The 115,343-nt window shown below is 35.2% G+C and carries 112 protein-coding genes, 2 tRNA genes and 1 pseudogene (2 of these 115 running past the window's edge); 42 read left to right on the forward strand and 73 right to left on the reverse strand.

Features of this window, described 5'->3' with window-relative positions:
- The 3 genes from dprA to FNE73_RS00845 form a co-directional block, all read left to right on the forward strand.
- Nucleotides 1-41, forward strand: the 3' end of a protein-coding gene (gene dprA / locus FNE73_RS00835) for a DNA-processing protein DprA (protein ID WP_143883791.1). 1,069 nt of this gene lie to the left of the window's left edge; the window shows 41 of its 1,110 coding nt (coding positions 1,070-1,110); its start codon lies beyond the left edge, outside the window; the stop codon is at nucleotides 39-41.
- A 192-nt stretch (nucleotides 42-233) separates the two neighbouring features.
- Nucleotides 234-1,592 carry an NADP-specific glutamate dehydrogenase gene (gdhA, locus tag FNE73_RS00840; RefSeq protein ID WP_143882904.1) on the forward strand — a complete coding sequence of 453 codons (1,359 nt, stop codon included), beginning with the start codon at nucleotides 234-236 and terminating at the stop codon, nucleotides 1,590-1,592.
- A gap of 187 nt (nucleotides 1,593-1,779) precedes the next feature.
- On the forward strand, nucleotides 1,780-2,082 hold the full coding sequence (locus FNE73_RS00845) for an iron chaperone (protein WP_130914650.1): 303 nt from the start codon (nucleotides 1,780-1,782) through the stop codon (nucleotides 2,080-2,082).
- Nucleotides 2,083-2,158: 76 nt separating this feature from the next.
- On the opposite strand, the gene FNE73_RS00850 is transcribed toward FNE73_RS00845, so the two are convergent.
- Together FNE73_RS00850 and FNE73_RS00855 are read right to left on the reverse strand one after the other, a co-directional pair.
- On the reverse strand, nucleotides 2,159-2,647 hold the full coding sequence (locus FNE73_RS00850) for a YkgJ family cysteine cluster protein (protein WP_143882905.1): 489 nt from the start codon (nucleotides 2,645-2,647) through the stop codon (nucleotides 2,159-2,161).
- Nucleotides 2,628-3,617, reverse strand: a complete 990-nt coding sequence (locus FNE73_RS00855) for an ion channel (RefSeq protein WP_143882906.1) — start codon at nucleotides 3,615-3,617, stop codon at nucleotides 2,628-2,630. The genes FNE73_RS00850 and FNE73_RS00855 overlap by 20 nt, the downstream gene beginning before the upstream one ends.
- Nucleotides 3,618-3,734: 117 nt before the next feature.
- Here FNE73_RS00855 and FNE73_RS00860 point away from each other — a divergent pair, with 117 nt between their 5' ends.
- The gene (locus tag FNE73_RS00860) at nucleotides 3,735-4,115 is read left to right on the forward strand and encodes a group III truncated hemoglobin (RefSeq protein WP_143882907.1); all 381 of its coding nucleotides are present in this window, start codon (nucleotides 3,735-3,737) and stop codon (nucleotides 4,113-4,115) included.
- Nucleotides 4,116-4,125: 10 nt separating this feature from the next.
- Here FNE73_RS00860 and FNE73_RS00865 read toward each other — a convergent pair whose 3' ends face one another.
- The 10 genes from FNE73_RS00865 to FNE73_RS00910 all read right to left on the reverse strand — a co-directional run bounded on the left by FNE73_RS00865 (nucleotide 4,126) and on the right by FNE73_RS00910 (nucleotide 14,193).
- Nucleotides 4,126-5,196, reverse strand: coding sequence for a calcium:proton antiporter (locus FNE73_RS00865; RefSeq protein ID WP_143882908.1), 1,071 nt, complete (start codon nucleotides 5,194-5,196; stop codon nucleotides 4,126-4,128).
- 64 nt (nucleotides 5,197-5,260) lie between these two features.
- The gene (locus FNE73_RS00870; RefSeq protein WP_143882909.1) at nucleotides 5,261-5,599 is read right to left on the reverse strand and encodes a DUF6122 family protein; all 339 of its coding nucleotides are present in this window, start codon (nucleotides 5,597-5,599) and stop codon (nucleotides 5,261-5,263) included.
- A gap of 7 nt (nucleotides 5,600-5,606) precedes the next feature.
- On the reverse strand, nucleotides 5,607-6,836 hold the full coding sequence (locus FNE73_RS00875; RefSeq protein WP_143882910.1) for a hypothetical protein: 1,230 nt from the start codon (nucleotides 6,834-6,836) through the stop codon (nucleotides 5,607-5,609).
- On the reverse strand, nucleotides 6,836-8,878 hold the full coding sequence (locus tag FNE73_RS00880; protein ID WP_143882911.1) for a hypothetical protein: 2,043 nt from the start codon (nucleotides 8,876-8,878) through the stop codon (nucleotides 6,836-6,838). The genes FNE73_RS00875 and FNE73_RS00880 overlap by 1 nt, the downstream gene beginning before the upstream one ends.
- Nucleotides 8,879-8,887: 9 nt before the next feature.
- Nucleotides 8,888-9,556, reverse strand: coding sequence for a hypothetical protein (locus FNE73_RS00885; protein WP_143882912.1), 669 nt, complete (start codon nucleotides 9,554-9,556; stop codon nucleotides 8,888-8,890).
- Nucleotides 9,557-9,625: 69 nt separating this feature from the next.
- Nucleotides 9,626-10,342: a DNA alkylation repair protein gene (locus tag FNE73_RS00890; RefSeq protein WP_143882913.1), complete on the reverse strand. Its 717-nt coding sequence runs from the start codon at nucleotides 10,340-10,342 to the stop codon at nucleotides 9,626-9,628.
- Between the two features lie 15 nt (nucleotides 10,343-10,357).
- On the reverse strand, nucleotides 10,358-11,644 hold the full coding sequence (locus FNE73_RS00895) for a cation:proton antiporter (protein ID WP_143882914.1): 1,287 nt from the start codon (nucleotides 11,642-11,644) through the stop codon (nucleotides 10,358-10,360).
- A gap of 21 nt (nucleotides 11,645-11,665) precedes the next feature.
- Entirely contained in the window at nucleotides 11,666-12,301 is a 636-nt protein-coding gene (locus FNE73_RS00900; RefSeq protein ID WP_143882915.1) for a DUF4919 domain-containing protein, read from the reverse strand.
- Nucleotides 12,301-13,530, reverse strand: coding sequence for a GTPase HflX (gene hflX / locus FNE73_RS00905; RefSeq protein ID WP_143882916.1), 1,230 nt, complete (start codon nucleotides 13,528-13,530; stop codon nucleotides 12,301-12,303). Before hflX ends, FNE73_RS00900 begins: the two co-directional genes overlap by 1 nt.
- 228 nt (nucleotides 13,531-13,758) lie before the next feature.
- Complete coding sequence (locus tag FNE73_RS00910) at nucleotides 13,759-14,193, reverse strand: META domain-containing protein (protein WP_143882917.1); 435 nt, start codon at nucleotides 14,191-14,193, stop codon at nucleotides 13,759-13,761.
- A gap of 86 nt (nucleotides 14,194-14,279) precedes the next feature.
- Between FNE73_RS00910 and FNE73_RS00915 the strand changes: the two genes are divergently transcribed.
- A complete protein-coding gene (locus FNE73_RS00915) occupies nucleotides 14,280-16,481 on the forward strand; it encodes a S46 family peptidase (RefSeq protein ID WP_143882918.1) in 2,202 nt (733 codons plus the stop codon).
- Between the two features lie 84 nt (nucleotides 16,482-16,565).
- Here the strand turns inward: FNE73_RS00915 and FNE73_RS00920 are convergent, their stop codons facing one another.
- The 4 genes from FNE73_RS00920 to FNE73_RS00935 form a co-directional block, all read right to left on the reverse strand.
- On the reverse strand, nucleotides 16,566-17,204 hold the full coding sequence (locus tag FNE73_RS00920) for a response regulator (RefSeq protein WP_143882919.1): 639 nt from the start codon (nucleotides 17,202-17,204) through the stop codon (nucleotides 16,566-16,568).
- A 4-nt stretch (nucleotides 17,205-17,208) separates the two neighbouring features.
- A complete protein-coding gene (locus tag FNE73_RS00925; protein WP_185147262.1) occupies nucleotides 17,209-18,525 on the reverse strand; it encodes a sensor histidine kinase in 1,317 nt (438 codons plus the stop codon).
- A complete protein-coding gene (locus tag FNE73_RS00930; protein ID WP_185147263.1) occupies nucleotides 18,512-19,615 on the reverse strand; it encodes a sensor histidine kinase in 1,104 nt (367 codons plus the stop codon). Before FNE73_RS00930 ends, FNE73_RS00925 begins: the two co-directional genes overlap by 14 nt.
- 462 nt (nucleotides 19,616-20,077) lie before the next feature.
- Nucleotides 20,078-21,613 carry a YifB family Mg chelatase-like AAA ATPase gene (locus FNE73_RS00935; RefSeq protein WP_143882922.1) on the reverse strand — a complete coding sequence of 512 codons (1,536 nt, stop codon included), beginning with the start codon at nucleotides 21,611-21,613 and terminating at the stop codon, nucleotides 20,078-20,080.
- A gap of 107 nt (nucleotides 21,614-21,720) precedes the next feature.
- Between FNE73_RS00935 and FNE73_RS00940 the strand changes: the two are divergent.
- The 3 genes and pseudogenes from FNE73_RS00940 to FNE73_RS00950 all read left to right on the forward strand — a co-directional run bounded on the left by FNE73_RS00940 (nucleotide 21,721) and on the right by FNE73_RS00950 (nucleotide 23,132).
- Nucleotides 21,721-22,069, forward strand: a pseudogene (locus tag FNE73_RS00940) (tRNA-binding protein).
- Nucleotides 22,070-22,095: 26 nt separating this feature from the next.
- On the forward strand, nucleotides 22,096-22,797 hold the full coding sequence (locus tag FNE73_RS00945) for a 3'-5' exonuclease (protein WP_143882923.1): 702 nt from the start codon (nucleotides 22,096-22,098) through the stop codon (nucleotides 22,795-22,797).
- 8 nt (nucleotides 22,798-22,805) lie between these two features.
- The gene (locus FNE73_RS00950) at nucleotides 22,806-23,132 is read left to right on the forward strand and encodes an SUF system Fe-S cluster assembly protein (RefSeq protein ID WP_143882924.1); all 327 of its coding nucleotides are present in this window, start codon (nucleotides 22,806-22,808) and stop codon (nucleotides 23,130-23,132) included.
- A gap of 175 nt (nucleotides 23,133-23,307) precedes the next feature.
- Here FNE73_RS00950 and FNE73_RS00955 read toward each other — a convergent pair whose 3' ends face one another.
- From FNE73_RS00955 to FNE73_RS00965, 3 genes are read right to left on the reverse strand one after another with little or no spacing between them, the layout of a single operon-like run.
- Nucleotides 23,308-24,144: a sulfurtransferase gene (locus FNE73_RS00955; protein ID WP_143882925.1), complete on the reverse strand. Its 837-nt coding sequence runs from the start codon at nucleotides 24,142-24,144 to the stop codon at nucleotides 23,308-23,310.
- Nucleotides 24,145-24,191: 47 nt separating this feature from the next.
- Nucleotides 24,192-24,593: an OsmC family protein gene (locus tag FNE73_RS00960; protein WP_143882926.1), complete on the reverse strand. Its 402-nt coding sequence runs from the start codon at nucleotides 24,591-24,593 to the stop codon at nucleotides 24,192-24,194.
- 26 nt (nucleotides 24,594-24,619) lie between these two features.
- Nucleotides 24,620-25,468, reverse strand: coding sequence for a hydroxymethylglutaryl-CoA lyase (locus FNE73_RS00965; RefSeq protein WP_143882927.1), 849 nt, complete (start codon nucleotides 25,466-25,468; stop codon nucleotides 24,620-24,622).
- A 184-nt stretch (nucleotides 25,469-25,652) separates the two neighbouring features.
- Between FNE73_RS00965 and pepT the strand changes: the two genes are divergently transcribed.
- Nucleotides 25,653-26,900, forward strand: coding sequence for a peptidase T (gene pepT / locus FNE73_RS00970; RefSeq protein ID WP_143882928.1), 1,248 nt, complete (start codon nucleotides 25,653-25,655; stop codon nucleotides 26,898-26,900).
- 56 nt (nucleotides 26,901-26,956) lie between these two features.
- On the opposite strand, the gene FNE73_RS00975 is transcribed toward pepT, so the two are convergent.
- The 3 genes from FNE73_RS00975 to FNE73_RS00985 all read right to left on the reverse strand — a co-directional run bounded on the left by FNE73_RS00975 (nucleotide 26,957) and on the right by FNE73_RS00985 (nucleotide 28,925).
- Nucleotides 26,957-27,220: a CPCC family cysteine-rich protein gene (locus FNE73_RS00975; protein ID WP_143882929.1), complete on the reverse strand. Its 264-nt coding sequence runs from the start codon at nucleotides 27,218-27,220 to the stop codon at nucleotides 26,957-26,959.
- Nucleotides 27,221-27,289: 69 nt separating this feature from the next.
- The gene (gene thiL / locus FNE73_RS00980; protein WP_143882930.1) at nucleotides 27,290-28,354 is read right to left on the reverse strand and encodes a thiamine-phosphate kinase; all 1,065 of its coding nucleotides are present in this window, start codon (nucleotides 28,352-28,354) and stop codon (nucleotides 27,290-27,292) included.
- Nucleotides 28,355-28,430: 76 nt separating this feature from the next.
- A complete protein-coding gene (locus tag FNE73_RS00985) occupies nucleotides 28,431-28,925 on the reverse strand; it encodes an acyl-CoA thioesterase (protein ID WP_143882931.1) in 495 nt (164 codons plus the stop codon).
- Nucleotides 28,926-29,153: 228 nt separating this feature from the next.
- Between FNE73_RS00985 and FNE73_RS00990 the strand changes: the two genes are divergently transcribed.
- From FNE73_RS00990 to FNE73_RS01005, 4 genes are all read left to right on the forward strand, one after another.
- A complete protein-coding gene (locus tag FNE73_RS00990; protein WP_143882932.1) occupies nucleotides 29,154-30,359 on the forward strand; it encodes a BaiN/RdsA family NAD(P)/FAD-dependent oxidoreductase in 1,206 nt (401 codons plus the stop codon).
- A gap of 6 nt (nucleotides 30,360-30,365) precedes the next feature.
- On the forward strand, nucleotides 30,366-30,779 hold the full coding sequence (locus FNE73_RS00995) for an energy transducer TonB (RefSeq protein WP_143882933.1): 414 nt from the start codon (nucleotides 30,366-30,368) through the stop codon (nucleotides 30,777-30,779).
- A gap of 134 nt (nucleotides 30,780-30,913) precedes the next feature.
- On the forward strand, nucleotides 30,914-31,420 hold the full coding sequence (locus FNE73_RS01000) for a DUF2306 domain-containing protein (protein ID WP_228429815.1): 507 nt from the start codon (nucleotides 30,914-30,916) through the stop codon (nucleotides 31,418-31,420).
- Nucleotides 31,417-32,334, forward strand: coding sequence for a YARHG domain-containing protein (locus FNE73_RS01005; protein WP_143882934.1), 918 nt, complete (start codon nucleotides 31,417-31,419; stop codon nucleotides 32,332-32,334). Before FNE73_RS01000 ends, FNE73_RS01005 begins: the two co-directional genes overlap by 4 nt.
- A gap of 4 nt (nucleotides 32,335-32,338) precedes the next feature.
- Here the strand turns inward: FNE73_RS01005 and FNE73_RS01010 are convergent, their stop codons facing one another.
- From FNE73_RS01010 to FNE73_RS01020, 3 genes are read right to left on the reverse strand one after another with little or no spacing between them, the layout of a single operon-like run.
- A complete protein-coding gene (locus FNE73_RS01010) occupies nucleotides 32,339-32,725 on the reverse strand; it encodes a ribosomal maturation YjgA family protein (protein WP_143882935.1) in 387 nt (128 codons plus the stop codon).
- Between the two features lie 51 nt (nucleotides 32,726-32,776).
- A complete protein-coding gene (locus FNE73_RS01015; protein WP_143882936.1) occupies nucleotides 32,777-33,430 on the reverse strand; it encodes a thioredoxin family protein in 654 nt (217 codons plus the stop codon).
- A gap of 9 nt (nucleotides 33,431-33,439) precedes the next feature.
- The gene (locus FNE73_RS01020; protein WP_143882937.1) at nucleotides 33,440-33,940 is read right to left on the reverse strand and encodes a TlpA family protein disulfide reductase; all 501 of its coding nucleotides are present in this window, start codon (nucleotides 33,938-33,940) and stop codon (nucleotides 33,440-33,442) included.
- A gap of 85 nt (nucleotides 33,941-34,025) precedes the next feature.
- Here FNE73_RS01020 and FNE73_RS01025 point away from each other — a divergent pair, with 85 nt between their 5' ends.
- Both FNE73_RS01025 and FNE73_RS01030 read left to right on the forward strand, forming a co-directional pair.
- Nucleotides 34,026-34,502: an energy transducer TonB gene (locus FNE73_RS01025; protein WP_143882938.1), complete on the forward strand. Its 477-nt coding sequence runs from the start codon at nucleotides 34,026-34,028 to the stop codon at nucleotides 34,500-34,502.
- 36 nt (nucleotides 34,503-34,538) lie between these two features.
- Nucleotides 34,539-34,982, forward strand: a complete 444-nt coding sequence (locus FNE73_RS01030) for an energy transducer TonB (RefSeq protein ID WP_143882939.1) — start codon at nucleotides 34,539-34,541, stop codon at nucleotides 34,980-34,982.
- Nucleotides 34,983-34,986: 4 nt separating this feature from the next.
- Here the strand turns inward: FNE73_RS01030 and mutS are convergent, their stop codons facing one another.
- Nucleotides 34,987-37,575 (reverse strand): DNA mismatch repair protein MutS, encoded by a 2,589-nt coding sequence (gene mutS / locus FNE73_RS01035; protein ID WP_143882940.1) that lies wholly within the window; start codon nucleotides 37,573-37,575, stop codon nucleotides 34,987-34,989.
- A 131-nt stretch (nucleotides 37,576-37,706) separates the two neighbouring features.
- Between mutS and FNE73_RS01040 the strand changes: the two genes are divergently transcribed.
- Genes FNE73_RS01040 through FNE73_RS01050 form a run of 3 tightly spaced genes read left to right on the forward strand, consistent with a single transcriptional unit; the run spans nucleotide 37,707 to nucleotide 39,995 of the window.
- A complete protein-coding gene (locus FNE73_RS01040; protein ID WP_143882941.1) occupies nucleotides 37,707-38,126 on the forward strand; it encodes a SufE family protein in 420 nt (139 codons plus the stop codon).
- A gap of 3 nt (nucleotides 38,127-38,129) precedes the next feature.
- A complete protein-coding gene (locus tag FNE73_RS01045; protein ID WP_228429817.1) occupies nucleotides 38,130-39,095 on the forward strand; it encodes a glycosyltransferase family 9 protein in 966 nt (321 codons plus the stop codon).
- A 3-nt stretch (nucleotides 39,096-39,098) separates the two neighbouring features.
- Nucleotides 39,099-39,995 carry a glycosyltransferase family 2 protein gene (locus FNE73_RS01050; RefSeq protein WP_143882942.1) on the forward strand — a complete coding sequence of 299 codons (897 nt, stop codon included), beginning with the start codon at nucleotides 39,099-39,101 and terminating at the stop codon, nucleotides 39,993-39,995.
- Between the two features lie 31 nt (nucleotides 39,996-40,026).
- Here FNE73_RS01050 and FNE73_RS01055 read toward each other — a convergent pair.
- The 3 genes from FNE73_RS01055 to FNE73_RS01065 all read right to left on the reverse strand — a co-directional run bounded on the left by FNE73_RS01055 (nucleotide 40,027) and on the right by FNE73_RS01065 (nucleotide 41,495).
- Nucleotides 40,027-40,101 (reverse strand) — tRNA-Val (locus FNE73_RS01055).
- A 32-nt stretch (nucleotides 40,102-40,133) separates the two neighbouring features.
- Nucleotides 40,134-40,208 (reverse strand) — tRNA-Val (locus FNE73_RS01060).
- Between the two features lie 42 nt (nucleotides 40,209-40,250).
- The gene (locus FNE73_RS01065; protein WP_143882943.1) at nucleotides 40,251-41,495 is read right to left on the reverse strand and encodes a bifunctional folylpolyglutamate synthase/dihydrofolate synthase; all 1,245 of its coding nucleotides are present in this window, start codon (nucleotides 41,493-41,495) and stop codon (nucleotides 40,251-40,253) included.
- Nucleotides 41,496-41,722: 227 nt separating this feature from the next.
- Here FNE73_RS01065 and FNE73_RS01070 point away from each other — a divergent pair, with 227 nt between their 5' ends.
- From FNE73_RS01070 to FNE73_RS01095, 6 genes are all read left to right on the forward strand, one after another.
- Entirely contained in the window at nucleotides 41,723-43,063 is a 1,341-nt protein-coding gene (locus tag FNE73_RS01070; protein WP_143882944.1) for a TolC family protein, read from the forward strand.
- A 1-nt stretch (nucleotide 43,064) separates the two neighbouring features.
- Nucleotides 43,065-43,655, forward strand: coding sequence for a SprT-like domain-containing protein (locus tag FNE73_RS01075; RefSeq protein ID WP_143882945.1), 591 nt, complete (start codon nucleotides 43,065-43,067; stop codon nucleotides 43,653-43,655).
- A gap of 2 nt (nucleotides 43,656-43,657) precedes the next feature.
- Nucleotides 43,658-44,737: a mannose-1-phosphate guanylyltransferase gene (locus FNE73_RS01080; protein ID WP_228429819.1), complete on the forward strand. Its 1,080-nt coding sequence runs from the start codon at nucleotides 43,658-43,660 to the stop codon at nucleotides 44,735-44,737.
- A 33-nt stretch (nucleotides 44,738-44,770) separates the two neighbouring features.
- Nucleotides 44,771-45,439 carry a hypothetical protein gene (locus tag FNE73_RS01085; RefSeq protein ID WP_143882946.1) on the forward strand — a complete coding sequence of 223 codons (669 nt, stop codon included), beginning with the start codon at nucleotides 44,771-44,773 and terminating at the stop codon, nucleotides 45,437-45,439.
- Entirely contained in the window at nucleotides 45,402-45,941 is a 540-nt protein-coding gene (locus FNE73_RS01090; RefSeq protein ID WP_143882947.1) for a GNAT family N-acetyltransferase, read from the forward strand. The genes FNE73_RS01085 and FNE73_RS01090 overlap by 38 nt, the downstream gene beginning before the upstream one ends.
- A 170-nt stretch (nucleotides 45,942-46,111) precedes the next feature.
- Entirely contained in the window at nucleotides 46,112-46,795 is a 684-nt protein-coding gene (locus tag FNE73_RS01095) for an FKBP-type peptidyl-prolyl cis-trans isomerase (RefSeq protein ID WP_143882948.1), read from the forward strand.
- A gap of 55 nt (nucleotides 46,796-46,850) precedes the next feature.
- Here the strand turns inward: FNE73_RS01095 and FNE73_RS01100 are convergent, their stop codons facing one another.
- Genes FNE73_RS01100 through FNE73_RS01110 form a run of 3 tightly spaced genes read right to left on the reverse strand, consistent with a single transcriptional unit; the run spans nucleotide 46,851 to nucleotide 48,529 of the window.
- Nucleotides 46,851-47,258, reverse strand: a complete 408-nt coding sequence (locus tag FNE73_RS01100) for a hypothetical protein (protein WP_143882949.1) — start codon at nucleotides 47,256-47,258, stop codon at nucleotides 46,851-46,853.
- Nucleotides 47,255-47,794 (reverse strand): TlpA family protein disulfide reductase, encoded by a 540-nt coding sequence (locus FNE73_RS01105; RefSeq protein WP_143882950.1) that lies wholly within the window; start codon nucleotides 47,792-47,794, stop codon nucleotides 47,255-47,257. Before FNE73_RS01105 ends, FNE73_RS01100 begins: the two co-directional genes overlap by 4 nt.
- 3 nt (nucleotides 47,795-47,797) lie before the next feature.
- On the reverse strand, nucleotides 47,798-48,529 hold the full coding sequence (locus FNE73_RS01110; protein WP_143882951.1) for a hypothetical protein: 732 nt from the start codon (nucleotides 48,527-48,529) through the stop codon (nucleotides 47,798-47,800).
- Nucleotides 48,530-48,738: 209 nt separating this feature from the next.
- Here FNE73_RS01110 and FNE73_RS01115 point away from each other — a divergent pair, with 209 nt between their 5' ends.
- Nucleotides 48,739-49,092: a helix-turn-helix domain-containing protein gene (locus FNE73_RS01115; RefSeq protein ID WP_143882952.1), complete on the forward strand. Its 354-nt coding sequence runs from the start codon at nucleotides 48,739-48,741 to the stop codon at nucleotides 49,090-49,092.
- A gap of 76 nt (nucleotides 49,093-49,168) precedes the next feature.
- Here FNE73_RS01115 and bcp read toward each other — a convergent pair whose 3' ends face one another.
- Complete coding sequence (gene bcp / locus FNE73_RS01120; RefSeq protein ID WP_143882953.1) at nucleotides 49,169-49,618, reverse strand: thioredoxin-dependent thiol peroxidase; 450 nt, start codon at nucleotides 49,616-49,618, stop codon at nucleotides 49,169-49,171.
- 34 nt (nucleotides 49,619-49,652) lie between these two features.
- On the opposite strand from bcp, the gene FNE73_RS01125 reads away from it, so the two are divergent.
- Nucleotides 49,653-50,273 carry an endonuclease III domain-containing protein gene (locus tag FNE73_RS01125; protein ID WP_143882954.1) on the forward strand — a complete coding sequence of 207 codons (621 nt, stop codon included), beginning with the start codon at nucleotides 49,653-49,655 and terminating at the stop codon, nucleotides 50,271-50,273.
- A gap of 16 nt (nucleotides 50,274-50,289) precedes the next feature.
- On the opposite strand, the gene FNE73_RS01130 is transcribed toward FNE73_RS01125, so the two are convergent.
- The 13 genes from FNE73_RS01130 to FNE73_RS01190 all read right to left on the reverse strand — a co-directional run bounded on the left by FNE73_RS01130 (nucleotide 50,290) and on the right by FNE73_RS01190 (nucleotide 69,426).
- Nucleotides 50,290-51,720 carry a tetratricopeptide repeat protein gene (locus FNE73_RS01130; protein ID WP_143882955.1) on the reverse strand — a complete coding sequence of 477 codons (1,431 nt, stop codon included), beginning with the start codon at nucleotides 51,718-51,720 and terminating at the stop codon, nucleotides 50,290-50,292.
- Between the two features lie 87 nt (nucleotides 51,721-51,807).
- Nucleotides 51,808-52,674, reverse strand: a complete 867-nt coding sequence (locus tag FNE73_RS01135) for a hypothetical protein (RefSeq protein WP_143882956.1) — start codon at nucleotides 52,672-52,674, stop codon at nucleotides 51,808-51,810.
- A 17-nt stretch (nucleotides 52,675-52,691) separates the two neighbouring features.
- Entirely contained in the window at nucleotides 52,692-53,561 is an 870-nt protein-coding gene (locus FNE73_RS01140) for a hypothetical protein (RefSeq protein ID WP_143882957.1), read from the reverse strand.
- A 677-nt stretch (nucleotides 53,562-54,238) separates the two neighbouring features.
- Nucleotides 54,239-54,592 (reverse strand): helix-turn-helix domain-containing protein, encoded by a 354-nt coding sequence (locus tag FNE73_RS01145; RefSeq protein ID WP_143882958.1) that lies wholly within the window; start codon nucleotides 54,590-54,592, stop codon nucleotides 54,239-54,241.
- Nucleotides 54,589-54,876, reverse strand: coding sequence for a hypothetical protein (locus FNE73_RS01150; RefSeq protein WP_143882959.1), 288 nt, complete (start codon nucleotides 54,874-54,876; stop codon nucleotides 54,589-54,591). Before FNE73_RS01150 ends, FNE73_RS01145 begins: the two co-directional genes overlap by 4 nt.
- The gene (locus tag FNE73_RS01155) at nucleotides 54,843-55,277 is read right to left on the reverse strand and encodes a transposase (RefSeq protein WP_143882960.1); all 435 of its coding nucleotides are present in this window, start codon (nucleotides 55,275-55,277) and stop codon (nucleotides 54,843-54,845) included. The genes FNE73_RS01150 and FNE73_RS01155 overlap by 34 nt, the downstream gene beginning before the upstream one ends.
- 400 nt (nucleotides 55,278-55,677) lie before the next feature.
- Nucleotides 55,678-59,577 carry a GEVED domain-containing protein gene (locus FNE73_RS01160; RefSeq protein WP_143882961.1) on the reverse strand — a complete coding sequence of 1,300 codons (3,900 nt, stop codon included), beginning with the start codon at nucleotides 59,575-59,577 and terminating at the stop codon, nucleotides 55,678-55,680.
- Nucleotides 59,578-60,005: 428 nt separating this feature from the next.
- The gene (locus FNE73_RS01165; protein WP_143882962.1) at nucleotides 60,006-60,584 is read right to left on the reverse strand and encodes a Crp/Fnr family transcriptional regulator; all 579 of its coding nucleotides are present in this window, start codon (nucleotides 60,582-60,584) and stop codon (nucleotides 60,006-60,008) included.
- Between the two features lie 68 nt (nucleotides 60,585-60,652).
- Nucleotides 60,653-61,273 (reverse strand): hypothetical protein, encoded by a 621-nt coding sequence (locus tag FNE73_RS01170; RefSeq protein WP_228429821.1) that lies wholly within the window; start codon nucleotides 61,271-61,273, stop codon nucleotides 60,653-60,655.
- 146 nt (nucleotides 61,274-61,419) lie between these two features.
- Nucleotides 61,420-66,141, reverse strand: a complete 4,722-nt coding sequence (locus tag FNE73_RS16800; RefSeq protein ID WP_228429823.1) for a beta strand repeat-containing protein — start codon at nucleotides 66,139-66,141, stop codon at nucleotides 61,420-61,422.
- Nucleotides 66,142-66,202: 61 nt separating this feature from the next.
- On the reverse strand, nucleotides 66,203-66,733 hold the full coding sequence (locus tag FNE73_RS01180) for a hypothetical protein (RefSeq protein ID WP_143882963.1): 531 nt from the start codon (nucleotides 66,731-66,733) through the stop codon (nucleotides 66,203-66,205).
- 221 nt (nucleotides 66,734-66,954) lie between these two features.
- Nucleotides 66,955-68,430, reverse strand: coding sequence for a tetratricopeptide repeat protein (locus tag FNE73_RS01185; RefSeq protein WP_143882964.1), 1,476 nt, complete (start codon nucleotides 68,428-68,430; stop codon nucleotides 66,955-66,957).
- A 273-nt stretch (nucleotides 68,431-68,703) separates the two neighbouring features.
- Nucleotides 68,704-69,426 carry a helix-turn-helix transcriptional regulator gene (locus tag FNE73_RS01190; RefSeq protein ID WP_143882965.1) on the reverse strand — a complete coding sequence of 241 codons (723 nt, stop codon included), beginning with the start codon at nucleotides 69,424-69,426 and terminating at the stop codon, nucleotides 68,704-68,706.
- 310 nt (nucleotides 69,427-69,736) lie between these two features.
- Here FNE73_RS01190 and FNE73_RS01195 point away from each other — a divergent pair, with 310 nt between their 5' ends.
- A complete protein-coding gene (locus FNE73_RS01195) occupies nucleotides 69,737-70,987 on the forward strand; it encodes a site-specific integrase (RefSeq protein ID WP_143882966.1) in 1,251 nt (416 codons plus the stop codon).
- 85 nt (nucleotides 70,988-71,072) lie between these two features.
- Complete coding sequence (locus tag FNE73_RS01200; RefSeq protein ID WP_143882967.1) at nucleotides 71,073-71,642, forward strand: hypothetical protein; 570 nt, start codon at nucleotides 71,073-71,075, stop codon at nucleotides 71,640-71,642.
- A 77-nt stretch (nucleotides 71,643-71,719) separates the two neighbouring features.
- Here FNE73_RS01200 and FNE73_RS01205 read toward each other — a convergent pair whose 3' ends face one another.
- The 4 genes from FNE73_RS01205 to FNE73_RS01220 all read right to left on the reverse strand — a co-directional run bounded on the left by FNE73_RS01205 (nucleotide 71,720) and on the right by FNE73_RS01220 (nucleotide 73,781).
- Nucleotides 71,720-72,001: a helix-turn-helix domain-containing protein gene (locus tag FNE73_RS01205; protein WP_021191501.1), complete on the reverse strand. Its 282-nt coding sequence runs from the start codon at nucleotides 71,999-72,001 to the stop codon at nucleotides 71,720-71,722.
- Nucleotides 71,998-72,294, reverse strand: a complete 297-nt coding sequence (locus FNE73_RS01210) for a helix-turn-helix domain-containing protein (RefSeq protein WP_031504736.1) — start codon at nucleotides 72,292-72,294, stop codon at nucleotides 71,998-72,000. The genes FNE73_RS01205 and FNE73_RS01210 overlap by 4 nt, the downstream gene beginning before the upstream one ends.
- Before the next feature lie 100 nt (nucleotides 72,295-72,394).
- The gene (locus FNE73_RS01215) at nucleotides 72,395-72,778 is read right to left on the reverse strand and encodes a hypothetical protein (RefSeq protein ID WP_070565605.1); all 384 of its coding nucleotides are present in this window, start codon (nucleotides 72,776-72,778) and stop codon (nucleotides 72,395-72,397) included.
- Between the two features lie 508 nt (nucleotides 72,779-73,286).
- Nucleotides 73,287-73,781 carry a DUF3408 domain-containing protein gene (locus FNE73_RS01220; RefSeq protein ID WP_143882968.1) on the reverse strand — a complete coding sequence of 165 codons (495 nt, stop codon included), beginning with the start codon at nucleotides 73,779-73,781 and terminating at the stop codon, nucleotides 73,287-73,289.
- A 547-nt stretch (nucleotides 73,782-74,328) separates the two neighbouring features.
- Here FNE73_RS01220 and mobA point away from each other — a divergent pair.
- The 8 genes from mobA (at nucleotide 74,329) to FNE73_RS01260 (ending at nucleotide 82,605) form a co-directional block, all read left to right on the forward strand.
- A complete protein-coding gene (mobA, locus tag FNE73_RS01225; protein ID WP_143882969.1) occupies nucleotides 74,329-74,763 on the forward strand; it encodes a conjugal transfer protein MobA in 435 nt (144 codons plus the stop codon).
- A 4-nt stretch (nucleotides 74,764-74,767) separates the two neighbouring features.
- Entirely contained in the window at nucleotides 74,768-76,033 is a 1,266-nt protein-coding gene (mobB, locus tag FNE73_RS01230; RefSeq protein WP_143882970.1) for a conjugal transfer protein MobB, read from the forward strand.
- 126 nt (nucleotides 76,034-76,159) lie between these two features.
- Entirely contained in the window at nucleotides 76,160-76,378 is a 219-nt protein-coding gene (locus tag FNE73_RS01235) for a helix-turn-helix domain-containing protein (RefSeq protein ID WP_143882971.1), read from the forward strand.
- A 15-nt stretch (nucleotides 76,379-76,393) separates the two neighbouring features.
- Nucleotides 76,394-77,698: a DNA (cytosine-5-)-methyltransferase gene (gene dcm / locus FNE73_RS01240; protein WP_228429825.1), complete on the forward strand. Its 1,305-nt coding sequence runs from the start codon at nucleotides 76,394-76,396 to the stop codon at nucleotides 77,696-77,698.
- Nucleotides 77,699-77,703: 5 nt separating this feature from the next.
- Complete coding sequence (locus FNE73_RS01245) at nucleotides 77,704-79,383, forward strand: McrB family protein (protein WP_143882973.1); 1,680 nt, start codon at nucleotides 77,704-77,706, stop codon at nucleotides 79,381-79,383.
- Nucleotides 79,380-81,041, forward strand: coding sequence for an LlaJI family restriction endonuclease (locus FNE73_RS01250; protein WP_143882974.1), 1,662 nt, complete (start codon nucleotides 79,380-79,382; stop codon nucleotides 81,039-81,041). The genes FNE73_RS01245 and FNE73_RS01250 overlap by 4 nt, the downstream gene beginning before the upstream one ends.
- A 69-nt stretch (nucleotides 81,042-81,110) precedes the next feature.
- On the forward strand, nucleotides 81,111-81,689 hold the full coding sequence (locus FNE73_RS01255; protein WP_113664073.1) for a hypothetical protein: 579 nt from the start codon (nucleotides 81,111-81,113) through the stop codon (nucleotides 81,687-81,689).
- Complete coding sequence (locus FNE73_RS01260) at nucleotides 81,673-82,605, forward strand: Kiwa anti-phage protein KwaB-like domain-containing protein (protein ID WP_162796121.1); 933 nt, start codon at nucleotides 81,673-81,675, stop codon at nucleotides 82,603-82,605. The genes FNE73_RS01255 and FNE73_RS01260 overlap by 17 nt, the downstream gene beginning before the upstream one ends.
- A gap of 154 nt (nucleotides 82,606-82,759) precedes the next feature.
- On the opposite strand, the gene FNE73_RS01265 is transcribed toward FNE73_RS01260, so the two are convergent.
- The 8 genes from FNE73_RS01265 to FNE73_RS01300 all read right to left on the reverse strand — a co-directional run bounded on the left by FNE73_RS01265 (nucleotide 82,760) and on the right by FNE73_RS01300 (nucleotide 97,086).
- Nucleotides 82,760-83,545, reverse strand: coding sequence for a hypothetical protein (locus FNE73_RS01265; RefSeq protein WP_143882975.1), 786 nt, complete (start codon nucleotides 83,543-83,545; stop codon nucleotides 82,760-82,762).
- A 148-nt stretch (nucleotides 83,546-83,693) separates the two neighbouring features.
- On the reverse strand, nucleotides 83,694-84,329 hold the full coding sequence (locus FNE73_RS01270; protein WP_143882976.1) for a hypothetical protein: 636 nt from the start codon (nucleotides 84,327-84,329) through the stop codon (nucleotides 83,694-83,696).
- Nucleotides 84,330-84,419: 90 nt separating this feature from the next.
- Entirely contained in the window at nucleotides 84,420-89,117 is a 4,698-nt protein-coding gene (locus FNE73_RS01275; protein WP_143882977.1) for a beta strand repeat-containing protein, read from the reverse strand.
- A 32-nt stretch (nucleotides 89,118-89,149) separates the two neighbouring features.
- Entirely contained in the window at nucleotides 89,150-89,605 is a 456-nt protein-coding gene (locus FNE73_RS01280) for a hypothetical protein (RefSeq protein ID WP_143882978.1), read from the reverse strand.
- 448 nt (nucleotides 89,606-90,053) lie between these two features.
- The gene (locus tag FNE73_RS01285; protein WP_143882979.1) at nucleotides 90,054-92,675 is read right to left on the reverse strand and encodes a T9SS type A sorting domain-containing protein; all 2,622 of its coding nucleotides are present in this window, start codon (nucleotides 92,673-92,675) and stop codon (nucleotides 90,054-90,056) included.
- 33 nt (nucleotides 92,676-92,708) lie between these two features.
- A complete protein-coding gene (locus FNE73_RS01290; protein ID WP_143882980.1) occupies nucleotides 92,709-94,544 on the reverse strand; it encodes a hypothetical protein in 1,836 nt (611 codons plus the stop codon).
- A gap of 329 nt (nucleotides 94,545-94,873) precedes the next feature.
- On the reverse strand, nucleotides 94,874-95,263 hold the full coding sequence (locus FNE73_RS01295) for a DUF1398 domain-containing protein (protein ID WP_143882981.1): 390 nt from the start codon (nucleotides 95,261-95,263) through the stop codon (nucleotides 94,874-94,876).
- A gap of 26 nt (nucleotides 95,264-95,289) precedes the next feature.
- Nucleotides 95,290-97,086, reverse strand: coding sequence for a DUF885 domain-containing protein (locus FNE73_RS01300; RefSeq protein ID WP_143882982.1), 1,797 nt, complete (start codon nucleotides 97,084-97,086; stop codon nucleotides 95,290-95,292).
- A gap of 281 nt (nucleotides 97,087-97,367) precedes the next feature.
- Here FNE73_RS01300 and FNE73_RS01305 point away from each other — a divergent pair, with 281 nt between their 5' ends.
- The 4 genes from FNE73_RS01305 to FNE73_RS01320 all read left to right on the forward strand — a co-directional run bounded on the left by FNE73_RS01305 (nucleotide 97,368) and on the right by FNE73_RS01320 (nucleotide 99,988).
- Nucleotides 97,368-97,829 carry a hypothetical protein gene (locus tag FNE73_RS01305; RefSeq protein WP_143882983.1) on the forward strand — a complete coding sequence of 154 codons (462 nt, stop codon included), beginning with the start codon at nucleotides 97,368-97,370 and terminating at the stop codon, nucleotides 97,827-97,829.
- Nucleotides 97,830-97,995: 166 nt separating this feature from the next.
- Nucleotides 97,996-98,700 (forward strand): MotA/TolQ/ExbB proton channel family protein, encoded by a 705-nt coding sequence (locus tag FNE73_RS01310; RefSeq protein ID WP_143882984.1) that lies wholly within the window; start codon nucleotides 97,996-97,998, stop codon nucleotides 98,698-98,700.
- A 10-nt stretch (nucleotides 98,701-98,710) separates the two neighbouring features.
- Complete coding sequence (locus FNE73_RS01315) at nucleotides 98,711-99,106, forward strand: ExbD/TolR family protein (protein WP_143882985.1); 396 nt, start codon at nucleotides 98,711-98,713, stop codon at nucleotides 99,104-99,106.
- Nucleotides 99,107-99,109: 3 nt separating this feature from the next.
- Nucleotides 99,110-99,988 (forward strand): ferric siderophore ABC transporter substrate-binding protein, encoded by an 879-nt coding sequence (locus FNE73_RS01320; protein ID WP_143882986.1) that lies wholly within the window; start codon nucleotides 99,110-99,112, stop codon nucleotides 99,986-99,988.
- 18 nt (nucleotides 99,989-100,006) lie between these two features.
- Here FNE73_RS01320 and FNE73_RS01325 read toward each other — a convergent pair whose 3' ends face one another.
- The 11 genes from FNE73_RS01325 to FNE73_RS01375 form a co-directional block, all read right to left on the reverse strand.
- Nucleotides 100,007-100,396 carry a hypothetical protein gene (locus FNE73_RS01325; RefSeq protein WP_143882987.1) on the reverse strand — a complete coding sequence of 130 codons (390 nt, stop codon included), beginning with the start codon at nucleotides 100,394-100,396 and terminating at the stop codon, nucleotides 100,007-100,009.
- A gap of 81 nt (nucleotides 100,397-100,477) precedes the next feature.
- Entirely contained in the window at nucleotides 100,478-101,881 is a 1,404-nt protein-coding gene (locus FNE73_RS01330) for a nucleoside recognition domain-containing protein (protein ID WP_143882988.1), read from the reverse strand.
- Nucleotides 101,882-102,012: 131 nt separating this feature from the next.
- A complete protein-coding gene (locus FNE73_RS01335; RefSeq protein ID WP_143882989.1) occupies nucleotides 102,013-102,525 on the reverse strand; it encodes a DUF6973 domain-containing protein in 513 nt (170 codons plus the stop codon).
- Between the two features lie 116 nt (nucleotides 102,526-102,641).
- Nucleotides 102,642-103,496, reverse strand: coding sequence for an acetyl-CoA carboxylase, carboxyltransferase subunit beta (accD, locus tag FNE73_RS01340; RefSeq protein WP_143882990.1), 855 nt, complete (start codon nucleotides 103,494-103,496; stop codon nucleotides 102,642-102,644).
- 104 nt (nucleotides 103,497-103,600) lie between these two features.
- Nucleotides 103,601-104,671, reverse strand: a complete 1,071-nt coding sequence (fbaA, locus tag FNE73_RS01345) for a class II fructose-bisphosphate aldolase (RefSeq protein ID WP_143882991.1) — start codon at nucleotides 104,669-104,671, stop codon at nucleotides 103,601-103,603.
- A gap of 72 nt (nucleotides 104,672-104,743) precedes the next feature.
- A complete protein-coding gene (locus FNE73_RS01350; RefSeq protein ID WP_143882992.1) occupies nucleotides 104,744-105,610 on the reverse strand; it encodes an NAD kinase in 867 nt (288 codons plus the stop codon).
- A gap of 1 nt (nucleotide 105,611) precedes the next feature.
- On the reverse strand, nucleotides 105,612-106,262 hold the full coding sequence (locus tag FNE73_RS01355; protein WP_143882993.1) for a CBS domain-containing protein: 651 nt from the start codon (nucleotides 106,260-106,262) through the stop codon (nucleotides 105,612-105,614).
- A gap of 185 nt (nucleotides 106,263-106,447) precedes the next feature.
- Nucleotides 106,448-106,978 (reverse strand): RNA methyltransferase, encoded by a 531-nt coding sequence (locus FNE73_RS01360; RefSeq protein ID WP_143882994.1) that lies wholly within the window; start codon nucleotides 106,976-106,978, stop codon nucleotides 106,448-106,450.
- A 91-nt stretch (nucleotides 106,979-107,069) separates the two neighbouring features.
- Nucleotides 107,070-107,951, reverse strand: coding sequence for a bestrophin family protein (locus FNE73_RS01365; protein ID WP_143882995.1), 882 nt, complete (start codon nucleotides 107,949-107,951; stop codon nucleotides 107,070-107,072).
- Between the two features lie 78 nt (nucleotides 107,952-108,029).
- The gene (locus FNE73_RS01370) at nucleotides 108,030-109,127 is read right to left on the reverse strand and encodes a glycosyltransferase family 4 protein (RefSeq protein WP_143882996.1); all 1,098 of its coding nucleotides are present in this window, start codon (nucleotides 109,125-109,127) and stop codon (nucleotides 108,030-108,032) included.
- A complete protein-coding gene (locus FNE73_RS01375) occupies nucleotides 109,127-109,351 on the reverse strand; it encodes a uroporphyrinogen decarboxylase (protein WP_143882997.1) in 225 nt (74 codons plus the stop codon). Before FNE73_RS01375 ends, FNE73_RS01370 begins: the two co-directional genes overlap by 1 nt.
- A gap of 151 nt (nucleotides 109,352-109,502) precedes the next feature.
- Here FNE73_RS01375 and FNE73_RS01380 point away from each other — a divergent pair, with 151 nt between their 5' ends.
- Entirely contained in the window at nucleotides 109,503-112,037 is a 2,535-nt protein-coding gene (locus tag FNE73_RS01380) for an ATP-dependent Clp protease ATP-binding subunit (RefSeq protein ID WP_143882998.1), read from the forward strand.
- Between the two features lie 78 nt (nucleotides 112,038-112,115).
- On the opposite strand, the gene FNE73_RS01385 is transcribed toward FNE73_RS01380, so the two are convergent.
- Entirely contained in the window at nucleotides 112,116-112,643 is a 528-nt protein-coding gene (locus FNE73_RS01385; protein ID WP_143882999.1) for a hypothetical protein, read from the reverse strand.
- A gap of 129 nt (nucleotides 112,644-112,772) precedes the next feature.
- Here FNE73_RS01385 and mnmA point away from each other — a divergent pair, with 129 nt between their 5' ends.
- Entirely contained in the window at nucleotides 112,773-113,960 is a 1,188-nt protein-coding gene (gene mnmA / locus FNE73_RS01390; protein ID WP_143883000.1) for a tRNA 2-thiouridine(34) synthase MnmA, read from the forward strand.
- Between the two features lie 79 nt (nucleotides 113,961-114,039).
- Here mnmA and FNE73_RS01395 read toward each other — a convergent pair whose 3' ends face one another.
- The 3 genes from FNE73_RS01395 to FNE73_RS01405 all read right to left on the reverse strand — a co-directional run.
- Nucleotides 114,040-114,783, reverse strand: a complete 744-nt coding sequence (locus tag FNE73_RS01395; protein WP_143883001.1) for a LytR/AlgR family response regulator transcription factor — start codon at nucleotides 114,781-114,783, stop codon at nucleotides 114,040-114,042.
- 64 nt (nucleotides 114,784-114,847) lie between these two features.
- Nucleotides 114,848-115,111, reverse strand: a complete 264-nt coding sequence (locus FNE73_RS01400; RefSeq protein WP_143883002.1) for a 2TM domain-containing protein — start codon at nucleotides 115,109-115,111, stop codon at nucleotides 114,848-114,850.
- 26 nt (nucleotides 115,112-115,137) lie between these two features.
- Nucleotides 115,138-115,343 carry the 3' portion of a 2TM domain-containing protein gene (locus FNE73_RS01405; RefSeq protein WP_143883003.1) on the reverse strand. The gene runs 91 nt beyond the window's last position, so the window shows 206 of its 297 coding nt (coding positions 92-297); its start codon lies beyond the right edge, outside the window; it ends in the stop codon at nucleotides 115,138-115,140.

A 115,343-nucleotide genomic window follows, 5' to 3' on the forward strand; every position in this document is an offset into this window, starting at 1 on the left:
AAGTAAAATCATTTTCGGGGAGACAATTTACAGCTTTGTAAGAATTAATGATTTCTTAATATTTCATTATTTCACAAATAACATTTAATTTTTAATAATATTTAAACAATAATTATCATACTTACAATATTATGTCGCATTATTATTCAATTTTCAACAAATAACAAATCAGCTATTGTGAATCTTGAAAAAAAAATTAAATTTGTTGAGATAATATTCAACCCTTACCTAATATGGAACAATATAATGTTGACCAGAAAATTCAGGAATTTATTGCAAAAATAGAAGCAAAAAACCCGAATGAACCGGAATTTTTACAGGCTGTAAAAGAAGTTGCCGTTACGGTAATTCCTTTTATTTTGACAAGAAAAGAATATACAGGCATGAAGCTGCTTGAAAGAATGGCTGAAGCTGAAAGAATTATTATTTTCAGAGTTCCATGGGTTGACGATAAAGGTGAAATCCAGGTAAACAGAGGTTTCAGAATCCAGATGAACTCAGCAATCGGACCTTACAAAGGAGGAATCCGTTTTCATCCTACCGTAAATCTTTCTGTATTGAAATTCCTGGCTTTTGAGCAGGTTTTCAAAAACTCTCTTACTACGCTCCCGATGGGCGGTGGAAAAGGAGGTTCAGATTTTGATCCGCAAGGAAAATCCGACATGGAAGTAATGCGTTTCTGTCAGGCATTCATGACCGAATTGTGCAAACATGTAGGTCCTGAAACAGACGTTCCTGCCGGAGATATTGGAGTTGGAGCAAGAGAAATCGGATATTTATTCGGTCAGTACAAAAAGATCAGAAATGAGTTCACCGGAGTTCTTACAGGAAAAGGTCTTGCTTACGGAGGATCATTAATTCGTCCTGAAGCTACAGGTTACGGTGTGGTGTATTTCGCAGAACAAATGCTGAAAACAATCGGACAGACTTTCAAAGATAAAATCGTTACGGTTTCAGGATTCGGGAATGTTGCATGGGGCGTAATCAAAAAAGTAAACGAATTGGGCGGAAAGGTTGTTACCATTTCAGGACCAGACGGTTACGTATATGACAAAGACGGAATTGAAGGCGAAAAAATTGAATATTTACTAGAGCTTAGAGCTTCCGGAAACAACAGAGCTGAAGATTACGCAAAAAAATATCCTTCGGCTGAATTCCATTCAGGAAAACGTCCTTGGGAAGTGAAATGTGATGTTGCGATTCCTTCTGCAACACAAAACGAGCTTGATTTTGAAGACGCTAAAATTTTGGTTGATAACGGATGTATGTGCGTAACTGAAGCTGCCAATATGCCTTCAACTCTGGATGCAATCAATTACTTCCTGGAGAAAAAAGTATTATTCTCTCCTGGTAAAGCGTCTAATGCAGGTGGTGTTGCTACTTCAGGTCTGGAAATGACTCAAAACTCCATCAGACTTAACTGGACTTCTGAAGAAGTAGATGCGAGACTGAAAGAAATCATGATCGGTATCCACAAAGCTTGCCGAGACTATGGTAAAGAGGAAGATGGCTATGTAAACTACGTAAAAGGTGCAAATATTGCCGGCTTTGTAAAAGTAGCCGAAGCAATGTTGGCTCAGGGAGTAGTATAAAAATATAAAAGGTCGGGAAGTTTTTCCGACCTTTTTTCTTAAAGCCTGTTCCCGGGAATAAATGGGAAAAAAGTAATAGTGAAAGTGAAAGCGTTGAAATTTTCAGCGCTTTTTTTTATTTTTAATAAATGAAAAATACGTATGAAACCTTCGAAGGATACTTTCTTCTTTTCCCGGCAGAACACAGATGAAACTGAAGGCTATAAGAGATATAGTACATCTACAGATTTCTAATGCGGAAGAATGTATTAGTTACCAAATGCCTGCTTTCAAATATAAAAATAAACCGCTGATTTATTTTGCTGCGTATAAAAATCACATTGGCTTTTATCCGCTTCCCGAGACGTTGAAAAAATTTGAAAAAGATTTTACTGAAAGAAAATACAGCTTTTCAAAAGGTGCAGTGCAGTTTCCTTTGGAAGAACAATTGCCTTTGGCTCTTATTGAAAAAATGGTACAATTCAGAATTGCTGAAATAGATGGAATTTAAGTTTTAAACTATTTATAATCAGCGCTATAATTTGATGAAAATGATACAATTGATGACTAAACTGCTGTAAGGAATACTATTTATTCAAATTTTTCATCATCCTTTCCACAAATTCAAAGGCAGCCGGACAAATCACTATATTTTTCATCATTAAATGATTGATCTGGTAGATTTTTTTACGGTCTGTGTGAGGATATTCACGGCATGCTTTAGGACGGACATCATAAATAGAACACGTGTTGTCATCATTCAGAAAAAAACACGGAAGATTTTGAAGTACTTTATCTTGATCTTCATCAACCCTCAGAAATTTAGATTCAAAATCCGACTGTTTCATCCGAAGGTGTTTTGAAATTCTCTCAATATCTTTCTCCGTATAAAGAGGACCGGTAGTTTTACAACAATTGGCGCATTGAAGGCAGTCGACTTTCTCGAAAACTTCGTCATGAACTTCCTGAACAATATAATCCAGATTTTTGGGTGGTTTCTTTTTTAAACCTTCTAAGAACTTCTTGTGTTCTTTCTGCTTCTGTGAAGCTTTTATTTTATACTGCTCTAGGTTCATTATTGTTTTTCAATTCAGAAAGAGGAATCTCTGCTTTCTGATAAATATTAAGTTTGTCTAAATCTAAAATTGTTGACTCATTGTTCTTGTCAGGATAAAACATCGGGATAAATTTAGCCCCGTAAATAATTTCATCCGAAACATAAGAAGTTCTCTGAACCACAGTATCTGAAAACACCTCATCAAATGCACGAACATGAACAATAATTTCGATATCCGTATTTTTAAAATCATCCGAAGAAAACCCGAAAAACGGTGATTTTTCGTCAATTTTATGAACAATCGTCCAGTTTAAAGCAAGGGTATTAATCTTACTGAGTTCTGTTTCCAGAATATAAAAATTGCTTTTTGTTGTACCGTTTTCTGTAATTTCAATAGCAGCAGAAAGGGTAACATCCGCATCCGTCAAAGCATTATTTTTAAATGGAGCCAGCCTGAACATCAATGCAGAAACACCCTGAAAAGGTGCTACAACAGCGATGTCAGAAAACCTCAGATAAGCTCTTGGTCTGGAAAATCTTCCGTAAAACAATCCGGTTGCAATGGCAAAGGTAAGCAAACCAAGAAAAGCCTCAAATGTAGCGACAAGACTTGCCGTAAATCCTACAGGAGCAATTCTTCCGTAGCCAACCGTTGTAAAGGTTTGTGAACTGAAGAAAAATACATCTACAAACTCATTCAGTGGAGTGCTTTTATCAATTCCCGTAAGATGCTCTACTCCAATTAAATAATATATGAAGGCAAAGATCAGATTGATCAGAACATACATCATAATCAGATAAGAAATAAACTGAAATGAAGAAAGATTCAGCATCGTATGATACCAGCTCAGACTGTTGAATACATTCACACCACGCCTTTTCACATTAGGAAAACCGTTTTTATTGATAAACCTTCCTGAAGAAGTAGCACCGAAACCGCTGTTTTCTGTATTTTTCTGAACAATTTTTTTCCCGAAACCTCTTGCCATTTTATATCATTTGTTTTAATCGTACTGTATCAATCTGCAAAGATAAAATAATGTTTTTATGAAATTTATCAATCCTGAAATCATATTTCATATTTTATTTTAGCCTAAATTTGATAGATGAAAAAGCTCGAATCAAGAGAAGATATAGAATTGCTGGTTAATTCTTTTTACGCAAAAGTTATTAAGGATGAAACGATTGCATTTTTCTTTACCGACATCGTAAAAGTAAACTGGGATCTTCATCTTCCAAAAATGTACTCTTTCTGGGAAACTATTTTATTTGGACAAATGAGCTATAAAGGAAATCCTATGGCTGTACATTTCCCTGTCAATGAAATTGCTGCAATGGAAAAAAGACACTTCGAACAGTGGCTGAAACTTTGGAAAGAAACCATTTCAGAAAATTTCCATGGTGAAAATGCGTCCATGGCAATCACCAAATCTGAAAATATTGCCAAACTGATGTCTTATAAAATGGAAATGGCAAGAAAAATTTAATCAAAAATATTTACGGCACAATTACGGTAAAAATATAGGCTGCCAGATTGACCAGCAATACTGTTCCGTAAAGAATATTGGTTTTTCCCCGGCTCAGAGAGAGCATTACGATAAAAACAGATAAAGTAAGCAGAATAATATCTTTTTTATCTAAACCTAAGACCAAAGGGATATCAAACATAATGCTTACCGCAGAAATAGCAGGAATACTGAGACCGATACTCGCTAAAGCCGAACCCAATGCCAAATTTAAACTTGCCTGAAACTGATTGTTTCTTGCTGCACGAATTGCCGCTAAACTTTCAGGAAGAAGAACAACCCCTGCAATTATGACTCCAACCAGCGATTTCGGTGCTCCTACACTCTGCACAAGATCTTCAATCGTTTTGGAAAGACCTTTTGCCATAAGAACAACAACAATCAGGCAGATTACCAAAAATAAAAAGCTTATTATTGTCTGAGATCTTGTCGGAACATAATACTCCTGCGCAACAGAATCTGCAGGTACAAAATAGCTTCTGTGTCTCACCGTCTGAACCATCAGAAAAACTCCGTAAATAGCGAGACAGGCAAAGGAAACAAAAATTAATTGTGCTGTATTGTAAAATGGTCCGTTAACACTGGAAGTAAAGTTGGGTAAGATTAAGGTGATGACAAGAATAGAAACAATACAAACCAGATAAGTAGTTGCAGAAGTACGTGCAAAAAACTGCTCAACATACTTTACGCCGCCTACCAACATACAAATTCCCAGAATACCATTAAGGATAAGCATTACCGCAGCAAAAATCGTATCTCTTGCCAATGTAATTGCTTGCGCACCACCTGCAACCATTAAAGAAACGATGAGAGCGACTTCAATAATGGTAATACACAGCGCCAGAATAATCGTACCATACGGCTCTCCCACTTTGTGCGCAACAACTTCTGCATGATGTACCGCAGACAGCACACTGCCGGTAAGTAAAATCCCGGCAACAATATCATATCCTGCACCCATACCAAGAAATCCGGAAAGGTAATAAATCACGGAAAGAATCGGAAAAACAAATGTATAATGTAAAATTTCTTTCAATTTCATAGGTTCTCTAAAATACAAAATTTTCGATCAATAATGAATTATCAATGGCAATTTATATTGAATATTAATGGCACCACCATTCAAAATCCTGAAAATCAGTAAACATGTGAAAAAGAAGTCCTATAGCAATAATCCGGAGATTTCCTTTGAAAAACAGCAGCAAAAAATAAACTGCGATTGCGTAGTAAGAATGCAAAAAATGAAATCCTATACTTGCCCGGTTCGGATCAAAGACCGGGTCTGCAAAAAGATGATCCAAATCTACAAGCATTGTCGCCAATAGAATAAAATAAACCCTCTTCCACCTGCTTCGGTAAAACACAAAAGCAATGACGGCAGGAAACCCCAAATGTAAAAAATAGTGAGTGAAATTTTTGAGTAAAACTATTTCAGGCGGGCACATCTTTATATTATTGAAGGATTAAAGGAAGTTTTTCGTCTTTCAGCTTCAATTTAAGAAAAAAATCCTGTCCTTTATTTCCATAAAAGAAATATTCAATGTCTTTCAGAAACTGAAAATCGTTCAATCCTTTATAAAAAGAAAACAGCAGCGGATTATTTTTAATTAAAATAAAATTTTGTCCTTTTTTCTGACTGTGTAAATTCTGTTCTGTAACAGACTTTATCAAAAGGCTATTATCAGACTGATACACTTTATTAGGCTGAAAAGGAATACCGGTAAATTCATTTTTATCATTGATCAAGTTTCCTGATTTAAAATATTTCCATGTTTTTGCAGGATCCTGCGTTTCTAACTGAATCATGTAATCCGGCTGCACAATTTCCTGATAACTGATCTTTTCGATCTCATTAAAATCATCATCGTATCCGTAGCTGATTATCGTATCCTTTACCTGCTTTAGTTTCGCATTCATTTTCAGATAATTAACTTCAGATAAATCTTTAAAGAAGTCCGGTAAAACTTTATCAAAACCCTTGATATTCTCTTTATCTAATTCCGCATTGATAAAAAGATCTTCTTTACTGAGCTGCGAAATAAAAGATGTATAACTTTCAGAATTTGAGGGGTTTTTAATTTCAATTACATGATCTTTTAATTCAATTGAAAAATTACGGGTTCTTGTTCCGGAAATAAAAGACAGGCTTCCGGTTCCTTTTTCCATAAAATGATCTGCATTCAGCTTTTTATCTCTAAATATACCTTTAAGCGGCTTACCGATCTTTTCAAAACTTTGACCGAAAATTCCTGCGAAACATTTCTGATTTTCAATTTTAATATAAAACTGGTTTTTAATATACAGATTTTGTCCTGATTTTTTAAAATTATATTCTTTCAGAAAAGCTGAAAGTTTTTGGGCATTTTCAATCTCAAAAACAGTGTACCATTCAGTAAGTTTAGAGTTTTTAAGATGAAAGATCTGCAAAAAATCAGGAATTTTTAAACCTGCATTAAAAACCGACCTTTTTTTCTCGCTGTCACTGCTTTTATCAAACCATTGAGAGGGATGAGCAATGAATGCTGAAAGATATTGTCTTGTGAGTTTCTTTTTGTCAATCAGAATTACTGCATCCGCATTTTCCGGAATAAAATTCAGGTTTTTATCTTTGTGATACAACAGAAAATAAATTCCGGCTGAGAACAAAAACAATGCTGCAAAAGCAATAATTCTGCGTTTCATTATAAAGTCTGTGATGGTTTTTCTTCCTCAGAAATTTTGTACAGCTCATCAAATAGATCAAAGAAATACATCAGGCTGTTTTCTGAAGAATTTTTGATGTTATAGTTGATTTCTGTCTGAATACTGTCATTTTTTACTTCAGTTTTAAAATAAAGCTCGCCCATATTTTTTCTTACTGCGTTGAGCATTTTTCTTTCAGAAACAGTTTTAAATTCTTTATCAAGACCCATCATCAATTTCTGAATATCCAGTCTTCCTGACAAAGGATATTTCACCGAATCTTTCATCCATTTTTTAGAAATATCTGACTGATTCTGCTGGTTCAGAGTATTTTTGGATGTCGTAAAATAGACAATTCCGTCTTTTACAGTAAAAAATAACTGATCTATATATCCGTTGCTGTTTTTTTCATCTTTAAACACATAAAAATCTCCGTCTTTGGTAATTTTTTTTGCCAGATCTTTATTATTGGTGATTACATTAAATATTCTGTTCCAGTATTTTTCGTTTTCTGTAGCGAAAGCAAAAGTGAAATCAGGAACAACAATATCTTTGGTTTTCTTTACCTCTTTTTCGTTATAATCTTCGTCATAAGTATAATCTGTATATTCTACATTTTTCGTTTTAAGCTCATTCACTACAAAAATTCCGTTTCCGGGAGCGATTTTAGCAATTGCTTCTTCGTCCAGAACAATTTTCATGGTTTCCATTACAAGCTGTATTTCTTTCTGATATTCTTTGTCTCCGGAATTCTGCATCAGATCATACATCAGATCAAAATATTTATATCCGTTGATATTCATCACATAATAGCCTACACTTTTGTCATTGATAAGAGAAGCCAGCTTTTTGTTTTTCTTTCCTCTGTAAACGTCAGAAATACTTTTGCGTAATTCTGTATTTTTATTCTGATGATTGTTGACAATACGTACTTTATCCTGATCAAAATACAGATTGTACGCAGAATTGGATCTGGAAAGCTTCCCTAAAGTATTCATAAAGCCAAAACTTTTAGGCATATTTCCGTACACAATATCGTATACAATTTTTTCGTAATCTGCATATACAAATGCGTCTGAATTGGCATCTCTGAAGCTGAGCATATTTTTATCAACCTCCAGCTCAAGATTTGAACTGAAGTATTGGTCAAAATCATCTTCTGCAAACTTTTTTACGATTTTAAATTTTGCTATACTGATCGAATCCATTCGTTTCTGAAATGCTGAATCTATTTCAAAAGCATCATCTTCGTAATAATCTTCCTGAGAAAGAGGCGGTGCAATTTCCGCTTCATCATTTTTATAATTGGTATCTGCTGTTTCTTTTTTTTCTTCTGGATATTTATGGTGTTTTTCAAGATATTTTATATCCTTCTGAAGTTTCAGGATTTCAGCATTATTTTCTTTAATGCTTTCTTTAAGGTATTTGATATCATCCTTCAGATATTTGATCTCTTCTTTATAATCAAAAGGTTTTTCTGCTTCAGCATAAGCACTGTCTATAACAGTCACAGCACTGTCAACGACAACAGATGCGCTATCTGCTGCATATTCATCATTCCAGATATTTTTTTCTCTGTTATGATACCTGATGAATTTCAAAACAGCTTTTTTATCATTCCATGCTACAAAAATATTGTCTTCTATATCCACGTAAGAATAGTTGCTTTTGTGGCTGACTTCTAAACCATTCTTTTTTACCGAATTGATAAACTCCTGAAACTTCACTTTATTGTCTAAAGTGACATGTGTTGTGTAGGACTGCACAGAATCGTTAATTACTGCATAATGATACTGAGGCGTATCATATTTTATCCCTGTTTTTGAATAATCATTCCAGGAAAACTGTTTATTTTCTTTTTTATTAATTTCTTTTAGAATAGGATTGAATTTATCCCAGTTAATTTTTTTATTGAGCTGCTTTCCGTTGATTTCCATATAAAAAACGGCATCCTGCGGTAGTTTTGCACTTTTTTGCGCTATAATATAGCTGAAACTTAAAACAAAAAGTAAAATTTGTATTTTTATAACAAGAGATTTCATGGTAAGATATTATTGTAAAAGAATTGTATTTTGAATTTGTTTTTTCTGAAATATAAAATCCAGAATTTTTCCTTCCTGTTTCAGAGCCTTTTTGTTGGGAGACATTTGATAAGATGGATTAGACTGCGATTGTATGCTGTTTTGAAACTGTAAAATCGAAATATATTTAGCATCGGTAAAAACTTCTTTATCGGCTTTACTCAGTTGCTCATATTCCTTTTTAAAAGTGCTGACTTTGTTTTTGGAAAAAGTTTTTTTGGCTGAATTATGGCTGTAAATCTGTGTAGGAAACATGTTACCCAAAATATCTTTAGCTTTAAGCTGTGCAAGCCCTGCATTGATATCTTCAATTTTTCTGAAATTGCAGCTAAGCTTGATGATGTAGTTCTCAAAATCCAAAGTAGCTTTCACATTTGAAATTCCCAGAGTTGTCCTGAAAATTTTGGCTGCTTCATTTATTTTGGCTTCAATTTCAGATTTTTTCGGAACTTTTTTACCATTGATGGTTTCCATTTTCGAAATAGAAGCCAACCTTGTTTTGCTTTTGCTCGCATTCAGAATAAGAGAATATTCCCCGCTACCATCAGCTTTTAGATTTACTTTATCCAAAATATCAAAACAACTGGTCAAAAGAAAAAGGGGAATCAGCAGAACAACCTGCTTTATATTGATTTTCATTAATTTATTTTAAGATTCAAACTTAGTATTTTTATGTTGTATCTAACGGTGATGAAGGTTATTTTTCAATTAAATTCTTCCTTTCAGGTAATCCTGCCGAAGATTTTCATCTAATTTTTCAATCGCATACCGTAAGCAGGTTCTCGGCATTTCCTGATAATGCTGATTAAGAAAACCGATGAGTTCTGCCTGACTTTTATTGCCCATTTCTCTTAAAAGCCAGCCATTTGCTTTGTGCATCAGATCATGAGGGTAATGCAGATTCTGCTGTACAAATTCTTTAGTCAGTTCAAAAAAACCTTTCTTGATGTGATACATTGTTCCTACCACCGCTATCCGTTTGTGCCACATAATCTCTGATGAAGACAATTTACGGAGAATTTCTTCTTCCTGATTTTCAAAAGCATATCTTCCCAGAATTTTGTAGCAGCTTGTATCTACCAAATCCCAATTGTTGATATACTGTAAATGATTTAAATAAAAATCTACTATTGCTTGTTTTACCGATTGCTCTTTTGATTTTTCAAATTGATAAACCAATATAATTAAAGCAGTCAGACGATGCTCATGATAAGGTGAGGAAAGCAGTTTACTTAACTCTTTTAAAGTTGTTTTAGAATAAAACTCTTTTGCTACTTTTCGCTGGTCGGGGACAGTAACTCCCAAAAACAAATCACCTTCTCCATATTCTCCTTTCCCGGTTTTAAAAAATTTAGGGAAAAATTCAGCCTTTTCAGGAATCGCTAAATCTGTAAGCGCAGTTTTGATTTCATCAATAATATTCATCTGAATAATAATTAATTAGTAATTTTCATCTAAAGCAATACTTTCCCGATCCTGATCTTCATTTTCAATTTGTTTAGGATTGGCTACTTTAACAATAGTAAGTCCCTGAACAACAATTGAAAAAACCACTACACAATAAGTAATGCTTAAAATAATATTACTATATTCTCCTTTTGGTATCGACATTGCCAAAGCTATAGAAACGCCACCTCGAATTCCACCCCAAAACAATACTTTAATCGTTTGAGGGCTGAATCTGTTATGCAAAGACATAAATCTCGTGGGAGCCCAAATCGAAACAAATCTGGCAGCCAACACCACAACAATTCCCAACAGACCTGCAATGATGTAATGATTCAAATCTTTAATCATCAATAATTCAAAACCTATAAAAAGGAAAAGTACTGCGTTGAGAATCTCGTCAATCAATTCCCAAAATTTGATCAGATAATCCTGAGTAACAGATTTCATTTTGAAATTCACATTAAAATTGCCCATAAACAATCCCGCAGCAACCATCGTAAGTGGTCCCGAAATATGCAGATGTCTTGCAACGAGATAACCGCCCATGACAACAGCCAATGTGACCAAAACCGAAATAATATAATCATCAACTTCGCGCATAAGTCTTGAAGTAATGTAGCCTAATACAACTCCTAAAAGCAATCCTCCACCAGCTTCTTTTATCAGAAGCATCGTAATACTTTCTATTCCCAAATCTACTTCTCTTCCTATTGCCAACTGCAGAACTACCGTAAAAACCACGACTGCCATACCATCATTAAATAAAGACTCTCCGGCAACCTTTGTTTCCAAAGATTTTGAAACTTTTGCCTGTTTCAAAACACTTAAAACTGCTACCGGATCTGTCGGCGAGATAAGCGCACCGAAGAGAAGGCAATAAATAAATGGCATATTGATTCCCAGAAAAGGCAAGAGGTAAAACATACCGAACCCGACAACAAAAGTAGAAATTACAACTCCTGCGGTGGAAAATATCAATACAGGACGGAACTGTTCTTTAAGATCGTTGATATTAATATGAATACCACCTGCAAAAAGAAGGAAATTCAGCATCGCACCCATCAATACCTCAGTGAAATCAATGCTGTTCATCAGATTATTGAGATGATTAAATGTTTTTGGCAAAAAACTCTGCCCGAAAACAACCAGAATGATAGAAACTATAATGGCAATCACCATGATTCCGATTGTGCTGGGAAGTTTCAGGAAGCGGTAATTAATATAGGCAAAAATAGAAGCGAGTACAATAAGTACTGAAAATGAATAATATAATTCCAAATTATGTTTGTTGTTATTGCTTTAGTTTAAAAAATCTAAATAAAGAATTTTAATGTGAACTTTAAGATCATCCTTCGACCATACATCAATCACGGAATCTTTATGCGTTATAGAATTCCGCTTAAAATCCTGTCCGATGTTTAAAACATTGAGCAGAATATATTCGTCACCCACCGAATTGACCACGAAAGCTGTTTTTTCAGATTTTCCGTCTCCGGAACCTTTAATGGCTTCGGTAAGCAGCCTTAATTGATTCAGATGATGCACAAAGTTACTGCCGTCTTTCAAAGAATCATAGGCTCTCAGCAAAATAAGAATTACATCCAGGTTAGAAGGGTCTTTGCCATAGAGAACCTTTCCAAGCTCAACACATTTCTGAAAATCTCCCGTTTTGAAGGCATCTGCAAGTTTTGCAAATTCATCATCTGTAGAAGAAACTTTATTTTTGATGAAATTCCTGCCGTAATATAGATGCTGCGCTTCAATACTGTCCAAAGATTTAGGATATCCTTTGAATTTAAAAATCAGTTTTTCATAGCCGTAGCCAGATTTCGGATTGCTGATATTTCTCTCAATCTGTTTTAAATTAAGATCAGTAAACTGAGCGATTCCCAACAGAGGAATGATAAGAAAAATGAATAAAAATTTACATTTCATCAATTCTTATTTTCGTTTTCCTCTTCGTCATTATCAAAGAATTCGAAAAGGAAATCATTGTAAGGAAATCTAGAAATATGAATCTTCATCACCTCATCATAGACCAGTTTTTTCATTTCCGGGAAATTTTCTTTCGTTAATGCTGAAATGAATACTGTTGGATGTTTTGATTTTGCCATCCACGTATTTTTCCATTCTTCCAGAGATACGTTTTTTCTGGAACCCGGAGTAAGATCGTCTTCATCTTTCTTTTCGTAACTGAAATCATCAATCTTATTAAAAACCATGATCATCGGCTTTTGATGAGCATTAATTTCCATCAGAATCTGATTAACAGACTCAATATGATCTTCAAAGCTTTCGTGTGAAATATCCACCACATGAACCAAAAGATCAGCTTCACGCACCTCATCCAAAGTAGATTTGAATGATTCTACCAGCTGAGTCGGAAGTTTACGGATAAAACCCACCGTATCTGTCAGCAAAAAAGGCAGGTTTCCAATAACAACCTTTCTTACGGTAGTATCCAGTGTGGCAAATAATTTATTCTCGGCAAAAACTTCTGATTTTGCCAATGCGTTCATCAAAGTAGATTTTCCTACATTGGTGTATCCTACCAAAGCAACACGTACCACTTTTCCGCGGTTGTTTCTTTGTGTCGCCATTTGCTTGTCGATGGTTTTCAGTTTATCTTTCAGCAAAGTAATTCTGTCACGAATGATCCTTCTGTCGGTTTCAATTTCAGTTTCACCCGGACCACGCATTCCGATTCCCCCTTTCTGTCTTTCAAGGTGGGTCCACATTCTGGTCAACCTTGGGAGAAGATATTGATATTGTGCCAATTCCACCTGAGTTCTTGCATAAGAAGTCTGCGCTCTTTGTGCAAAAATATCCAGAATAAGATTAGTACGGTCTAAGATCTTAACCTCCATTTCTCTTTCAAGATTCTTAAGCTGCGAAGGTGAAAGTTCGTCATCAAAAATGACTGTTCCGATCTCATTTTCTTTTACATATTCTTTGATCTCCTGTATTTTTCCGCTTCCAACAAAAGTTTTGGAGTCAGGCTGCGTTAATTTTTGAGTAAAACGACGGTCGACACTGGCTCCTGCCGTGAAAGCAAGAAACTCCAGTTCATCCATATATTCAATCAGTTTATCTTCATCCTGCTGTTGAGTTACAACGCCTACCAAAACTGATTTTTCGTAATTGTGCTGTTTTTTTTCTAACATTAAAATCTGTCTGTTTTATGAGTTTCACAAGATAATATTTTTTGTAATCAAATACAAATTATAATTCACATCTTATGGTAAAAATTAAATTAAAACACTTATGAGGAGTTAAGATAAAAATTTAAGATTATTCATTTTGAATCATATTGAAATTTTTAACGCAATATCTTTAATTGCTCTTATTTTTTAATCTACAAAGGCGTTAATATATTGTGCATATTCAAACAATCAGTCCCAATCTGCAGCTATGAACTTCATTTTATTTCCTTTTTCGTCATATAGAGTTAAAAAATTACCTTCAATCACAAAGTTTTGCATTTTTTCAAAATCTCTGGAAAATTGTGACTCCAGCTCCATTTTTTCACAAGCCATCAATGTACTGCCCAATCCTGAAATTTCAATTCTTTTTTTTGATTTAATTTCAGCATTAAAAAACATCCTGTTACAGCCCATAAAGGCAGTTCCGGTTATCTTATTTGCATCTGAAATTTTTGTGAGATTGATTTCAGCTTTACTGTTCGTTAATTCTTCTTTAGAAAAATCTTTATATGAAACCAGCATCCACTGTCGGTGAATATTTTGTTCCGTAACCTTTACCGATGCGCAGTTTAGGCATAAACCAAAGCATAAAAACATTATAAATATTGGGAAAATTCTCTTCATAATGATGAAATACCCATTTTCGTACCATTTAAACCTGAAATACAGTAAAAATTAGTAAATTAGCCCCACAAAAATTTTTTAATAAAATGAAAAGAATATTCTTACTATTCACTTTCTTATTGAGTTTTGCTCAAATGAGGGCAGACGAAGGGATGTGGCTAATGATGCTCATCAAGAGATTAAATGGCGTTGATATGCAGAAAGAAGGTTTGCATTTGACCCCTGAAGAAATCTACTCTGTAAATAATTCCAGCTTAAAAGATGCTATTGTAAGCTTTGGTGGTTTTTGTACCGGAGAAATCGTTTCAGACAGAGGATTGATTTTTACCAATCACCACTGCGGTTACGGAGCCGTCGCTGCTGCATCTACACCGGAGAAAGATTACCTGAAGAATGGTTTCTGGGCAATGAAAGACAAAGATGAATTTAATGCAAAAGATCTTTATGTAAGATTTTTGGTAAGAATGGATGATGCTACGCAGAGAATCAATTCCAAACTGAATAACGATATGACCTCTGCTCAGAGAAAAGCTGTGATTGATGCTGAAACAAAAGCAATTCAGACAGAAAATTCTGAAAACGGAAAATATACAGTTGTTGTAAGAGATTTCTTTAACGGAAACGAATTTTACTATTTCGTTTATCAGGACTATAAAGACATCAGATTAGTAGGAGCACCGCCTTCATCCATCGGGAAATTCGGAGGTGATACAGACAACTGGGAATGGCCGAGACATACAGGAGATTTTACAGTATTCAGAGTATACGCAGATGCTGCAGGAAATCCTTCCGAATACAAACCTACAAATGTTCCTTTGAAGCCTAAACATTATTTGCCGGTTTCTCTAAAAGGAGTAAAGCCAGGAGATTTTGCCATGATTTTAGGATATCCCGGAAGAACCAATCGTTATTTAACGTCTTACGGAATTCAGCAGATGGTAACAAAAGACTATCCGGCTTGGGTAGAAGGCTCTAAAATGGCAATGGATGTAATGAAGAAGTATATGGACAAAGATAAAGCTACTCAGCTTAACTATGCTTCTCAATACGCAAGTGTAGCCAACTACTGGAAAAACAGACAGGGAACAATAGATGCCGTAAACAAGAACGGAACTATTCAGGAAAAACAAAGTCTTGAAAAAATTTACGCAAATTGGGCATTGCTTCCAGGTAACGAAATGTATGATGGTGTTCTGGAAAATATCAGAGAATATTACAAACAGGTTTCTGACAGAAATGTAGAAAGAATGTATTCTTCATTGCTAACAAGAAATGCTAAATATATCTCTATTGCTTATCAAATGTCATCAATGCTGGATTCTTATGCAAAACAGGATTTGGCGGGAAGATTGGCTATGAAACCAAAATTGGAAGAGGCTGTAAAAACTACTTATGAAAACATCAACACGGAGCTGGAAGGCGAAATGCTGAATTCTATGGTTAATCTTTATCAGGCAAGAGTAAATAAAGATGTGGCATCTAAAACTTTGATGGAGCTTAATTCAAACACTCTTTCAAATGTTGCATTCTCTTCTATTTTTGCCAACAAAACATCAGTAAGCAATTTTATCGCAAATCCTGACCGTTTAAAACTGGATGCGGATCCTTTGCTTAAAATTGCAAGAGGAATAGGAACAGATCAAAAATATTACAATGATAAATATGCTTTGGTTGATGATTTCTTTGCTAAAAACAACCGTTTATTCTTAGATGGACTGAGAAAAGCTCAGCCTGAGAAAAAATTCTATCCGGATGCAAACTCAACAATGAGATTAACTTACGGATCTGTAGACACTCTTCCGATGAGAGACGACAGAGATTACCACGGTATCACAGAAAACTATTATACTGACATGAATGGTCTTGTGGCAAAATATAAAGCCGGAGACGAAGAATTTGATCTTCCGCAAAGACTTATTGCCCTTCACAATGCAAAAGACTATGGTCAGTATGCTGATAAAGCAGGATATATGCCTGTAAACTTCCTTTCAAACAATGATATTACTGGTGGTAACTCCGGTTCACCGGTCATTGACGGAGACGGAAACCTTATCGGAATTGCTTTCGATGGTAACAGCGAAGCGTTGAGCGGAGATATTGTTTTTGAAAAAGAATGGCAAAAAACCATCAATGTTGACATCCGTTTTGTACTTTGGACAATGGATAAATTTGCAGGTGCAAGAAGATTGGTAGACGAATTGAAATTGGTAAAAGATGAAAATACTCCTGCTGATACAGGTGCATCTAAAATCAAAACAGCTGCTCCGGCAAAAAAGAAAAAGAAATAATTTTTTCTAAATAATATTTAAAACCGCGGAATTTTATTCTGCGGTTTTTTGTTTGATAAACATTAACTCCAATTAGCGAATTTTTTATTTTCTGTTATCTAAATATTTCTTTATTGCTTCACCCCTGTTTCTTACCTGCAGTTTTTCATAAATACTTTGAGCAATCTTTTTTATGGCATCAATTGATAAAAATAATTTATCTGCAATTTCCTTATTTAAAAGTCCATTTGAGATATGATTCAGAACCTCTAATTCACGGGGAGTAAGAGTGTTGATTTCTAAAGTACTGTTTCTGTCATTTTCAGTCTTGAAATAATCAACTATTTTTTTCGCGATAGAAGATGTTATCGGTGCCCCTCCTTCCTGGATAAGCAGAATCTTTTCTGTTATTTTTTCTAAAGAATCTCTTTTCAGCAAATATCCATCTGCTCCTGCTTTCAGTGAGTTAAAAACATTATCGTCATCTTCCAGAACAGTTAAAATAATCAATTTAGTTTCCGGATAATCTTTCTTTATGACCGAAACAGCTTCTACACCGGACATCCCGGGAAGATTGATATCCATCAAAACAATTTCCGGAAGAATGTAGGGAAAATCTTTAATTAAAGATTCTGCATTAGAAAACATTCCGACAATATCAAACTCTTCGCTTTCAAGAAGCAATAATTTTAAAGATTGATAAAACAGGTTATTATCTTCTACAAAGGCAATTTTAATTTTCATTTTTTTATTTATTTGTGTTAATAATTAATTGGAAAGTAGTTCCCGAATCACTGCTTTGCGCCAAAACAATTTGTGCATTGATCAATTCTGCCGCTTTTTTGGCTTTTAATAAGCCGATTCCGATACCTTTTACATTGTCTATGCTGTTAATTCTGATATAAGATTTGAAAATATTTTCACGATCAGCTTCGTTGATTCCGACTCCGTTATCGATAAAATTAATCGTCAAATTACTTTTATTGATACTATAAATTATTTTTAAAGATTTAATTTGACTTTTGTTATAACAGTAAGCATTTTCTGCAATAATAGTGGTGATTTTATTTAACAACAAAACATCTGTTTTAAGAATAACGTCCTGACTATCTATAAAATACTCAAAATCAGATTTGTTTTTTTTGAAACTTTCCAAACTCTCAGTCAGAATTTTTGTCAAATTATGACTTTTCTTTTGTGGTACAGTGAGGATGATTTTGTTATAATCAAACATATTATTGATAAATTTCTCTTCCTGATCAATATTTTTTTTAATGACAGAGAAATAGGGTTTCAGCTCCTCGTAAGATTTATTTTCATCAATTCCCTGTTCTATTTTCCCGATAAACGTATTGAAAACATGAATGGGAGACTTTAAAAAATGGCTGGACGCTTCACTAAAAAGAAGGTAATCTTCCGATTGATTTTTCAGTTTAGTTTTTGCTTCTTTGAGTGTTTTATTAAGTTTAATTAATCTTTTCATTTTAAGGCGCATATAATACGCATACATAAAAAGCAGCCCGAGAATAAAATTAACATGAACAGCCAACACAATAATGGTGGTTTTCTCATGATTTTTGTCCTGATAAAGATGAGGTATGTATTGACTTAACGAAGTGTTTTCGATGATTAATAAAGAAAAAGACAAAAAATTGATGAGCAATAAATATTTAAGCTCTTTGGTATTAAAAACAATCGCAGAGCCAATAATCACAGGAATATAATAGTAGGAAAGATAAGGATGTGAAAAATAACAGGATGTCACAAAAATAATCGCATTGTAATAGGTAAAAATAAATAATTTGGAGAGCAGATATTTCCTTTTATAATTAACATAATATATCAACACAGGAACAGGTAGTAACAATAAAGAATAAATTGCACTGTTGTAAACTCCAACAAAAAGGTAAAGGAACGTTGCAAGAAACTGATTCAAAAGACAACTGAAATTGAGAATATTAAAGAAAATAATCTTCACATTGGTTTCCTCAGAGTTACTCTTATGAAAGCCGATGTACATTAATCTCGCCATCTTGATTAAAAAATAATATTTAATGCGACTCATTTTCATTGGTAAAACATAGTTTAAAGATGGAACCCTTGTCTTTACTGCTATAATGTAAATCCAGTGTTGCATTTATCTTAAAAGCGGCAAATTTTGAGATCGTTAATCCCAAACCGCTTCCCGCAGAAGTTTCGATTTCATTAATTCTGTTGAAAGGATCGAATATTTTTTGTGCATAATCCCTACTGATACCAATGCCGTTATCTTCAAAAAAAACAGATAAAACAGTTTTCTCTGTTTTAGCATAAATTTTTATTTCCGGTACTTCAGAAACATTGTACTTTAAAGCATTCTCTACCATATTCTGAATAATAATTTCTAAAAGTAAAGGATTAGAAACAATCGTCATATCTTCAACTTGGTTAATGATTCTGGCTTCTTTGTATTTGATTTTGTAGATCTCATAGCACCCTTCAATAAACTGTCGAAGGTTGATCACTTCAGAATTCCTGACAGTATTATAGATCGACAGATACGAAATTAAATCGTTAGAATATTTCTCATTGAGCTGATTGCTTTCTTTAATAAGCCGAAAATAATAGTCGTGCAGGTGTCCTGTTCTATTATGTATATTGTCTTCAATTTTATTTAAAAAACTGTTAATAATAAACAAGGGTGTTTTGAGAGAATGAGTTGCCGCCAAGCCAAAAGTCTGCAATTCATTATTCTGTACTTTAAGCGTTTTTTTTACCAAAAAAAGTTTCGCTTTCAATTTTTTCAGTTTTCTTTCCTGAATATCTACAATGAAAACAATTAAAAAAACAAGACAAAGAAGAAATATACTCATCGCTAAAAGAAAAATTACATTCAGTAGTTCTTTTTTTTCTGGAGAAAGGATATTAAAATTTACCGAAAACAAACGATCAGGATAAAGTGCCTGAATAAAAAACAAAGAGATAAGCTGTATAATGAAAAATAGCATGTAATGTCCTTCTTTCGCAGAAAATATAAACAGGCATACAATAATCGGAATCGTGTAATAATGCGTTAAGGTAATAGGATAACCATAAAAAACGCCACAAAGAAACAAATAGACAATAATTCCCTGTAAACCAAAAACTTTCGCTAAAAGAAAATATCCTTTTTTCAAAAAATTTTTATTGAGAAAATAAATAATGAAAATTATACAGTTTAAAACAACCATCCAATAAAAACCATACATCAAATAAACTGCGGTTACAAGTATGGTCAAAAAATATATAGAAATAGAAATAGCATTCAGAATTTGTATTTTGTTTTTCTCTGCAATACTGTTATACTTGTGAGATCCGTTATTAATAATACGGAGTAAGTGTATTTTATTGAAAAAAGGAATCATTTGTGAAATTAACAATAGATTAAAGATAAGCAATATTTTGCAGTCTGCTGATTAATTAAAAAAAGCGGGGAACATATAAGCTCCCCGATAACACAAAATGATAAAAAAACTTAATTTTTTTATGCCCCCAAAGTTGATGTTTTCACATGAAAAATGATTTACACTTTTGGAGAAATCAAAATGCACTTTGGTGTAAAAAGCTTGATTAATTCGGAGATAGAATTATCATTTTATCTATACATTCCAAAACTCCCGATCCAGACTTCTGTACTGTATTGCTTCAGAAATATGATGTGATAAAATATTTTCAGATTCTTCCAGATCAGCAATTGTACGGGCAACTTTTAAAATTCTGTCATACGCTCTTGCAGAAAGATTTAGTTTTTCCATTGCCATTTTGATGAGGTTAAAAGAAGCATCATCCAGTTCACAAAACTGCTCCAGTTCTCTTGATCCAATTTGAGCATTATAGCTGATTGACAGATTTTTATATCGTTCATTCTGAATCTCACGGGCTTTTAAAACACGCTTTCTGATATCTTCACTTTTCTCGCCCTTTCTTTTTTCGGCTAATTGTTCAAATTCTACTTTCTGTACTTCTACATGAATATCAATTCGGTCTAAAAGCGGTCCCGAAAGCTTATTCATATACCGCTGCATTTCAAAAACTGAAGAAGTATTATTCGGATCGTCAGGAAAATATCCGCTCGGACTTGGGTTCATAGAAGCAACCAGCATAAAGCTTGAAGGATAATTTACCGTAAATCTCGCTCTTGAGATCGTAACTTCACGATCTTCCAAAGGCTGTCGCATCACCTCCAAAACAGTTCGTTTAAACTCGGGCATTTCATCTAAAAACAAAACTCCGTTATGCGCGAGAGAAATTTCGCCTGGTTGAGGATAACTTCCACCACCAACTAAAGCAACATCTGAAATAGTATGATGCGGTGAACGGAACGGACGAACCGTCATTAAAGATGTTTCCGTTCCCATTTTTCCGGCAACAGAATGTATTTTGGTGGTTTCTAAAGCTTCTTTTAAAGTAAGGGGAGGCAAAATACTGGGAACTCTTTTTGCGAGCATTGTTTTTCCGCTTCCGGGTGGTCCGATGAGGATGATATTGTGTCCTCCTGCTGCTGCAACTTCCATGGCACGTTTTGCGGTTTCCTGCCCTTTTACTTCAGAAAAATCAAAGGGAAACTGATTTATTTTTTCCTGAAATTCTTTTCGGGTATCCAAAACCACTTTTTCAATAGGTTTTCCTTCATTAAAAAAATCAATGACTTCCTTTATGTTTTCAACGCCGTACACATCAAGATTATTAACAATGGCGGCTTCCCGTGTATTTTGTTTTGGTAAAATAATTCCTTTAAAACCTTCTTCCCGAGCCTGAATCGCAATTGGAAGAACTCCTTTTATGGGTTGCAAACTTCCGTCTAAGGAAAGCTCACCCATGATGATATAATCGTTGATATCATCTGCTGTAATCTGGTCTGAAGCCACCAAAATCCCCATTGCAATGCTAAGATCATACGCAGCTCCTTCTTTCCGGAGATCCGCAGGAGCCATATTGATGGTTATTTTTTTGCCGGGTATTTTATAACCTACGTTTTTAAGAGCGGCAGAAATTCTGTAACTGCTTTCTTTAATCGCATTATCAGGTAAACCTACAAGGTGATAACCAACGCCGCCTGTATCGATATTTACTTCAATAGTAATGGTCTGAGCTGAAACTCCAAAGATGGCACTTCCGTAAATTTTTATCAACATCTGTATGTGTTTTGAGTAAAATTATAAAAAATTCTTTTTTCAAAGTTGATATTTTAAAATTTTTTGTATCTATTTTGATACTTTTGCTATACGAGTAATTCATTCATATGAAAGTAAAACCTGAAATTTCATGGTCAGATTTTGAAAAAATTGACATTCGATGCGGAACTATTATTTCTGTTCATGATTTTGAAAAAGCAAGAAACCCTTCCTATCAGCTTGAAATTGATTTTGGCGATTTAGGAATAAAAAAAATCTTCAGCACAGATTACAACTTTGTATGCTAAAGAAGATTTAGTCGGAAAGCAGATTTTAGCTGTGGTAAATTTTCCGAAAAAACAGATTGCCAATTTCTTCAGTGAATGTCTGGTTCTGGGAGTTTATGGTGAAAACCCAAAAGATATCACACTTATTTCTCCTTCAATGGCTGTTAAAAACGGTTTAATTGTTGGTTAAAAAAATAATAACTAAATAAACATATAATGATTCAGCATATTCCTTTAGAAAAAGTCTTATTTCTTGATATTGAGACCGTTCCGAATGCGGGATCATGGGAAGATTTATCTGAAACCGAACAAAAACTTTGGGATAAAAAGACAAGATTTCAGCGCAAAGACGAAATTTCTCCCGAAGATTTTTACGACAGAGCCGGAATCATGGCTGAGTTTGGAAAAATCATCTGCATCAGTATCGGAATGCTGGAGAAAAACGACACTTTAAAAATAAAAAGCTTCGAAGGACATGATGAGAAGAAAATTCTGATGGAGTTTGGCGAGATCTTTAACAGTCCCAGACTTCGTGACGTTATTCTATGTGCTCACAACGGAAAAGAATTTGACTTTCCCTGGATTGCAAGACGCTTTCTCATCAACGGAATAATGCCTCCTACTCCTTTTCAGATGTTTGGAAAAAAACCATGGGAAATTCCACATATCGATACGATGGAACTTTGGAAATTCGGAGATTATAAAAGCTATGTTTCACTTGAATTGCTGGCTCACGTTTTCGGAATACCGACCCCGAAAGACGACATTGACGGATCAATGGTTTCATCAATTTACTACATAGAAAAAGACTTGCCCAGAATAGTTGACTATTGTGAAAAAGATGTCTTAACTTTGGCAAACATTTTCAGACGGATGCGTCAGGAAGATTTATTGCAAAGAAATTTGAATTTAGATTAAATTAAAAAATGAAATTTACAGACGATCAGATCGCAGATATAGGAGAAGAAATCATCAGAGTACTGAAAACCGTTTACGACCCGGAAATTCCGGTGGATATTTATGAGTTGGGATTAATATATGATGTTCAGATTTCGGAAGAAGCCGATGTGAAAATCATCATGACTTTAACTACGCCGAATTGTCCGGTTGCCGAAACTCTGCCACAGGAAGTAAAAGACAAGGTAAAAGCCGTAGAAAATGTAAACGAAGTGGATCTTGAACTTACCTTTGAACCAAGCTGGAACAAAGATATGATGAGTGAAGAAGCAAAATTTGAGCTTGGAATGCTTTAAAGAATGGAAGATGGAAGCGGGGCGCTGGAAGTTTTAGTGTCCGTAAATATCATCATTTGTCAAAAAATATAAGAGTTGTCAATTTTTGGCAGCTTTTTTTATTTAAATTTATTTGAACCATTAAGGTTTTAAATTGATAAGAATATTAAGTCTGATTTCTATCTTAAGCCTAAATTCAAATTTCTGTAGCAATCTCTTTCCCTTCTCTTCTGCTCCATTCGCTCCAAGAGCCGACATACAAATTTGGAATTTTAAATCCCGCATAAACTAAAGCTAAGATTGTATGACAGGCTGTAACTCCGGAACCGCAATGAATTATTAATTTCTTCGGCTTATTTTCTAAAAAATTTAAATATTTTTCTTTTAAAATTTGAGGTGAAAGAAAATTTCCGTTATCATCAAGGTTTTCAGAAAAAGGAATATTTATCGCTCTCGGAATATGACCAGCAATCAAATCAATCGGTTCAGACTCACCTCGGTAACGATACGCATCTCTTACGTCAATTACTGTTGAAGAATAGTTTGTTATTTCATTTTCAACATCTTCCAAAGCCGATAAAGGAAGAAGCCAATTTTCAGTTTTACTTAATTCAGATTTTTGGAAAGTTTCTTCTCCTGATGAAAATTTCAATCCTTCTTTTTCTGCATTTTGAATTCCGCCATCCAAAACCTGTACATTTTTCAATCCAAAAGATTTCAGCATCCACCAAGCTCTGGATGCGGCATTTGCTCCATTTTTATCATCATAAATTACAACATGAGAGTTTTCCGAAATTCCTAAACAGGAAACAGTTTCGGCAAATTTTTTAATACTCGGAAGCGGATGCCTTCCTCCAAAAGCTGCATCTTCGCCAATTCCTGCCAAATCTTCATCCAGATCTATAAATCTTGCTCCTTTGATATGCCCGATGAGATAGTTCTGATAAGCGTCTTTCCCCGCTCTTGCGTCAAGAATAATAAGGTCTTCGGTAAAAAGATTTTTTAATTGTTTTGATGTAATAATTGGTATCATATTTAAAAAATAAAATTAAAAAACCGCAGAAATTCTGCGGCAATTATTTATTGATAAATGAAAATCATTGTCTGTACCAATTCCGGATGGAGGCTTCTTGCAACCGGACAATTATGAGCGGTTTCTTCGATAAACGTTTTTTCTTTATCTGAATAGGTATCTGAAAAAACAAAATTACAAACGATTTCCCCAATTCTTCTCGGTTCGGTTTTCATAATTTTCTGAAGAGTACAGTACGCTCCGTCAATATTGATCCCTTTATCTTTTCCCAGAATCGCAATGGTAGTCAGTGCGCATTCAGCCAAAGAAGTAGCACAAAGATCAGTTGGCGAAAACTTTTCACCTTTTCCGTGGTTGTCTGTTGGCGCATCACTTTCGATGATGGTTCCTGACTGTATATGTTCTGCCGAACATCTTAAATCTCCTGTATATGTTATTTTTGACGTCATAAATTAAAATTTAGAGAGACAATGTCTCAAAAATGAAAAATATCTTTCGCTTTGTTATAAGAACTTTCAAAGTTCAGTAAATTCAATTTGTGTTCCGCTTTTTCAACACTCATAAAGTTGATCACCTGTTCAGTCGGCATATTTCCCACCAAATCATCTTTCGCCATCGGACAACCGCCAATTCCTTTGATTGCTGAATCAAATCTTCTGCAGCCTTTATCGTATGCAGATTTGAGTTTAGAATAAGAATCTTCATATCGGTTATGAAAATGCGCTCCGAAATCAATTTCAGGATATTTTGCAGGAAGCTTTTCAAATAAAACAGAGATGGTTTCTGTAGTTGCAACTCCCGTAGTATCAGACAATAAAATGTTTTTAATTCCGATTTCAGAAAAACGGTTTGCCCAAAAATCGACATCTTCCCATTTCCAAAATTCCCCGTACGGATTTCCGAACGCCATTGAAAAATAAAGATTGAACTCTTTACCTTCACTTTTTGTAAGCTCAACCATTTTCACGACATCACTGAAAGCTTCTTCCTGGTTTTTATTGGTATTTCTGTGCTGAAAAGTCTCGGAAATAGAAAAAGGAAAGCCCAAAATATCTATTGATTGATGTTTAAGTGCTTTTTCAGCTCCGCGATAATTCCCTATAATCGCAGAAACTTTGGTATTGGATAAAGATTTGTCTATGTTTTCTGCAACCTCGGCAGAATCTGCCATTTGCGGGATTGCTTTTGGAGAAACAAAGCTCACACAATCGAGCACATCAAAGCCCACTTCCATTAGTGAATTGATGTAATCTATTTTTTTACTGGTCGGAATAAACTCATCCCAACCCTGCATTGCGTCTCTGGGACATTCGGTAAGAAACATTACTTTTGGTTTTCTCAAATATAATAAAACTAAAACAATTCGTTCCCTCTACAAAACAAAGCTGAGATTCTTTTGATAACCAATAATTTATAATGGATTTATACGTTTACTGCCTCATATTCAAATACAAAAAAGACGTTCACAGCATCAAATTTGCTAACTTTGTTAAAATTTTATACATCTAATGAGTACAATTGAATTCAACGAAATGTGGAGAGAAAAATTACTGAACCGTTTTCTCAGCTATGTAAAAATATATTCAACAAGTGACGCAGAAAGCGAAACCACTCCTTCTACAGAAAGACAGTGGGACATTGCCAATTATATTGTGGAAGAACTGAAAATGATTGGTCTGGAAGACGTTTCTATTGATGAACACGGTTATATTATGGCTTACGTTCCGTCAAATTTAGAAAGTGACAACCAGCCAACGATTGGATTTATTTCTCATTACGATACTTCACCGGATTTCAGTGGGGAAAACGTGAAACCTCAGGTTTGGGAAAATTATCAGGGAGAAGATTTAGTTTTAAATAAAGAAAGCAACTTTACGTTATCTCCTTCAAGATTTGAAAGTTTAAAAAAACACATCGGACAGACTTTAATTACAACTGACGGAAATACGCTTCTCGGTGCAGATGATAAAGCCGGCTGTGCAGAAATTGTAACAGCAGCAGAATATTTAATCGCTCATCCGGAAATTAAGCACGGAAGAATGGTGCTTGGTTTCACTCCGGATGAAGAAATCGGAAGAGGCGCACACAAATTTGATGTATCAAAATTCGGGGCAGAATTTGCTTATACGATGGATGGAAGCGAAGTGGGTGAGCTGGAATATGAAAACTTCAATGCAGCAGGAGCGGTGGTAAAAATCCACGGATTGAGTGTACATCCTGGTTATGCATTCGGAAAAATGGTGAATGCAAGTCTTTTGGCGGCAGAATTTATTCAGTCTTTACCTACGAACGAAATACCCTCTACAACAAAAGGTTTTGACGGTTTTTATCATTTGATGGATGTAACATCTGATGTTTCCGAATGTAAACTTCAATATATTATCCGTGATCATGACGACGAAAAATTTGAAGCCAGAAAAAAATTCATGGAGGAAAAAGTTGCTGAATTTAATCAGAAACACGGTGAAAAAACAGCAGAAGTTGAAATTAAGGAACAGTACCGCAACATGAAGCAGCAGTTTGAAGGAAAAATGCACATTGTTGACCTTGCTGCAAAAGCGATGAAAGAAGCGGGAATTGAACCGAAAATAAAAGCCATCAGAGGCGGAACAGATGGAGCGCAATTGTCCTACATGGGATTGCCTTGTCCAAACATTTTTGCAGGCGGAATGAATTTCCACGGACCTTATGAATATGTAGCTTTGGAAAGTATGGAGAAGGCGGTTGAAGTGATTGTGAATATTGTGAAGGCTTAATTTTTTTACAAAATATTGAAATCCAGCTCAAGTGAGTTGGATTTTTACGTTAGATTCTAAAAGTTCTCTTTTCTAAATTTAGCTTCAGGATTTTTTACAACATTTTTTAAGAATCTCTCCTCACAAGCTCCAAACTCCAAAAAGTTCTTTCTTCCCTCTTCTAAAGTCATGTGATTTGGACCACTATATCGAAGCAAATCGTTATATCCATCGTCTTCCCAAAAACAGGCAGGACAAATTTCATAATTTCCCCTCTCTTCAATTGTGAAATAACCACAACAATAACATTGAACTCTCAAATTATTATTCACTTCATTCATAAACTTAAAATTAACAAATAACCACTACAAAATGCAGTGGTTTCAAAATATAATATTTAAAATTAAATTTTAGTCGTTTTGCTGATTTCCTAAAAAAGCATCCCAACCTTGTGCCGTCAAAGCTACCAATTGATTAGAACCTCTTGCCACCATAAAATTACCTTCTTCTTTTTCAACTGCATGACCGATGATACTGAAATCAGGGTGATTTCTCATCTTTTCAAAATCGTCAGGTGAAATGGTAAATAACAATTCGTAATCTTCACCACCGCTTAAAGCTGCCATCACAGGATTTAGATTAAAATCATCTGCCGTTGTAATGGTAAGATTATCCATCGGGATTTTCTCTTCGTACAATCTGAAACCTACATTCGACTGATCTGAAAGATGAAGAATCTCCGAAGCCAAACCATCTGAAATATCAATCATAGAGGTTGGTTTGATATCCAATTGTTCCAAAATTCCTTTCACATCGGTTCTAGCTTCCGGTTTTAACTGTCTTTCCAGAATATAATCAAAACCTTCCATTTCAGGCTGCATATTCGGATCGGCTAAGAAAACAGCGTGTTCTCTTTCCAAAATCTGAAGTCCCATATAAGCTCCGCCTAAATCTCCGCTCACTACAAGCAAATCGTTTGGTTTTGCACCGCTTCTTTTGACGATATTTTCTTCATTTTCAATTCCGACAGCTGTAATACTCATCACCAGACCTGCATTCGAACTTGTTGTATCGCCGCCAATTAAATCAACTTTATATCTTCCGCAAGCCGTCTGAATTCCGGCATACAGCTCTTCCAACGCTTCCACCGGAAAACGATTGGAAACTGCAAGAGATACTAAAATCTGCGTAGGTGTTGCATTCATTGCTGCAATATCACTAAGATTCACCACTACAGCTTTGTAGCCCAAATGTTTCAACGGAACATATCCTAAATTGAAATGAACACCTTCTGCCAAAACATCGGTCGTGAGAACCACTCTTTTATTTCCTGGATTGATAACCGCTGCATCATCTCCTACTCCCACCTCCGAAGATTCGTTGGATAAAGGAAAAAATTCCGTTAAGTGTTTTATCAATCCGAACTCTCCTAATTTTGAAATCGGTGTTAATTCCGGGTTTTTATCTTCAAACATATTTTATTTTTTATAGCTGGGTGTTGGAAGCCGGATCATGGATGTTTCACTAACTTCAAACATAAAATATTGAACTTTAAACATTGAAGTTTGCCGGATCAATATTTTCCGGACGGAAAGGAAGTTTTTTAAAATCTTCTCTTGTTAAAACCACCGTTTCAGGAGACTTATATTTGTTCATGGCTTCAACTACATCATCGGGCGGCGTTGTCATTTTTCTCAACATTGTATCGATCCAGACTCCGGTTGCTTCTGCAGTGGCGCAATGCTCTCCTGCTGGTGTATAAAACTTGTGTACAAAACGGTAAATAGAACAGTCTTCTGCACAGGCATCAATTTCCAGACTTACAATCACCGTCTGATCTGCAAATATTTCTTTAAAAAAAGAAAATCTTTCGTGCATGATTACAGGACCGATTCCCCATCGGCTCATTTGGGTAACTCCCATTTTTTCCTGCTTCATAAAAGCCATTCTGGTTTGCGCACAATACTGAACGTAAGATGAATTTGCTAAATGTTTATTCGCATCAAGATCGCTCCAGCGAACTTCAAAAGTATGATAAAAAGTCATTTTTAATAATAGTTTTATATTGAACTTCTTTTTAAACTAAAATATCAACTCCTGTTTGTCATTCACAAGCGACTGAGATTCCTACGGAATGACAAACTGAAAGAATACAAGAGTGTATATTTCTACAAAAAAGTTCAAAAATTATATTCCTCAAAATTACTCAAATAAGATGGTTTATAAAAATTGTAATTTTGCAAAAAATAATCTTCAGCATAAGATTAGAAATATATGAAGCAAATAATCATTATTGGAGGTGGAGCATCGGGTTTTTTCTGCGCTGCGAATCTGGACGAAAAGAAATATAAAATCACGATACTGGAACAGAATTCAGATGTTCTGCAGAAAGTAAAAATTTCCGGAGGCGGAAGATGCAATGTAAGTCATGCCTGTTTCGATCCTAGAGAACTGGTACAGTTTTACCCTCGCGGAAACAAAGAACTGCTCAGTGTTTTCACCAAATTTCAACCAGGAGATACGATGGAATGGTTTGAAAACCGAAAAGTTTCGTTGAAGATTGAAAACGACAACAGAGTATTCCCTGAAAGCAATTCTTCACAGACCATTATCAATACTTTACTGAATGAGATTCGACAGAAGAATGTAGAAGTAAAAACAAAATGTTCGGTAAAAGAAATTGAAAAACTGAATGGAAAATATTTAGTAAAAACCAGTTTAGGCGATTTTGAAACTGATTTTGTAATTTACACTACAGGAAGCTCCCCGAAATCCTTGAAAATGATTCAGAATTTAGGACATAAAATCATTGATTTAGTTCCTTCTCTTTTTACCTTTAATATTAAAGATGATTTGCTAAAAGATCTTGCAGGAACGAGCTTTGAAATGGCGGAAACCTCTATTCCCAAACTAAAAACTGAAGAAAGCGGACCATTATTAATTACGCATTGGGGACTTTCAGGACCTGCAATTCTTAAAATATCGGCTTGGGAAGCGATAAATTTGGCAAAAGTGAAATACAATTTTGAAATTGAAGTCAATTTCATTTCCAAAGACATTGATGAAGCAGGAGAACTATTTCAGAATTTTAAAATATCCAATCCTAAAAAAACAATCGGTCAGTCGAAAATTTTTGAGGTAACGAATCGTTTCTGGCAGAGAATATTAGAAGTTTCCAATATCAATTTAAACAAACAGGTTGCGCAAATTTCAGGAAAGGAAATGCAGACCATTCTGGAAAATTTATGCAAAAAGAAATTTAATGTAACCGGAAAATCGACTTTTAAAGATGAATTTGTAACTGCAGGCGGCGTAGATTTAAAGGAAATTAATTTTAAAAATATGTCTTCGAAAATTTTGCCTAACTTTTACGTTGCAGGAGAAGTTTTGAATATCGACGCAGTGACTGGTGGTTTTAATTTTCAGGCTTGCTGGAGTGAAGCTTGGCTTATTGCTCAGGATTTAAATAATTTAAACTAAAATATTATGAAAAAACTACTGATTTTTGCAGTATTAATGACCTCAATAAACATTTTTTCGCAAGAAGTTGCTTCGGCAAATCAGGAAAAAACAGATGTTAACAATACCATTTACGAAGATATTGCTGACAAAGCAGAATATCCCGGTGGAATCAATGCATTCAGAAATAACTTTGCACAGACTTTCAAAGCAGGAAAAGTGAATGGAAGAGGTCAGATAAAATCTGAAGTAAGATTTGTAGTAGATCAGCAAGGAATGATAACTGATATTACAACTATTGGAGAGAATAAATCAATGAATAAAGAAATGGAGCGTGCGATTAAAGCAATGTCTAAAACGAAATGGATTCCTGCAAAGATTGAAGGTCAACCTGTAAAATTCAGATTTAAACTTCCTATTACAATCAATCTCGAAAATTAAATTGTATTTAGTCAAAAGAACTATCTTAACTTTTCTAAAAATCCTTTTAATCATCGGGTTCGGATATTTTTTTTTGGCTCATGCTGAAAATCACCTTAGAATATATTCCATTAAACACCAATGTCAGTTTTTTGATGATTAAACAAACCGAAGTTACCGAAAGACCGGAATATCTCTACTTTTTTTACACTCATATTTATACAAGTATCTTTATTTTGCTAACAGGTTTTTTAGCCATTCTCAGAAAAGATTTTGGACTGAAAAGCTTCCACAGAAACGCAGGAAAAATCTATATTTTACTGATTCTTTTATTTGCTGCACCATCAGGAATTTACATGGGGATATTTGCTAATGGCGGATTTTTATCTAAAATTTCGTTTGTGATTTTGGGATGTTTGTGGTGGTTTTCAACTTATAAAGCATTTAATTTAGCTCAACAAAAAAAATTCAAAGAACACAAACAGTGGATGTGGAGAAGTTTTGCGCTTACTCTTTCTGCCATCACATTGAGAATGTGGAAGGTAATTATCGTATATTTATTTCATCCAAATCCGATGGATGTTTACCAGTTTATTGCCTGGCTCGGATGGATTCCAAATCTATTATTAATTGAATATTTAATCTCAAAAAAACACTTATGAAAATTTTAAAAATATCGTTAATTTCCTTATTTACAATCAGTTTAGTTGCCTGTAAAAAGGACACGAAAACAACAGATTCTTCCAAAGACAGTCTTACCGCAAAAAAAGATTCTGTCGTGATCCCTGAAATTCATAAAGAATATTATGGTATTTACACCGGAGAATTTGCCGGAAAAGGAATGATAACTTCAGAAGACGGTGAAGAATATGAAGGTGATATCTATAAAAAACTTTCACTGAAAATTAACCGGATTACCAGAGACAGCGTTTACGGACAAAGTATTGTTGATGGGAATCAACGTCCCTTCAGAGGAGTTTTTAATGAAAATTCCAGTTCATTTGTACTGGACGAGCCGGGAAATGATAAAACCGACGGAAGATTTGAAGTAAAACTAAAAAATGACAGCATTACCGGAAAATGGACCGCCTTTAACAAATCTGCCGTTAAAGCTCCTTCTAAAACCCTAAAACTGATTAAAAAAGAATTTGTCTACAATCCGAATTTTATGCTGGATGAAAATTCAGATCTTATTGACTGGGAAAATCCTAAAGATTTTGTAGAAAAATATACTGATGAAGAGACCGGAAAAACAGAAACCTATACTTCGTCCAAAAACAGAGTGGCTTCTGATGCTGTTTTCAAAATTAATGCTTCAACGCAAAAACTGAAAGAAAAAGACTTAAAAAACCTCCGAAAGCTCGATATGGAAATCATTAAAAATGCAGTTTTTGCAAGACATGGATATGCATTTAAAAAGCAGACCTATCGTAGCTTTTTTGAACAGACCGATTGGTATATTCCAGTTTCAAATAATGTTGACAACGAACTTTCACCAATGGAAAAAGACAATGTCGCTTTACTGAACCGTTTTATAAAATATGCGGAAGACAAATATGATCAGTTTGGAAGATAATCTTTTATTTCTTTAATCTCACCAATAGATAAAGCAGTAAACATCCTGCAGCGTAACATGCAATATCTACCCAGGAAAAAGAATTTCCAATCACAATATACATTAGACTTCCCGGTTGGAAGCCTAATTTTTCGGCTATATTGAAATATTGGGCAAACTCAACGATACAGGAAAAAGCAAAAATTCCTACAATAAGTTTTGTATCGTTTACCTTATAAAAGCTTTTTACAAAAGTATAAAGCAACATTACTACGATTACATCTCCGAGATAAGCTCTGATGAAAAATATGTTCTTTAAAACCGTCGCAATTAAAACTTCTATTAGAAATATGAAAATAGCAGCCAGAAAATATGTATAGTTAAATTGAAATGACAATTCTTTTTCCCGCATTTGATTTTGTTTGTGTAGTATATAAAGCTGATGCTTCTAAATTTAAAGTTTTTATTTTTTTACTTTTATTGAACATCCGATAGCTACCGTTTTTGAAGTTTTCACTTCCTGTCCATTCACTAAGGCATTTACAGCATCCTGTACATATCGTTCAGAGACATCATCCGGATTTTCGTAATTGTTATCAATTGCACCAATGTATTTTACAATATTTCTCTCACCATCTTTTTGCAACACAAAAACATGAGGCGTTTTTGTAGCACCATATTGAGGAAAAATCGCCTGCTTTTCATCAATAAGATAAGGAAAAGTAAAGCCTTTTTCTTTGGCTCTTTCTATCATTTTTTGGTAGCTGTCTTCAGGCTGTATTTTAGGATCATTAGGATTAATCGCAATGACAGGATAACCCATTTCTTTAAACATTTTATCAAGTTCAATAATTCTTTCTTCGTACTTTTTGGCATAAGGACAATGATTACAGGTAAAAATCACAATAAAGCCTTTTGTATCAGAAAAATCACTTAACGAAACCATATTTCCGTCTATATTTTTCAGACTGAAATCGGTCGCTATATCTCCAACCTGATACCCACTCTTTTCAGTTGAATTTTGTTTAGCCTCCTTCTTCGAAGGTTTTTGGGCAAGACACACACAGCTGAACCCCAGAAAAGTAATCAGCATTATTAAAGCTTTCAAGTTTTTCATATTTTTTATTTAATTTAAATTTTTTTCGATAATACTTTCCAATTCCTGTTTTGACATTTCTCCATCGTTGAAATGGATTTTTTCTGAATGTTTATAGATGATGGTCACGGGAATATTGCCTTCCCATTTTTCTTCAAAAGCAGGAATCCAGGTGTTCATTCTTTTAATATCATCTAAAATGACAACTTCGGCTGTCAGATTTTTATTTTCAATAAATTTCACAACCTTTTCTTTATCTTTTGCTCTGTCCAGAGAGACCAAAAGCATTTTGAAATTCTTTTTACCGCTGAATTTATTATTAATTTCCATGAAATCCGGAAGCTCTTTTACACACGGAGCACAAGTTGTCGACCAAAAATTAAGAACCAGCAGAACATCTTTATTTTCTTTGATTATATCCCGAAGAAGTTCATACTGAATAAGCGCAACATCACCAGTGATTTTTTTATTTTGTGAAAACAAAAAAGAACTGCTGCAGAAAAATATGATTAAAACAAGTAATTTCTTCATACTCAAAATTAAGCAATTGTTTCTAATATAATGGAACAAATTTTGTTGAACAACTTTTAAACACAGATATAAATATTTTAATATTATGAAAAAACTTTTTCAGCTTTTAGCATTCTCCTTTAGTGCTTTATATCTTGCACAAACAGCCGACTCTTCTAAAGTAAGCGAAACGGGTACGCAAAAAAACCAACCAACCATCAGTCTTTCCGATATTCCTGATCTTGAATTTGTAAAAACAAAATTAGACCTGAAAGGAGTTGTTACGAAAGCAGATGAACTACCGGAATTTCCCGGAGGAATGAAAGCTTTTCACAAAAAATATTTCGAAAATATTCAGACTTTAGATTTAAAGCATAAAGAAAAAATAGACACCAGATTATATTTCATTGTTGAAAAAAACGGTTATGTGAGAAATGTAACAGCAGCAGGAACCAATAAAAAACACGCCAAGGAAGCAGAATTGGGAATGAGAAGAATATTTGAACGGTGGAAACCGGCAAAACTGAATGGCGAGCCTGTAAGATATTTGTTTTATTTTCCTTTGATTTCAAAAAAATATTAGAATTTTAATTTATATTTGATTTATATAAAATTTACTATGATAAAATATTTTGCTGCCTTCTTCTTTTGTTTAAGTATACTATCTTTCGGACAAGTGATTAGTCCACCAATCCCGGCAGCAGATTCAAATGAAGAAGAATTACCTGCAGATGTAAATAAGATTTATAATTCTTCTGATCGTTTAAAAGCAAAATTTCCTGGTGGTGAAGATATCTTCCGCAGGAAAGTTGCTGATGCAATCAATACAGAACTTGTAAAAGTTCAGCCTGGTGAAAGATCAGTAAAAACAAATATTATTTTTGTTGTTGAAAGAGATGGTTCTTTAAGCAGCATAAAAGCTTTGGGATCTAACAGTTCTTTTAACAATGCTGCTATTAATGCAGTAAAAAGCGTTAAAATAAAATGGCTTCCTGCAGTTTATAAGGAAACTCTAGTCAGAAGCAGATTTAATCTGCCACTTACATTAGCAATAGCCGAATAATTTACTATTTCCCAATCATTTTCTTAATTGCATTCAGTTTCATTAAAGCTTCAATCGGCGTTAAAGTATTGATGTCGATTTTCGTTAATTCTTCCCTGATATTTTCCAAAACAGGATCATCCAGCTGAAAGAAAGAAAGCTGCATATTTTCTTCAGTTACTCTTTTGATGTTTTCAGACGACCCGTTTTGAGAACGGCTTGCTTCCAAAGTTTTCAGAATTTCATTCGCTCTGTTGACAACTTTTGAAGGCATTCCCGCCAATTTTGCAACGTGAATACCAAAACTATGCTCACTTCCGCCCGGAATTAATTTTCTTAAAAAGATAATATTTCCTTTATTTTCCTGAATTGACACGTGGAAATTTTTAACACGGTCAAAATTCACTGTCATTTCATTTAGTTCGTGATAATGCGTTGCAAATAAAGTTTTTGCCTGAGTAGGATGCTGATGCAGATATTCTGCGATTGCCCACGCAATAGAAACCCCGTCATAAGTAGATGTTCCACGACCGATTTCGTCTAATAAAATCAAACTTCTGTCTGAAATATTGTTCAGAATATTGGCAGCCTCATTCATTTCAACCATAAAAGTAGATTCTCCGGCAGAAATATTATCACTTGCTCCTACTCTTGTGAAAATTTTGTCTAAAACTCCTATTTCCGCATATTTTGCTGGTACAAAACTCCCGATTTGTGCCATAAGACAAACAATAGCTGTCTGACGAAGAATTGCCGATTTACCCGCCATGTTGGGACCGGTTACCATAATAATCTGTTGAGAATCTTTATCTAAAAAAATATCATTCGGGATGTATTTTTCACCTAAAGGAAGCGCATTTTCAATGATCGGATGTCTCGCTTCTTTCAGATCGACGGTAAAACCTTCATTTAAAACAGGTTTTGTATAGCTTTCGGAAACAGCCAGCTCAGATAAACCAACCGCAACATCAAGCTGTGCGATGATATTAGAATTTTCCTGAATTTTATCAATATAAATCATCGTATCGGAGCAAACTTTACGATAGAGTTCGTTTTCCAGAACACTTATTTTTTCTTCTGCTCCTAAGATCTGATTTTCGTATTCTTTCAGCTCTTCGGTGATGTACCGCTCTGCATTTACCAAAGTCTGCTTTCTCAGCCATTCTGCAGGAACTTTATCTTTATGGGTATTTCTTACTTCAATAAAATATCCGAATACATTATTAAAGTCTATTTTAAGGCTGGAAATTCCGGTTCTTTCAATTTCTCTCTGGCACATTTCATCCAGAAAACCTCTTCCTTTGCTTTGAAGCCCGCGTAAACGATCAAGTTCTTCAGAAATATTTTCTTTGATAACATTTCCTTTGGCAAGATTCACCGGAAGTTCTTCATTCAAATGGTTTTCGAGTAAAAGAATAAGTTCTTCTAAATTATTTAAAGGTTCAAGCCAAGCCAAAACATCCGCATGAGGATGTATCAATCCTTTTATTTTCTGAATATTAATAAGACTTTGCCGAAGATAACCTAATTCTTTAGGTGAAATTTTTTCTGCTGCCAGTTTCCCCATCAATCGGTCTAAATCTGAAATAGAGCGGAGCAAAATTGAAATCTCGTATTTAAGCTGATCATTTTCGTTAAGAAAATCAATCAGGGAAAGTCTTCTGGAAATTTCATCTACCGACTTCAAAGGCAGGATGATTCTTCTTCTCAAAAGTCTTCCTCCCATTGGCGTAGAAGTTTTATCAATAATATCTAAAAGAGATTTTCCTTTCGGATTGCTTGGATAAACAATTTCCAGATTTCTCAGCGTAAAATGATCCATCATCAGATAATCTTCCTGCGGAATCACCTGAATTTTGGTAATATGCGAGAGCAGATTATGATGGGTATCTTCTACAAGATACGCAAAAATAGCACCTGCAGCTGTAATTGCCAATGATAAACCTTCAATACCAAAACCCTTGAGAGAATTGGTTTTAAAATGATTAGTCAGCTTTTCGTAAGCAAAATTATGCTGATAAGCCCAGTCTTCCAGCTTGAAAACATTTTTATTTTTCAGCTGTTCCGGGATTTGTACGCTTCGCTGATAAATAATCTCGCTAGGATCAAAAGTACTGATAATGTGAAGCAGTTTTTCGAGATTTCCTTCGCTTACCAGAAATTCTCCGGTAGAAACATCTACCAGTGCGATTCCGTATTTTTCTTTTTCTTTGTGGAGGGAAAGAAGAAAATTATTCTTTTTAGACGTTAAAACCTGATCATTGAATGTTACTCCGGGAGTTACCAGTTCTGTAACGCCGCGTTTTACAATTCCTTTTACCGATTTCGGATCTTCCAGCTGGTCGCATATAGCCACTCGCATCCCGGCTCTCACCAGTTTTGGCAGATAAGAATCTACGGAATGATGCGGAAATCCCGCCAATTCTATATGCCCTTCCCCATTGGCTCTTTTTGTTAAAACAATTCCCAGAATCTGAGAAGTTTTCACGGCATCCTGACCGAAAGTTTCGTAAAAATCTCCAACTCTGAAAAGCAAAAGTGCATCAGGATATTTCGCCTTGATGGTATTGTACTGAGTCATTAAAGGAGTTTCTTTTTTCGCCGCTTTTGCCATGGAATCTGTCTTAAAATTGGGATGGTAAAAGTAAGAAATAAAACAGAAGCATTCAAGAAGACCAAACCCAAGATGAGAGTCAGAATAAAAACTCTAAAAATAGTATCTTTGTAAAAAGAAATCAACCAAATATGACCATCAAAGAAAAACAGCAGGAAATCATTGACGAATTTGCCTTTCTGGAAGACTGGGAGCAGAAATATGAATATATTATTGATCTCGGAAAAGAACTGAAAGGACTTTCTGATAACAAAAAAACAGACGAAAATCTGATCAAAGGCTGCCAAAGCAAAGTCTGGATTGATGCTGATTTCAAAGACGGAAAATTGTTTTTTGATGCAGATTCTGACGGTATTCTGCCTAAAGGTATCGTTTCGCTTCTTATCAGCATTTACAGCGGTCATTCTACACAGGAAATTCTGGACTCTGATTTTGATTTTATTTCACAAATCGGTCTGCAGGAATTTTTATCCCCTTCCAGAGCCAACGGATTGATGGCAATGACCAAACAGATTAAGTTTTATGCGGTTGCTTATCAATTGAAATCATAAAGAGTGGCAAGAATATTAGCATATCGTTTTTCAGCATTTGGAGATGTCGCGATGACCGTTCCGGTCTTCAGAGAGTTTTTGGAACAGAATCCTGATGTAGAAATCGTGATGGTTTCCAGAAAGAATTTCGAACGCTTATTTACTGATATTCCGAATGTTACATTCCATGGAATTGATGTTGATGACTATAAAGGATTTTTTGGAGTAAGAAGGCTTGCCAAAGAATTGATCAGCTTATACAAACCAGATTATGTAGCCGACCTGCATGATGTGATCCGCACCAAAATTTTAAATAAGATATACATCAGAAAAGGGTTTAAAGTTTTTAAAATCAATAAAGGAAAGCTGGAAAAAGAGGATCTTACAGACATTTGGAACCTGAATAAATTTCAGCTGAAAAAAACAACAGAACGCTATGCAGATGTTTTTCGGGAAATGGGTTTCAAAGTAGAACTCTCCCATCAGCTTCGACCCAATTCAGAAAAAAAATCCGGAATCGGATTTGCACCGTTTGCACAGCATAAAGGCAAAATGCTGCCTCTGGAAAAGTCATTTGAACTGGTAAAAATTCTTTCCGAAAAAAATACGGTTTATTTTTTTGGCGGCGGCAAAAAAGAAATTGAAACGCTTGAAAATTGGAAGCAGCAGATTCCCAATACAAAAAGTTTAGCAGGAAAGCTCAGCCTTTCGGAAGAACTTGATAGAATTTCCAGACTGGAAGTGATGATCTCTATGGATTCTGCCAATATGCACTTAGCGAGTGTTGTTGGGACAAGATGCGTTTCCATTTGGGGTTCCACACATCCTTTTGCAGGATTTTTAGGATTCGGGCAGAGCGAAAATGATGTAGTTGAAATCAAAGATCTCACCTGCAGACCGTGTTCGGTTTTCGGGGACAAAGAATGTTTCCGCGGAGACTGGGCTTGCCTCGGAGAAATAAGCATTCAGCAGATTTTAGACAAAATATAACTGATGAAGATCTCTGTATGCATTCCCGTCTATAATTTTGATGTACGAGAACTGATTACGGATCTTAAGAATCAAATCGAAAAAGATGTTCTTAACGCAGAAATTATTCTTATAGATGATGCATCCGATTCAAAATTCAAACAAATCAATCAGGAAATCTCTAAAATCTGTGATCAGGTTATTTTTCTCGAAAAAAACATTGGAAGATCTAAAATAAGAAATCTCTTTTTGCAATATGCAAAGGGTGATTACCTGCTTTTTCTGGATTGTGACGGAAAACTGATTTCTGAAAATTTCATGAACAATTATTTTGTTTTTTTAGACTTAAAACCCAATTTATCAATTGTTTACGGGGGAAGAACGGCAATATCGAACCCGATCTCACCTGAATATATTTTAAGATGGAAATTTGCCTCTGAAAGAGAAAACTTATCTTTGATTGAGAGAGAGAAAAAGCCTTATTTAAGTTTTCAGACTAATAATTTTTTGATCAGCAGAAAAATTTTTAAACAGGTTCAATTTAACACTTCACTTAATAAATACGGCTACGAAGATCTGATTTTTGCCATGGATTTAAAAAGCCTTCAAATTTCGGTTGATCATATTGAAAATCCTGTTTTAAATGATGATATTGAATCCAATAAAATTTACCTGAAAAAAGTAGAGGAATCTATAGAAAATCTTGCTATTTTACTCAAAGATAAAACGCTGAACTCAAAATTATCAGAAATAAAAATTGTAAAAGCTTATCAAATAATCTCTACAATAAGCATTTTGAAATTTGCTATATCTAAAATTTTAAATACTTTTGAAAATAGTTTTAAGAGGAATCTTTTATCATCCCATCCTAATTTACGGATTTTAGATTTTTATAAACTAGGATTGCTTTTGAGAAAATAAAAAAATCTCCCTTAAAAAAGAGAGATTTCTGTGGGTCCTGAGGGATTCGAACCCCCGACCCTCTGGGTGTAAACCAGATGCTCTGAACCAACTGAGCTAAGAACCCGAATTTTTTTTAAAGGTTTCGTTTCCTTTCTGTGGGTCCTGAGGGATTCGAACCCCCGACCCTCTGGGTGTAAACCAGATGCTCTGAACCAACTGAGCTAAGAACCCTCTATACTTGTTTTCTCGTTTAGAGTGGTGCAAATATACAACTTATTTCACATTCTCCAAATTTTTTTCTAAAAATTCTCCCACTACAAAGTTGCTTCCACCAACAAAAATCATTTCTTCTTCTGTACATTCTTGTTTTGCAGAAAGATAGGCTTCCTGCACAGAATCAAAAATTTTATAATTAATTTTTGCACCTAATAATAAATCTTCATAATCTTTAGGATCACGACCCCGATGAATGGCTGGTTTAGCAAAATAAAATCGAGAATTTTCAGGAAGCAAAGCCATCACTTCATCTATTTTTTTATCATTCACAAAACCTAATATAATATGTTTGCGTTTATCAATACTTTCCAACTGCTGAAAAACATACTCCAGTCCTGCCTGATTGTGAGCGGTATCGCATATCGTAAGCGGATTTTCTGAAAACTGAAACCACCTTCCGATAAAACCTGTATTTTGATGAACATTCAGCAATCCTTTTTCAATGTTTTCTTCAGAAGTGGTTACGCCTGACTTCTTTAATTCTTCAATCAGCGCTAAAACAACTTTGATATTTTTCGCCTGATAGTTTCCTTCTAAATCTGATTTTAAATCTGACTGTATGAGCGTTGCATCAATTAACGGAGTTTTCTCATTTTCAGCTTTAGCTCTGATGATATTTTTAACCGCTTCATTATCATCTCCTAAAACTACAGGAATATTATTTTTAATGATTCCCGCCTTTTCAAAAGCGATCTCTTCAATCGTATTTCCTAAAATATTCTGATGATCAAGCTGAACATTGGTAATTGCAGAAACTAAAGGCGTAATAATATTAGTAGAATCTAACCTTCCTCCCAAACCGACTTCAATAATGGCAAAATCAGTTTTCTGCTGATAGAAATATTCAAATGCCATGATGGTGGTAAATTCAAAAAAAGACGGGCGAATATTTTCTGGAAGATGTTTTAGTTTTTGAATAAAATCAAATACAAACTTTTTATCACAGTTTTTACCGTTTACTTTGATTCTTTCGGTAAAGTCAATAAGATGAGGTGAATTATATAATCCGATTTTATAACCAGCCTCCTGAAGAACAGAAGCCAGCATATTGCTTGTAGAACCCTTCCCATTGGTTCCGCCAATATGAATACATTTTATTTTATCCTGAGGATTTCCGAAAAAAGCACACAGATCTCTGATATTATCCAATCCTGGCTTATAGGCTTTTTCACCATCAATCTGATAATTCGGAGCCTGCACAAAAAGCCACTCCACCGCTTGTTGATACTGTTCGTTTGTCATAACGCAAAATTCTCAAATCTTTTACTATTCTGAAACAATATTTTTTGTTTTTTGTAACTTTTTTCTGTTCTCTTCGTCTAATGGAGAAAAGCCGACACAAACCCATTATCGAATGAGTTTGTAAAATTTGAAAAAAATAATATTTCATTATGAAATCGCCTTGGCAATTATGAAACATAATATCCGTGAATGGTGATTGCATATAGCTTAAAAATAGACATCTACATATGAAAAAAGTTTTGACGATTGTTTTAGGATTAGTCTTTGCAGGAATAAATGCTCAGGAAAAATGGTCTCTGAAAGAGTGTGTAGATTATGCAGTGAAACATAATCTTCAGGTAATTCAAAATGAATATTCAAAACAAATACAGGATACTAACCTGAAAATTGCCCAGAAAAACTATCTGCCGTCCGTAAGTGCGAATATGGGAAACAATGTAAGTTTCGGACAGGCATCTTTAGGGACAGGAAGTATCAGAAACGACCGATATAGCAACAATGTAAATATTGGAGCAGACGTTTTGCTTTTTAATAACGGAAGGCTTGAAAAAACGATCAGAAAAACCGAATTTGACGTAGAAGCCAGCCAATACGACATTGAAACAGTTAAGAACGATATTTCGCTTCAGATTGCAAGACAGTACTTAACTACTTTGCTCAACAAAGAAATTGTAAAAATTGCTCAAAGTGCAACAGAAAATGCTAAAAAACAATATGACAGAGCAAAAATCACGACAGAAGTAGGAACTACCGCACAAACTATTGTGGCGGAAGCCGAAGCTGCATGGGCGAGAGAAAAACAGAACCTGAAAACAGCAGAAATTAATGTAGACAGAAGTTTATTTGCTTTGGCACAGCTTCTCCAGCTTAAAGAATACAAAGATTTTGATGTAGAAGATGTGGAAATTTCCGAAACACTGAGTCCACAGCTTATTTCGGTAAATGATGTTCTGGAGACTGCTTACGAAACACAGCCACAGGTAAAAGCAGCGCAGAGCAGAATAAAAGCCGCTGAAGCTCAGACAGAAGTGACCAAAACAGCTTTTTGGCCCACTTTAACAGCAAGTATCGGATTAGGAACATTTTACAACAACCTATTGAATACCAACAACGTTGGAAGCAGTTTTTTTTATGTAAAAGAAGGCAGTCTTTTTCAACAGTATAAGGACAATTTCGGACAGCAGGGCGGGGTAAATCTCAATATTCCTATCTTTAATAAAGGAATCACCAAACTTCAGGTAGAACAGTCTAAAATTAATGAATTTATCGCCAAAAATGCATTAGAACAACAAAAGCAGGCTGTAAGACAAAATGTACAGCAGGCTCAGTTTGATGTCGATGCCAATTATGAAGTATATCTTGCTGCAGTAGAAGCTGAGAAAAGCACAAAACTGGCAATGGATTTTGCAGATAAAAGTTATGCAGCGGGGCGTACAACCATTTACGACCTCAATATCGCAAGAAACAATTACGCCAATGCACAAGGTTCTGTAGAACAGGCAAAATATAATTATATTTTCAGTTTAAAATTATTAAATTTCTATGCAGGAATTCCGCTAAGTTTGTAGAATGTCTATTCAGTCTTTGCAAAATTATTTACCTGAAAATACGCTGCCGCATTTGAAAAAATGGTTTGCGGATCATTATATCCATATCAAAATAACGAAAAACAGAGAATCTAAGCTTGGAGATTACAGAAAACTGAAAGATCAGTCTCACGAAATCACCATCAACTCTACTCTTTCTCCGCAGCTTTTCTTTTTTGTGCTTACTCATGAGCTGGCGCATCTCGTCGCATTTGAAAAATACGGAAAAAAAATAGCTCCTCACGGTTCTGAATGGAAGCACACGTTTCGTCTTATGCTTTTAGAAAGCATTGATGTTTATACAGAAGATTTAAGACCTATTATTGCTGATTTTTCCCGTGCGCCTAAAGCCAACTTTATGGCAAGTCCGGAATTGGTACAATATTTTGACATGAGCAATGACGAAGATGGTTCGGTATTTATCCATGAGCTGATAAACGGTGATCATTTTATATACAGAAACGGAAAATACGTTTTGCAAGGTCTGATTAAAAAGAACTATCTTTGTATTCATCTGGCTACCGGAAGAAAGTATTCTTTCAGACCTTTGGCGAGAGTGATAAAATGCAGTTAAATATGTCGAAATCAGATCAATACTGCGTGATAATGGCAGGAGGAATCGGAAGCAGATTCTGGCCTTTAAGCACACAGAAATTTCCAAAACAGTTTCAGGATATTTTAGGAACGGGTCGTACGATGATTCAGCAGACCTATGACAGGATCAGTAAAATTATTCCTAACGAAAATATTTTTGTAATTACCAATAAAGAGTACACCGCGCTTTCTCATCAGCAGCTTCCGGAAATTCCGGAACGGAATATTGTAGGAGAGCCACTGATGAAAAACACCGCCGCCTGCAATCTTTATATGGCAAATAAAATCGCAGAGATCAATCCTGAAGCCACCATGATTGTTTTGCCGGCGGATCATTTAATTTTAAAAGAAGAAACCTTCCTTGAAAAAGTAAAGCTGGCTCTTGAAATTGCCTCCGGAAACGATTACCTGGTAACACTAGGAATCACTCCGACAAGACCCGATACAGGATACGGATATATTCAGTTTGTAGAAACGAAAGATTCAGATTATTATAAAGTAAAAACATTTACCGAAAAACCGATTCTGGAAATTGCTAAAAGTTTCCTGGAAAGTGGTGATTTTCTTTGGAATGCCGGAATTTTTATCTGGAATGTACAATCTATTCAAAAAGCTTTTGAAAATTTTCTTCCGGAAATGACACAGCAGTTTACGGTGTGCGAATACAATGCGGATAATGAAACCAGCTGTATTGAACTTATTTATCCTAAAATCCAGAAAATATCCATTGATAACGGAATTTTAGAAAAAGCAAAAAACGTTTACGTAATTCCCGCAGATTTAGGCTGGAGCGATCTAGGAACATGGACTTCTGTTTTCGAAAACAGCGAGAGAGACCAGCATGATAATTCTATCAATATCAAAACTGCCCTTACTTACGATTCTAAGGGAAATATTATTCATATTAAAAATAATAAAGCAGTCGTAATAGACGGATTAAAGGATTTTATCGTTGTAGATACAGACAAAGTTCTTTTAATCTGCCCGAGACAGCATGATCAGCAGATTAAGGATTATGTTTTAGATCTTAAAAGCCTTAAAAAAGGCGAAAAATATATGTAAAACATGGCATGATTTGTGTCACTTTTTGTAACTATGACATTATATAAAAGTACTTTTTTTTCGGTTTTCTTATTTCTTGGGATATTTTCTTTTTCTCAGGAGAAGAAAAAATTCGCCAATATAGAAGGCGTTTTATCTAATATTTCACCAGATCACCAAACAGCAGATTTTTGGGTTTTGGTACACAACAGTTACGGAAGAAATAAAGAAATCAAAGTTTCCGGAACGAAAAAAGATTATACTCCGCAGTTTTCAGGATTTAGTCTGAGACCGGGAGAAGAAAGTTTTTTCTACATTGTTTCCGGCAAAGGCGATCAGATCACTTACATTACTGATATTAAAGACCTTAAAGGCTTTATCGGAAAGGTTAACAATGTAGATGAGGCTGCCTTATCTGCTGTTCTTGAAGGATATATGATAGATGAGCAGTTTGTAGATGTTGCAGCCAATCATTACGAAGACAAAAACAATTACTATCTGGATCTGGGGAAAGTTACCTCAATCGAATGTCCTTATCAGAAGACCCATTATACATTAACGGTCAGCAAAGCAACCGGAAAGATTTCAAAAGTAGACGATCACGGATCTTATATGGAAGTTTATACTAAAAACTGCAAGAACAACCCAAGACTTTTAAAATTGGAAAAGAAAGAAGAGCCAAAAGATGAATCATCAAAACAGCCCACTAAAAAAAGAAGATAATTTTTACGAGACCGAAAGGCTTTTCATTCGTCCTATGTCTTTGGAAGATGCCGGTTTCATTTTTGAGCTGTATAATATGCCTTCTTTCATCAAATACATCGGAAACAGAAATATACAGACTGTTGGTGATGCAGAACAATATATTCAATCCAAATTCTTACCTCAATTTGATAAGCTGGGTTTTGGGAATTATCTTGTTGTTTTAAAAGAAGGAAATCATAAAATCGGCGGCGTAGGAATATTTGAAAGAGATGGTTTGGATATCATGGATATTGGTTTTTCCGTACTTGAAAAATATGAAGGCAAAGGTCTGATGTTTGAAGCTGCACAAAAGATATTGTCTGTCGGAATGAATGATTTTGGTCTTAAAAAAGTTTCAGCCATTACCACCAAAGACAATTTTTCTTCCCGTAAACTGATTGAAAAACTGGGTTTAAAATTCAAACAAATGGTTACACTCCCGAATGACTCAGAAGAACTGATGTATTTTGAGACAGAATAAGATACAAGTAAATAATAGATTTTATGTAAGTTAGTCAGTTCTTTAGTTTTTACCGCCCTGAAAAACAAATACCTATAATTGAGCGAAAATACAAATCTTTAACTTGTATAATCTTTATTCTTCACGTATTCCGTTACAAAACCTTAAATTCGCAGAAATATATCTCAACAATGAAAAAAACCTTATTTACCTTAGCTTTGCTTACCGGAGCCAATCTTGTGTTTGCTCAAAAAACATATACTGATGAGCAGAAAGCGTCATATTATATTGGTCTTGATATCGCAGAAAATATGAAAAGACAAGGCTTTCCTGCAGATGCAGAGCTTTTGGCGCAAGGCATTAAAGACGCACTTACAGAGAAATCTGCACTTTTCCCGAAAGAAGAAATGGGAACTTTCCTGCAGGGTTTTATGCAAAAGCAAAACGAAAAGAAACAAGCCGAAGCTAAAGTAAAAGCTGAAGAAAACAAAAAAGCTGGAGCAGATTTTCTTGCTAAAAATAAGCTGAAAAATAATATAAAAACTACAGCAAGCGGTCTGCAATACGAGGTTTTGAAAGAAGGTGACGGCAAAACAAAACCAACAGCTTCAAATACGGCAAATGTAATGTATACAGGAAAACTGATGGACGGAACTGTTTTTGACTCTACCGACAAGAATGGCGGAAAACCTATTGAACTTAACTTATCCAGCGTAATTCCCGGATGGACAGAAGGAATACAGTTGATGAGCAAAGGAGCTAAATACAGATTTTATCTTCCTTCAGATCTTGCTTATGGAGACAATGGAGCAGGAAACGTAATTCCTCCCGGAGCAACACTTATTTTTGATGTTGAGCTGGTAGATTTTAAATAGACTTAGAATGACATGAAATAAAAACCGCTTTGCAATCAGACAAAGCGGTTTATTTTTATCGGTTTATTGTCATTAAAGCTTCTTCCGAAACTTTATATTCCCCTTTTTGATAAGTATCTTTACTTGAAAGCAAAACTTCATAAGTATAAATACCTTTGGGAAGGTTGTACGTACATTCTTTTTCGTCTTTTGGGATAACGAATTCTTTTTTTATTTCTTCATCTTCTATCTTCCCGTTGAGTTTTACGGTAATTTTCTCATCCATTTTGTTTTTAAAACAAAAACTGTCGACTGTTTTTGCATTAGGATCTACGGGTTTTGCATTATTTCCCCTTAAAGCTGCAAAGCCCTGCACAAGAATATTACCAATAGCTAAACCTTTATCTAAACCAGACATCGTGGTTTGGGATTTTAAATTTGACGAAAATAAAATAATTACACATAATATTACATTATATTTCATTTAAGAGAATTAATTTTAATGTTTACTTCGTCATAATCAATACTTCCTGTTAACTTATGAATCACTTTTCCCTCTTTAATGATATAAGTAACCGGAACAATTTCATTTCTTATTAATGAATTTAAATCTCTATTCTCCAAAAAGTTTCTAATAGCTTTTCTGTATTCTGAATTATCTAAGGTGATATCATTTGTAAGATTATAATTTTTAATAGCATCAATCAATTCTTTTTCATCTTTATCAATTGATAGTGTTGCAAACTTAACAGTAGGATTATTTTTCTCCAGCTTTTTAAACACTGGCATCTCCTTCAAGCAAGGCTCACACCAGCTTGCCCACAAATTAATCACAGAAATTGAATCGCTAGCTAAGAATTCTTTTGAGAAGCTGCTATTTTCAATATTAAATTTACTGTTTCTCTCTATTGTATCCTGCTGCTTACCGACAGTAACATTACCAATTTGAAACCCAAAATTATACACAACAAATACCACCAAAATCACTACAGAAATGATTATTAGAACTTTTTTTTTCATCTTTTATTTTAATTGAATGTTTCTTGTATAAATTTTACCTTCTTCAACTAAATACTTTCCAGCTTTAATCAAATAGTCATTTCCAAAAATTACGTCTTCATCGAAAGATAACATATTACCATTTTCTTTAGCTATGTTCAACAGCTTTTCATCTTTAGTTATATCTATTTCGGCATAACCTCCGTGAATAACTCTGGTTTGGTTACTAAAAGAAGGATAATATACACAAATACTTGTGGTATAACTATATTCATGACCAAAGATATGACCTTGATGAGTTTCTACATAACATGCTTTCTTAATTCTAATTCTTTGAACAGCAACTTCAAAAGCAACTTCACCATTGACAACTTTGTAAGTCCCAGCTTTCATAACCGCTTCCATACCGTCCTTTTCTAATGAATGATCTTTATCAATTAAAGTGACATCTTCTTTTATTTCAATTTCTGAACCTTTGAAGTCTGAACCGTCTGTATTTTTTAAACCTAGCACAGCAACTCTTTTGCCTACAACTACATAATGACATTCTTTATCCGACCAGATTTCAATTCCAAAGCTCCCAATTCCGCAACAGGAAATTGTATTACAGAATAATAAAACTCTTTTTCTGGCAGATGTAGATTCTTTCACAGCAGATAAAAGTTCTTCTGCATTTTCATTTACATATTTCTGAGAAAAAGCAAAGCTGCTTAACAGTAAAGTAAAAACTAAAGCTAATTTAAATAAATTTTTCATAAATTTTAATTGTTGATTGTTGATTATTTTTTTTACACATTTATGTTTTCGCGATAACACCCTTCAAAAGTACTATGCGGATGGAATTTTAACACTATCAAAACTGACAAAAGATTTATCAAATTTTACCAATTTTTAATCACTTTTGAAATAACTTTTTTAGTTGGCTTCTTTCATTATTTTAATATCTTTGTTCAAAATCATAAAAGATGAAGATTGGACAAAAACTTAAAGGAATGAGAATTGAAAAAGGACTTTCAACAATCGAAGTCGCTGAAAAATTAGATATTTCAGAATCTACATACAGAAGATTTGAAAACGATAAAAGTTTCCCCGATGTTTTTACTTTAGATAAAATCGCTAAGATTTATGATAAAACATTAACCGATATATTACCAGAGGGATTGACTGTAATAAATCATAATAATGGTGAGTATTCAAATAACGCTGGTTATATTGTTAATCAGTATCTCTCGGAAAAAGTTGTTGAACAATATGAAGCCAGACTCAAAGAAAAGGACGAACAAATTGCTTTGTTGAAAAGTTTGCTTGACAAGAAATAGTCTATTAAAATATTTTAACAAAAAATTCCTTTCAGCCTCAAAACTGAAAGGAATTTTTATCCTCTGATAATAACGATTATCCTTCCAAAATCTGCTGAGCCGCAGTTTTTGAAGTTACCTTATCAATAACTCTGGTACAGTTTCCTTTTTCATCGAAAATAAAAGTCGTTCTTACAATTCCCATATAAGTTTTTCCGAATGTTTTCTTCTCCTGCCACACTCCGAATTTCTCAATAATCACCCTGTTTTCGTCAGCAATCAGGTCGTACGAAAAAGCAAATTTGCTGTGAAAATTTTTCTGCTTTTTTACAGAATCGCCACTGATTCCCAACAATTGAAAACCGGCTTCTTCCAGTTTTGAATAATTATCACTCAAATTACAGGCTTCTACCGTACAAGTGGGTGTACTGGCTTGAGGATAAAAGAAAACAACTAATTTTTTTCCAAGGAAGTTTTGGGAGTTTACAGCTTCTCCGTCCTGATTTGTTCCTTCAAATTTTGGCAATTGGTCTCCTACTTTCAGCATAATAATTTATTTTTGTTCAAATTTAATGTTTTAAATGACAAAAAAGCAAAGAGCAGAGTTGGTACAGACCGAACTGGAAAAATTATATCCGGAAGTTCCTATTCCGCTGGATCATACTGATCCGTTTACCCTCATGGTTGCCGTTGCGCTTTCTGCACAGACAACAGATAAAAAAGTGAATCAGGTAACACCTCAGCTTTTCAGTGTAGCCGGAACACCGGAAAAAATGGCTAAGCTGGAAGTTTCAGAGATTAAAGAACTGATTAAAGAAATCGGTCTTGCCAATACAAAAGCCAAAAATCTGAAGCGAATGGCAGAACTTCTTATGGAAAGACACAATGGAATTGTTCCGCAAACGTACGAAGAGCTGGAAGCGCTTCCCGGAGTAGGACACAAAACGGCTTCTGTTGTGATGAGTCAAGGTTTCGGATTTCCGGCGTTCCCTGTTGACACGCATATTCACAGATTAATGACCCAATGGAAACTCACTTCTGGCAAAAACGTTATTGAAACAGAAAAAGACGCCAAAAACATCTGGAAAAAAGACGTTTGGAATAAACTCCATCTTCAGATTATTTTCTATGGAAGAGAATATTCGCCTGCAAGAGGAAAAGGAGAAAAAGATTTCATTACGAAAATGATGTTTGGGAAGTAAAGTTTTGAGAGTAATTTCAATAAAGCTTATTTCCTATATTTTTAAACCAAAGTTCGGTACTTTCTTCTGCGGGAATATTGAGCTTTGTCCTCAGATTGTGTTTGCGGTTCCGTACAGTACTTATGGTACGGAAAGTATAATTGGCAATATCTTTTGTATTGAAACCCAAATAAATATACGCACATAAAGTAAGCTCTGAAACCCGCAGTCTCGGGTTTACTTTCAAAAGATTACTGATAACATGAGGATAAATTTCCTGAAATCTGGTGAAAAATTCGGGACTGTTATTTTTAGCCAGCTGTATAATGTCATCAAACTTTTCGTTTACTTTTTGCTGCAACTGAAGGTTTTCCTCTTCTTTAAGACTAATTTCCATTTCTTTCTCAAGAGATTTTGCCGAAAACTTTTTTCTGGAAATAAAATAGATCACAGCAAACAACAGAACTATTGCAAATATGATAAGATACAGCTTAGAAAAAGATTTTTTTGAGCTTTCCTCTTTTTCTTTGATCACTTTTTCTATTGGTAAATGCTGTATTTTTTGTCTTTCTGCTAAAAGACTGTCTGTAATAGCAGTATATTTTTCTAAGTTTTGAACAGACTTCTGATCATCTTTAAGCGATTTGTAAGCTTTTGCCAGCATTTTGTGTGTCTCTTTAATATCCTGTGGCTTGTTGAGCTGTTTTGAGATTGCCAAGGATTTTTCCAGATAGAAAACAGCTTTCGCGTAATCATTTTTTTCCATAAAATACCGTCCTTGATTTCTTTGTAAAATAGACTCCTGAAATAATGGAAACTTTTTCGTTGCTGCCATTTTTTCTCCTAAATCCAAATAGAATTTTGCAGAATCTAAATTTTTCCTGAAAGACAGAAAGTACTTTGCCAGTCTTGCTGAATTGTAAACACTAGGTTTTGATTTATGAGCTTTTGTGAGACTCCGGTATAATTTATTTATTTCTTTCTGCTCTTCGTAAATTACGGATTGCAGCCCATAGAAGTATTCAAGATTAATTTTGTCATTATTCTTTTCAGCAATACTGATTGCCTTATCGTAATATTTCAATGCAAGATCATTAAACCCGAGATTTTGATAATTTCTTCCATATCCTCCATTAATCCTGGATTCCAGAGATTCATCCTTTATAGTTGCATTTTTTTCTGCTGCAATATCCAGATACTGCAGACTTTCTTTTGTTCTGAATAGATTACTGCAGATGTTAGCTGCACGTATATATGCCTTTAATGCGCTTTTATCCTCATTCAACTGTTCATAACCCGATATGACTTCTTTACAAACAACAAGAGATTCATCAAGTTTACCTTCTTCAAAAAGTATCTTTACTTTTTGGGAGAATAGAGAATCCAGCTCATTTTTGGTCTTCTGCCCCGAGTAAGAAGCAGAAAAAAAAACAAGCAGAATAATGGTTATTATTTTAGTTAAATGCATGAGTAGATATATGAACTTTTTCAACAATAAACTGTCCACATTTTAGTTGTAAATTTAAAACAAAAAGACAGAATAAATCTGTTTTTTTTACTGAATAGCAAAAGCACTAATCACATTTTCGCCCCATGCTCCTCCCACATTTCTCAGTCTTCCGGGAAGAGAAGCTGAAGATTTCGTTATTCCTCCGATGATCAAATAGTATCTTTTGGTGGATGTGCCGTTGTTATTAAGCGTAAGAGACCCGTTAATCATCGCATATTTAGGAAAAGATGACAAAGGAGCCGGACCATTAAAAATATTACTCAAAAAAACAGTTCCTTCTAAATCTGATGTAGGAGAATAAGGTCCTCCTCCTGCAGTAATTCCCGCTGCATCACTCAATGTGGCTCTTGTCCAAAACCAATCATCTCTTGTAAGACTTGTTGCAGCAGAATTATTATCATATGCCAAAAGCAAAGAAATATTGACCTGCCAATTGCCCGGCGCCAAATCTATGTATGAAGTAGTGCCGTAAAACCCGGTAGAGAAATTGGCCGAATTAAAATCATAGGCTGAATTATTGAGCAAAAGATTAAACCCGTTACCAATTTGTCCTTTATAAGACTTCAAAGCAATATATTCCCAATGAGCCGAACCGTTTTCGTCAGAAACCAATGCTTTGTTTTTTGCCTGAGTTCCATCTACCAGTTTAAATCCGTCAATTGGAGCTGTTGTTGTTCCTCCTGAATTGATCTCTAGTTTTCTTGTTGGTGATGTTGTTCCTATCCCCACATTCCCCGAAGATAAAACAATAAAATCATCTTGCTGCTGAGAAATTGAAGGATCTCCTGTTAACGGATTATTTTTATTCCCGTCAATGTGGAAAACTCCACGAGGATTTTGAGTATTGACTCCGACTTGTGAAAACACATCTGTAAATATGAGTATTGCGGTAAGATATACTATTTTTTTCATTTTATTTTTATAATTAACTAATCCTGTTCTATTGCGTATGCCGTAATTTTATTTTCCTGCCACTGAGCGCCACCCATTTTTTCTAAAACTCCGGGTATATTGAGATTGGAACGGGTAAACCCACCTGCAAGCAGATAATATCTTTTGATAGCAGAAGTGGCATTATTTATTATCAAATTTCCGTTGATCATAGCAAACTTATTTCCGGCTGACAATACCGGTCCTGGTCCCTGAAAAACTTCGCTTGCCCATCTGCTGTTGTCTACTAAATCTGCTGAAGGAGCTCCAGGGTTGCTTGTCCCGTTATCCGACAAAGTTGTTCTTATCCAAAACCAGTCATCCCGATTCATCGAAGCATCAATGTCTGCTAAATACGGAATTATCAGATCAATTTTAACCCGCCATTTACCCGGTGGCAAATCTATATAAGATCCTGTCTGATAAAAGCCTACACTATAATTTGCAGCATTAAAAGAATAAGAACTGCTGCTTATATCTATATTTAGCCCGTTGCCCATGATTCCTTTATAAATTTTTTGTGCAGGATGAAGCAGCCAATGTGCAGATCCTGAATCATCGGAAATTAAAACTTTACCTTTTCCTTCTGTTCCGTCATTCAATTTAAATCCGTCAGATGGAGATGCAACGGTTCCACTTTCAACTTCAAACTTACGTGTTGGGGAAAGAATACCTATTCCCACATTTCCTGAGGAAAGAATAGATACATCATTCTGTTTTTGAGCATCACTTACTACATTTCCATTCAAAGGATTATCTTTTCCTGCATCAACATGAAAATTAGATAAAGGATTATTTGTTCCAATTCCCACCTGAGAATACATAAAAACATTATGCATTATAATCGCGGAAAATATTATTTTCTTCATTTGTATTTATGAGGTTTAATAAAATTTTACAATACCGACTTTTCATCCGTAATTAAAATATCAGCTATCAAAATTTTTTAGATAAAAATTTATAAAAGGCGGAGGACGTACAATTAAACATAATGGCTGACAAAAAGAAAAGAAATGAAAATCAGTTTTTGAATTCCGGGAAAATATAATTTTAAATAGCCCTGCAATAAAAGGCGCAATCTGATTGACCCAATATTTACCTGAAGTATTTGTCGGGAAAATTGCTGACTGAAACTTCAGATCCGAAAATATACCTAAAGATTTTGATTTCTTTTTTTGTGAATGAATGTTGTTTGCACATGCTTTCGTAAAAGCATTATCAATTCGTGGTTTTTCAGATCTTAAAAATAAAATTTCGTTGCTGCTGCAAATATTCCCCAGTAATTGCTGTAGAAAACAAAATAAAAAAACAGTAAAAGCCTTCTTCAAAAATGAAAAAGGCTTTACCATTATTAATATGTTTACTTGTGTTTTCAACTAAAGTTGCGGGTTTATATAACTGGCAGACAAAGTAATATTATTATCCTGAAAACACCGAAAAAAGCATGATCTATTTTATATCTATCATATCATAAAACACTCATTATCAGGTTTATAAAATCATTTTTCATCATTAAGCTTAGACAACTGTTACGTTATCACTTCTATTAGTGGAGATTGCTATACAGTTTTTTCCATTTCGCAATAGTGTTACGGCTTGTTTTAAACTTAAGCGATGTCTGAAGGTTGTTTAATTTATTGTTTTTCTGATAATTTAAAATTTCCAGAATATCTGCTTTATTATAAGATTTGTGTTTTTGATTAAAGTTTTCTGCTATTTTACCCGAAGCCCCAAAAATCATTTGATTAAGTTTCATAATATCAATAGCAGATAAATACTCTTTTCGCAATATTTTTTCGCAGTATTCTCTTTTATGTGGGAATTTTTTATCTATAATGTCTGAAAATATAAGCCTGTAGTCAGGACTTTGCTGTTTATGTTTGTCTAATTTTTCTTTCATAGCATTGATACCACTTTATATTCAGGATCCTGCCCTTCCATATAGTATATATTTCTCACCTCCTGCCAAAGGAAATACTGGGTAAGGCAAATATCTACCACTTTATCTTCTTCAAAAATAAAAGCTATTTCATCATTAAAAAAGCTGAACCGAAATTGTCTGAAAAACCAAATTTCACTATCGGAGTTTTTTTTTGGTCTGCCAAAAATCATCAGTATTTGATTTTTAGACTTATGCAGATGCTGATCTACTAATTTTTTGAGTTTTCGTACTTGTGTATCCATTTATATAATGTGGTTTTTGGTATTCTGTATTTTTCTACTACCCCCATTTTGGTTAATTCTCCAGACCTTATCTGCTCAAGAATAAAATCAATAATCTCCTGCGTATAAATATTTTTGCGGAAAACAGGCAAATCAGATGGTGATCTTTTTTGCTCATGTGCAACAGAGGCCGATGGCGGTGCATACAATATTAAATGCTGACTGTAAATTCTAAAAAAATCGTATTCCAATAACTTTGACCACCTAAGCAGAACTTGGGAATCCAGACTTTCCGATGCCAGCATTTGATCTATATCCTCACTATTGGCATCCATGAAATTGCAAATTCTGTGATAATCAATTTTTTTTTCTTCAATTTTCTTTTTGATAAGAGATCCGATGTGAATAAATTTAAAATCCAAGCTTTTGTTATTTTGGCTTCAAAGAAAAAAAAATAGTGTGGAAAAATAAATTAAACACGGTTCTATTGATGTTCTATTTTCCATAACCTTTTGATTTTATGGATTATATATTATACAAAGAGTACAAAACGGGATATTACCAAAGTTTTTTTTAACTCTAAAACAACTATAGAATTTTATAAATTAATAAAATAGGTATAAAGCGGGGAGCCATCAAAACACTTTTTTGGTATATAGCTGATATAAAAACAGACAGTCTGCCAAATATAGCAGACCGTCCGTAAAAATATATAAATTAGTTAGTTAGTTTATAATCTCAAAAGTCAGTTATGTGTTTTTAACTTATGTTGGGTTGGTTTAATTTATCGTTTTGAAATTTAAAGGAACGATTATTAAAATACTAAGGACAGCTTTGAGTACTGAAACATTTCCAGCCTTCGCCTGCACCAGATCCCGTATAGATTTTCAGACAACCTGCACCTGCGTTTTCATCTGTATCAAAAACCATCATCCCTACAACCGGAATTGCAATCGTTCCTTCAGGATTGCTGTTTCTTGTTATCACAAGACCTTTCGTCTTACTTTCTAATGCTGTGTAGGCAGAATTTCTATTCATTGGCCAACCTCCATTGTCCGCACCTGCTCTTCCAAGCACAGTAATTCCGTGTTTTACAGGGTAAGTAGCACCAGATACCAACGTAGGGTCTTCATAACAAAACGCAGGACCAGAAATAGTAAACTTACCATCTTCTACCTCACCCCCGAATGCAACTCCCGTAGGATTAGCTATCTCAGTGGCTGATTTCGCTATTCTTAATCTGTAATAAGTGATACCTTCTGTTAATCCTGAAAGCCCTGACCAAATGAGCGTTACACTGGTGACTCCATCGGCAACAGTTGCGGATGCGCCTTCTGAAGCATCAAATGTTCCGTTTTTATTGAAATCTATCCAGCCTTTCAGATTTACTGTCACTCCGGTAGTATTGATTACTGGTACAGTAGCCGTATAAGTGGTAGAAGTGGTATTAAGAATCGGGAAAGTTACACTGCCCTCATCGAAGATATTATTAATATCATCTCCATTTGACATTACACCAGCAAAGCCGTCATTTTCTAAATCTATTTTAGAACCAATCATTAAAGATGATGTATTGTTGGTTGCATCATATTGTGAAACCGAATGGCGAGGTCCGTCAGAAGCCAATAATGTTTTATAACTATCTGGCGCATCTCCAAAATCTGAAACAGCAAATGGATTTAGCGGCGCAGCACAACTTGCCAAATCTCCTCCTCCGTTGGCAGGATTAGATATAGCTCCTACAGATGATATACTGAAATCATTATTCATTTTAAATAAAGTAGTAGCATTGGTAATAAACAATTCTCCCGCAGGATTGAATGAGATACCGTTTGGACTTGTCCCTATGTTTTGTTTTACAATTTGCTCCAAAACTAAAGGTGCACCTGCCATATTCGTCTTTGGAACAGCACTTTTCACCCTGAAAACATAAGCGGTTCCGCTACTTGCTGTTCCTGCTAAAATCCATAAATCTCCGTTTCCGTCCATTGCGATATCTCCTCCACTGTAGGTGTTGAGAAGGGTATTTAGGCTTTGCCCATTCTGATCTACATAATTATTAGTAATATTTGTCCAGGTGTTGTTTGCTATATCGTAATATTTTAAAACATTGGTGGAAGTAATACCATAATATCCTAATCCGTCATTGGTTACTGTACCTCTATAGATATATCCGTTAGTGCTTGCTAAAGTCTCATAAGTATTGGTAGTTGGGTCATAGCTCACAAAAGTATTTCCTGTGCCTCCGTTTTGATTGAGGACATAATAAAATTTATTGGTAGAAATACTGAACCCTAAAGCATTGGGACCATTCGGTGCTGCAGAAATAGCTGTAGGATGTGGTGTGGTATTAATCACAGATCCTAATGCACCAGAAGTTGTAGGATTGTTGAACATTCTGATCTCTCCTGTAACTGAACTTAAACTATAAATTTTACCTGTACAGTCAAATGGCGTTACTACCGTAATGGTAACTAATGCATCATCACAAGGTGTACCTGCGATTTGATTACAAATTCTGTAATTCATATCGTAAGTTCCTGCGGTAACTGTAGAAGCTACAGAAATAGTTCCGTTAGGATTTAATGTAAATCCTGCAGGCCAAGTTCCTAATGCAGCTATTGAAACCTGTCCTTCTGATGTTCCTATAACGGCTTGTCCGCCTGCAATATTTTTATCGTTTGCAATCACACTCGTTGTAGTACTTCCTGCTATAACCGGATTAAATATATCATTTACAGCTTCTAATAATGGCGTTACTACTGTAACCTGTACATCATCTGAACTGGTACACGTACCTGTAGAAATAGTCCATCTGAAAACATAATTCCCGTTTACCGTAAGACCATTTACCTGTGTATTATTTGAAGAAGCATTAACAAACGTTGGAGTAGCACCGGAAGGGCTTGAAACTACAGTCCACACCCCATTGCTTGGCGTAGGATTATTTCCATTTAATGTAGTGCTTGCAGCTCCACCTGTTGTAAAATCACTTCCTGCATTGGCATTAACCTGTGTAGAAACAAAAACCGAGAAAGTATCTTCTAAAGAAGTTCCTGCACACGCATACTCTTTACCTAAAAAGTCGGCAATACTCACGTTAGAAGGGATGGCTTTAATTTTAAATACATATTCTCCCTGAGCATTAAGATTACTGATAACGGTACTAAGACTTTCTAAAGATCTTAAATTTGTTGCTTCGAACAAAGGATTTGCAGACCCAGACGGTTTCGAAATAGTAGTTAATTCATAATATCCACTAAAATCCTGAAAATAACTAGAGTTCACTACACCTTTATATACCGCAGGAAGAGGAACGGTTGCAGACACGCTTCCTGAACCGGGATAACAGACCGTAAAATTATTCACATTAACTGCGGGTCTATTTCCGTCAGAAATATGAATATAGTAAACTTGTGAGCTACCGTTACAAGAACCGTTTGAATTTGAAACAGCAAAACGGTAAGTGCCTACTCTCCATCCACCTGATGGCGGAGTAATTGTAGCTGTTCTGTTATAGGTTCCGGATCCCGTCTGTACAATGGTAGGAGCTCCTCCCGGAGGTGTGATTGCTGAATTTTGAAAATTAGTAATATTGGTTGCCGGGTCTGCAGGATCAATCTTAAAACCAACTACTATAGGAGTAGTACTTCCTGCTCTATTGCAATATACCGCTCCCGCACTTCCTCCAGAGGCATATAAACCTATCTGGTCTGGAAAAGCAGAATCTATAAAGCTAACAGGTCTTGGCTGTGCCCCATTATAATTGTATGTAATTGTAGGGGTGGTATAAGTTCCTGTAGAATTGGCTACGGTAAGTGTAAATGTATACGTTCCTGTAACATTAAGTCCGGATAAGCTTATTGCGTTACTATCTAAATAATCAAAAGCAATATTTCCGCCAGAAGGCTGGCTTATAACATTCAAAGTAATGGTAGTTGTAGTAGTACCCGAAGCACCTGGTGTAATAGAATAAACAGTAAATTTGGGAGATACATTATTTAAAAACAATGAAAAAGCTCCAGTACTTGGTACACAATAATTTACCGTCGTATTAAGTGTAATCTGCGGATTGGGAATGAATCTTACAATCGCCTCATCTTCATAAAAACAACTCGGGTTAGTAATAGAAGTAATTCTAAGCACCGCCACATAACTCGGGTCTATGGTATGATCGCTTTTATTGGTGAGGGTAAGAGTTGGCGAAGCAGTAGTGGTACCGGTTAATGTTGCATTAGTAGTCACTTTTGTACCAAATCTTTGGAAACTGTAAAGATTATAATAGGTCCAGGATGCAGTATATCCCGCAGGAATGGTTGCATTAAGAGTTGCCACACCTGTTGCTGCTGCAATGTTTGTAATATCTGGTCCTGCTGTAAACGTTGCCACCGAACCAGACGCAGTAATGGTAACATCAGAAGTAACAGTACCTCCTGTAGTACACGTTTGTGAAATTCTGAATACATAGTTCCCCGGAGTATTAAGACCAGATATACTTGGTGTCAATGTATTTCCACTTGTAATGATAGGATCTGTAGCACCTGATGGTTTAGAAACTAAAGACCAAGAGGGGCTTCCCGAGGCTGTTCCTGATGAACTGCCAGATAAAGTAGTGGTAGTACCACAAATTATTTTGCTTCCTCCTGCATTTACCGTACACGATTGTGAGTAAGTAAAAACATTAGCTAAACAAATCAGAAAAGTTAATATTTTATTTTTCATTATACATTAATTAATGATAGTGATAACATAAAATCTTGTAATGGTTACGGCAACCTAGCATTTTAAAGATATGGCTACAAAGGATATTGTAATTCTTAACTACAGCTCCCGCTTTACGCGCTATTCTTTTTTAATATTTTAGGCTTAATTGCACAAGAATTTATGGTTGTTTATCTATTGTTTGATTTTTAAATAAATTTAAATCAGAGAACCTGTATAAAATTCAGTAAGAGACTATTTTAAGAAAATTTAGAAAAAAGAAAAGAACAAGCATCCTGAGATACAGGATGTTGTTACTTTTCTATCGAAACTTTATTAATTTCATTTGTGTTTTATCAAAAATGTTAAGATGCCTGAAAACTTTTGACACGCAAATTTCGCTTTTTTTCTTATCATAACCTGTGAACTGGTTCACAGATTTATCTGTCTTACTTACTGTATAATAAACTTTTGTTTTTGACCAGATATTCTCTGGAAATCCCTAAAAAAGAAGCTAATAACTGATCATTCAGTAATTGTATAAGATTAGGAAACTCTTTTTTGAGATGCATTATTTTGTGATGGGCATCAGATGTATTAAGGGCTTCAAATCGTTTGATGTGCATTGCATTATACTCTTCCAATATATCAGCATACATTCCTTTCAGATTCAAAAAAGATAGAAGCGTATCAAAATCTTCTCTGCTTATACTGAGGATTTCGCCTTCTTGTATACATTCAATGGTTTCGTTATTATCTCCATGATTCTTAAAACTGGTAATATTAGTCAGAAAACGGTTTTCCCAAGCTACCATTCTTGTTATTTCTTTACCATTTTCATTGGTATAGTACGCTCTCAGCAATCCGCTGTTTACAAAGAAAAGCTGATTACAAGACATATTACGTTCTATTAAAACCTGTTTTTTATGAACTTCCCTTACTTTAAAATATTTCCTGATATTATGATGATCCTCTTCTGTAGGTTTTCCATAGGCACTTAAAAAGTTCATTAATTTCTCGTGATTCATATTTTTTCATTTGTGTTACATTTTCTATGAAGAAAATCAGGTATAATTTTGTGTTTTTATAGTTGAAACTAATTGGGTCTCCAAAACGTCCATTTTTGTCCGTTGAAAACAATCAGTCTGTGCTTAGCAGAATCTGTAGGATGTTTCAGAAACGCCATCATTCCCGGGGAAGGATTCGAAATATTGGTATAATTGGAAACAATCGGCAGTACCATTGCTTTATCTGCAGCATCTAAAACCAAAACACCATCTGTTGCAGTTGCAGAATTTCCGATTACTGCTTTTGCACCTGCTTTATCGGAAAGTGGTGATGCCTGCGGTGTTTTTACCACACTTTCTACTGAAGCAGAGTATCCTGAAAGTCGACTCAAATCACTCCAGCCTGCATTTTCGTTTTTCACTTTTACTTTGTATTCCGAATTGGCAGAGACATCAAAAATGATTGTTCCTCCTTTTGCGTCATTAGTACCGGAAGGAACTGTCTCTACATAAGGAAGAATAATTCCTTTGTCATCATCTGTTCCAAACTCCAGCAATACCGAAGTACTGCTCGTATTAGATACAGAGTTTACTGCACCGATTCTCACCTGAGCAAAAGCAAGCGCAGAAAGGGAAATACTCAATATAACCGCTGTTTTTTTACCAATATTCATTTTTTTATCGTTTTTATGTTCGTACTTCTTTTCCATTATTGTAAAGTTTTTAAAACTTACCCATCCCTCTTCCTGTGAATATCATCTGTGTTTTTTAGTTTAATCAAGAATAAAATTATCTTAATGTCGGAAGAGGGAGTGGATAAGAATTTGTTTATATATATTATTTTCTATTTCTATCTCTAAGGACAACCCTGTGTATTGAAACATTTCCAGCCTTCACCAGCTCCGGAGCCTGTGTAAATTTTCAGACAGCCTGCTCCCGCATTTTCATCCGTATCAAAGACCATCATTCCAACAACAGGTATTGCTACTGTTGTTTCCGGGCTGCTGTTTCTTGTTATTACAAACCCTTTGGTTTTACCTTCCAATGCTGTATAAGCAGAGTTTCTGTTCATTGGCCAGTCACCATTGTCTGCACCTGCTCTTCCCAATACTGTAATTCCGTGTTTTACAGGGTAAGTAGCACCAGAAACCAATGTAGGGTCTTCATAGCAAACACATCCGTTTACTAAAGCATTTTGAGAATCTCCAATAGTTTGTCCTGTTGTATTACTGTATCCTGTTGGTAAAATTGAGTACTGCGGAAGTCCAATATTAGTTCCTGTAGTACTTACACAAGTTGTAAGTGCACATAGATTGTGATTAACACTTGTACTTCCTCCGCTAAGAGTTCCTGCTGCGGTCACCAATTGGGAGTTGGTAACATCTGCTCCGCCTTCTATGGCATCAGAACAACCATCGGCATCAGAATCCAAATCCAAACGATTAGGAATACCATCATTATCCGTATCACATTCTAATAACATTTGTACACCGTAGTTAGGATTTCCATTAGATACAGTGGTTGAAAAACCAAACGATTTTGGTCCAAAATTCATATTAACAAATCTCCAGTTTGCATTTTCTACAGAAGTACTATTTGAATTAAGATTATTTAATGTTTTTTGACTTTCAGTATCAATAACAGTCCATTGTCCAGCTACAGGTGCTTGATTTACTAATCCCGGAACTGTAACAGGTATTACACTAGCTTTATCATAGATATGTACGGTTTTGCTATCGTTTGCATAGTATTCATTATCATTACCCAATCCTACAAATGCACTCATTGTACCTGTAACCTTCCAAATGGTAGGTAACTCACCGTTTTTAGTCCACCAGACATTATCTACAGGATGTACAGAAGCATTGGTAATACTTACAATTACAACTCCTGAATTGGCTGGGTAACCAAATTTAGCACTTAAATCTCTTGTCACATTTTGATTTTTAACATTTAATGCTAATCCAAAATCGGAAGGCAAAATATTTATCGTTGATCCACTACCAAATGCCGTTACAAAATCATTATAAGTAGTGGTACATTCTGTAGAATCTAAAATCCCGTCATTATCATCATCTACGTCTTCCCAATCTGCAATACCATCCGCATCCGCATCTTGACAATCATTTTTAAAGCCATTTTGAGATTGACCTATCGCTTGTCCCGTTCCGGCAACGGTTGGTACGCCATAACTTGCAGAAGTTGAAGTATTATCAATGGTATTTCCTAAGTTTTGAGTAACAGGAGAAGAAGATAATCCGTTGTAATTTGCTCCTGAATTTCCTCCAGGCATTGAAGAATTTGTGAAAACGGTAAGATTAGCTGCGCCTTCTCTGGCATCAGAACAGCCGTCTCCATCAGAATCCAAATCTAATCTATTGGGAATTCCATCATTATCCGTGTCGCACTCTAGTAAGCCTTCCTCAACAGAAGTGGCACCCAACAAACCTTCAGGATAATTGGAAACGACATACCAAGAAAACGGATTGAGATTGATTCTTATGATCGTTCCTGGTGGATTTCCTGCGCCATCAGTTCCAATAGAAGTAACCGCATACAATTCATTCCCGTTTGCTTTTGCCAAACCAAAAGCAAATCTTTGCACCGATCCTAAAATAGTTTCAGATACATAATCATAATTGGCATTTACCGTTACTTCTCTGATAATAGGGTTGGTGGCATTGATTGCCGAGTCAAACCAAAGGACATACACCTTGCCGCTAATAAAGATAAAATCTCCGTTTGCGTTACCACTTGTATAATTTCTCCAAACACTTACAGAATTAGTCGTTAAATTAATTCTGCGTATGATCGAATCACCTCCACTTACCAACAAACTTCCGTCCGGAAGGAAAGATAATGAGTTAGCTCTAAATGATAAATTCAGAACATTGGTTACATTGCAGTTTCCTGGATTGATAATCGCCAAAGTACTGGTAGATGTTCCTGTTGCATATACGCCATACATTACACCTGCAGGACTCATAGCAATATCTGTTGTAACGTTGAGATTTCCTGTACAAAAACCAGCTTGTGTAAGCGTTTCTACGTTAAATGAATTAATTCCTGTGGCAGACTGTACCAAAATATTAGGCGATGTAACATAAGTAGGACATTCTACGGTGTCTAAAATTCCGTCATTATCATCATCTTTGTCACAGTAATCACTTACACCGTCTCCATCAGAATCCGGGTTAGTTGCAGATATTACACAAGGATCTACCACAGAAAGCGTTCCCGAATTAGATGTAATGGTACAAATCCTTCCACTATGAGCTAAAATTACACGGAATCTGTTTCCGTTTTGAGCTAAAGTTACATTATTCACAAGCAATGTTGCAGTAGTAGCTCCTGAATACTGCCCTCCGTTGGTAACATTAGACCAGGTAGAGCCGTTATCTGTACTGACCTGCCATTGATACGAAATACCTGAAGTAGTATTGGTCGCAGACGGAGCAGTATAGTTCGGCGTCCCAGAATTGAAAACGGTGGTTGTTGCAGCTGATGCTACGACCGAAAAAGCGGCATTGCTTCCAATTTTTGTATTAATATTGTAAGGTTGTGTTCCCAAAGTTACTTGTGTAGCCGAAGTCACATTGGCTGCGGTAGTGCTTGTGTAGCTTGCCGCGATTACTTTTCCTGATCCGTCTACAGCAGGATTTCCGGTGCCGTAAACGCCACCGTCACCACCATCTGCATTCGCATTGTTGTAATATTCGTTGGCATCAGAGCAGCCGTCATTGTCACTGTCTAAATCTAAATGGTTAGGTATTCCGTCTCCATCGGTATCTATTGAACAGGTGAACCCAACCGTTGGAGCTTCAGAAAGATCTCCCCAAAAATATCCATTAGTACTCGTAGCAATAGTTCCCTCATTCGCTGCTGTATCAATATTAATTTTAATTAAATCTCCATTATTGCTGCCAATTAAATCTCCATTAGCAGCAAAGAAAATTTGAGAACCCGCAGCGCCAGTAGTAGTCCCCACCAAAGACCAAGATGATGATGGTGCTGTTGTGCTAAGATTCAAAGTATTTAAGTTTAATCTGTATAATACATTTGAACTTGTCATTAAATACAATACTCCAGACTGACTAATGGCAATATCTCCCAATCCAGTTGTAAGACTAACAGGTTCGGCTACTCGTGTGAGCGTACTCGCATTTCCGCTAGCATTAAATGTTACTCTCCACAATCCTTGCGTTGTAGTTGCCAGAGTTCCACTTCCTTCATCATCATAAATGTAGTAATCACCATTGTACATAGCAGCTCCTCCTGTAGTATTATTAAGACTCGAAAGAAAACCACTTCCTAAATTGACAACAGAGTTTGTTGCAAATTGGTATGCAAAAATACTTCCCTGCCCGCCATTGTTTGCAAATATCATTCTATTCCTTGCTGCGTCTGTAGCCAAATGATTCGCATCAAAACCTGGTAAAAGATCTGCAAAAATTACGGAAGGCGAATAATTCGCACCACTTAATCCAATAAGACTGCCTTGAGTTGTACTTACTTGACGAATGCCAAAACCGGTGTAATTATAAACAGCTCCGCCACCGCATTCTACAGAATCAAGAATTCCGTCGTTATCATCATCAAGGTCATAAATATCTGCAACACCATCACCATCAGTATCCTCCAAAACATTAAGTCTAATGGTAGAGGTAGCACAATTCCCTGATAAAGTAGTGGAACAAATTCTGTAAGAAAGGTTGTAAACTCCAGCAACTACATTTGTGGCTATAGATATCGTTCCGTTTGCATTCATAGTAATACCAGAAGGCCAAGTACCTACTGCAGAAGCTGTAACGTTTGATGTTGTGGCTGCAGTGTTTACATGAAAATCATTAGTAATAGCGGTTGATGAGGAAGTTATTCCTTTAACTGACGCAAAATCATCCGGATTAGCACATAATGCTACAGCCTGTAAATTGGCAATTGTATATGTTCCTGCTCCTGTAGATGCATTAGAGTCAGCATCATAATATTGTATAACTACTCTGGATACTAATAAACCATTAAAATTAACAGCTATTCTCGCTCTCAACTCTGTATCACTTGAAGGAATATTGGTTGTACTTGACGAAAACTCCTTATCCGGACTTGCTGTGTAGGTTACTTGAGTGGGTGAATTTAATACAAAATTTGATGTTGTAAAATTGATTAAACTATTGTTTTGATCATACGCCAGAACTCTAACCCTGTCACCATCATCTATATCGTTTAAATTAAATCTTAAATTGTAAACAGGCTGTGAAAAGCTGAGTTGAGTTTCTACCCTGTTTGCAAATGTTCCCGTATTTAAGCCGGGATCTATCAATATAGCAAAAGCGGATTGGTGATTCGTATTAATTTCTGTAGCAACAGCTGCCGCAGAGCCAAAACGACTTACGCTAATAGATAGTGCTGCATTGCCTAAAGTATAATTACTTGCGTTTATATCCAAAATAGCATCAGCTCTGGCACCCGGAAATACAATGCTTTGCGGGCATTGCGCATAGTTTATATAAAAAATCAAAAGTGTGAATATATATGTGACCCTTTTGATATATCTATTAACAGATAAATCTAAATTCATAAGTATTTTTTTTATAATGAGAAAAAATTCCTAATTGAAAAAAATCAGGATAAAAGAAAATCTATATAACATGAAAAGGCGGCGGTCTTACCGAAAAAGAATCTCTTTCTGTTCCAAAAATTATATCGGAAACTATGTTATATGAAATATTTTGAGATTTATATGAAAAATCCTGAATCTGATATCGCTGTAAAGAATGAAGAAACTTTAATTTGAATACCGATGTAGGAGCAGGAGCAAAAAGCTGTTTTTTAGATACACCGAAAGATTTACCAGAATCAGGTAAGGTATGATAGGTAAAGTCATTTACAGGAAGTGATTTTTGTTTATTTTCTACAAGCTTCTTTTCTGAAGTTTTCTCTACAGCTTTTCGATTTTTCCTTTTTTTCTTATCATTTGCAACGACAGGTTTAAGATTTTCTTTTCCTGAATCTTTGGAGATATTTGAATTATCATAAATTCCTGATTGGTCTGTTACAGATATTTTTAAATTTTCCGCACCATACATATAGACATCGCCGGAAATATGAATCTGAGAATAAAAAAAACTGGAGTAGAAAAACAGAAACAAGAAAATGACACTGTTTTTCATTTTAGAAAAAAGTGTAGTAGTATTCTTTAAAAAAATTTCAGTTTTCAGTTTGTTTGAATTTCAATTTGCAAAAGAAAACTAATCCCTTCTTAAACTAAAATTTCACATAATCTATTGTGTATCTATCTTACTACTAAAACACACAACACCTTGTTTTTCAATGGTGTTATTTTGTAAAAACATTAAAACTAATCTGGTAAGTAAACGTAAAAGCGTTTTATTTAATTCTTTTTTGCAAGATTTTTAAACCAGAGTTCGGTGCTTTCTTCAATAGAAATGCTGAGTTTCGTTCTAAGATTATGCTTCCTGTTACGAATGGTACTCAAAGTTCTGAATGTACAGGCAGCAATATCCTTGGTATTAAAACCTAAATAAATGTATGATGCTAAAGTAAGCTCCGAAACTCTCAATTTCGGATTAATTTTCAAAAGAGATTGTACAATATCCGGATAAATTTCCTGAAATCTTGTGAAAAACTCAGGACTGTTGGACTTTGCGAGCCGTACAACCTCGTTGAAAGAGTCATTTATTTTGTTAGAAAGAAAATCAATCTTTTGCTCCTTATCCATTAACGCTTCTTCATTGATCTTGATGAGTTGTTGTTTTTTTATATAATATCGGTAAAAGATGATCGCAATACCAATGATGAGGAAGGCAGCAATAAATACGATCCATCTATAGTTTTTCCAGTTATTTTCCAGATTTTTTTCTTTTTCCTGCTGAAGAATTTCTTCTACCGCAGATGATGACGCCTTCATTTGCTCTGTTTTCAACTCATTTTCTAATTCCAAAGCTTTAATTCGGACTTTTTCAGCATTCTCAGCATCATTTAGGAGAAGATAAGCTGGTCTCATTTGCTTATATACAACCGGAACTTCCCTTCTGAAATTTGTTTTATTAAGTATTGCAAGTGCTTTTTCGTAAAATTCAAGAGCAGATTTTGGATTCTTTTTTCTAACTTCCAAATCTCCCCATTTTCTGTAAGTGAAAGATATATACGGGTATTTGTACTGCACTGCCATTTGCTTTGCCTTATCAAAAAAAAGTTCTGCCTCCTTATACTCTCCTTCGTCAGTATAATAAGTCCCCAGCATTGTGTATAGAGAAATAAGATTGTTGTAAACAAAAGCAGGATCCTGCTTTTCGAGAAGGACTTTATTTTTTTCAAGATAATAATGAAAAAGCGGCTGATTTTGAAGTTTGCTGTAAGTCGTTGCAAGGTTTTCATACACCAAGCTTCTTAAATAATTTTTTTCGTTTTCATTCTTATTAATTTGAGAAACAACTTCAAGACCTTTCTTCTGTTCTTTTATAGAAGAATCCAAAAGTTCCATAGATCCGAAAACGCGGCTTCTCACTCTGTGAATTTCATACGTTAGATATTGATCTTTTACCTCTTTATTGACTTCTTCTGCATAAGATAAATAAATTAATGCCGGTTTGTAAGCCAGCAATTCAAATAAGCCTTGTGCGAGATAAAAATTACTCCATGCTTCTCCTTGTTTATATCCTTTTTCTTTACTAATTATAAGTGCTTGTTTCGCAAAAAGACTGCTGCTTTTCATGTCTACAATCAATGTTTTGGCATATGAAGAATCCAATAGAGCTTCTACTTTTTTTATATCTTTATCAGAAACAGCCTGTCCACTCAGTAAACAGCCTAAAAGCACAGAGATAAAAACAAATTTAAGTTTCATTTCAATTATAAAAGTATTTAACGTACCAATCTCTACTTAATCCCTTAAAACTAAAAGCAAGATTTTAGTTTTTTCTAAGATAAAAATTAAGTTAAAATACAAAAAAATTCAAACAAAAACGTAATTATGTTAATCACATTCAAATCTGCACTGTTTTATTTGTTTTACATTGAAAGAGCTTTGTAATTGACAAAAAATGTTTTCATTAATAATTTATTGCTGAATTATCAAAATACATTTATTTTTTGCAAACAAAACTATTTTTAACGTTAATTATCTGTTATTGATCATATTTTGGAAATATAGGGCAAGACCCTGATCTGCGGGTGCATTAAGCTTTTTTTTGAGATTGTATTTTCTGTTATCTATCGTGCTGACAGATTTATGGGTAATTCTGGCTATGTCTTTTGAATTAAATCCTAAGTAAAGAAATGCACATAATGTAAGCTCGCTATTTCTAAGTCCTGATTCTTTAGAAAGAAGAGCGGCAATAAAATCCGGATAAATCTCTTTAAACCTTACAAGAAATTCGGGACTATTCTCATTGGCAAGCTGGATAATCTCATGAAATGATTCATTTACTTTGATTTCCAACTCATTAATAACGTTTTCTTTTTTTGCAAGCTGTTCTTCTTTTTCAGAGATTATATCTCTTTTTATTTTTAATTTTTCTTTTGCATTTTTAATAATTTTTCTTCTAATCAAATAAACAGAAAATAGCAGAATGATAACAAACAATCCTGCCATTATATAAATGTAAAATAAGTACTTTTTATTTTTTTCATACTCTTCTTTTTTTTGTTCATTAACAATTTCTGAAAAAATAGTTTCTGTAGTTTCAATATGGTTTTTATGACCCTCTTTTGCTGTAGCCAAATATTTTTCTTCAAATTCTTTATATTTCGCTATATCTCCGATTTTTAAATATGATTCTGAGATTTTTTTATAAATATCTGCGTTATATTTCCCAGAACTTGTTTCTTCTAATACACTCAATGCTTTGTTATAATAATATAGTGCTGAGTCAACTCTATTTTCTTTAAAATAAAGTTTCAGTAAAAATACATCAAAGATTAATAACAGGCAAAACGGTTGTAAATAAAGGCTTTACAGCCGTTTTATAATTTTTTGGTGATGAGGTAATAAGCAGTAAAAAGCGAGGTTAGGCAAAAGTAAGGTTACTAAAACGTTACTTTCAAGCATTAGAAACAACCGTTTTAAAATGCTGTAATTCAGCTTTCTGCATAGTTTTTCATATTGTTCGGTAGCTCACATAGGTTTAATTTTATCATTAAGAATTGTGAGTATGGAAACGACAAAAAAATCAACGTTTAAGGTTCTTTTCTACCTTAAAAAGAATGCCCCGAAGAAGAACGGGAAAGTTACGGTTATGTGCAGAATTACCGTAAACGGTAATCAATCTGCATTTAGTGCCAAGTTGGATATTTCGGCAACAAATTGGGATTTGAAGTACGGCAGGGTTTTAGGTAAAAGCCGAGAAGCCCAAGAAACAAACAGCAAACTTGACAAAATCCGCTCAGGTATTGAGGAATGCTATTCCAAAATCCTAAAGAATGAGGGGGCTGTAAACAGTACTAAACTTAAAAATGCCTTCCTTGGTATGGAAAGCGGAGAAATGACCTTTTTCAAGTTTTATGAACAGTTCTTGTCCGACTATGAGAAAAAGGTCAATAGCGGACTTCGGGTAAATGGAACACGAAGTAAGTATAAAACATTATTAAGACATCTTCGCAATTTTGCACTTACAAAATACGGTTACTCCGATGTGTCTTTTAACGACCTTACTCCTGATTTTATACAGGACTTTGATTACTACCTGCGTGACGACCAAAGTTTAACACACAACACCATTTGGCTGTATATGATTGGGTTTACTACACTTTGCCGATTGGCAATGAGCAGAAAGCATCTTGCTTTTAATCCGTTCAGCGAGTACAAGAATACCAAAAAGGATAAAGACCGAGGTTATCTGTTGCGTAATGAATTGGAACAGCTCGTAACGTTCAACTGCGAGAAAAAGAAAGACGAATTAGTTAAAGACATGTTTGTTTTCAGTTGTTTTACGGGACTTTCCTATTCGGATATGAAAGGACTTAAAAACAGTAATATTCAGGATTTCTTTGATGGTAACCAGTGGATTATTGTACGCAGAAAGAAAACGGCTACATCGTCAAACGTGATGCTCTTGGATATTCCGAAAATGATTATTGAAAAATATGCAGGATTGTCAAAGAACGGAAAGGTATTTCCTGTACCATCAAATACGGTTTGTAATGACAGCTTAAAGAGAATATCTAAACTGATTGACTGCCTTGTAGAAAAGAAAGTAACCTTTCATTTGGCACGTCATACGTTTGCCACTCTGTTTTTGAGCGAGGGCGTTCCGCTCGAAAGTTTGAGCAAGATGTTAGGACATAAAAACATTGCTACTACACAGATTTACGCAAAAATTCTCAACGAGAAAGTTGGTAAGGATATGCAAAAGGTATCACATAAATTTAAGGAAATGGAGCAGTCTTTTGTGGCTCAATTATAAACCCCAGTAAAGCAATTTAAAAAAGTCAATGTTATCTACATTGGCTTTTTTTGTACTTTAGCTATTAGAAAAAATGCTTCAAATAATGGCGGATATAAGACAAAAATATATTTCACTAATTCAGAATAGAAGTGAAGAAAATAAAAAAGCATTGACACTTTTATTTTCACAAGGATTATTTGGCAACTGCGTTTCTATATTAAGACAAGAGTTGGACTCTTTTATCAGAGTAATGTATTTAGGTAGAATATCCGATTTCGATGAACGAGAAAGAATGATGAACCAGACTTTGTCAGGAGAGAAATGGACAGTTTTAACGTCAAATAACAAATGGAAACAAATCACAGATAAAGATATGGTTGAGAAGGCAAATGAATTTTATGGGTATATTCAATATGTATATAAATTTGGTTGTGCTTCCATTCATTTGTCAGATTTACACAACTACACAGCTCAAAATCCCTTTGAAAAACTCAATGATACGGAGAAATATGATATAAAAAACTACCTTAATACATATCATAATTATCCTATTGAAAAGGAATTGACTGTTGAAAATATATCAGACTATATTCCTAATGTCTTTGAAAAAATTTCATCAAATTTGACTTGCTATTTTAGTAGTATATTAAATAATGGAATGATAGAAATGTAATAATACCACAGCCCACTGCCTAAAGCAGTGGGCTGTTTCTTTAATTGACCGATACGCTTACAGTTTCACACAATCAGCTAACGCTGATAGTTATCTTCCAATACTTTTACAATATCACTTTCACGAAACAAGATTTTCCGTTCGAGCTTGATAAAAGGTATCAGTCCGTCATCTCTGTATTGTTGCAACGTCCGCTTGCTGATATGTAGCATCTCACAAACCTGTTCGCCTGACAGGTATATTTCCCCTTTTAACAATGGGTGGAAATATTCCCTGATATACAGCAGTTCGTTTTTGATGCCTACCACAGCTTCGAGCAAGGCAAGCATATCTTCGTTTGAATTTCCAATCTGTTTCATTTCTTTTGCTTTTTTAATGGTCGCTCTCCCTGCATAAGTAACTCCACTTCGGATAATCTGAAATACGTTTTCCGATTAATTTGCGTTGCTCCAAGAATGCCTTTTGCCCTATATGTCTGCAACGTTCTTTTGCTGATGTTGAGCAATTGGCAGGCTTCCTGTTGGTCGAGCCATTTAGTTGCCTGTTGCAGTGCTTTGTAGGGTGTAGTCATTTCCGCTATCAAATTGGAAACTTCCTTAACTTCCCTATGCAATGCTTTCAAAATCTGAATGTCTAAAACTGTTATTTCCATATCTGCATCATTTAAACCTCTAAAATAAAAGCTATTCACATAGGTCATTTTAATGTTGCATCCGATGGCGGTATTTGGCGTACAGTTGCCAAATACTAGGCTATAATCCTAACTTTGGTTTCTTACTTTTAGGACGAGACTGTTGCGTTATGATTGTATTGTCCATTTTTAAAGCAGGCTTTTTATTGGTCTGTATAGCCTGATTTTTTTCTTCATTTTTGAAGTCTGAACGGATAAGCGTTTTTGTCGCACCTATTATGCTTTCAGGTTCGGAAGTCTGCTTTTGTTGTTCAGTACGTTTTCCCCCGAATAGCCTGTTCCAATCTATTAAGCCTTTTGCTTCTCTGAACTGACGTTTTAAATTAGCGATGAAATTGGAAATCGGGTCGCTCTGCTTATCAACCTGTATCAAAGGACTATGTTCTTTTTTTCTGATTTGTTCTTTCTCTTTCTGCTCTTTGTCAGGTATTACTTTTTGTGCCATAGGTTCAAAATTTGCACCCAATATAGAACACAAGGGAATGTATTGTTTTCATTTGGCATTATGTGGCAGTATTTGGCTTATGTTGGCACAACATGAATAGAAAGTAATCCTCAAAACACTTTAAATTTTCCTCGCAAAGCCCTCACACATTTAAAGAGTTTTGTAAGGATAAAGGAAAGCATACAAAAAACACCCTATCCTTAGCCCTTACGTGTTTTTTGTACCCTTTCTTTGATTGGAATTGATTAAAAAAAGAATAAAAAAGGGAGCAAAGATAAGGTGGACAGCCACCGCACCACCCAACCAAAAGACTACGGCATAATGGCAGGGCAAATATGGTGGCTTCGCCGAGTTTGTTGTGTGCCCTGCCACCCTTCGGGGCTTATTCCGTTTCCTTTTGGTTTTTCCGCCTGTCCCCCTTGTTAAAATGGCTTTCTTTTTTTTCTGTTTTTTTCTTTTGGAAAATAATTTTAAGAGGTAGAAACGTACCACCCACCACGTATAGTTATCAAAACAACGGTTTGTGTTTCTCGTTATAGATTTCCCTAATCAATTCCCCGAACTCCTGAAAGTGGTATTCGATAATGTTGTCCAGATACGCATAAATCGTCAGTTTGTCGATGCCCATAATATTTGTAAGCCTGTTAAATGTTTCGTGGTGTTCCTGCCGTACATACACTGATTTCCCCCTGCTTGCCGTTGTCGTGGGAATTTTGAAGAACCGTCCGCAGTAGTCCTCTTTGGTCAGCTTCTTTGGCTTGTAAATCATCCTTCTTGTATTACTCGCAGGTGTTTTTGTGTTTTCCGTTTCAGTTTCCGAAGGTTCTTCGCCTGCCATTACACGCATAATAGCTTCCTCATCTACTTTGGGTTTGACAAAATCTTCCCGATGTGTTACTACCTGTTGTTCCGTGAAAGATTGTTTATTTTCATCAGTTATGAAATTTTCAATAGAGAAATCCTCTTTTTCGGGTTGCTGATTTTTGTTTTCTTCGTGTATCATATCTATCATTTTTAATATTATATCCAATTAGCTGTTTGGTTAACTAAGCAATCAGCTGTATATACTGTTGTATCTATGTAACTACCTATCTACCAAAGCACCTGCAGACCCTTAATTGGTTAGTTCATTAACTCAAAAATCTGCAATTCGTCTGCATTCAATCACGCAGATTTGCTGTCGGGATTTATGCTGTTTAGTTACTTCATTAAGGATATAACCAATCAGCTAGCTAGCCATATACAAAGGAAATAAAAGCAGTCCCAATCTGCTTTAAGGTGGTATTCAGTGGCATCATTTGGCGTTCATTGTCATTGTTGTAAATAGCTGTTATTCAAATAGTCTTACCGAAATTTGTAATGGAAGCTATGGGTTTTCCCTGCTAACTACAATCCGTTTGCAAAACGGATTTTTCTGAACCCTTGTTCAGAGCAAGTTATCTTTTGAGGTACTCGAAATGAATTTCGGCACCTCAAAAGCACTTGCCCTTGCAGGGGGCTGGAAACGGCTCCGAAGTCGCCCGTTTGTTTAAAAATTAAAATGGATTATTATGGAAGAGAAAAACAGAAAACAGATTAAGAAATCAGGAAGAAAGCCAAAGATTGACCCTGCGGTTCATCGGTATTCTATCAACCTGAATGCGGAGGATAATGCTAAATTTCTTGCTCTCTTTGACCAGTCAGAAATGAAAGTCATTGCTCATTTTATTACCGCTTGCATCTTTCAGAAGACGGTAAAGACCGTAAAAATTGATATGGATGTAATAGATTATCACGAAAAATTGACCCGATTTTTTAGTCAGTTCCGAGCAATCGGAACAAATTATAATCAGGTTGTGAAGATATTGTACCGCAATTTTTCAGAGAAAAAAGCAGGAACATACCTTTTTAAATTGGAAAAAGAAACCATCGAATTGGTAAATGTCACGAAAGAAGTCATCCGTTTGACACAGGAATTTGAAAAGAAATACCTGAATAAAGAGTAAAAATATGATTGCAAAAATCGGAAAGAGAAGCAATATGTACGGAGCTATTTTGTACAATCAGCAGAAAGTAGAAAAAGAAAACGGAGCTGTTTTGTTACTGAACAAAGTGCCCGATACTATAGACGGCAGATATTCCACCCAGTATTTCAATAAATGTTTTGAACCTTATCTGTCTGCCAATATAAAAACAGAAAAGACCGTTAGGCATATATCGCTGAACCCTGATCCTGCGGATAAGGTAAGCGATGAGCAGTTTACGGATATGGCTCAGGAGTATATGGAACGTATGGGGTACGGCAATCAGCCCTATATTGTTTTCAAACATACCGATATAGACCGCACGCATATCCACATCATTTCGACCTGCGTGGGAATTGACGGCAAGAAAATCCCCGATGATTACGACCACCCGCGCTCAATGGCTATCTGTAGGGATTTGGAAACTAAATATAACCTGAACAAAGCCGTCGAGCAGGAGCAGAAAAAAGTCAACAAAGTTTTTAAGCCTGTAAATCATAAAAACGGAGACATCAAAAGTCAGATTGCTTCCGTAGTAAGGCATCTACCCAAGTATTATAGCTATTCTACTATGGGTAGTTACAATGCGTTACTTTCCCTTTTCAATATCACAGCGGAAGAAGTCAAAGGCGAGCGAAACGGTCAAACTGTAAACGGATTGGTTTATATGGCATTAGATGAGAACGGATACAAGGTAAGTAATCCGTTCAAAGCATCACTTTTCGGAAAAGATGCAGGAGTAACACAGCTTCAAAAACATTTTGAACAGTCCAAAGAAAAAATGAAAACTAATCCTGCTAGCTCTGTCCTAAAGAATACCATTGAATTGGCTATACATACTACAAACAGCGAAACGGATTTTAAAAAGCAACTTGTAGAGCAGGGTATTAATACCGTTGTCCGCAGGAACGAAAGCGGACGGATTTATGGTATCACGTTCATCGACCACGAAAGCCGAAGTGTTTGGAACGGTTCAACTTTAGATAGAAACCTATCAGCAAATATGTTTAACGATTGTTGGAACAACGGAAACAAAACCGAACTAAAAATACAGGACAGCCCTGTTTCCAATACAAACACATTAGACAGCCAACCGACCAAAGACCTTTTCGAGTTCATTACACAGGAACATTCGCAGAGTTCTGATTTGGGATTATTTAATCTCTTACCCGATACACAAGGCGAGGATTACGAAGAAGAGCAGTTTGCCAACCGTATGAAGATGAAAAGGAAGAAAGGGAGAAAGATGTAACATACTTCTCTATTTTCGTGTTTCAAAATATCTTAAACACTATCAGCTTATTATATTTTTTTATCTCGAAAAATGAGATATTAATGATATAAAGACTAAATTAGCCAACTGGAACTATTTAGAGTTATGAATAGAATTAAAGAAGTTTTGGAAGAAAAAGGTATCAAACAAAAATGGCTTGCCGAGCAACTTGGTAAGAGTTATAATATGGTAAATTCCTATACTCAAAATAGACAACAACCCAGATTGGAAATTCTATTTGAAATAGCAAAAATATTGGATGTTGAGCCTAAAGAATTATTGACAGAAATAAAAGTAAGTAAAACTCCTGCAAAACTTTCATAGATAGTAGAAATGAGAATGGAATTAGATTTAGTAGAAAAGATATCATTAGAGGAAATTAATGGCAAAACCTATAAAATAAGGTTAATTGAAAGCCTTGATTATGGGAAAGCATCATTAACGCATTATTTACATAATAGCACTAATGGAGTCTCAAAATACTACAAAAAAAGTGCACATTTGTACTTAAAACATTTATTAGAGTTAAAATATCCTGAGGTTGAAATCACTAATACTGTTGCGGAAAACGCTATGCAGTATTTGCTATTTAATTATAGGATTGAAGATATACCTTTTCCTTCTCCTAAAGAACCCAAATTTAGATTTATTGATTTGTTTGCAGGAATTGGTGGATTCAGATTAGCCAGTCAAAATCTTGGTGGAAATTGTGTTTTTTCGAGTGAATGGGATGAATTTGCTCAAAAAACTTATGAATCCAATTTTGGAGAATCGCCATTCGGAGATATAACAAAAAGTGAAACTAAAAAGTTTATTCCGAAAAATTATGAACTTTTATGTGCTGGATTTCCCTGTCAGCCTTTTAGTTACGCAGGTCTAAAGCAAGGGTTCGACGAAACAAGAGGAACACTATTTTTTGATATTTTAGAAATATTGAAAAATACTACTCCTAAGATGTTTTTATTAGAGAATGTCAAAGGTCTTAAGTCTCACGATGGCGGAAAAACACTAAAAGTAATTGAAAACTCACTTACGGAATTAGGGTATACCATAAAATGGGAAATACTAAACAGCTATGATTTCGGATTACCTCAATATCGTGAAAGATGGTATTGTGTAGGATTTAGAGATAAAGTTAATTTTGAATTTCCTAAAGGAAATAAGAGAGGTGCAAAAATTAAATCCATTATAGACACCGAAGCAAATAAAGATAATAAATTGAAATTAACCCTCTTTGAGATTGAGCGAATAGAATTTCACTTTAAATCAAATGAAGAGCGTGTTCAACACGATAACTCAAAATATAAGCCCAATACAAAAAAAGGGAAACACGGTGTTTTTTCATATCAAAAGCCTGATGGGGCTTTAAGATTTCATATTGGAGATGTAGCTAAAACACAAATACAAGAGGCTTTCTATGCTTGTCAAGATACCTATGCTCCTACAATTATTGCTAATAGAGTTCCCAAATTATGGGATTTACAAAGGAAATTATCAGTATTAGAAGCCCAACGCTTACAAGGCTATCCTGATAACTTTAAATTCCCTGTTTCGGACAATCAAGCGTATAAACAACTCGGGAATTCCGTTGCAGTTCCAGTATTAGAAGCAATAATCAAAAAAATGTTAGAAACAATTAAATAGAAAGGATGAAGTATTTATCACAATCAACGATTTTCGAATCTTGGAAAAGCATTATTGAGCAAGGGGAGACAAGCCGAGCTTCTTTAAATAAATTCTTTGGAATACTTGAAATTTTAAAACATTTGAATATTGAAACAGGAAATCCAGTTGAATCAAATTATCAATATAATGTCTTTTCTAGTCAATTGTCTAGTTCTTTACAAGACAAATTCTTTTTTGATGAAAATAACAAAAAGAATTTTGCTTCACAAGATACACTAAACATTATATTTCCAAATGATTGGGCTTCTAATACTTTTCAAATCTTATTGAAAAATAATCAACTTCCGTTAAACAATATCGCTTGCGTTTGTTTACAGAACGAGGAGTTTGACGATAATTTTTCCGAACAAGATGTAATTGAGAGATTTCTCAATATTTATCATCTAGCTGATGTAACTAATATTTTCTTTACAAATGAAAATGAGGTGAATATTGAGTTTTCATCTTCTATATTGGACAGAAACTCTTTATTCTCAGATTTAAAAAATCATTTCAATATTACAGATAATTCAAAATTTACATTAGGATTTGATAGCAGTCTTATTACTGCGAATCCAGGTGAATTAACAAGAGGTCCATTTATTCAACCACTTTATTCAGGACAGGAAAATCTAAAATGTTTATTAATAGCTAATTTTAATATCACAGAATATTATAAAATAGGCAAAACAGAAAATTCTGTTGCGGATAACTTCAGTAGTGAAACTCCATTATCTCATCAAATCATTTTCTATGGTTCTCCCGGAACAGGAAAAAGTAGAGAAATAGAAATGAGAACAAATGGTCATAATCGAACAAGAACAACATTCCACCCTGAAACAGATTATCATTCTTTTGTAGGAAGTTATAAGCCTGTAATGGACGGACTCAACATCAAATATGAATTTGTTCCTCAAGCATTTACAAAAGCATATTGCAATGCTTGGCTAAATCCTGAACAGCCATATTTTCTAATCATTGAAGAAATTAACAGGGGAAATTGTGCTCAAATTTTCGGAGACTTATTTCAATGTTTAGACAGGGATGATAACGGCTTTTCAAAGTATGAAATCAATTGTGACAAGGATTTAGCAAATTATCTAAAATTTGTATTTGAAAGTTCTGCCAATACGGAAGCAGTGGAAAGCTACAAAGCAATAATTCAAACAGAAGATTTTGATAAAATCATTCTGCCAAATAATCTTTACATTTTGGCTACGATGAACACTTCTGACCAATCTTTATTTCCAATGGATAGTGCATTCAAAAGACGTTGGGATTGGGAATTTGTACCAATCAATTATGATGATGCGAATTCATTAAACATCATTATCGGAGATAGTACATATAATTGGGGTAAATTTATTGAGAACATCAATCCGAAAATTAAAGAACTAACAGGTAGTGAAGATAAACAACTTGGAAACCGCTTTGTAAATCCTAAAGACAGAAACATAACGTTTGACCAATTCAGGTCTAAAGTCTTGTTTTATTTATGGTCAGAGGTTTACAAGGATGAATTTGGAACTCAGAGTTCAATTTTTAAATATGAACTTGAAGAAGATAATCCAATAGATTTCCAATTTGGAGAGCTTTATAACGGAAATGCGACAAATCTTGTAAAAGCATTTTTGAAATTCAACGGATTAGAACCTGAACAATGATAATATTATTTGAAGAATATCATTACAAAACGGAATACCTCTCAAAATTTTTAACTGAAAGGTACTACTTTCCTATTAATGGTATTGAATCAAAAATCAACTTTGTTGGGTATTACTTCAATCCGCAGATAAATGAGGAAAAAGGAGATGTTGTCATCATATTTCCAAAAGTTTTTATCAATGAACATAATCTAGCTTTTGATGAGTTTACGCCAGAATCTTTAATCAATCCAACATTTGAAACAACACAAAGATTAACCGAAACAGGAAAAGACAAGCTGATTTTTGAAATTTCAACTTGGTTGTATCGAGCAATTCAGCAATTCAATAAAAGACATTTTTACAATTCGATTTCAGAGAATCAATTTATTAATCAAATTGTAACCAATTTGGATGAAAATTCAAGTACTGAGCTTGACATTATTTTAAGTTTATTGAGGTTTCATAAGGAAAATCAGGACTTATTTACATTCATTGCAAAAACAGCACACTCACAACAAAACAAAATCAATTGGCACAAAACTATTAACAAGAAACAGCCAATTATTCATAATAACCAGCCAATTTATGTTGATTTAGCAACAACAAGAAAAAGAGTAAATGATGACGAAGAGTTACTCATTCTTTTTTATTCAACGCTAAATCACATTAAAGAAAAGTATGCGTTTAATTTTCAAATTCCTCAAAACTACAACCTCATTAAAGGGCATCAATTTGAAACGGTTTTAAGAAGAGGGTGCAGATTGTTGAAAAATATTAAGTACAAATATTTTTCGGATAAAATGATTTGTCTATACAATTTGCTATTTACGTATTTTGAGCGAAGTGAAAGAACCCAATCTAAGAAACAAATAGAGGAAATTCTTCTAATCAAGGATTTCAATATCGTGTTTGAGGATATGATTGATGACTTAATCGGAGATAGCACATTATTCCCTGAATTAAAAAATCACGCAGACGGAAAACAGGTTGACCATATTTATAAATACAAATCACTTCTAATCGAAGATGAAATCTATTTCGTTGGAGACAGTAAATATTATAAACCTCAAAATAGCGTAGGGAAAAATTCAAAGGCAAAACAATTCACTTATGCCAGAAATGTAATTCAGTACAATATTGATTTATTTAATAAAGGAGATTTAGACCATAGAATAAGATACAGAGAAAATGAAACAGAAGGGTATAACATAACTCCTAATTTTTTCATTTCTGCCTTTGTAAATAAAGATTTTGATTTTTCTAAATCGTATTTGAATGAGACAGGAAAACCAATAATGCAATTTCATTTCGAAAACCGACTTTTCGATAGGGATACGTTATTTGTTCAATCATACAACATCAATTTTTTGTTTGTACTTTCGGGCTATCTATCAAGAAATTCAACTTTGAAAAACAATTTTAAAAAAGATACGCAGAAAATATTCAGAGAAAAGTTAGTAGCTTTTATCAATGAAAAATATCAGTTTTATAAAGTCAAACCGATTGAAGAGAATTTCATCTATAAACATTTTAAACTGCTAAATGGTAAGGTTTACAAACCATCACAACTTGAAAATCAACTGATTTTAGCCTTTGAAAAAGGCTCTGACATTGACGGAGTAATTTCACAAATTGAAGCTGAATTAGAAGAAAAATCGGTATATGTATTAGAATGAAAATAATTTAAAAATCAAATGGTTACAAGAATAAAAAAATATTAAATTGGGTCAAATATAAATAGCATTATGAAACCAAAATTATTAACAGCAATATTACTTTTTATAAGTGCTTATTCGCCCTTGTTCCTGATTTTGGCAGTGAAGGATTTTGATTTTAATTGTTCATATCATTTTAAGCACCCAATTGCAATTTATACTATGCTCGGCATTGCTTTATTGAGTGTATTATTGTTATTTCTTACGGTTGCTTCCACAAAGAGGGGTAATATGCCTGTAAAGATAAAATCAGTTAAGAACCGTTCTGTTGATTTAATCAATTATACTATCCCTTATATAGTTTCCTTTTTCAGTTTTGATCTATCTAAAATCGAAGATATGATTTCATTAAGTATTTTCTTATTATTAATGCTGTTGCTAACAATCAAAAGTAAATCCGTTTTTATGAATCCTATCTTATTATTAGCTGGCTATAACCTTTATGATTTAGAATATGAGTTTGACGGCAAAACTTGCTCAACCATCGTAATAAGCAAAGAGGAAATGTATACCGATGAACGTTTTTACATACGAAGCCTAACCAGATTTTTATATATAGTAATAGAAAAGAAAATTAATAATAATGCTAACGATGAGACAGAAATTTAGAGCATTAAAAGACCTTGATTTACAAAATGCTGATGTGTCGTTAGCAATTGTTAAGGAGTATAAAAAGAATAGAGAATCTAAGTATATGGTTAATTACGTACAAATTAACCCCAATTTAGAAACTCGTTTACGGAACATTGTAACTCGTAAAATAAATTCAGCAAATACATTTGAAGACTACACCTTTGATTGTCCTGAACCAGAAGAAGACCAAGTAAGAGCAATCAATTATGAAGAAACAGACTTTTACAGGATATTCGAGCAATTACAAGATTTAAATCCTGAAGAAGACATAATAGAAAACATTGAAGAACTTGTTAAAGCAAAAGCCTATTTAATTATACTACGCAATGAAGAAGGAATTCAGGTTGTAGGGTTTAAGACATTACCTGAAAACTGGAAAATGAAACGAGACCGAGGATTAATTCCTCTTCTTTACAGAGAAAACCGTTTTGAAGATTTAGAAGAAGAAAATGTTTTCAGTATATCTTCTTTTGTTGACTTGATTTATTTCAATGAAGCACTTTTTATTCTTTCAAAGAAGAATTTTGAGAGCGGACTTAATTTCCGTAATGGAATGTTAGCAAAAGCAGATGAATTATATCAAGAAGTTCGGGAAATCAATCTATTTGTCAATATAGAAATTCTTACTAATAGGGTTGGTAATAATCAACGTTACTTACGAAAAATAGCCACTATAAAAAATTTAGGCTATTATCAAAACAATGATTACTTACAACGTCTCAGATTAATTAGCCAACAAAGAAATTGGGGAATTGAATTTCAAGAGGGACAAATTGTAATTACAGAGGAAACACTAGATGCTGTACTTACGTTATTACAAAATAAAAGACTGCATTCAGAATTAACGGATGAAACTTTTGATGTTGATAGCGCTAAACGTTTAGAAATGTAGAGTTATAAAAAATATATACGACACATAGATTATTAAATTCAATGTGTCGTTATATGCTAAGTTTTGTATATTTGCTATGAGCTAACGGAAACACGTTGAAAAACAAAGCAATAAGCACCGTTACCAAATCGTTACCTGACTTTTTTGATAATCTTTATAAAAGCTTAGTATTCAGGCAATACAGCTTTTTCCTGAAAACTTTAAAATAAATATCTCCCATTTGCACATTGCTTTCATATATAAATGGATATTTATATTTCTTGGAAAGACTTAAGGCTTTGTATATATAATATTTTGCTGAATCCTGAGTATTTTTTTTTTCAAAATAAAGAGCTAAAAGATTATACGTATTTATTTTGCTAGGATAGCTCTTTCCTACGTCTGCGGTTTTGAGATATTTCATTTTTTCATTAAGATAATAGTAGGAAGAGTCTAACATTCCTGCCCTACTGTATGCTACAGAAAGGTTTTCATCTACAAGGCTTTTTAAAAAAAGTCTGTCTTTTTTGCTCTTTTTAATTTGGGAAATATAGGCAAGTCCCTTTTTCTGCTCATCAATACAAAGCCTGAAATAGGATAACGCTCCATATATCCTGCCTCTTATTCTGTGTATCTCAAACAATAAGAACGCATCTGCTTTGGTGTAGTCGTCCTTTTCTGCTGAGGCCAGATGTTCTAAAGCCTCTTTATTTTTTCCCAATCCGTGCAATGCCTGAGCAAGCCTTATCTTACTGTAGTTTTCTCCTTTATGATAATTTATTTTTTTACTTAATTCTAATGCTTTTTGCGCCAGATTTGCACTTTCTTTAACGTTGACTACAGCAAATTTTTGAAGTGCTGAATCAAGCAAAATTTCTACCTGCTTTTCACTTTCATTCTGCTGTGCGAATAAACCATTACCAAAACATAAAGTAATGAAAAAGAATAACATGAATTTCATAGTGACAGTTCTTTTTTCACAGACATCTGCATATTACATAACAATAAAACATCATCAATTGTAAATGATGTTTTATTAGTCTGATTAAATTTTATTGAATAATATAACCACCAGAAAATCAAATCAATTTCCTAATGGCGTATGAGGTTTAAGGTTTCCAAAAAGACCAGACGGTACCATTGTAAACAGCAAGTTGTTTTTTCGTGATATCATACGCAATCATTCCGGGAGCGGGATTTTTAATATTAAGATGCGGACTAGCCACTTTGGGCAACACCATTGCTTTATTGTTGTCAGTAAGGACTAAAATTCCTGCTGTACCGTCTGTTGCGCCATTTACACCAATAGCTGCCTTTGCGTTTGCTCCTTCTCTTCTATTGTCCTGCAAAGAGCTGTCTATGGCATTAAAAGTATTGTAAGTTGTAGAGCCTGCAGTAAGCGGAAGATCACCTGTGAGAGGAGACCAGGATCCGTTTCTCATATATTTTATCTTTTTATCGGAAAGGTCTAAGATAATAGTGCCATCTACTACTGTTCCCTGTATACCACGGTATCCTTCCCCTGTTGTGCTGTTGTAAGCCAGAGGTTGGTTGTTAACAGTTGATGTCCAAGGTAATACTAAGCCTTTCGTATTGTCTGCATTATCATAAAATTCTAATGCAATGCTTGGGTTAGTAACCGTGTTGGCTGGTTGTATTTTACTAACTTCATCTTTTCCAATCGCAACTTGTGACGAAGCCAGAGAAAAGCTGAATATAGATAATGTAATAATTATATTTTTCATTGTTCTTTGTTTATGATAATTAAATCTTTAATATTGAGGCGGTTAAGTATGAGAATTTCAATAGCCGCCTCAATTTTTATATCAAAATATTTAATCCGGACAGGCAGGAGTTGTGAAACAATGCCACGCCATAGCCATTTCTCCTTCTTTTAAAGTATATATTTTTAAGCAATCTGCTTCTTCATCATATACTATCATCCCTTCTACAGGATTGGTGATATTAGCAAGACTGGCTGTTGTGGGAACTCTGTTTACTACAAATCCTTTTTCTTTGGATTCTAATACTGTCCACGCACTTTGTCTTAGCATTGGCCAGTTCTGATTGTCTGCACCAGCTCTCCCTAATGCTGTAATACCGTGTTTTGTAGGGTAAGTATTGACCGCATCTAATACGGCAGGTTTATAACAAGCGCCTAAACACTGTGAGCTTACAGCTCCATTTTGGGAATCTCCGATCGCCTGACCTGTTCCGGCAGCAACAGGAACGCCATAAGTTGCAGAAGTAGTAACCAAATCTACCGGAGTTGGCAGATTTCTCACAACTGGCGAGGTAGAGCTTCCCATATATCCTGTGCCGGAATTTCCGCCTGCCAGAGTTGTCGAGTTTACCAAATCTGAATTTGTGAAAGCACCGCTTCCTTCTACTGCATCCGGACAGCCGTCGCCATCACTGTCTAAGTCTAATCTATTTGGGATTCCATCATTATCCGTGTCGCACTCTTTTGCGCCTTCCTCAATAGACGTGGCACCCAACAAACCTTCAGGATAATTGGAAACTACATACCAAGAAAACGGATTAAGATTGATTCTTATGATCGTTCCAGCGGGATTATTGCTACCGTCTGCACCAATGGAAGTTACAGCATACAATTCATTCCCATTTGCTTTCGCCAAACCGAAAGCTCGTCTTTGCACCGGTCCTAAAATAGTTTCAGATACATAATCATAATTGGCATTTACCGTTACTTCTCTGATAATAGGGTTGGTGGCATTAATTGCCGAGTCAAACCAAAGAACATACACTTTGCCGTTAATAAAGATAAAATCTCCGTTTGCGTTACCATTTGTATAATTTCTCCAAACACTTACAGAATTAGTCGTTAAATTGATTCTGCGTATGATCGAATCATCAGGATTACCTACCAATAAAGTTCCGTCAGGAAGGAAGGATAGTGAGTTGCTTCTAAATGCCAAATTCAAAACATTGGTTACACTACAGGTTCCTGAATTGATAATCGCCAAAGTACTTGTAGTTGCGCTTGTATTATAAACGCCATACATCACACCAGACGTGCTGATGGCGATATCTGTTGTTATATTAAGATTTCCTGTACAAAAAGCAGTTTGCGTAAGGGTATTGACATTAAATGAATTAATTCCTGTGGCTGACTGTACCAAAATATTAGGCGATGTAACATAAGTTGGACATTCTACGGTGTCTAAAATTCCGTCATTATCATCATCTTTATCGCAATAATCACTTATTCCGTCTCCATCAGAATCCGGATTGGTTGCTGATATTACACAAGGATCTACAACAGAAAGCGTTCCTGAATTAGATGTAATGGTACAAATCCTTCCACTATGAGCTAAAAGTACACGGAACCTATTTCCATTTTGAGCTAAAGCTACATTATTCACAAGCAATGTTGCAGTAGTAGCTCCCGAATACTGTCCTCCGTTGGTAACATTAGACCAGGTAGCACCATTGTCTGTACTGACCTGCCATTGATACGTAATACCTGAAGTAGTATTGGTTGCAGACGGAGCACTATAGTTCGGCGTTCCAGAACTGAAAACCGTAGTTGTTGCAGCTGATGCAACTATAGAAAACGATGCTGTGTTTCCAGCTGTTGCTGAAGTATTAGAAGGTTGCGTGCCTATAGTCACTTGTGTAGCAGAAGTTACATTTGAGGCGGTAGTACTTGTGTAGCTTGCCGCGATTACTTTTCCTGATCCGTCTACAGTAGGGTTTCCTGTGCCGTAAGCTCCACCATCACCTCCATCAGCATTAGCGTTGTTATAATATTCGTTGGCATCGGAGCAGCCGTCATTGTCAGAATCTAAATCTAAATAATCAGGTATCCCGTCGCCATCGGTATCTCTGTGGTTACAAAAGGTTATAGTATTTTGTCTAAGAGTTATTAATCCTCTGTTTCCTCCATTGTTTGCATTACCTGTACCCGGACCATCAAACGCTGTGTAGTCCCAAAGATTAGTACTTCCAAATGGAACAGGGTAAGGATCTTCGGTTGAGCCTGAAATCTGCGCCTTTAGCTTAGCATAATAACCAGATGTGGCATTACTACCTGCTGTAGAATAATTAAATGAAGCAAGCTGTGACAAAACAGGATTTGTGAAATTCTGTAATGATGATAACTGTCCTGTTATTCCAGGTAAATTACCCACTGTAGTTGTAAAAGTTCCCAACTGATCTAATGTTCCGGTAGCGAGCCAGTATCTAAACCTTGAGTCTCCGGTTGTTCCGGACGCTGCGGTAATCGTTTGGTTTGTTGTATTGTTCGCTGGCAAACTTGTATATAGTGAATTTGTATTTGGCAGAATACCTACCGCTAAATTACTGTTATTAACAATTGTTTCCCAAGTGTGGTTTACTGACGTTGCGATATTATTAAAATCTGAATAAGTGAAAGGTACGTTGAAAGTACTTCCCAATCCTGCAACCTGAGCACCGGAAGTAAGTGTGTATACCAAATTAAATGTAGCGCCGTTTGCATTAAAAGTACTGGTACCCGAAGACACAGTATTAGCTACATTCATAGTGTAAACACTATTAGTTGCACAAAATCCTTCATCTGTGTCTAAAATACCATCATTATCATCGTCAAGATCGTCAGAATTTGCTATACCATCACCATCAGAATCAATGTCAATTAAAACACTAAGATTACAAGCTCCGATAGCGCGTGGGGAGCTTATTGAAATCACACGGTTTCCAGGTGAACCTCCACCATTAAAAGTGAAAGGAATATCAACAAAAGTAGCACCCTGATCAATCGTAGCAATGTAAGGAGATGGCGATGTACTGATGCCTGTTCCTGTAAGGGTAAATTCTGCTAAACCATTTACTGCATCGGAAATCGGAATTCTTAAAACAGAAGACTGCGAAGTACCATTAGCAAGAAGTTTAGCACCTTGTACACCACCTCCTGCAGCAGTACAATCAAAAGTAAACGCTGCCGGTACGTTGGTTACCGTAGCACAAGAACCTAAATCTCCAAAATCTCTTCGATTTCCTGCTGTTGCTGCTCCAGCTATATTTCCAACAAAAGTAGATGCCCCTGTCATAGCATTTAAACGCCAAATATCTGTTCCATTACCATTTGTTCTGCTGTAGTAGAAAAAGTCTCCTAAGTAAGCAAGACCGTTACCGATAGTTGTTGCTAAATTGGGAACTGTACCATTAAGTTGAGTAACTACCGTAGCGGTTAAGGCGGTAGGATTTATACGGTACAGCCATATACTTGAATTAGTAACTGCGACAATAACATACAAATTTCCACCACTGTCAACTGCAATATCGTTCAAAGTTGTTCCGTTTGTCCAATTGGTATCACCTGTTACATCTCCTAAAGTAGCAGCTGCGGCTGTAGTACCTGTCCATCTTGTTAAGGTTTTACCGTTAATACCATACACAAAACCGGTTTTAGGGTCTGTACCAATTCCTATTGGGGAACCCCAAGTTGTTGAAGTAGTACCTTGCAAGGTTAAAGTTGTATTGGCAGAGGTGGCAATTCCTGCCCAAATCCTGCCTGAGTTACCATTTCTGGAAACAACAAACTGATTTTGGTTTAAATTTGAAGGAACAGGACCATAAGCCATATTTGCAAATCCGCCAGATCCATCAGTTGCAACAGAGGTTGTGCCAGAAATTCCTCCCGACGAATTAAAGTTAATTCTGTACGTAATTCCATCAGTTCCATTAATCCCAAACAACTCATTACAAGTAGGTGCTGCAGAAGGAGAAAAGACTTGACAGGAAGCCAAATCCAAATCATCTGCTCCAGAAAAAGGTCCTATAAGTGTATTTAAAGTATAAGAAGTTCTTAAAGTACTTGCTCCTGTATTAGGATTGATTTCATATATACGGGCAATAAATGAACTTACAAATAAAATTGTAGCAGAATCACCTTGAACCGCATATATATTTCCGTTATAGAAAGCCAGACCTTGAAAACTTGTTGGCAATGTTCCACTAAGCTGTATTAACTGTGTTGAAGCCAATGTGGAAATATCAATTCTGTATAAATACCTTGCTGATCCAGAAGTAACAATTACATATAATCTTCCGGTAGAATCAAAAAATGCATCACTGGAAACTGTTCCAGCACTCCAAATGCCATCTCCTGTAATTGCTCCCAAGTCTGCAGGGGTAGGATTTGCTCTAATGAGTCTTCTCGTTGAACTTACTCCGTACACGTGTCCCTGTGTAGCTCCTGCTACTGGATTTGCAGTAAGCCCTCCAAGAGAAACAGGTATACTGTTACCTGTTGTAGCATTAGATACATAAACCGGTGAGTTTGCCGGAGTATTGGAAGATGTAAATACTGTCTGCGAAGTATTTGCAGGGTTAGGACCTACTGCTAAATTACTTCTTGCTGCTGCATTTAAATTGGTTACTGCAGCAGGCAATGTTCCATTCAGGGCAGAAATATTATAGACATTGCCGTTTTGTGCATTGACAATGTACAGGGAGTTACAATCCTGCGCTTTTGTATTTAAAAAAAACAGAAAAGCGATAAGATAAAAAAGTTTAGTATTTATCATGGTTTATTTTTATATTATTAAAAGTGAGCGTTTTAAGAATATAAAGCTGGCGGAGGACGAGAAAATAAGGTCTTTAAAAAAAGTACTTTTCCTTTATTCTTGTTATTTACATAATACTTTTTAATAAAATGAAAATGCGTTTTTAATGTATCATCTTCAAATAATCTTTTGTTTACAGTATTAAACTTTGTTTCATTGTTGGAATTTACTGATCTGTAATAAACAGATGATTTATGTTTGGCATAATTATAATCACTTATTTTAATAAAAAAATATGCTGACCCGACATTGTACTTTTTTTCAGTCTTTTTGTTTGTCTTACTGTTGTTTTTAAGTCTATTTTTTGTACTTATTTTGCTAGACTTTGGTGTAGGTTTTTGCAGTTGGTCTGTCACATGGCTCTTTTCGGAATCATCAAAAATTACTGCATCGGATGAGACATATACTGTATTTTCTGCTTTGATTAATTCAGAGGTTTCAACATACACAATGTTGTCCGGATTATATAAAGTATTACCCTCAAAATAAATCTGACAATGTAAGCATGAAAAAAAATGAATGAATATAAATCCAAAAAAGCATCCGAACTTTAGTTCGAATTTTCTTTTTCTCTTATTTAAACCCATAGTCATCTTTTATGTTTTTATCGAATCAAAAATTACCGCTTTTAATAGAAAGTGGAGCAATTTAAATATGCCTATTTAGTACCTATCCAATTACAAAACATTTATATTCAGGCTATTAAAAACCTGAATCTATTGTTTTCCGGTTCAAAATCAACGGGTATTATGGGTCTAATCCCTAGTTTTTCAGCTTAATTATTGTTTAAGAATAAAGATTTATTCAATCTTTTTTACAAAAAATAACCTTTTACGTTTGTAATTAATAAAAAAGGCACCCAAATTAAAATATTCAGATGCCTTTAAGGTTGCCTGTTTACTTCACCAAAATCTTGTAGGATTTGCTCAACCCATTGGATTTTAAACTTAAAATATACAACCCGGGAACAAGTCTAACTGTTTCAATTTTTGTGGAGTTTGTAAAACTTCCTTTTGAAAGTTGTTTGCCTGTTGTATCTACTAATACATATTCTGCACTTTCTTTGTTTGGCATTACAATATTGATAATATCACCTGCCTTTACAGGGTTAGGATATACTTTCGTTAATAACTCAACGGTAGTTTTCTGTTTACCTGAAGCCGCACTTCTCATTGCTGAAGCATAAGGTGATAATGGTGAGTTTGGTGCGCCTCTGTTTATAAGATCTGTATCTACAGGATCCATAATACCATCCAAATCAAAATCATCAGCTCTTTCAATAAATCCAAATCCGAAATTATCTAAAAAATCTTTTCCTATAGCGTATAGATCGTAATCAAAACCATTGCTTGTAAGATCCAAGAAATCCGGAAGACTATCTCCGTCAGTATTTTTAATTGCATATTTTGCAATTCCGGAATCGGGAGCAGTTTCCAAAATATCAGCAAAACCATTTTTACCGAATGCAACATTGCTGTCAATTACTCCGTTTCTGTCTGTATCAATCTGATTAATAACTGATGTTGGGATACCAGACTCGTGAAGATCAAGAATTCCGTCGTTATCAGAATCTAAGTCTAAATAATTGCTTATAGTATCACCTAGATCGTCTAATGAAATATCTCCTTCATAATCATCGTCGTCATATAGTCCATTTCCGTTAAAATCTTCTACAGAATCCAAAATTCCATCGTTATCAGAATCTAAATCGCAGGCATCAGAAATCCCGTCTCCGTCAGCATCTAAAACTGCACTTTTATCACCTTCCGCACAATTAGAATCATCACAAGCATCAGGAATTCCGTCACCGTCAGTATCAATAGAATCATCACCATTCGGGCAAATATCAAAACAGTCTGGTGTACCATCTCCGTCTAAATCTCCTTCTACAAAAACGTTGTAGACATTATAATTCATCCCAAGATTTAAAGAAATTCCCTGTCTGATAGAAATTCTGATTCTGTTGAAGGTTGCAGGCGATTTCATCCCCACAATTGTTTTACCGGAAGGCAAGGTTAAAATTTTGATATTGATCAAACCATTATTGGCATTATCCTGCTGTGCAACCAGATTATTCCCGTTATACAACTGGATTCTGATGTTGCTGAGAATACTCCAGTCAGTCAGAGAGCCTCCTTTGTCAATAATGAATCCTGCAAATGTACCTGCCGGGTAAGAACCGCCCACAGATTCTACCGCAAGGCTACCGGTAGTTCCTAATGTAACCGGAGCAGAAAAATAGTAAGCTGAATTATTAGGATCTGCATCAATTACCTTTTCAGGATTGAAAATCTTAGACACATTGGTATTGCCTGTAAGAGCGTTCCAAACACCTGTCCATTGTTCTCTTCCTCCTAAAAGTGTCCAGGCTCCGTTTGGCAAATTTCCTGTTAGAAGTTTGGCTTTCAAAGGAGCGGTTTTATCAGTTTGTAAATATTGCTTACAATCACAATTCTGAGGCTCTTCGAATGCATAATATACCCTTACTGTTCCCACATTTACTCCCACAGCCTGATTAACTCTCAGTCTCACCTCGTTGAAAGGCTTCGTTGCGGTAACTGATAATTTCTGCTTGTTGCTCCCGAAACTTAATACCGAAATATTCACAAGACCGTTTCCGTTGTTGTACGCCTGAGAATCCTGTAACTGACCAAACAAATAAGTTTCTATCACCAAATTGTTTAAAGTCTGCGTAGTAAACAAAGTATTTTGATCTGCCGGAGAAATTACAAAACCTGCTTTGTTTCCTGCCGGATAAATTTGATTTTTATCTAAAACTCCAATCGTGTAGCTGCCCAGCAAACCTGCAGGCATTACAATCTGTCCGTAAGAGTTTTTATCTCCGTCCGTAATATTTCTTCTGTCAATTAAAGAAGATAGAGGGGCAATAAAGTTACTGCTGCTGGATACGTTATCATCAACATCTGCCAAAGAACCGCCAATCAAATCATCGCAGATTCCATTGTTTTCCTGTATCATCTTTGCAGGGTCGAAAGCAAATGCATAATACACGTTCAGCGCATCAAATGCCGCAACGCCGTTTGCTCTTAATAATTTTACTTCATTAAAAGCTTTGGTGGTCTTTAAATGTAAAAAAACTCTGGATTTTTGTCCTCCAAAAGCAGGTACGGAAGCTAAGGTAGCTGAAGTTGACGATTCCTGCAATACTCCGTTTTTATAGGTAGCAATGGTAATCCCGCTTAATAAAGAAACGGTAATGGGGCTATTGCCAAGATCTACATTAAATCCTGTGATATATCCTGCGGGATAGGTAGTGACTGTATTGATCACAGAAACACCATTACCTCCGATTGCAGAAATTAAATTACCCATATTGGTGTAATTGTTCAAATCTGCATCAATAATATTTTTGGTTCCGTTTGATCCACAGACCAAACACAACAGACCGTTTTGAGTTGGGTAAGAGTTGATGCCTCCTCCTCGAATTGGAGTATAGCCCTGTGCTAAGACATTGATAGCTAACAAAAGTGTTGCTATGAAAGAAAAAAGTTTCATCATCAGTTTAATAATTTTAAAATATTTTATTGATATTTAGTATAAAGCGTTCCAGCCTATCGTTGTAGAAGATCCCGGTCCTGCTCCGCAACCTTCATGTTTATTGGTAGAAGAGTTGAAACGTATTGCTCCTAATGTTTCTGCTGTACAACTTGATGTAGGAGTTTGAGGCTCAATTCTTATTTGTTTTTTTACTGTCAGATCATTTTGCTTTTGTAAAGCAGTAAGGTTTCCAGGGTTGATATTTATGCCTACTATTGCATCACCACTAGGAACAGATGTTGTAATAAAATGGTTTATATTGGAATAAGTAGTGGTCTTTTCTGGAAAACCTGTTGTATCTGCATAAAACCCTATAGACATCATATCGGTTTTACCTTCATCTGTATTTTTATTTCCCAAACCGAAAACATATCCCGTAGCAGAATTATTAGAGCTACCTACAATTACTCCTCCTAATTTTGATGTATTTCCATTTGAGTTTCCTAAAAGCGTTACTGCGTTGGGCGTACCAGAAGCACCAGGAGTACTGAATGTATTGTTGTTATTCCCCACCACATTAGAATTTAGAGAAGCCACCTTATTATCAGCCCCCAAAACACTGGTTCCTCCTAGAAAATTGATAGCTGTGTTAGCGGAGGAGACTACATTTCTGATTCCAATAACCTGATTTTTATTTCCAGAAACAGTATTTCCAAAACCTACAGCAGAAGAGTATGTTCCGCTATTTGTGTTAGGAACAATTGTTCCTGTACCTCCTCCCGTAATAGCCTGACCTCCAATAGCAATGGATGCTGTTGAAGTTGCAGAATTGTTTCTTCCTATTGCCATAGAAAAATCTCCCGAAGCGGTATTATCTCTACCTAAAGCAATAGTATTAGTATCGGTATCTACGGTATTATTTTTACCCCAAGATAAACTTGAAGCATCATTGCCGCCACCAATTAAAGTTCCTTTTGTATCTAAAACAGCGTGGGTTTTACCTTCTGTAGCAATGACCAAATTGTCTGCACCCTGTGTTCCTAAGTAATTTGTAGATGCTACTGCTGCATCTAATGTTTCTGCTGCTGTGGAGATTTCAGTATCCGTATTTCCTGTCACATGCCAGTCTACACTTGGTGTTGCTACCGTAGCAGGAGCCCAAGTTGATGTTGTACTGTTGTAAGTTAAAACCTGCCCATTCGTAGGCGTTGTAGCTGCTACTCCTGTTCCATTCAGTTGATTAGCGTTCCAAAGAGGTGCAGTGTTGTTTACGGCTACAGTAGCTCCGGCAGCATTTACTAATGCATTACTTCCTCCAGAAATCGTCACTGGTGCTGTTGCTGTATTTGAACCTGCTACTGAAGTTAAATTTGAAGCAGTATTATAGGATGGCGCAGATGCAGCACCAGTTGTATTTCCAAAAAAAGAATTTGCCGGTGCATTTGTTAATGCAAAAGACAAAGCCGGTGTCGTGGTCGTGTTAGCTTCTGTTGTGGTAAATAATGGAGAAAGGTCTCCGGCAGAAAAGTTGGTTACAGTACCATTATTCCCTCCTGTTGTAGGAAGTATTCCTGACAATTGTTTTACCCAAACTCCACCGTCAAAATAGTAATAGCCAGATGACGTAACATTGATTGTCTGCCCTGAAGGAGTACCGGTAACACCACTCGTAGCGTAAATTAGTGTACCTTCCTGAGGAAGCCCGTATCCAGTTTTTGCTTTTAATTGGTCTCCGGTGATTCTTGGAGCAATAATACCATCAACCTTGTCGGTTTCTGATGGTTTTCCTACAACATCTAATGTAGCTTTTGGTGTTTCTGTGTTTATTCCAACTTGAGCGAACGCTGTAAAAGATGCAAGCGCAGATACTAGTAGAAAAGTTTTTTTCATAATTTATGGTTTGAAGTTTAAAAAAGAAATTCTCTTTCATCAATGACAAAAGAGAATATGTGTTTTAAAAATTTATATTCATCATTTTGTTTGTTAGAATCTTTTACAAAACAATGAAATAATAAGATTTGATTATTTTTTTTGACTGCCCATTTTACACCCACAAGCAAAAACAAAGGGATTGTAGCTAAAAATAGGCACTCAATAGGAGTAAATATCTACGCCATTGTACAAAAAGAACTAAAAACATCTTAAAATATTCAAAAAACATAGCCCCTTTTAAATTTCAAATAAAACTAAAGCCACAAAATTAATTTGTGGCTTTAGTTTTAATACGGTATTTCTTCTACCAAAATTTCGTTCCCGGCTTTGTCGTAGTAGATGCAGGTATACTGATCCAGATTGACAATCCATTTTTCAATTCCTGTTTCGGCACAATCTTTACAAAACTTCATATAATCTGTCTCTCCTCTTTGATGGCTTTTCAGTTGCTGAGTGAACCGCTTCTTGTCAACTTCATCTTCAATTTTTAAATCTGTATATTTCGGTTGAGATTTCGTAGAATATTCATTTTCACCAAAATATTCTGTATGGCTGTCTTTTACCCATGTTTCAAAAGATTTTACGCCTAATTCCTTGATCTCTTTAATATAATCCGGAAAATCTGCTCCTGATTTTACCTTGCTGTGTGCTTTTTCAATTTGTTCTACTGTAAACATTTTTTTTCATTGTATTTTTAATTTAACTATTTCTGCTTCTTCGCCCAAAGTTCCATTTTTCGGTTCAGTACATCCAAAGGAAGACAGCCCTGATTAAGAATTTCATCATGGAATTTAGCCAGACTGAATTTTTTGCCCAGTTCTTTCTGGTATTTTTCTCTCAGTTCACGGATTCTCAAAGAGCCAATCTTGTAGCCTAAAGCCTGTCCCGGCATTGCCATATATCTTTCAACTTCGGCAGTAGCTCCTGCCTGATCATAAGCAATATTGTTTAAAAAATAGGTGATTGCTTCCTCTCTGGACATTTGTCCGGTATGAATTCCTGTATCAACTACCAACCGAACAGCACGAAGCATCTGGTCACTCAAATATCCCATTTTTTGATAAGGATCTGTATACAGCCCAAACTCAGGACCTAAAGTCTCACAATAATGTGCCCATCCTTCTCCATAAGCACCGAACCAGCCAAATCTCATAAATTTTGGAAGCTTGGTGTTTTCCTGCTGTAAAGAAACCTGATAATGATGTCCCGGAATAGCTTCATGTAGAAAAAGCGATTCCATACCGGAGGTAACATTGAATTTTGCTGGATCAGGAAGCGGCATATAAAAGATTCCGGGGCGTTGTCCGTCCGGTGTTCCCTGGATATATTCCGCACTTGCACTCGCCTCTCTGAATTTTTCGGTCTGCCTGATCTCAAATTTAGTTTTAGGTGTCACGCTGAACATAGTTTTCAGCTTCGGTGTAATTTTAGCCAAAATTCCGTTGAAGCCATCCAAAACTTCTTTAGATGTTTTATAAGGCATTGCTTTAGGGTCTGTTTTTACAGAAGCAATAAACTGTTCTAAGGTTCCGTTGAAGCCGACCTGCTGTTTTACCTTTTCCATTTCAGCACGAAGCATTGCCACCTGTCCGAGTCCTATCTTATTGATTTCTTCGGGAGATTTATTGGTCGTTGTCCAGCTTTTAGCATAAAATGCATAAATATTTCCTCCGTTAGGAAGACTGTTGTAACCATCAGTTTCTCTGGCTTTTGGCAGGTATTCTTTTTCAAGAAATTCTCCCATTTTTTGGTAAGCGGGGATAATATTTTTTAAGATTGATTCTTTATAAAGCTTCGTCAGTTTATCTTTCTTCTCTTTGGTAAAGCTTTTTGGAAAATTATTGATCGGACCGTAAAAAATATTCTTTTCCATATCTGATGTCACAATCTCTTCTGATCTCATCTGAGGAATCATCTTTACGACAAGTTTTTTAGGCAACACCATTTTATTATTGATCCCTTCCCGGAAATTCTCTGTTGCCGCATTCATCCAGTCAGGAAACTTTTCCATTCTCTTAAGCCAGTCTTCATAATCTTTTTCGGTATTGAAAGGCTGACTTCCCTGTCCGCTTCCATACAGAGGAAAACTCAGAGGCAGACCTCCAAACTGTGTAAAAGGAATGTATTCCGGATGGTAAGCAAAAGCTTCAATTTTATCATTTAATGTAAAATCCAAGACATCGTACACCACTTTATCTTCATCTGAAAGACTATTATAATCAACATTTCTCAGCTGATTCAGTACAGAATTATAAAAGGCAATTTCGCCTGTAATAAAATCTTTATCTATGTTAACAGGCAACTGATCATTATATCTTAAATCACCTTGAGAAGTAGCTTCTAACGGATAAAGTTTCAAATATTGCTCATAATATTTGGATGCAATAGAATCTATATTGGTAGGGGTAACTTTTGTAAGCGGTGAATCAGATTTTTTGCAGGAGTACATTCCCACAGCAATACTTATTCCCAGTGCAGCTTTCAATATAATCTTTTTCATAGACAGATTTTTAATTATAATTAATCATCGCTCTGCGAGATCTTGCCCGCAATGAACGAAATAATGCCAACAAATATTTGTATCAAAATCAGCTACAGTGATTTCGTATACCAATTTGCTTTATTAAAGAAACAAAAATAACCAATCTCGGGATGTAAATTGATTTTATATGCAGAATTTCGTAAAAATAATTTCAAAATATTTTTCACATTCACACATTTTTCTATCTTTGTCTGAACCATTTAACACTCATCGTATTACTGTTCTTTTTTTAAGAAATAATGAAAGGGATTTTAAAAATTTACCATCCGGACGAAACACTTAAATACAACATAAAAAGCTCTTACTGCAAGGCTGTTTATAGTAATCAGAAACACTTACTGGAAGTAGAAATCATCACAGATGACAGTCTGGATCATGTAGAAGACGACTCACTACAGTACAATTTTCCTCAAATTTCTATGGAAATTTTTGATTTTCCGATAGATTCTGATGAGATTGAAGGGAAAACCTTCCTTATTAATGATTCTGAGGAAGACAGCTACACTGAGGTAGATTTATTTGATGATGAAGATGCATTTATCTATGATAATGAGCTGTGTTTTGAAAAAAATGAAGAAAACGAACTTCAGGTAATCTGGAAAGGTACAATTGATGACTTTTACACAGGGTCAGATACCCCCATTCCTTTTCGTATGAAATGCGAATTTAAGCAGGATGAAATCGTTGTAGACGAAGACTAAGCAAATAATTTTATTAAACTTATACAGATTTCTTTTCAATTTTTTGGAAAGAAATTTGCTTTTTAGGGAAAATCGTCTCAAATTATTTTTTTTAAGCTTATTTTAAGATGAAATCTGATAATATTCGTTTATTTTTGTCGTTTAAACTATTGTAAATTATCATATAATGCTGCTAACGGAACTTACACAACTTTTGTTTGCACAGGCAACAACGCCTGCTGTTACAATCAACAAAACCGAATTTTCATTCTGGGAAATCCTTTTTCACGGTGGTGCTTTTGCAAAAATCGTAATGGTAACGGTTCTTACATTGGGTGTTTTCTCTGTATATCTTTTTTTTGAAAGATTTTTCTTTATCAGAAGAATGGCATCCAAAACAGATTCCAATTTTATGAATAATATTGAAGACTTCATAAGAGACGGAAAAATAGAAGCTGCAGCAGATTATTGCAAAACCCAAAACTCCCCGGAATCCAGAATTCTGGAAAAGGGAATCTCAAGACTGGGAAGACCTGTTTCTGATATCGTCAGCGCCATGGAATCTCAGGCACAGATAGAAGTTGCCAATATGGAAAAAAACCTCAACCTTTTGGCTGCCGTACCAAGTATTGCTCCGATGCTAGGACTTTTAGGAACGGTGATCGGGATGATTATTGCATTTTTCGACTTGTCTCATTCTGAAGGCGCTTTTTCACCTAAAACACTTTCAGAAGGTATTTATACCGCATTAGGACAAACCGCAGTTGGTTTGGCGGTGGCAATTCCTGCTAACTTTTTTTATAACCTTCTGTTAACAAAGATTGATAAATTTGTTTTGAGAGCTCAAAATATATCAGGAGAATTTTTAGATATTATTAATAAACCTTTATAATCAAAAAGGGATGAAAATTCAGAGAAGAAATAAGGCACACCCGGAATTCAGTTTAGCAGCGATGACAGACGTTATCTTGCTGATGCTGATTTTCTTTATGATTACCTCTTCGGCTGCCAACCAAAGTGCAATTGATGTAAAACTGCCACAAACCGCAAGTGTGGAAAACAATATTCCCAACCCGATGACGGTAAGTATAAAACCTGACGGCTCTTATTACGTGGACGACAGACCTGTAAGCCGGGAATTGGTAGAACAGACCATTGTAAGTGATTTGCAAAACAAATCTGCAAAATCTTTCACTATAAGAGCAGATGAAAGTACGATGCATAAAGATGTTGTTTTTCTGATGGAAATTGCCGAAAAACATAAACTGAGCATTGCTATTGCAACGGTAAAAGAATAAGAAATGAGAGGTTACACTATAGACAGAAACGAAGAAAATAAAGACAAAATTAAAAGTGCAGTACTTTCTGTACTGATCTGGTCTGCGATTTTGTTATTCGTTTTCATCTACAAGATGAAACCTAAACCTTCTGAAAAAGAACCTGAAATTGTGACCACCATGCTTATCAATTTCGGAGACAACAGAAACGGAGCGGGTATTGATGAGCCAGCCAATCAGGAAGGAAGTCTGGCTGCGCAGGCTGTGGAAAACAGTAATGAGCCGGTAGAAAATGCTGTTTCTGAACCGAAAACGATTATTACACCGGATCCTAAACCTGAATCTAAAAAGACAGAAGCAAAAGACAGAATCATCACCGGAAATAATAACAAAGCTACAGCTCCCAAAAAGGAAGTTTCTGAAACCAATAAAAAATCTACCGCAAGTTCCACGGTAAAAAGCACCAAAAGTTCTGCCAACACAGCCAATTCCAAAACAGGAAGCGGTGACGGAAAAGGAACTGCAGCTATTGGAAACCTAATTAAAGGACGAGGTACAAAATCCGGAAGCCAGGGAACCGGAACGGGAATCGGTAATGACGGAGATCCTTTAGGTGGTGACGGAAATGGGGACAGCAAAGTAGGAATCGACAGAAGATTGGTGGGATATATTCCCGGAACGATGGGAAGAGGCGGTACACAGCCCAGTCATAGCTGCTCAGCAAGCGGATCAATCACCATTGCATATACCGTTGATAAGGCAGGAAATGTAGTCTCTGCAAGAAGATCAGGCGGAACCTCAGATCCTTGTGTGGTTTCCACTTCCGTTGGTTGGGTAAAGAAATATGTAAAGGCGGAAAAAGCACCAGTATCTTCTACTGGAACCTATAATATTACTTTCTAAAAATACAAAGCACTTTATTCAAGTGCTTTTTTTTATCTCGCTGATTCTGTTGATAATCGGAAGTGCAAAAATACCACTTGTTTTAAGATAAAGCTCATAAAAAGCTTTTGCCTTTTCTAAAAAATCATTGTTATTGAGGACTTTTCCGTTATAATAGAAAAGGTTTCCCAGCATTTCATAATAATCTTTATGGTCACGCTCTTGCCTTTCCTGAACGATTTCAATAATCTCTTCTTTCGATTTTGAAGAAAGCATTACAAAATCAAACTTGAAGATGTCTTTCATTAAAGAATCAAAATCAAGTTCTTTCTGCATTAAACTTTCTTCAGGCTTGTCTAAAATCAGTTTTTCTAATGCTTGAGTTAACTGACGTATGAGTCTTAAGGTGAATTCTTTATCGGTAATCATTTTTTGTATTTATCATTTTATCAATATCTGAAACCAACCGATTAATTTTACAGATTTCTCAAAAATATTATTTCTCATAATTTAAGCAAAAAACAGATACGCTAACAAAATAGAAGTAATAATCCCGACCAAATCTGCCAAAAGCATGGCAACAACGGTATATCTGGTATTTTTAACAGCTACTGCACCAAAATAAACAGCAATTACATAAAATGTAGTATCTGAGCTTCCCTGTAAAACAGCCGCCAATTTTCCCTGAAAACTATCGGGTCCGAAAGTTGCCATCGTATCCATCATCATTCCGCGAGCTCCTGAACCTGATAAAGGTTTAATTAAAGCGGTTGGAAGTCCGTCCACAAATCTTGCATCTAAATTCACTGCGTTTACAGCCCACTTCATCCCGTCAATAATGACTTCAAATACTCCCGAAGTTCTCAAAAGAGAAATGGCAATCAACATTCCTACTAAATAAGGGATAATTTTCACACTCGTTGTAAATCCTTCTTTAGCACCATCTATAAAAGCATCAAACACATTTATTTTTTTATACAATGCTCCTAAAACAATGGAAATAAAGATAAATAGGATCAATCCGTTGCTCAGAACTTGGCTGAAAGTATCCAGGTTTTCTTTGCTGAGACCCATTAGATAAACAACAAGAAGCCCGACAAGCAGAGAAATTCCACCGACGTATGCTAAAAGTACAGGCTGTAACAGGTTTATTTTCTGGTAAATTGATACAATAATCATTGCTGCCAATGTCGCCGCAAAAGTGGCTATCATACAATAAAGAAATATATCTGTTGGGTTTTTTGACCCCGCAGAAGCTCTCAGCGCAATAATAGAAACAGGGATCAGGGTCATTCCTCCCGCATGCAGACAAAGAAACATGATCTGGGAATTGCTTGCGGTGTCTTTATTCGGATTCAGAGTCTGTAAACTCTCCATTGCTTTGAGTCCGAAAGGAGTTGCGGCATTATCCAATCCCAAAAGATTGGCACTGAAGTTCATCAGCATGTGTCCGAAAGCAGGATGATTTTTCGGAATCTCGGGAAATAATTGTGAGAAAAAAGGCTGAATTAATCTGCTTAATAAATTAATTCCACCCGCTTTTTCAGCAATAGCCATAAAGCCCATAAAAAGAGCCATAATTCCGATGAGTCCCAAACAAATTTTAACGGCAGTTTCAGAAGTTCCAATCACACCATCAGTTTGCTGAATGCGGTAAACCTGCACATTTTGTTTAAGAGAATCTGTTTTATAGTGAATTCTGTCGTGTACAAAATCATTGCTTTTTATGAGACCATCTTTTATAACAAGAGAAAACTCGTTCATATCTTGAGTCGCAATTCGTACCGTATCTCCACCCTTTCCAACAACCATGTCATTGAAAATGGTCTTATACTGACCAGAAGAAATATATTTAACGCTTGCAACGGCAATTGCAATAATGATAAATGCCGACCAAATTCTGCTCAGAACCATTTTATTAAATTAATTTTAGAAAAGATAATAAATTAAAGTAAAACCTAAAAAACTTTTATTTTTTTGAACCATTAAGATGTAATAAGCGAAACTCAACTTAAAATAATATGTTCTTAATCGTTAAATTAAAGTTACTTTTCATCCAAATACACCAAAAATCCTTCAAAATCATCGTCTAAATTTTTTAAGACTTTTGCATTCGACGTTTTTTTCTGCAGTTCATCAATAAAAAAGTTTTTCTCAAAAAACTGGCGGTGAATTCCCGGTAAAAGCTCCATGAAATAATCCATCCCGACTTTATTGTTATGCAGATCCATTTTGGTTTCCAACGGCTCATTCGGAAATAATTCTTCGTGAAGATCTGTAATTTTTTTGCAGAAATTAAACGCTTTTTCCGGCGATGAAACTTTGCTGCAGTACATCATAATAAGGCAGCACCAAAAAGCATGTCTAAAGGCGTTTCCTCTTCCATTTTTAGAGGCGGTTTTAGGATACAGCTTCTGCGCAATGGAAAAAGCTTTTACTGTGGCATAAAAACTTAATACCGAAAATAGTGGATGTGGCAAAACAGCAGATAAAAGCCTGAGAATTTTCTTAAAACTCATGCTCCGTATCGTATTGAAAATAACTTTAAAAGTTCTCATAAGCTGTTGACATTTGCCTATTGCAGACGGTAAATTTTCATTAAATTACTGATAAAAACACTCAAACAAAAAATCTCTCCCAAACTGAGAGAGATCTGTTTTAGTTGGTTTCAACTTTATGCTTTTGCAGACAATAAATTTACGGTTTTGGATACCTTATCTTTTATTTCTGTTCTTTTAACGATGAAATCTACAAAACCTTTTTCCTGTAAGAATTCTGAGGTCTGGAAACCTTCCGGTAAATCTCTACCGATAGTTTCGCGGATTACTCTTGGTCCTGCAAAACCGATCAGCGCTTTTGGTTCTGCCATGATGATATCTGCAGTCATTGCGAAAGATGCAGTAATTCCTCCGAATGTAGGATCACAAAGATAAGCAATATACAAAAGTCCTGCTTCAGAAAGCTGTGCTAGTTTTGACTGTACTTTTGCGAGCTGCATCAAAGAATATGTTGCTTCCTGCATCCTTGCTCCACCAGATTGGCAGATGATCATATAAGGAAGTTTTTTCTCCAGACAGTAATCTATCGCTCTTCTGATCTTTTCGCCCATTACAGAACCCAAAGACCCTCCGATAAAGGCAAAATCCATACATGAAACAACCATTTTGGTTCCGTTAACATCACCAACAGCATTTCTGATAGAATCTGTAAGTTTTGTCTTCGCTTTTACTTCCTTTAAACGGTCTGTATAAGATTTGGTATCTTTGAAATTAAGCATATCAACGCTTTCAACATTAGCGTCCAGCTCAGTGAATTTGCTTTCATCAAAAAGGATTTCAAAAAACTCTGCACTTCCGATTCTTACATGAAATCCGTCTTCAGGAGAAACATAGTTATTTTTCTTCAGTTCCTCGTGTTCCACAACTTTTCCTGACGGAGTCTGATGCCAAAGACCTTTCGGTACATCTTTTTTCTCGTCTGTAGAAGTGGTAATATTTTGTGCTTTTCTTTTAAACCAGTCGAATGCCATATTGTTGATTTGAAATTATTGATTTGAAGTTTGAAATTCAGGCTTGCCAGTAAAACTTTAGTTTCCGACAATCTCAAATTTCAAACCTCAAATCTCAAATTAATTTATTTTAAAGTATTTACGTTATTTAAATCTTCAAATGCCTGAACCAATCTCTTAGCGAAAGTTTCCTCTCCTTTTCTGATCCAGACTCTAGGATCGTAGAATTTCTTGTTTGGTTTGTCATCTCCATCAGGATTTCCGATCTGAGTTTTCAGATATTCAATTTTCTCTGTCATATAATCTCTGATTCCTTCTGTATAAGCAAACTGAAGGTCAGTATCAATATTCATCTTAATTACTCCGTAATCAATCGCTTCTCTGATCTCTTCTAAAGTAGAACCTGAACCACCGTGGAATACAAAATTGATTGGTTTCTCCGCTGTTCCGAATTTCTCCTGTACAAACTTCTGAGAATTATCTAAAATTTTCGGTGTTAAAACTACGTTACCTGGCTTATAAACTCCGTGAACGTTTCCGAAAGCAGCTGCAATTGTAAAATTATCGGAAATAGCTTTCAGCTTTTCGTAGGTATATGCTACATCTTCAGGCTGAGTATATAATTTAGAATTGTCAACGTCAGAATTATCAACACCATCCTCTTCACCACCGGTTACCCCGATTTCCACTTCCAAGGTCATCTGCATTTTTGCCATTCTTTCGAAGTATTCTGCTGAAATTTCAAGATTTTCTTCTAATGATTCTTCAGAAAGATCTAGCATGTGAGAAGAATAAAGTGATTTTCCTGTTTGCTTGTAGAATTCTTCATTAGCTTCCATCAAACCATCAATCCAAGGCAACAATTTTTTTGCAGCGTGATCTGTGTGAAGAATTACCGTTGCTCCGTAAGCTTCAGCCAAAGTATGAATATGTTTAGCTCCCGCAATACCTCCCAAAATAGCAGATTTCTGCGCATCATTGCTCAATCCTTTTCCTGCATTGTAAGCAGCTCCTCCGTTGGAAAACTGAATAATGACAGGTGAATTTAATTTTGCAGCAGTTTCCATTACAGCGTTTACGTTGCTCGAACCGATTACGTTTACTGCAGGCAATGCAAATTTATTTTCTTTTGCATACTGGAAAATATCTGTAACTAACTGACCTGTGGCAACTCCTGCCGGAAAAATTCTGCTCATATTTTAGCTTTTATGTAAGATTTAAGTTTAGTTTGAAAAATTCTTGTAAAGATAATATTTTTTGATCAATAATTAATTTCTTTTGTCTCTACCCCACAGAAGCTTCTGGCGGATGGTTTCGTAGAAGCTGAGATTATCCGGCTGTACCAGCAGAATCTGAAAATCTGCCTTTCTGATAACAATTTCCTGATCCGTTTCAATGTGAATTAATCTTGAATCTAATGAAAGAGAATATTGTGGAACGCGGCTTTCAACTTTAAATTTAATTTCTACTTTATCATTTACCACCAAAGGTCTTACATTAAGATTGTGAGGCGCAATTGGCGTGATGACAAAATTTTCATTGTTGGGCGAAATGATAGGTCCTCCGCAGCTTAACGAATAAGCAGTAGATCCTGTAGGAGTGGAAACAATCACCCCATCACCCCAGAAAACATTCAGAAATTCGTTATTAATATAAGAATCTACCGTAACCATGGATGTTGTTTCTTTTCTGGAAATCGTAACATCGTTCAATGCATAAGGGAAAAAAGCGTCTGATCTTGGAGATACCACTTCAATCACGGAGCGGCGGCTGGTTTTTATATTTCCTTTCAGTATAGAATCTAATTCTTTGAAAGCCTCTTCTTTGGTAAAACTTGCCAGAAAACCTAATCTTCCGGTATTAACCCCAACAATCGGAATTTCAAGATCTTCAATAAAAGTCAGTGAGTTTACGATAGTGCCGTCTCCCCCGAAAGTGAAAAACAAATCTACTTTTTTCTCAATAAGATCCTGTTTATGAGCAAAAGTTTCAAAAATCTTTGAAAACTGTAGCGCTTCTGCCATTTCGTTATACAAAACAGATTTCACTCCCCTGCTTTCCAGTTCGGAAATAAATTTGCTTAAATATAAAAAAGTATCAAGATCTTTTTTCTGGGAATAAATGGCTGCCTTCATATTAGATTTCTATAAATTTCTGTAAAAAGCCAAACCGGTCTTTCAACAAATCTGTTTTTTCGTCAGAATAATATTTTTCTACAATTCTGTAATCGTACCTGTCAAATGTTGCATCAATGGAAGCCAGATTTTCATTACTCATCTTTACCGTAACCTGTACAACCTCATCAGACATCATGCTGATAAAACCTCCGTAAAATTTTGAGTTGTTGCTTTCAACAATATTGGCAATTTCTGTCATCGAATATTTTCTTGCAGGAATTTCTACGGTAATAATGGCTCCTGTCTCTGAAAAAAGAGGATATCTCGATAGTGTCTGAAAAACATCATCACAGGTTATATATCCTAAATATTTTTCAGATTTGTTGATCACAGGGATAACATTCGCATTAAAAGTATAAAAAAGACGGATACTGTCTAAAATATTGTTGTCTTCCAAAATGGCAAAGCGCTCAATCTGATGTTCCAGATTTTTAAGCAGACCCTCTTCTTCGTATAGGAAGTCTCTGGCAATCGCACCATAAAAATGATGAGATTTTTTGATGAAAATATGTGTATATCCAAATGCTTCTATTGTTTCTTTTGCCGATTCTATAGAGTCAGTAAGGTGAAAACACGGAAAATCTTTTGAGATATAGTCCTTGATAAACATTGTGCTAATTTATAAAAAATTCAACGAAACCGTTTCCTAATAATAAAGTTTTTTTTCGGCATTTTAAAATTTTCAGATAAAAAATTTGTCGGATTACAAAAAAAGTGTACCTTTGTCGCCTTTCATTTTTACTTTTTATTAGATTTATTTCAAACTGCACTGTCTTTCAGACAGAAGCAGTTTTTTTATTTTAGAGCTTTTGCAAATTCCCACATCACAATTCCACCGCAAACACTTACATTTAAAGAGTGCTTGGTTCCCAGCTGCGGAATTTCAAGAAAGGCATCAATATTCTCCAGAGCCTCATCACTTATTCCGTCAACTTCATTTCCTAAAATAACCGCATATTTTTTAGACTGATCAATCACAAAATCTGAAATCATTTTACTGTCTGAGGTCTGCTCAATCCCGAGAATCTCAAAACCGCTGCTTTTCAGATCATTAATTGCTGTATTAATATCATTTTCATAACTCCAGTCAACACTTTCTGTAGCTCCTAAAGCTGCTTTGTGAATTTCACGGTGCGGCGGCTGTGGTGTAATCCCGCAAAGTACAATCTTCTCAACCAGAAATGCATCTGCCGTCCTGAAAGCTGCTCCTACATTGTGCATGCTTCTCACATTATCTAAAACAACCACTAAAGGAATCTTTTCTGTCTTTTTAAATGTATCTACATCTATTCTGTTGAGTTCCTCAAGTTTTAATTTATGTACCAAAATAATTGATTTATTTCTTGTTACTATTTACGAATTTTTCTTTGAAAATGGATTTAAAACTTTAATGTTGATAAGCTAAGCAGCTTTGCATTTATTTATTTCCACCCATAATCTGATGCACATTCCTTTCAATATTCTGAGCAATAGCTTCCATAGGAATATCATTTTCATCATTATTAAAAGGGTCTTCTATTTCTTCAGCAATCAATTCCAGACTCATCAGAACATAATATACAAAAACCGTAAGCGGAATCATAAAATATCCGAGATTGATAACATATGCTACAGGCAATGCCAAAACGTACAGGATGATAAACTTTTTGATAAATGATGAGTAAGAATAAGGAATCGGTGTATTTTTAATTCTCTCACAACCTCCGCAGACATCCAGAAAACCGGAAAGCTGAGTATCCAGAAACAGCATTTCAGTATCCGAAATTTTTCCTTCTTTTTTAAGTTGATACAATTTGCGGGAAAGAAGCGCTATTAAATCCGACGGTCCGTGGTTCGTCAATGACTTTTCAATTTCAGAATAATCTTCGTCTAACGCCAGTCTGGTAGATTCTTTAGAAAGATGTTTTGCAAGAAAGTGAGGGAAATATTTCACATATCTGGCAATCTGATGTGCAGACTGTCGGTCATCCATAAGAATGGTGTTAATTTTTATGGCAAAATTGCGGGAATCATTCACAAGTTTTCCCCAAAGCTTTCTGCCTTCCCACCATCTATCATAAGCTGTATTGGTTCTGAAAACCAGAAGTAATGACAGAACAAATCCCAGTAAAGAATGAATCATTCCTACATTGCTGACTTTTGACTTCGATGTTAAGTGAAAATATTCTATCTCAAGGTATTGTATCCCATAAGAGTACAGAGCCATCAAAATCATGGTAGGGAAAAGAATCTTTAAAGTATCACTTTTGTGTAAGCTAAGAAGAATTTTAAGAAAATGCTTCGTATTATATACTCTCATAGAATTATAGTCTTCTGCAAAGATAATTGATAAAATTTTTCCTGTGTAATTTGTTTCGGATTTTAAAATTCTTTGCTATTACAAACCCGCTTTTTCAAACAGATCAAGAATCTTACGCTCTTCTTTTTCCCAGCAAAAAAAATCTGCTGCTTTTTCCAGCTCAGTCCGGTAGCTTCTTCTGTCTTTATTTAAAACTTTTTTTACAGCCTCTGCAATGGATTCCGGTTGATGATTATGAATAATTTCGCCCACATCAAACTGATTTTTGATATTTTCCATTTCCGGAAAAGGAGCAAGAATCAAAGGAACTCTTGCCTGAATACAATCTAAAACTTTATTGGGTAAAGAATAGTAATAACTTTCGCCGCCGTTTTCTTCAATACTCATTCCGCAGTCTGCCAATAAGGTTTCTTTTCGCAAATCCTCCGGCAATAACTTTCCTAAAAACTGAACTTTATCCTGAAGATTTTCCTGAATCACCAATGCTTCATATTCTTTTTTCATCGGTCCGTCACCGGCAATTTTAAAAATAACATTTTCAAGATGATGCATTGCCAAAATGGCTTTATCTATTCCACGAAACGGATTAATAGCGCCCTGATACAACAATATTTTTGGCTGATTATCCGGAATCTCCATATTAAACTCTATTTTTCTAGGCGAATTCTGAACAATAACCGGCTGAACTTTATATTGATCCTGAAACCATTTCCCATAGCTTCCGCTTGCCGTCATGATAAATTTTAATTCCGGAACAATTTTATCCTGAAGATACCGCCACAGTTTTTGAGACATTTTGCCCTGAATGGCAGGCATTTCGGAAAAAATTTCATGACTGTCAAAAACCAGAGGAATATTAAGCTTTTTAGAGATTAAATAATTCGGAAACAGTGCATCCAGATCATTGGCGAGGAGAATCGTATTTTGATCCGATTTAGTTTTCAGACGTTGATACAATTTCCAGTTAAATTCAAAATAAGCCGTTTTTAAACTTTTTGAGATAAGGGAAATCCTTGAAAAAGGATAAGGACGGTGCATCTTGGTGTTTCCGCCCCAATCATTTCCGATGAGCTCAATATCATAGCCGTTTTCGTATAACGTCCTGCAGACTTTTTCTATTCTCTGATCCGTATAAAGGTTACTGAATGCAGAAACAAGAACTTTTTTAGGAGCCATTATTTCTTTTTTGCAGTCAGCAGGTGGTAAATTTGTACAAAGCAGATAATTCCGTTTGGAATTATAACTGGCCAAAGCATTCCACTGAACACGCCATAAACCACGAAACAAATGCAGCCGATAAGATTAACAATTCTTATTTTGGTTAAATCTTTAAGAATGAAACTTAAAACAATAAAAAAAGAAGCGGCATAACCTATATAAGTAGCAATTTCGGGATTCATGAGGAAAATTTGAGGACAACAAACTTAATCATTTTCAGGAAGATAAAAAACTTTTTTCTGCCATAAAGTCATTAATTGCTTTTTGGTAAAATATTTGTAATTTAGATAACGAATACAAAGCAACGTTGCTTTTATTCTAATGAGATAAATTATGGATTATAAGTTTTCACAAGGTTTGAGCCAGGTGTTCAAGCAAAGCAAAAATGAAGCTCGAAGGCTGAAAAGTGAATTTCTTAATACAGAACATCTACTTTTAGGTATTATAAAAACAGAAAACTCTGCAAAAGAAATCCTTCAGAACCTTAATGCGGATTTAACACAAATCAGAAGAAAAATTGAAACTTTAAATACAGCAAGTTTAAATCCTATTTCTGAAGAGGTTACCAATATTTCTTTCACTAAAATGGCAGATCATGCCGTAAAACGTGCTGAGCTGGAATGCAGACAGTATAAAACAAATGAAATTAATACCGTTCATTTGCTTTTAGGCATTCTTTATAAATATGAAGATCCTACTTCTAATATTCTGGGAGCTTATGATGTTGATTACGAAGGAGTTTCAAGAGAATATCAGACTATGCTGAAAAACTCAGGTCAGTCACCTCAAAATTCTGCTTATGACGACGATGATGACAGAGAAGATTTTGAGCAGATGAGAAAGCCTACAGGAAATCTGGGTTCTGCTAAAAGCAAAACTCCTACGCTGGATAATTTTGGAAGAGATCTCACCTCTTTGGCAAGAGACGGTAAACTAGATCCCGTGATCGGTCGTGAAAAAGAAATTGAAAGAGTTTCTCAGATTTTATCAAGAAGAAAGAAAAACAATCCTTTGCTGATTGGTGAGCCCGGAGTTGGTAAGTCTGCCATCGCAGAAGGTCTTGCATTAAGAATTCAGCAGAAAAAAGTTTCAAGAGTTCTTTTCGGCAAAAGAGTGATTACACTTGATCTTGCAAGTCTTGTTGCAGGAACAAAATATCGTGGTCAGTTTGAAGAAAGAATGAAAGCCATCATGACGGAACTCGAAAAAAACCGTGATGTAATTTTATTCATAGATGAGCTGCACACTATTGTAGGAGCAGGAAGTTCTACCGGAAGTTTAGATGCTTCCAATATGTTCAAGCCTGCTTTAGCTAGAGGTGAAATTCAATGCATTGGAGCGACTACTCTTGATGAATACCGCCAGTATATTGAAAAAGACGGCGCTCTGGAAAGAAGATTCCAAAAGGTAATGGTAGAACCAACTTCTATTGAAGAAACCATTCAGATTCTGAATCAGATTAAAGATAAATATGAGGAGCATCACAATGTAGTGTATACTCCGGAAGCAATTGCCGCTTGTGTAAACCTTACCTCAAGATATATTACGGATCGTTTCTTACCAGATAAAGCGATTGATGCAATGGACGAAGCTGGATCACGGGTTTATATCAAAAACATGAAGGTTCCGACTGCGATTATTGATTTTGAAAAGAAAATTGAAGAAATCAAGGAATTGAAGCAAAAAGCCGTTAAAGCCCAGGATTATCTGGAAGCCCGAAAGCTGAAGGATGAAGAAGAGCGTTTACAAATGGAGCTGAATTCTGCGCAGGATCAGTGGGACAAAGATGTTAAGGAAAAGAAAGAAACCGTTTCAGAAGAAAATGTTGCAGAAGTAGTGTCTATGATGAGCGGTGTTCCGGTGACCAAAGTTGGTAAAAATGAGCTTGATAAATTAGCTCAGATGGATGAGAAACTCAACGGAAAAGTAATCGGACAGGAAGATGCTGTGAAAAAAGTGGTAAAAGCCATCCAGAGAAACAGAGCCGGACTGAAAGATCCTAACAGACCCATTGGAACATTCATTTTCTTAGGAACTACCGGTGTTGGTAAAACCGAGCTTGGTAAAGTAATGGCAAGAGAACTCTTTGATTCTGACGAAGCTTTGATCAGAATTGATATGAGTGAATACATGGAAAAATTTGCCGTTTCAAGATTGGTGGGTGCGCCTCCGGGATACGTTGGGTATGAAGAAGGCGGACAATTGACTGAAGCTGTAAGAAGAAAGCCTTATGCGGTAGTTCTTTTGGACGAAATTGAAAAAGCGCATCCTGATGTATTCAATATTTTACTTCAGATTTTGGATGAAGGTCACGTTACCGACAGTTTAGGAAGAAAAATTGATTTCAGAAATACCATTATTATTCTGACATCCAACATCGGAACAAGAGATATTAAAGATTTTGGTGATGGCGTAGGCTTCGGAACCAATGCGAAAAAATCTAATTCGGATTCCAGAGCAAGAAGCACTATTGAAAACGCTCTTAAGAAAGCATTTGCTCCAGAGTTCCTTAACAGAATTGATGACATCATCATTTTCAACTCTCTTGAAAAAGATGATATCAAGAAAATTATTGATATTGAACTCAACAAACTGTACGGAAGACTTGAAAAACTTAACTATAAAGTTGAGTTGACTGATGCAGCGAAAGATTTCATTTCAGAAAAAGGATGGGATAAAGATTTCGGAGCAAGACCACTGAAAAGAGCTATTCAGAAATACATTGAAGATTTATTGGCAGAAATGCTCGTAAACAAACAATTAACTGAAGGCGAAACGGTTGTTTTGGATTTGAATGAAGCTAAAGACGGCTTAGAAGGTAAAACTTCAAAACCTAAAAAATCATCTGCTGAAAAGTCACAGTCTTAATTAAATAACTAAACTATAAAAAGAAAGCATCGGGAATCTCTCGATGCTTTTTTGATTATAAAAATTAAAGGTAATTAACTAAAGACCCACTACAAATCCCACCGTTGGAATCAGTCCGCCGGAAAAAACACTTCTGTTTTCATCATAAAGTACATTGTACATAACGCCAAGCTGCAGAAAAGAATTATTTCCAATCTGCTGCATATATCCTCCGCCTAAGTACAAAGCTGTTTCCTGCTGATTATTTTTAAAATCATAAAACTTATCCTCATAATTCACAAAAAAATGCTGCAGATTTCCGCTTACAAAAAATGATCTTCCAAAATAATAATTGGCAAAAGGACCAAAACCAAACATAGAAGATTTGTAAAAATCTGAAGTCTGCCAGGAAATATTTCCCATGAAACCGACTTCAAAATCGTTGGTAAGCTTATATCCCACTCTCGGTGCAAACTGAAGGTTGAAGTAAGAATTGCTTCCAAAACCCACGCCTAAACCTCCTCCAAATGTCCAGTTTGAGGATTTTTCGTTTTGATAATTATTTTCTACCTGTGCGTTCAGGGCAATAGCAGAAAAAAGAAAAACTGATAATACTGTTTTTTTCATCATAATTAATTTATCAATTATTCAAATTTAAAGCATTTATTTTACAATTAAGATCTTGTTGAATAAAGTCGTAATTTTGCCCCGTCAAACTAAGGACTCCCGTTAAGAGTTTCGTAAAATTGAAATAACATGAAAGTAGTAGTAGGATTATCCGGAGGTGTGGATTCCAGTGTTACAGCGTATCTGCTGCAACAGCAAGGTCATGAAGTCGTGGCTTTGTTTATGAGAAACTGGAACGATGCTTCGGTAACGCTGGAAGATGAATGTCCGTGGATCGAGGACAGTAATGATGCCTTAATGGTGGCTCAAAAACTTGGAATTCCGTTTCAGGTAATTGATATGAGCGATCTGTACAAGGAAAGAATCGTAGATTATATGTTCGACGAATATCAGAAAGGAAGAACTCCGAATCCTGATGTTCTGTGCAACAGAGAAGTAAAATTCGATGTTTTTATGAAGACGGCAATGTCTCTGGGTGCAGATAAAGTAGCAACCGGACATTACGCCAGAGTCGATTCAACCATTGATGAAAACGGAAAGGAAATTTTCCATTTACTTGCCGGGAAAGATAACAATAAAGATCAGTCCTACTTTTTATGTCAGTTAAGTCAGGATCAGTTGTCCAAAGCATTATTTCCGATTGGGGAACTTACAAAGCCTCAGGTTCGGGAAATCGCTAAAGAAATTGGCTTGGTAACAGCAGATAAAAAAGATTCTCAAGGATTATGTTTTATCGGAAAAGTAAGTTTACCACAGTTTTTACAGCAGCAATTGATTCCAAAAGAAGGTGAAATTGTAGAAATTTTCAAAGATTCTCCCCTTTTTGCTGAAGAAATGCCCGAATTTTCATCAAAACAGGAAGAATTGGAATACCTCAGCCGAAAGATCAATTATAAAAAAACAGACGGTAAAGTCATCGGAAAACATCAGGGAGCTCAGTTTTTCACGATCGGACAAAGTAAAGGACTTGGAATCGGCGGACATAAAGAAAGTTGTTTTATTATCTCCAGAGACATGGAAAACAATATACTTTTCGTAGGAGAAGGTCATCAGTTTCCGGGATTGCTTAAAAGAGCTTTAAAAATTGATAACTCTGAACTGCACTGGGTTCGTGAAGATTTAAGGTTAAAAAACGGAGAATCGATGGAAGTAATGGCAAGATTCAGATACCGACAGCCATTGCAAAAAGCAACTTTATATCAGTTTGAAGAAGGATTCTATATAGAGTTTGAAGAACCGCAGTCAGCGATTGCAGAAGGGCAGTTTGCAGCTTGGTACATCGGTGAAGAGCTGATCGGAAGCGGTGTAATTTCTTAAAAGAATTTTATCTGAATAATAATCCCGAAGCATTTTTGTTTTGGGTTTTTGTTTTTTCTATATTATCTTTCATCTCAAATCAACTTACCAACCAGTCTTTAAAATCTTTCACGCGGTCGCGGCTTACAGTAATTTCTTCCTGTGGCTGAAATTCTAATTCAACCTTATAATTGGGCGAGGTGTGAATATTTTTAATATAATCTGAATTGATGATGAACTGCCGGTTTACGCGAAAGAATTTCTTTTCATCCAGCACCTCTTCCAGTTCATCCAGTGTGAAATCTGAAGGATATGTTCTTTCCTGAGTCTGCAGATAAACAATTTTATTTTCGCTGAAAAAACAGCTTACTTCGTGGGTCTGAACAATTTTAAGGTTATAGCCTATTTTCACCAGAATTCTGGAAAGTATTGTTTTTTCTTTTTTTATGAGTTGTTTGATATCCTGAGAATTAACCGCCTGATCTGATGGAATGAATGACTTAAACTTTTCCACAGCTCCTGCAAGATCTTCTTCCATTATCGGCTTCAAAAGATAATCTATACTGTTGAGCTTAAAGGCTTTTAAGGTATACTGGTCGAAAGCTGTTGTATAAATAATGAACGCTCTGGTTGAAATTTTATCAAAAATATCAAACGAAAGACCGTCGCCCAAAACAATATCCGAAAAAATAAGCTGCGGATGCTCATTTGCAGCAAACCATTCTACAGCAGCTTCCACAGAATCAAGATTGGCAACTATCTCTAAATCAAGAAATAAACCTAACATTCTTTCAAGCTTTCTTGCAGCCGGTTTTTCATCTTCAATTATGACAGTTTTGATCATTCTGAGGTATAATTTTAATGTTGAATCTGATGCTAAAATTAAATAAATATTTCGGTATAAAAAGCTACTGCTTTCTCAGATTATTCATTTCATCTTTAATGGCATTCTGCTCCCATTCAGAATTCAGAATGAATAATTTTACGGCTTTTACCAAGAGGATAATTGCCCAAACTGTCAGAATTATTGATCCGTGAAAGGTATAATCGGTGGTCATCCATTTAATAAAATTTCTTCCTAAAATAATTACTGCCACAATACCAAACCATATACAGTTTGTATAAAATGATTTAAGGTCTTTTACTCTTTGCTGGGTTAATGTATGATTCATGATAACAAATGATTAATAATGATTAATTAAAGTGATTTTGATTTACTTTTTTCCTGTTCGATCAGTTGGTTTATTTTTCTTTCTTCCCATTCTTTTCCGATTCCAAAAGTGTTTAAACCATGAATGGTTAAACCCAATCCCCATCCTAACATTGGCCAGTAAAACCATAAATGTTCCGGTGATGTAAGCAGATTGATGATAAGTAAAAAAGGAATGACCAAACAGTATGAGA

The organism is Chryseobacterium binzhouense, assembly GCF_007474545.1.
Taxonomy (GTDB): Bacteria; Bacteroidota; Bacteroidia; order Flavobacteriales; family Weeksellaceae; genus Chryseobacterium; species Chryseobacterium binzhouense.

Excerpts from the sequence above, each read along its gene's own strand:
- FNE73_RS00845 (WP_130914650.1), top strand. The coding sequence starts at position 1,780 with ATGAAACTGAAGGCTATAAGAGATATAGTACATCTACAGATTTCTAAT.
- FNE73_RS01105 (WP_143882950.1), bottom strand. The coding sequence starts at position 47,794 with ATGAAAAAAAAAGTTCTAATAATCATTTCTGTAGTGATTTTGGTGGTA.
- FNE73_RS01050 (WP_143882942.1), top strand. The coding sequence starts at position 39,099 with ATGAAGATCTCTGTATGCATTCCCGTCTATAATTTTGATGTACGAGAA.
- FNE73_RS01185 (WP_143882964.1), bottom strand. The coding sequence starts at position 68,430 with ATGAAACTTAAATTTGTTTTTATCTCTGTGCTTTTAGGCTGTTTACTG.
- FNE73_RS00860 (WP_143882907.1), top strand. The coding sequence starts at position 3,735 with ATGAAAAAGCTCGAATCAAGAGAAGATATAGAATTGCTGGTTAATTCT.
- FNE73_RS01090 (WP_143882947.1), top strand. The coding sequence starts at position 45,402 with ATGAATCATCAAAACAGCCCACTAAAAAAAGAAGATAATTTTTACGAG.
- FNE73_RS00900 (WP_143882915.1), bottom strand. The coding sequence starts at position 12,301 with ATGAAATGTAAATTTTTATTCATTTTTCTTATCATTCCTCTGTTGGGA.
- FNE73_RS01025 (WP_143882938.1), top strand. The coding sequence starts at position 34,026 with ATGAAAAAACTTTTTCAGCTTTTAGCATTCTCCTTTAGTGCTTTATAT.
- FNE73_RS01330 (WP_143882988.1), bottom strand. The coding sequence starts at position 101,881 with ATGGTTCTGAGCAGAATTTGGTCGGCATTTATCATTATTGCAATTGCC.
- FNE73_RS01400 (WP_143883002.1), bottom strand. The coding sequence starts at position 115,111 with ATGAATCATACATTAACCCAGCAAAGAGTAAAAGACCTTAAATCATTT.
- FNE73_RS01165 (WP_143882962.1), bottom strand. The coding sequence starts at position 60,584 with ATGAATCACGAGAAATTAATGAACTTTTTAAGTGCCTATGGAAAACCT.
- FNE73_RS00915 (WP_143882918.1), top strand. The coding sequence starts at position 14,280 with ATGAAAAGAATATTCTTACTATTCACTTTCTTATTGAGTTTTGCTCAA.
- fbaA (WP_143882991.1), bottom strand. The coding sequence starts at position 104,671 with ATGAGCAGAATTTTTCCGGCAGGAGTTGCCACAGGTCAGTTAGTTACA.
- FNE73_RS01350 (WP_143882992.1), bottom strand. The coding sequence starts at position 105,610 with ATGAAGGCAGCCATTTATTCCCAGAAAAAAGATCTTGATACTTTTTTA.
- pepT (WP_143882928.1), top strand. The coding sequence starts at position 25,653 with ATGAGTACAATTGAATTCAACGAAATGTGGAGAGAAAAATTACTGAAC.
- FNE73_RS01110 (WP_143882951.1), bottom strand. The coding sequence starts at position 48,529 with ATGAAAAATTTATTTAAATTAGCTTTAGTTTTTACTTTACTGTTAAGC.
- FNE73_RS01130 (WP_143882955.1), bottom strand. The coding sequence starts at position 51,720 with ATGCATTTAACTAAAATAATAACCATTATTCTGCTTGTTTTTTTTTCT.
- FNE73_RS01000 (WP_228429815.1), top strand. The coding sequence starts at position 30,914 with ATGATTAAACAAACCGAAGTTACCGAAAGACCGGAATATCTCTACTTT.
- FNE73_RS01220 (WP_143882968.1), bottom strand. The coding sequence starts at position 73,781 with ATGATACACGAAGAAAACAAAAATCAGCAACCCGAAAAAGAGGATTTC.
- FNE73_RS00910 (WP_143882917.1), bottom strand. The coding sequence starts at position 14,193 with ATGAAGAGAATTTTCCCAATATTTATAATGTTTTTATGCTTTGGTTTA.
- FNE73_RS01065 (WP_143882943.1), bottom strand. The coding sequence starts at position 41,495 with ATGACAAACGAACAGTATCAACAAGCGGTGGAGTGGCTTTTTGTGCAG.
- FNE73_RS01170 (WP_228429821.1), bottom strand. The coding sequence starts at position 61,273 with ATGGAAAAGAAGTACGAACATAAAAACGATAAAAAAATGAATATTGGT.
- gdhA (WP_143882904.1), top strand. The coding sequence starts at position 234 with ATGGAACAATATAATGTTGACCAGAAAATTCAGGAATTTATTGCAAAA.
- FNE73_RS01245 (WP_143882973.1), top strand. The coding sequence starts at position 77,704 with ATGAAGTATTTATCACAATCAACGATTTTCGAATCTTGGAAAAGCATT.
- FNE73_RS01295 (WP_143882981.1), bottom strand. The coding sequence starts at position 95,263 with ATGTTTACAGTAGAACAAATTGAAAAAGCACACAGCAAGGTAAAATCA.
- FNE73_RS01210 (WP_031504736.1), bottom strand. The coding sequence starts at position 72,294 with ATGGAAATAACAGTTTTAGACATTCAGATTTTGAAAGCATTGCATAGG.
- dcm (WP_228429825.1), top strand. The coding sequence starts at position 76,394 with ATGGAATTAGATTTAGTAGAAAAGATATCATTAGAGGAAATTAATGGC.
- FNE73_RS01080 (WP_228429819.1), top strand. The coding sequence starts at position 43,658 with ATGTCGAAATCAGATCAATACTGCGTGATAATGGCAGGAGGAATCGGA.
- FNE73_RS01030 (WP_143882939.1), top strand. The coding sequence starts at position 34,539 with ATGATAAAATATTTTGCTGCCTTCTTCTTTTGTTTAAGTATACTATCT.
- FNE73_RS01310 (WP_143882984.1), top strand. The coding sequence starts at position 97,996 with ATGCTGCTAACGGAACTTACACAACTTTTGTTTGCACAGGCAACAACG.
- FNE73_RS01010 (WP_143882935.1), bottom strand. The coding sequence starts at position 32,725 with ATGCGGGAAAAAGAATTGTCATTTCAATTTAACTATACATATTTTCTG.
- FNE73_RS01385 (WP_143882999.1), bottom strand. The coding sequence starts at position 112,643 with ATGAAAAAAACAGTATTATCAGTTTTTCTTTTTTCTGCTATTGCCCTG.
- bcp (WP_143882953.1), bottom strand. The coding sequence starts at position 49,618 with ATGCTGAAAGTAGGAGACCAATTGCCAAAATTTGAAGGAACAAATCAG.
- FNE73_RS01370 (WP_143882996.1), bottom strand. The coding sequence starts at position 109,127 with ATGGCTCCTAAAAAAGTTCTTGTTTCTGCATTCAGTAACCTTTATACG.
- FNE73_RS01265 (WP_143882975.1), bottom strand. The coding sequence starts at position 83,545 with ATGAAATTCATGTTATTCTTTTTCATTACTTTATGTTTTGGTAATGGT.
- FNE73_RS01395 (WP_143883001.1), bottom strand. The coding sequence starts at position 114,783 with ATGATCAAAACTGTCATAATTGAAGATGAAAAACCGGCTGCAAGAAAG.
- FNE73_RS01085 (WP_143882946.1), top strand. The coding sequence starts at position 44,771 with ATGACATTATATAAAAGTACTTTTTTTTCGGTTTTCTTATTTCTTGGG.
- FNE73_RS00870 (WP_143882909.1), bottom strand. The coding sequence starts at position 5,599 with ATGTGCCCGCCTGAAATAGTTTTACTCAAAAATTTCACTCACTATTTT.
- FNE73_RS01375 (WP_143882997.1), bottom strand. The coding sequence starts at position 109,351 with ATGAATCCCGAAATTGCTACTTATATAGGTTATGCCGCTTCTTTTTTT.
- FNE73_RS00890 (WP_143882913.1), bottom strand. The coding sequence starts at position 10,342 with ATGAATATTATTGATGAAATCAAAACTGCGCTTACAGATTTAGCGATT.
- FNE73_RS00875 (WP_143882910.1), bottom strand. The coding sequence starts at position 6,836 with ATGAAACGCAGAATTATTGCTTTTGCAGCATTGTTTTTGTTCTCAGCC.
- FNE73_RS01100 (WP_143882949.1), bottom strand. The coding sequence starts at position 47,258 with ATGAAATATAATGTAATATTATGTGTAATTATTTTATTTTCGTCAAAT.
- FNE73_RS01325 (WP_143882987.1), bottom strand. The coding sequence starts at position 100,396 with ATGATTACCGATAAAGAATTCACCTTAAGACTCATACGTCAGTTAACT.
- FNE73_RS00885 (WP_143882912.1), bottom strand. The coding sequence starts at position 9,556 with ATGAAAATCAATATAAAGCAGGTTGTTCTGCTGATTCCCCTTTTTCTT.
- FNE73_RS01355 (WP_143882993.1), bottom strand. The coding sequence starts at position 106,262 with ATGTTTATCAAGGACTATATCTCAAAAGATTTTCCGTGTTTTCACCTT.
- FNE73_RS01180 (WP_143882963.1), bottom strand. The coding sequence starts at position 66,733 with ATGAAAAACAGTGTCATTTTCTTGTTTCTGTTTTTCTACTCCAGTTTT.
- FNE73_RS01260 (WP_162796121.1), top strand. The coding sequence starts at position 81,673 with ATGAGACAGAAATTTAGAGCATTAAAAGACCTTGATTTACAAAATGCT.
- FNE73_RS01235 (WP_143882971.1), top strand. The coding sequence starts at position 76,160 with ATGAATAGAATTAAAGAAGTTTTGGAAGAAAAAGGTATCAAACAAAAA.
- FNE73_RS01250 (WP_143882974.1), top strand. The coding sequence starts at position 79,380 with ATGATAATATTATTTGAAGAATATCATTACAAAACGGAATACCTCTCA.
- FNE73_RS00960 (WP_143882926.1), bottom strand. The coding sequence starts at position 24,593 with ATGACGTCAAAAATAACATATACAGGAGATTTAAGATGTTCGGCAGAA.
- FNE73_RS16800 (WP_228429823.1), bottom strand. The coding sequence starts at position 66,141 with ATGAATTTAGATTTATCTGTTAATAGATATATCAAAAGGGTCACATAT.
- FNE73_RS01195 (WP_143882966.1), top strand. The coding sequence starts at position 69,737 with ATGGAAACGACAAAAAAATCAACGTTTAAGGTTCTTTTCTACCTTAAA.
- FNE73_RS00990 (WP_143882932.1), top strand. The coding sequence starts at position 29,154 with ATGAAGCAAATAATCATTATTGGAGGTGGAGCATCGGGTTTTTTCTGC.
- FNE73_RS01380 (WP_143882998.1), top strand. The coding sequence starts at position 109,503 with ATGGATTATAAGTTTTCACAAGGTTTGAGCCAGGTGTTCAAGCAAAGC.
- FNE73_RS00925 (WP_185147262.1), bottom strand. The coding sequence starts at position 18,525 with ATGAGTCGCATTAAATATTATTTTTTAATCAAGATGGCGAGATTAATG.
- hflX (WP_143882916.1), bottom strand. The coding sequence starts at position 13,530 with ATGTTAGAAAAAAAACAGCACAATTACGAAAAATCAGTTTTGGTAGGC.
- accD (WP_143882990.1), bottom strand. The coding sequence starts at position 103,496 with ATGGCATTCGACTGGTTTAAAAGAAAAGCACAAAATATTACCACTTCT.
- FNE73_RS01335 (WP_143882989.1), bottom strand. The coding sequence starts at position 102,525 with ATGAGAACTTTTAAAGTTATTTTCAATACGATACGGAGCATGAGTTTT.
- FNE73_RS01160 (WP_143882961.1), bottom strand. The coding sequence starts at position 59,577 with ATGAAAAATAAAATATTAACTTTTCTGATTTGTTTAGCTAATGTTTTT.
- FNE73_RS01145 (WP_143882958.1), bottom strand. The coding sequence starts at position 54,592 with ATGAAAGAAAAATTAGACAAACATAAACAGCAAAGTCCTGACTACAGG.
- FNE73_RS01115 (WP_143882952.1), top strand. The coding sequence starts at position 48,739 with ATGAAGATTGGACAAAAACTTAAAGGAATGAGAATTGAAAAAGGACTT.
- mobA (WP_143882969.1), top strand. The coding sequence starts at position 74,329 with ATGGAAGAGAAAAACAGAAAACAGATTAAGAAATCAGGAAGAAAGCCA.
- FNE73_RS01305 (WP_143882983.1), top strand. The coding sequence starts at position 97,368 with ATGAAAGGGATTTTAAAAATTTACCATCCGGACGAAACACTTAAATAC.
- FNE73_RS01015 (WP_143882936.1), bottom strand. The coding sequence starts at position 33,430 with ATGAAAAACTTGAAAGCTTTAATAATGCTGATTACTTTTCTGGGGTTC.
- mnmA (WP_143883000.1), top strand. The coding sequence starts at position 112,773 with ATGAAAGTAGTAGTAGGATTATCCGGAGGTGTGGATTCCAGTGTTACA.
- FNE73_RS01135 (WP_143882956.1), bottom strand. The coding sequence starts at position 52,674 with ATGAAAAAAATAGTATATCTTACCGCAATACTCATATTTACAGATGTG.
- FNE73_RS01070 (WP_143882944.1), top strand. The coding sequence starts at position 41,723 with ATGAAAAAAGTTTTGACGATTGTTTTAGGATTAGTCTTTGCAGGAATA.
- FNE73_RS01020 (WP_143882937.1), bottom strand. The coding sequence starts at position 33,940 with ATGAAGAAATTACTTGTTTTAATCATATTTTTCTGCAGCAGTTCTTTT.
- FNE73_RS01200 (WP_143882967.1), top strand. The coding sequence starts at position 71,073 with ATGGCGGATATAAGACAAAAATATATTTCACTAATTCAGAATAGAAGT.
- FNE73_RS01315 (WP_143882985.1), top strand. The coding sequence starts at position 98,711 with ATGAAAATTCAGAGAAGAAATAAGGCACACCCGGAATTCAGTTTAGCA.
- FNE73_RS00955 (WP_143882925.1), bottom strand. The coding sequence starts at position 24,144 with ATGATACCAATTATTACATCAAAACAATTAAAAAATCTTTTTACCGAA.
- FNE73_RS00995 (WP_143882933.1), top strand. The coding sequence starts at position 30,366 with ATGAAAAAACTACTGATTTTTGCAGTATTAATGACCTCAATAAACATT.
- FNE73_RS01125 (WP_143882954.1), top strand. The coding sequence starts at position 49,653 with ATGACAAAAAAGCAAAGAGCAGAGTTGGTACAGACCGAACTGGAAAAA.
- FNE73_RS01275 (WP_143882977.1), bottom strand. The coding sequence starts at position 89,117 with ATGATAAATACTAAACTTTTTTATCTTATCGCTTTTCTGTTTTTTTTA.
- FNE73_RS01205 (WP_021191501.1), bottom strand. The coding sequence starts at position 72,001 with ATGAAACAGATTGGAAATTCAAACGAAGATATGCTTGCCTTGCTCGAA.
- FNE73_RS01365 (WP_143882995.1), bottom strand. The coding sequence starts at position 107,951 with ATGAGAGTATATAATACGAAGCATTTTCTTAAAATTCTTCTTAGCTTA.
- FNE73_RS00985 (WP_143882931.1), bottom strand. The coding sequence starts at position 28,925 with ATGACTTTTTATCATACTTTTGAAGTTCGCTGGAGCGATCTTGATGCG.
- FNE73_RS01255 (WP_113664073.1), top strand. The coding sequence starts at position 81,111 with ATGAAACCAAAATTATTAACAGCAATATTACTTTTTATAAGTGCTTAT.
- FNE73_RS01290 (WP_143882980.1), bottom strand. The coding sequence starts at position 94,544 with ATGAAAAAAACTTTTCTACTAGTATCTGCGCTTGCATCTTTTACAGCG.
- FNE73_RS00880 (WP_143882911.1), bottom strand. The coding sequence starts at position 8,878 with ATGAAATCTCTTGTTATAAAAATACAAATTTTACTTTTTGTTTTAAGT.
- FNE73_RS00950 (WP_143882924.1), top strand. The coding sequence starts at position 22,806 with ATGAAATTTACAGACGATCAGATCGCAGATATAGGAGAAGAAATCATC.
- FNE73_RS00920 (WP_143882919.1), bottom strand. The coding sequence starts at position 17,204 with ATGAAAATTAAAATTGCCTTTGTAGAAGATAATAACCTGTTTTATCAA.
- FNE73_RS00865 (WP_143882908.1), bottom strand. The coding sequence starts at position 5,196 with ATGAAATTGAAAGAAATTTTACATTATACATTTGTTTTTCCGATTCTT.
- FNE73_RS01095 (WP_143882948.1), top strand. The coding sequence starts at position 46,112 with ATGAAAAAAACCTTATTTACCTTAGCTTTGCTTACCGGAGCCAATCTT.
- FNE73_RS00965 (WP_143882927.1), bottom strand. The coding sequence starts at position 25,468 with ATGTTTCTTACCGAATGTCCCAGAGACGCAATGCAGGGTTGGGATGAG.
- mobB (WP_143882970.1), top strand. The coding sequence starts at position 74,768 with ATGATTGCAAAAATCGGAAAGAGAAGCAATATGTACGGAGCTATTTTG.
- FNE73_RS00975 (WP_143882929.1), bottom strand. The coding sequence starts at position 27,220 with ATGAATGAAGTGAATAATAATTTGAGAGTTCAATGTTATTGTTGTGGT.
- FNE73_RS01150 (WP_143882959.1), bottom strand. The coding sequence starts at position 54,876 with ATGGATACACAAGTACGAAAACTCAAAAAATTAGTAGATCAGCATCTG.
- FNE73_RS01215 (WP_070565605.1), bottom strand. The coding sequence starts at position 72,778 with ATGGCACAAAAAGTAATACCTGACAAAGAGCAGAAAGAGAAAGAACAA.
- FNE73_RS00935 (WP_143882922.1), bottom strand. The coding sequence starts at position 21,613 with ATGTTGATAAAAATTTACGGAAGTGCCATCTTTGGAGTTTCAGCTCAG.
- FNE73_RS01005 (WP_143882934.1), top strand. The coding sequence starts at position 31,417 with ATGAAAATTTTAAAAATATCGTTAATTTCCTTATTTACAATCAGTTTA.
- thiL (WP_143882930.1), bottom strand. The coding sequence starts at position 28,354 with ATGTTTGAAGATAAAAACCCGGAATTAACACCGATTTCAAAATTAGGA.
- FNE73_RS00945 (WP_143882923.1), top strand. The coding sequence starts at position 22,096 with ATGATTCAGCATATTCCTTTAGAAAAAGTCTTATTTCTTGATATTGAG.
- FNE73_RS01320 (WP_143882986.1), top strand. The coding sequence starts at position 99,110 with ATGAGAGGTTACACTATAGACAGAAACGAAGAAAATAAAGACAAAATT.
- FNE73_RS01075 (WP_143882945.1), top strand. The coding sequence starts at position 43,065 with ATGTCTATTCAGTCTTTGCAAAATTATTTACCTGAAAATACGCTGCCG.
- FNE73_RS01140 (WP_143882957.1), bottom strand. The coding sequence starts at position 53,561 with ATGAAGAAAATAATATTTTCCGCGATTATAATGCATAATGTTTTTATG.
- FNE73_RS00850 (WP_143882905.1), bottom strand. The coding sequence starts at position 2,647 with ATGAACCTAGAGCAGTATAAAATAAAAGCTTCACAGAAGCAGAAAGAA.
- FNE73_RS00855 (WP_143882906.1), bottom strand. The coding sequence starts at position 3,617 with ATGGCAAGAGGTTTCGGGAAAAAAATTGTTCAGAAAAATACAGAAAAC.
- FNE73_RS01040 (WP_143882941.1), top strand. The coding sequence starts at position 37,707 with ATGACCATCAAAGAAAAACAGCAGGAAATCATTGACGAATTTGCCTTT.
- mutS (WP_143882940.1), bottom strand. The coding sequence starts at position 37,575 with ATGGCAAAAGCGGCGAAAAAAGAAACTCCTTTAATGACTCAGTACAAT.
- FNE73_RS01300 (WP_143882982.1), bottom strand. The coding sequence starts at position 97,086 with ATGAAAAAGATTATATTGAAAGCTGCACTGGGAATAAGTATTGCTGTG.
- FNE73_RS01270 (WP_143882976.1), bottom strand. The coding sequence starts at position 84,329 with ATGAAAAATATAATTATTACATTATCTATATTCAGCTTTTCTCTGGCT.
- FNE73_RS01285 (WP_143882979.1), bottom strand. The coding sequence starts at position 92,675 with ATGATGAAACTTTTTTCTTTCATAGCAACACTTTTGTTAGCTATCAAT.